This is a genomic window from Campylobacter sp. US25a (assembly GCF_004379075.1).
GTDB lineage: Bacteria > Campylobacterota > Campylobacteria > Campylobacterales > Campylobacteraceae > Campylobacter_D > Campylobacter_D jejuni.
The window spans coordinates 1-113,244 of sequence record NZ_RYYM01000005.1 but is presented as its reverse complement, the minus strand read 5'-3'; the positions used below and the strand labels follow the sequence as shown (position 1 = coordinate 113,244).

The 113,244-nt window shown below is 30.2% G+C and carries 119 protein-coding genes, 9 tRNA genes and 1 pseudogene (1 of these 129 only partly in view); 57 read left to right on the top strand and 72 right to left on the bottom strand.

What is annotated here, in order from left to right; translation table 11 throughout:
* From recA to ELQ12_RS05440, 12 genes are all read left to right on the top strand, one after another.
* Positions 1 to 948: the 3' portion of a recombinase RecA gene (recA, locus tag ELQ12_RS05495; RefSeq protein ID WP_002862302.1), read on the top strand. Its footprint begins 84 nt before the window's first position; 948 of the gene's 1,032 nt are visible here — the last part of the coding sequence; the start codon falls outside the window, past its left edge; its stop codon occupies positions 946 to 948.
* The gene (eno, locus tag ELQ12_RS05490) at positions 948 to 2,192 is read left to right on the top strand and encodes a phosphopyruvate hydratase (RefSeq protein WP_002856489.1); all 1,245 of its coding nucleotides are present in this window, start codon (positions 948 to 950) and stop codon (positions 2,190 to 2,192) included. The genes recA and eno overlap by 1 nt, the downstream gene beginning before the upstream one ends.
* Before the next feature lie 65 nt (positions 2,193 to 2,257).
* Entirely contained in the window at positions 2,258 to 2,461 is a 204-nt protein-coding gene (locus ELQ12_RS05485; protein WP_002839177.1) for a hypothetical protein, read from the top strand.
* Entirely contained in the window at positions 2,451 to 3,113 is a 663-nt protein-coding gene (gene cgpA, locus ELQ12_RS05480) for a glycoprotein CgpA (protein WP_002851387.1), read from the top strand. Before ELQ12_RS05485 ends, cgpA begins: the two co-directional genes overlap by 11 nt.
* A complete protein-coding gene (locus ELQ12_RS05475) occupies positions 3,113 to 3,961 on the top strand; it encodes a DNA ligase (protein WP_044778096.1) in 849 nt (282 codons plus the stop codon). Before cgpA ends, ELQ12_RS05475 begins: the two co-directional genes overlap by 1 nt.
* A gap of 42 nt (positions 3,962 to 4,003) precedes the next feature.
* A tRNA-Pro gene (locus tag ELQ12_RS05470) sits at positions 4,004 to 4,081 on the top strand.
* Positions 4,082 to 4,105: 24 nt separating this feature from the next.
* Positions 4,106 to 4,182: transfer RNA gene (locus tag ELQ12_RS05465), tRNA-His, on the top strand.
* 4 nt (positions 4,183 to 4,186) lie between these two features.
* Positions 4,187 to 4,263: transfer RNA gene (locus ELQ12_RS05460), tRNA-Arg, on the top strand.
* A 14-nt stretch (positions 4,264 to 4,277) separates the two neighbouring features.
* A tRNA-Arg gene (locus ELQ12_RS05455) sits at positions 4,278 to 4,354 on the top strand.
* A gap of 5 nt (positions 4,355 to 4,359) precedes the next feature.
* Positions 4,360 to 4,444 (top strand) — tRNA-Leu (locus tag ELQ12_RS05450).
* Between the two features lie 174 nt (positions 4,445 to 4,618).
* The gene (locus tag ELQ12_RS05445; RefSeq protein ID WP_052858739.1) at positions 4,619 to 5,035 is read left to right on the top strand and encodes a hypothetical protein; all 417 of its coding nucleotides are present in this window, start codon (positions 4,619 to 4,621) and stop codon (positions 5,033 to 5,035) included.
* Positions 5,036 to 5,347: 312 nt separating this feature from the next.
* Entirely contained in the window at positions 5,348 to 5,785 is a 438-nt protein-coding gene (locus tag ELQ12_RS05440) for a DUF411 domain-containing protein (RefSeq protein ID WP_070252311.1), read from the top strand.
* 9 nt (positions 5,786 to 5,794) lie between these two features.
* On the opposite strand, the gene traF is transcribed toward ELQ12_RS05440, so the two are convergent.
* The 9 genes from traF to ELQ12_RS05395 all read right to left on the bottom strand — a co-directional run bounded on the left by traF (position 5,795) and on the right by ELQ12_RS05395 (position 14,446).
* On the bottom strand, positions 5,795 to 6,298 hold the full coding sequence (gene traF / locus ELQ12_RS05435; RefSeq protein WP_134264620.1) for a conjugal transfer protein TraF: 504 nt from the start codon (positions 6,296 to 6,298) through the stop codon (positions 5,795 to 5,797).
* Positions 6,259 to 6,747, bottom strand: a complete 489-nt coding sequence (locus ELQ12_RS05430) for a TlpA disulfide reductase family protein (protein ID WP_002851267.1) — start codon at positions 6,745 to 6,747, stop codon at positions 6,259 to 6,261. The genes traF and ELQ12_RS05430 overlap by 40 nt, the downstream gene beginning before the upstream one ends.
* Entirely contained in the window at positions 6,744 to 7,397 is a 654-nt protein-coding gene (locus ELQ12_RS05425) for an ABC transporter ATP-binding protein (RefSeq protein ID WP_002860103.1), read from the bottom strand. Before ELQ12_RS05425 ends, ELQ12_RS05430 begins: the two co-directional genes overlap by 4 nt.
* Complete coding sequence (locus tag ELQ12_RS05420) at positions 7,394 to 8,512, bottom strand: FtsX-like permease family protein (RefSeq protein ID WP_002862294.1); 1,119 nt, start codon at positions 8,510 to 8,512, stop codon at positions 7,394 to 7,396. The genes ELQ12_RS05425 and ELQ12_RS05420 overlap by 4 nt, the downstream gene beginning before the upstream one ends.
* The gene (locus tag ELQ12_RS05415) at positions 8,502 to 9,791 is read right to left on the bottom strand and encodes an ABC transporter permease (protein WP_126249714.1); all 1,290 of its coding nucleotides are present in this window, start codon (positions 9,789 to 9,791) and stop codon (positions 8,502 to 8,504) included. Before ELQ12_RS05415 ends, ELQ12_RS05420 begins: the two co-directional genes overlap by 11 nt.
* Positions 9,781 to 11,184, bottom strand: coding sequence for a Fe-S-containing protein (locus ELQ12_RS05410; RefSeq protein WP_134264619.1), 1,404 nt, complete (start codon positions 11,182 to 11,184; stop codon positions 9,781 to 9,783). Before ELQ12_RS05410 ends, ELQ12_RS05415 begins: the two co-directional genes overlap by 11 nt.
* Before the next feature lie 81 nt (positions 11,185 to 11,265).
* Positions 11,266 to 11,805 (bottom strand): iron transporter, encoded by a 540-nt coding sequence (locus ELQ12_RS05405; RefSeq protein WP_002778842.1) that lies wholly within the window; start codon positions 11,803 to 11,805, stop codon positions 11,266 to 11,268.
* Positions 11,802 to 13,895, bottom strand: coding sequence for an FTR1 family protein (locus ELQ12_RS05400; RefSeq protein ID WP_134264618.1), 2,094 nt, complete (start codon positions 13,893 to 13,895; stop codon positions 11,802 to 11,804). The genes ELQ12_RS05405 and ELQ12_RS05400 overlap by 4 nt, the downstream gene beginning before the upstream one ends.
* A 347-nt stretch (positions 13,896 to 14,242) precedes the next feature.
* Positions 14,243 to 14,446 carry a hypothetical protein gene (locus ELQ12_RS05395; protein WP_070261504.1) on the bottom strand — a complete coding sequence of 68 codons (204 nt, stop codon included), beginning with the start codon at positions 14,444 to 14,446 and terminating at the stop codon, positions 14,243 to 14,245.
* A 330-nt stretch (positions 14,447 to 14,776) separates the two neighbouring features.
* Here ELQ12_RS05395 and ELQ12_RS05390 point away from each other — a divergent pair, with 330 nt between their 5' ends.
* From ELQ12_RS05390 to map, 6 genes are all read left to right on the top strand, one after another.
* Entirely contained in the window at positions 14,777 to 14,959 is a 183-nt protein-coding gene (locus ELQ12_RS05390; RefSeq protein WP_070298609.1) for a YjfB family protein, read from the top strand.
* 141 nt (positions 14,960 to 15,100) lie between these two features.
* Entirely contained in the window at positions 15,101 to 16,249 is a 1,149-nt protein-coding gene (gene nhaA / locus ELQ12_RS05385; protein ID WP_038816440.1) for a Na+/H+ antiporter NhaA, read from the top strand.
* On the top strand, positions 16,246 to 17,415 hold the full coding sequence (gene nhaA, locus ELQ12_RS05380) for a Na+/H+ antiporter NhaA (RefSeq protein ID WP_134264617.1): 1,170 nt from the start codon (positions 16,246 to 16,248) through the stop codon (positions 17,413 to 17,415). Before nhaA (ELQ12_RS05385) ends, nhaA (ELQ12_RS05380) begins: the two co-directional genes overlap by 4 nt.
* 8 nt (positions 17,416 to 17,423) lie before the next feature.
* Positions 17,424 to 17,885 carry a C40 family peptidase gene (locus ELQ12_RS05375; protein ID WP_053872195.1) on the top strand — a complete coding sequence of 154 codons (462 nt, stop codon included), beginning with the start codon at positions 17,424 to 17,426 and terminating at the stop codon, positions 17,883 to 17,885.
* 1 nt (position 17,886) lies between these two features.
* A complete protein-coding gene (murI, locus tag ELQ12_RS05370) occupies positions 17,887 to 18,630 on the top strand; it encodes a glutamate racemase (protein WP_070239894.1) in 744 nt (247 codons plus the stop codon).
* A gap of 9 nt (positions 18,631 to 18,639) precedes the next feature.
* The gene (map, locus tag ELQ12_RS05365) at positions 18,640 to 19,398 is read left to right on the top strand and encodes a type I methionyl aminopeptidase (protein ID WP_002856112.1); all 759 of its coding nucleotides are present in this window, start codon (positions 18,640 to 18,642) and stop codon (positions 19,396 to 19,398) included.
* Between the two features lie 370 nt (positions 19,399 to 19,768).
* Here the strand turns inward: map and ELQ12_RS05360 are convergent, their stop codons facing one another.
* The 13 genes from ELQ12_RS05360 to dnaG all read right to left on the bottom strand — a co-directional run bounded on the left by ELQ12_RS05360 (position 19,769) and on the right by dnaG (position 31,783).
* Positions 19,769 to 20,269, bottom strand: a complete 501-nt coding sequence (locus ELQ12_RS05360; protein ID WP_002871263.1) for a flagellar FLiS export co-chaperone — start codon at positions 20,267 to 20,269, stop codon at positions 19,769 to 19,771.
* A 55-nt stretch (positions 20,270 to 20,324) separates the two neighbouring features.
* Entirely contained in the window at positions 20,325 to 20,924 is a 600-nt protein-coding gene (locus ELQ12_RS05355; RefSeq protein ID WP_134264616.1) for an ABC-type transport auxiliary lipoprotein family protein, read from the bottom strand.
* Positions 20,924 to 21,814, bottom strand: coding sequence for an MlaD family protein (locus tag ELQ12_RS05350; RefSeq protein ID WP_070239892.1), 891 nt, complete (start codon positions 21,812 to 21,814; stop codon positions 20,924 to 20,926). Before ELQ12_RS05350 ends, ELQ12_RS05355 begins: the two co-directional genes overlap by 1 nt.
* Positions 21,815 to 21,816: 2 nt before the next feature.
* Positions 21,817 to 22,539, bottom strand: coding sequence for an ATP-binding cassette domain-containing protein (locus ELQ12_RS05345; RefSeq protein WP_134264615.1), 723 nt, complete (start codon positions 22,537 to 22,539; stop codon positions 21,817 to 21,819).
* Complete coding sequence (locus ELQ12_RS05340) at positions 22,540 to 23,649, bottom strand: MlaE family lipid ABC transporter permease subunit (RefSeq protein ID WP_070275275.1); 1,110 nt, start codon at positions 23,647 to 23,649, stop codon at positions 22,540 to 22,542. It lies immediately after the preceding gene.
* Between the two features lies 1 nt (position 23,650).
* Positions 23,651 to 25,549, bottom strand: coding sequence for a transketolase (gene tkt / locus ELQ12_RS05335; protein WP_070261498.1), 1,899 nt, complete (start codon positions 25,547 to 25,549; stop codon positions 23,651 to 23,653).
* A 9-nt stretch (positions 25,550 to 25,558) separates the two neighbouring features.
* Positions 25,559 to 26,404 (bottom strand): polyprenyl synthetase family protein, encoded by an 846-nt coding sequence (locus ELQ12_RS05330; RefSeq protein WP_004298095.1) that lies wholly within the window; start codon positions 26,402 to 26,404, stop codon positions 25,559 to 25,561.
* Positions 26,401 to 27,495 carry a PDZ domain-containing protein gene (locus tag ELQ12_RS05325; RefSeq protein WP_052858758.1) on the bottom strand — a complete coding sequence of 365 codons (1,095 nt, stop codon included), beginning with the start codon at positions 27,493 to 27,495 and terminating at the stop codon, positions 26,401 to 26,403. Before ELQ12_RS05325 ends, ELQ12_RS05330 begins: the two co-directional genes overlap by 4 nt.
* Positions 27,492 to 27,803 carry a YbaB/EbfC family nucleoid-associated protein gene (locus tag ELQ12_RS05320; protein ID WP_002871256.1) on the bottom strand — a complete coding sequence of 104 codons (312 nt, stop codon included), beginning with the start codon at positions 27,801 to 27,803 and terminating at the stop codon, positions 27,492 to 27,494. Before ELQ12_RS05320 ends, ELQ12_RS05325 begins: the two co-directional genes overlap by 4 nt.
* 3 nt (positions 27,804 to 27,806) lie before the next feature.
* Positions 27,807 to 29,090, bottom strand: coding sequence for a UDP-N-acetylmuramoyl-L-alanyl-D-glutamate--2,6-diaminopimelate ligase (locus ELQ12_RS05315; protein WP_070261497.1), 1,284 nt, complete (start codon positions 29,088 to 29,090; stop codon positions 27,807 to 27,809).
* Positions 29,074 to 29,625 carry a hypothetical protein gene (locus tag ELQ12_RS05310; RefSeq protein ID WP_052858762.1) on the bottom strand — a complete coding sequence of 184 codons (552 nt, stop codon included), beginning with the start codon at positions 29,623 to 29,625 and terminating at the stop codon, positions 29,074 to 29,076. Before ELQ12_RS05310 ends, ELQ12_RS05315 begins: the two co-directional genes overlap by 17 nt.
* Positions 29,612 to 29,884, bottom strand: coding sequence for a NifU family protein (locus tag ELQ12_RS05305; protein WP_002871253.1), 273 nt, complete (start codon positions 29,882 to 29,884; stop codon positions 29,612 to 29,614). The genes ELQ12_RS05310 and ELQ12_RS05305 overlap by 14 nt, the downstream gene beginning before the upstream one ends.
* Before the next feature lie 81 nt (positions 29,885 to 29,965).
* Positions 29,966 to 31,783: a DNA primase gene (gene dnaG, locus ELQ12_RS05300; RefSeq protein ID WP_070261496.1), complete on the bottom strand. Its 1,818-nt coding sequence runs from the start codon at positions 31,781 to 31,783 to the stop codon at positions 29,966 to 29,968.
* A 70-nt stretch (positions 31,784 to 31,853) separates the two neighbouring features.
* Between dnaG and ELQ12_RS05295 the strand changes: the two genes are divergently transcribed.
* Genes ELQ12_RS05295 through aroC form a run of 4 tightly spaced genes read left to right on the top strand, consistent with a single transcriptional unit; the run spans position 31,854 to position 35,016 of the window.
* Positions 31,854 to 32,840: a CDC27 family protein gene (locus tag ELQ12_RS05295; protein WP_002868888.1), complete on the top strand. Its 987-nt coding sequence runs from the start codon at positions 31,854 to 31,856 to the stop codon at positions 32,838 to 32,840.
* Complete coding sequence (rnhA, locus tag ELQ12_RS05290) at positions 32,827 to 33,267, top strand: ribonuclease HI (RefSeq protein WP_002851277.1); 441 nt, start codon at positions 32,827 to 32,829, stop codon at positions 33,265 to 33,267. Before ELQ12_RS05295 ends, rnhA begins: the two co-directional genes overlap by 14 nt.
* Positions 33,254 to 33,928 (top strand): ribonuclease III, encoded by a 675-nt coding sequence (gene rnc / locus ELQ12_RS05285; RefSeq protein ID WP_002862275.1) that lies wholly within the window; start codon positions 33,254 to 33,256, stop codon positions 33,926 to 33,928. The genes rnhA and rnc overlap by 14 nt, the downstream gene beginning before the upstream one ends.
* Positions 33,928 to 35,016 carry a chorismate synthase gene (aroC, locus tag ELQ12_RS05280; RefSeq protein ID WP_126219762.1) on the top strand — a complete coding sequence of 363 codons (1,089 nt, stop codon included), beginning with the start codon at positions 33,928 to 33,930 and terminating at the stop codon, positions 35,014 to 35,016. The genes rnc and aroC overlap by 1 nt, the downstream gene beginning before the upstream one ends.
* An 85-nt stretch (positions 35,017 to 35,101) precedes the next feature.
* Here the strand turns inward: aroC and ELQ12_RS05275 are convergent, their stop codons facing one another.
* Positions 35,102 to 36,085, bottom strand: a complete 984-nt coding sequence (locus tag ELQ12_RS05275; protein WP_070252330.1) for an MnmA/TRMU family protein — start codon at positions 36,083 to 36,085, stop codon at positions 35,102 to 35,104.
* A 94-nt stretch (positions 36,086 to 36,179) separates the two neighbouring features.
* Here ELQ12_RS05275 and ELQ12_RS05270 point away from each other — a divergent pair, with 94 nt between their 5' ends.
* Together ELQ12_RS05270 and ELQ12_RS05265 are read left to right on the top strand one after the other, a co-directional pair.
* Entirely contained in the window at positions 36,180 to 36,344 is a 165-nt protein-coding gene (locus ELQ12_RS05270) for a hypothetical protein (RefSeq protein WP_002871248.1), read from the top strand.
* A complete protein-coding gene (locus ELQ12_RS05265; protein WP_134264614.1) occupies positions 36,344 to 37,204 on the top strand; it encodes a hypothetical protein in 861 nt (286 codons plus the stop codon). The genes ELQ12_RS05270 and ELQ12_RS05265 overlap by 1 nt, the downstream gene beginning before the upstream one ends.
* Positions 37,205 to 37,223: 19 nt before the next feature.
* Here ELQ12_RS05265 and ELQ12_RS05260 read toward each other — a convergent pair whose 3' ends face one another.
* Genes ELQ12_RS05260 through exbB form a run of 3 tightly spaced genes read right to left on the bottom strand, consistent with a single transcriptional unit; the run spans position 37,224 to position 38,711 of the window.
* Positions 37,224 to 37,907, bottom strand: coding sequence for an energy transducer TonB (locus tag ELQ12_RS05260; protein WP_070243005.1), 684 nt, complete (start codon positions 37,905 to 37,907; stop codon positions 37,224 to 37,226).
* Complete coding sequence (exbD, locus tag ELQ12_RS05255) at positions 37,904 to 38,293, bottom strand: TonB system transport protein ExbD (protein ID WP_002851470.1); 390 nt, start codon at positions 38,291 to 38,293, stop codon at positions 37,904 to 37,906. The genes ELQ12_RS05260 and exbD overlap by 4 nt, the downstream gene beginning before the upstream one ends.
* Positions 38,286 to 38,711 (bottom strand): TonB-system energizer ExbB, encoded by a 426-nt coding sequence (gene exbB / locus ELQ12_RS05250; RefSeq protein WP_126219758.1) that lies wholly within the window; start codon positions 38,709 to 38,711, stop codon positions 38,286 to 38,288. Before exbB ends, exbD begins: the two co-directional genes overlap by 8 nt.
* 143 nt (positions 38,712 to 38,854) lie before the next feature.
* Here exbB and ELQ12_RS05245 point away from each other — a divergent pair, with 143 nt between their 5' ends.
* The 4 genes from ELQ12_RS05245 to ELQ12_RS05230 all read left to right on the top strand — a co-directional run bounded on the left by ELQ12_RS05245 (position 38,855) and on the right by ELQ12_RS05230 (position 42,954).
* Complete coding sequence (locus ELQ12_RS05245) at positions 38,855 to 39,598, top strand: DUF4261 domain-containing protein (protein ID WP_126219756.1); 744 nt, start codon at positions 38,855 to 38,857, stop codon at positions 39,596 to 39,598.
* A 64-nt stretch (positions 39,599 to 39,662) separates the two neighbouring features.
* The gene (locus ELQ12_RS05240; RefSeq protein WP_002871244.1) at positions 39,663 to 40,079 is read left to right on the top strand and encodes a PepSY-like domain-containing protein; all 417 of its coding nucleotides are present in this window, start codon (positions 39,663 to 39,665) and stop codon (positions 40,077 to 40,079) included.
* A gap of 245 nt (positions 40,080 to 40,324) precedes the next feature.
* Positions 40,325 to 41,575, top strand: a complete 1,251-nt coding sequence (locus ELQ12_RS05235; protein ID WP_002871243.1) for an aromatic amino acid transport family protein — start codon at positions 40,325 to 40,327, stop codon at positions 41,573 to 41,575.
* A 14-nt stretch (positions 41,576 to 41,589) separates the two neighbouring features.
* A complete protein-coding gene (locus tag ELQ12_RS05230) occupies positions 41,590 to 42,954 on the top strand; it encodes an L-serine ammonia-lyase (protein ID WP_002871242.1) in 1,365 nt (454 codons plus the stop codon).
* 7 nt (positions 42,955 to 42,961) lie between these two features.
* On the opposite strand, the gene ELQ12_RS05225 is transcribed toward ELQ12_RS05230, so the two are convergent.
* The 9 genes from ELQ12_RS05225 to ELQ12_RS05185 all read right to left on the bottom strand — a co-directional run bounded on the left by ELQ12_RS05225 (position 42,962) and on the right by ELQ12_RS05185 (position 47,152).
* Positions 42,962 to 43,483 (bottom strand): hypothetical protein, encoded by a 522-nt coding sequence (locus ELQ12_RS05225; protein ID WP_052949868.1) that lies wholly within the window; start codon positions 43,481 to 43,483, stop codon positions 42,962 to 42,964.
* On the bottom strand, positions 43,464 to 44,474 hold the full coding sequence (ribD, locus tag ELQ12_RS05220) for a bifunctional diaminohydroxyphosphoribosylaminopyrimidine deaminase/5-amino-6-(5-phosphoribosylamino)uracil reductase RibD (RefSeq protein WP_134264613.1): 1,011 nt from the start codon (positions 44,472 to 44,474) through the stop codon (positions 43,464 to 43,466). Before ribD ends, ELQ12_RS05225 begins: the two co-directional genes overlap by 20 nt.
* A gap of 204 nt (positions 44,475 to 44,678) precedes the next feature.
* A tRNA-Ser gene (locus ELQ12_RS05215) sits at positions 44,679 to 44,766 on the bottom strand.
* Between the two features lie 21 nt (positions 44,767 to 44,787).
* Positions 44,788 to 44,861: transfer RNA gene (locus ELQ12_RS05210), tRNA-Cys, on the bottom strand.
* 18 nt (positions 44,862 to 44,879) lie between these two features.
* Positions 44,880 to 44,968: transfer RNA gene (locus tag ELQ12_RS05205), tRNA-Leu, on the bottom strand.
* A 9-nt stretch (positions 44,969 to 44,977) separates the two neighbouring features.
* A tRNA-Gly gene (locus tag ELQ12_RS05200) sits at positions 44,978 to 45,052 on the bottom strand.
* Between the two features lie 71 nt (positions 45,053 to 45,123).
* Entirely contained in the window at positions 45,124 to 45,876 is a 753-nt protein-coding gene (locus tag ELQ12_RS05195; protein ID WP_126219752.1) for a hypothetical protein, read from the bottom strand.
* 31 nt (positions 45,877 to 45,907) lie between these two features.
* Positions 45,908 to 46,507 carry a bacteriohemerythrin gene (locus tag ELQ12_RS05190; protein WP_052949861.1) on the bottom strand — a complete coding sequence of 200 codons (600 nt, stop codon included), beginning with the start codon at positions 46,505 to 46,507 and terminating at the stop codon, positions 45,908 to 45,910.
* Between the two features lie 3 nt (positions 46,508 to 46,510).
* Positions 46,511 to 47,152, bottom strand: a complete 642-nt coding sequence (locus ELQ12_RS05185) for a hemerythrin family protein (RefSeq protein WP_002871295.1) — start codon at positions 47,150 to 47,152, stop codon at positions 46,511 to 46,513.
* A 142-nt stretch (positions 47,153 to 47,294) separates the two neighbouring features.
* On the opposite strand from ELQ12_RS05185, the gene mutY reads away from it, so the two are divergent.
* Positions 47,295 to 48,314, top strand: coding sequence for an A/G-specific adenine glycosylase (mutY, locus tag ELQ12_RS05180; RefSeq protein ID WP_032599258.1), 1,020 nt, complete (start codon positions 47,295 to 47,297; stop codon positions 48,312 to 48,314).
* Here the strand turns inward: mutY and ELQ12_RS05175 are convergent.
* Positions 48,300 to 49,559 carry an MFS transporter gene (locus tag ELQ12_RS05175; protein WP_002851199.1) on the bottom strand — a complete coding sequence of 420 codons (1,260 nt, stop codon included), beginning with the start codon at positions 49,557 to 49,559 and terminating at the stop codon, positions 48,300 to 48,302. The two genes, mutY and ELQ12_RS05175, sit on opposite strands and share 15 nt — an antisense overlap.
* 165 nt (positions 49,560 to 49,724) lie before the next feature.
* Here ELQ12_RS05175 and ELQ12_RS05170 point away from each other — a divergent pair, with 165 nt between their 5' ends.
* Positions 49,725 to 50,582 carry a radical SAM/SPASM domain-containing protein gene (locus tag ELQ12_RS05170; protein ID WP_070275930.1) on the top strand — a complete coding sequence of 286 codons (858 nt, stop codon included), beginning with the start codon at positions 49,725 to 49,727 and terminating at the stop codon, positions 50,580 to 50,582.
* Here the strand turns inward: ELQ12_RS05170 and ELQ12_RS05165 are convergent.
* Genes ELQ12_RS05165 through ELQ12_RS05150 form a run of 4 tightly spaced genes read right to left on the bottom strand, consistent with a single transcriptional unit; the run spans position 50,579 to position 55,242 of the window.
* Positions 50,579 to 51,385, bottom strand: coding sequence for an ABC transporter substrate-binding protein (locus ELQ12_RS05165; protein WP_002881816.1), 807 nt, complete (start codon positions 51,383 to 51,385; stop codon positions 50,579 to 50,581). The genes ELQ12_RS05170 and ELQ12_RS05165 overlap by 4 nt on opposite strands.
* On the bottom strand, positions 51,382 to 52,158 hold the full coding sequence (locus tag ELQ12_RS05160) for an ABC transporter ATP-binding protein (protein ID WP_002871290.1): 777 nt from the start codon (positions 52,156 to 52,158) through the stop codon (positions 51,382 to 51,384). Before ELQ12_RS05160 ends, ELQ12_RS05165 begins: the two co-directional genes overlap by 4 nt.
* Positions 52,158 to 53,144, bottom strand: a complete 987-nt coding sequence (locus ELQ12_RS05155) for an iron ABC transporter permease (RefSeq protein WP_052858799.1) — start codon at positions 53,142 to 53,144, stop codon at positions 52,158 to 52,160. Before ELQ12_RS05155 ends, ELQ12_RS05160 begins: the two co-directional genes overlap by 1 nt.
* The gene (locus tag ELQ12_RS05150; RefSeq protein WP_134264612.1) at positions 53,119 to 55,242 is read right to left on the bottom strand and encodes a TonB-dependent receptor; all 2,124 of its coding nucleotides are present in this window, start codon (positions 55,240 to 55,242) and stop codon (positions 53,119 to 53,121) included. Before ELQ12_RS05150 ends, ELQ12_RS05155 begins: the two co-directional genes overlap by 26 nt.
* A 193-nt stretch (positions 55,243 to 55,435) precedes the next feature.
* Between ELQ12_RS05150 and ELQ12_RS05145 the strand changes: the two genes are divergently transcribed.
* Positions 55,436 to 56,191: a HugZ family heme oxygenase gene (locus tag ELQ12_RS05145; protein ID WP_002871287.1), complete on the top strand. Its 756-nt coding sequence runs from the start codon at positions 55,436 to 55,438 to the stop codon at positions 56,189 to 56,191.
* Positions 56,192 to 56,204: 13 nt separating this feature from the next.
* Here the strand turns inward: ELQ12_RS05145 and prfA are convergent, their stop codons facing one another.
* From prfA to ELQ12_RS05115, 6 genes are all read right to left on the bottom strand, one after another.
* Positions 56,205 to 57,272, bottom strand: coding sequence for a peptide chain release factor 1 (prfA, locus tag ELQ12_RS05140; protein ID WP_002858952.1), 1,068 nt, complete (start codon positions 57,270 to 57,272; stop codon positions 56,205 to 56,207).
* Between the two features lie 18 nt (positions 57,273 to 57,290).
* On the bottom strand, positions 57,291 to 57,554 hold the full coding sequence (rpsT, locus tag ELQ12_RS05135) for a 30S ribosomal protein S20 (RefSeq protein WP_002856547.1): 264 nt from the start codon (positions 57,552 to 57,554) through the stop codon (positions 57,291 to 57,293).
* A 78-nt stretch (positions 57,555 to 57,632) separates the two neighbouring features.
* Entirely contained in the window at positions 57,633 to 58,133 is a 501-nt protein-coding gene (locus ELQ12_RS05130; protein ID WP_002858951.1) for a phosphatidylglycerophosphatase A, read from the bottom strand.
* A 4-nt stretch (positions 58,134 to 58,137) separates the two neighbouring features.
* Entirely contained in the window at positions 58,138 to 59,298 is a 1,161-nt protein-coding gene (locus ELQ12_RS05125) for a sulfate adenylyltransferase (RefSeq protein WP_052858807.1), read from the bottom strand.
* Entirely contained in the window at positions 59,276 to 60,163 is an 888-nt protein-coding gene (locus ELQ12_RS05120) for a response regulator (protein WP_002866587.1), read from the bottom strand. The genes ELQ12_RS05125 and ELQ12_RS05120 overlap by 23 nt, the downstream gene beginning before the upstream one ends.
* A complete protein-coding gene (locus tag ELQ12_RS05115; protein ID WP_070261481.1) occupies positions 60,160 to 61,275 on the bottom strand; it encodes a bifunctional 2-C-methyl-D-erythritol 4-phosphate cytidylyltransferase/2-C-methyl-D-erythritol 2,4-cyclodiphosphate synthase in 1,116 nt (371 codons plus the stop codon). The genes ELQ12_RS05120 and ELQ12_RS05115 overlap by 4 nt, the downstream gene beginning before the upstream one ends.
* A gap of 122 nt (positions 61,276 to 61,397) precedes the next feature.
* On the opposite strand from ELQ12_RS05115, the gene ELQ12_RS05110 reads away from it, so the two are divergent.
* Positions 61,398 to 62,504 carry an Mrp/NBP35 family ATP-binding protein gene (locus tag ELQ12_RS05110; RefSeq protein ID WP_070261480.1) on the top strand — a complete coding sequence of 369 codons (1,107 nt, stop codon included), beginning with the start codon at positions 61,398 to 61,400 and terminating at the stop codon, positions 62,502 to 62,504.
* Positions 62,505 to 62,529: 25 nt separating this feature from the next.
* Positions 62,530 to 63,690 (top strand): 2,3,4,5-tetrahydropyridine-2,6-carboxylate N-succinyltransferase, encoded by a 1,161-nt coding sequence (locus tag ELQ12_RS05105; RefSeq protein ID WP_002866583.1) that lies wholly within the window; start codon positions 62,530 to 62,532, stop codon positions 63,688 to 63,690.
* Positions 63,691 to 63,713: 23 nt separating this feature from the next.
* Here ELQ12_RS05105 and hisIE read toward each other — a convergent pair whose 3' ends face one another.
* From hisIE to ELQ12_RS10620, 20 genes are all read right to left on the bottom strand, one after another.
* On the bottom strand, positions 63,714 to 64,337 hold the full coding sequence (gene hisIE / locus ELQ12_RS05100; RefSeq protein ID WP_070261479.1) for a bifunctional phosphoribosyl-AMP cyclohydrolase/phosphoribosyl-ATP diphosphatase HisIE: 624 nt from the start codon (positions 64,335 to 64,337) through the stop codon (positions 63,714 to 63,716).
* Position 64,338: 1 nt separating this feature from the next.
* Positions 64,339 to 65,106 (bottom strand): imidazole glycerol phosphate synthase subunit HisF, encoded by a 768-nt coding sequence (hisF, locus tag ELQ12_RS05095; protein ID WP_052858814.1) that lies wholly within the window; start codon positions 65,104 to 65,106, stop codon positions 64,339 to 64,341.
* Entirely contained in the window at positions 65,107 to 66,063 is a 957-nt protein-coding gene (locus tag ELQ12_RS05090; protein WP_052858816.1) for an HTH domain-containing protein, read from the bottom strand.
* On the bottom strand, positions 66,048 to 66,779 hold the full coding sequence (hisA, locus tag ELQ12_RS05085) for a 1-(5-phosphoribosyl)-5-[(5-phosphoribosylamino)methylideneamino]imidazole-4-carboxamide isomerase (RefSeq protein WP_052858818.1): 732 nt from the start codon (positions 66,777 to 66,779) through the stop codon (positions 66,048 to 66,050). The genes ELQ12_RS05090 and hisA overlap by 16 nt, the downstream gene beginning before the upstream one ends.
* Positions 66,776 to 67,363: an imidazole glycerol phosphate synthase subunit HisH gene (gene hisH / locus ELQ12_RS05080; protein WP_070261478.1), complete on the bottom strand. Its 588-nt coding sequence runs from the start codon at positions 67,361 to 67,363 to the stop codon at positions 66,776 to 66,778. Before hisH ends, hisA begins: the two co-directional genes overlap by 4 nt.
* Complete coding sequence (locus ELQ12_RS05075; RefSeq protein WP_002871276.1) at positions 67,360 to 68,439, bottom strand: site-specific DNA-methyltransferase; 1,080 nt, start codon at positions 68,437 to 68,439, stop codon at positions 67,360 to 67,362. The genes hisH and ELQ12_RS05075 overlap by 4 nt, the downstream gene beginning before the upstream one ends.
* 2 nt (positions 68,440 to 68,441) lie before the next feature.
* The gene (locus ELQ12_RS05070) at positions 68,442 to 69,242 is read right to left on the bottom strand and encodes an HpyAIV family type II restriction enzyme (protein WP_002871275.1); all 801 of its coding nucleotides are present in this window, start codon (positions 69,240 to 69,242) and stop codon (positions 68,442 to 68,444) included.
* Positions 69,239 to 70,297, bottom strand: coding sequence for a bifunctional histidinol-phosphatase/imidazoleglycerol-phosphate dehydratase HisB (gene hisB / locus ELQ12_RS05065; RefSeq protein WP_134264611.1), 1,059 nt, complete (start codon positions 70,295 to 70,297; stop codon positions 69,239 to 69,241). Before hisB ends, ELQ12_RS05070 begins: the two co-directional genes overlap by 4 nt.
* Complete coding sequence (gene hisD / locus ELQ12_RS05060; RefSeq protein WP_002871273.1) at positions 70,294 to 71,580, bottom strand: histidinol dehydrogenase; 1,287 nt, start codon at positions 71,578 to 71,580, stop codon at positions 70,294 to 70,296. The genes hisB and hisD overlap by 4 nt, the downstream gene beginning before the upstream one ends.
* Before the next feature lie 7 nt (positions 71,581 to 71,587).
* The gene (gene hisG / locus ELQ12_RS05055; protein ID WP_052949833.1) at positions 71,588 to 72,487 is read right to left on the bottom strand and encodes an ATP phosphoribosyltransferase; all 900 of its coding nucleotides are present in this window, start codon (positions 72,485 to 72,487) and stop codon (positions 71,588 to 71,590) included.
* Between the two features lie 172 nt (positions 72,488 to 72,659).
* The gene (gene rplQ / locus ELQ12_RS05050; RefSeq protein ID WP_002851332.1) at positions 72,660 to 73,013 is read right to left on the bottom strand and encodes a 50S ribosomal protein L17; all 354 of its coding nucleotides are present in this window, start codon (positions 73,011 to 73,013) and stop codon (positions 72,660 to 72,662) included.
* A 3-nt stretch (positions 73,014 to 73,016) separates the two neighbouring features.
* Complete coding sequence (locus tag ELQ12_RS05045) at positions 73,017 to 74,030, bottom strand: DNA-directed RNA polymerase subunit alpha (RefSeq protein WP_002855748.1); 1,014 nt, start codon at positions 74,028 to 74,030, stop codon at positions 73,017 to 73,019.
* Positions 74,031 to 74,042: 12 nt separating this feature from the next.
* A complete protein-coding gene (rpsD, locus tag ELQ12_RS05040) occupies positions 74,043 to 74,669 on the bottom strand; it encodes a 30S ribosomal protein S4 (RefSeq protein WP_002856574.1) in 627 nt (208 codons plus the stop codon).
* A 27-nt stretch (positions 74,670 to 74,696) separates the two neighbouring features.
* A complete protein-coding gene (rpsK, locus tag ELQ12_RS05035) occupies positions 74,697 to 75,089 on the bottom strand; it encodes a 30S ribosomal protein S11 (protein WP_002779544.1) in 393 nt (130 codons plus the stop codon).
* 9 nt (positions 75,090 to 75,098) lie between these two features.
* Positions 75,099 to 75,464 carry a 30S ribosomal protein S13 gene (rpsM, locus tag ELQ12_RS05030; protein ID WP_002800121.1) on the bottom strand — a complete coding sequence of 122 codons (366 nt, stop codon included), beginning with the start codon at positions 75,462 to 75,464 and terminating at the stop codon, positions 75,099 to 75,101.
* 2 nt (positions 75,465 to 75,466) lie between these two features.
* Positions 75,467 to 75,580, bottom strand: a complete 114-nt coding sequence (gene rpmJ, locus ELQ12_RS05025) for a 50S ribosomal protein L36 (RefSeq protein WP_002781429.1) — start codon at positions 75,578 to 75,580, stop codon at positions 75,467 to 75,469.
* Positions 75,581 to 75,751: 171 nt separating this feature from the next.
* Positions 75,752 to 75,970, bottom strand: a complete 219-nt coding sequence (gene infA / locus ELQ12_RS05020; protein WP_002781436.1) for a translation initiation factor IF-1 — start codon at positions 75,968 to 75,970, stop codon at positions 75,752 to 75,754.
* Positions 75,971 to 76,057: 87 nt separating this feature from the next.
* The gene (locus tag ELQ12_RS05015; protein WP_070261476.1) at positions 76,058 to 76,855 is read right to left on the bottom strand and encodes an MBL fold metallo-hydrolase; all 798 of its coding nucleotides are present in this window, start codon (positions 76,853 to 76,855) and stop codon (positions 76,058 to 76,060) included.
* Positions 76,856 to 78,071: 1,216 nt separating this feature from the next.
* Positions 78,072 to 79,820, bottom strand: a complete 1,749-nt coding sequence (locus ELQ12_RS05005; RefSeq protein ID WP_070261475.1) for a DUF3944 domain-containing protein — start codon at positions 79,818 to 79,820, stop codon at positions 78,072 to 78,074.
* 81 nt (positions 79,821 to 79,901) lie between these two features.
* Positions 79,902 to 80,312 carry a hypothetical protein gene (locus ELQ12_RS10620; RefSeq protein WP_070261474.1) on the bottom strand — a complete coding sequence of 137 codons (411 nt, stop codon included), beginning with the start codon at positions 80,310 to 80,312 and terminating at the stop codon, positions 79,902 to 79,904.
* Positions 80,313 to 80,883: 571 nt separating this feature from the next.
* On the opposite strand from ELQ12_RS10620, the pseudogene ELQ12_RS04995 reads away from it, so the two are divergent.
* Together ELQ12_RS04995 and ELQ12_RS04990 are read left to right on the top strand one after the other, a co-directional pair.
* A pseudogene (locus tag ELQ12_RS04995) lies at positions 80,884 to 82,180 on the top strand (MFS transporter).
* A 49-nt stretch (positions 82,181 to 82,229) separates the two neighbouring features.
* Positions 82,230 to 83,861 carry a multidrug ABC transporter permease/ATP-binding protein gene (locus tag ELQ12_RS04990; RefSeq protein WP_070261473.1) on the top strand — a complete coding sequence of 544 codons (1,632 nt, stop codon included), beginning with the start codon at positions 82,230 to 82,232 and terminating at the stop codon, positions 83,859 to 83,861.
* A gap of 19 nt (positions 83,862 to 83,880) precedes the next feature.
* Here the strand turns inward: ELQ12_RS04990 and cgb are convergent, their stop codons facing one another.
* A complete protein-coding gene (gene cgb / locus ELQ12_RS04985; protein WP_002862237.1) occupies positions 83,881 to 84,303 on the bottom strand; it encodes a single-domain globin Cgb in 423 nt (140 codons plus the stop codon).
* Between the two features lie 108 nt (positions 84,304 to 84,411).
* Positions 84,412 to 85,896, bottom strand: a complete 1,485-nt coding sequence (locus tag ELQ12_RS04980) for a DUF2779 domain-containing protein (RefSeq protein WP_070239826.1) — start codon at positions 85,894 to 85,896, stop codon at positions 84,412 to 84,414.
* A gap of 352 nt (positions 85,897 to 86,248) precedes the next feature.
* Between ELQ12_RS04980 and ELQ12_RS04975 the strand changes: the two genes are divergently transcribed.
* Together ELQ12_RS04975 and ELQ12_RS04970 are read left to right on the top strand one after the other, a co-directional pair.
* The gene (locus tag ELQ12_RS04975) at positions 86,249 to 87,364 is read left to right on the top strand and encodes a DUF4268 domain-containing protein (protein ID WP_070261472.1); all 1,116 of its coding nucleotides are present in this window, start codon (positions 86,249 to 86,251) and stop codon (positions 87,362 to 87,364) included.
* A 1-nt stretch (position 87,365) separates the two neighbouring features.
* Positions 87,366 to 87,794, top strand: a complete 429-nt coding sequence (locus tag ELQ12_RS04970; RefSeq protein WP_070261471.1) for a hypothetical protein — start codon at positions 87,366 to 87,368, stop codon at positions 87,792 to 87,794.
* Between the two features lie 87 nt (positions 87,795 to 87,881).
* Here the strand turns inward: ELQ12_RS04970 and ELQ12_RS04965 are convergent, their stop codons facing one another.
* Genes ELQ12_RS04965 through ELQ12_RS04950 form a run of 4 tightly spaced genes read right to left on the bottom strand, consistent with a single transcriptional unit; the run spans position 87,882 to position 92,328 of the window.
* The gene (locus tag ELQ12_RS04965; protein WP_070261470.1) at positions 87,882 to 88,445 is read right to left on the bottom strand and encodes a molecular chaperone TorD family protein; all 564 of its coding nucleotides are present in this window, start codon (positions 88,443 to 88,445) and stop codon (positions 87,882 to 87,884) included.
* On the bottom strand, positions 88,445 to 89,311 hold the full coding sequence (locus ELQ12_RS04960; RefSeq protein WP_070261469.1) for a DmsC/YnfH family molybdoenzyme membrane anchor subunit: 867 nt from the start codon (positions 89,309 to 89,311) through the stop codon (positions 88,445 to 88,447). Before ELQ12_RS04960 ends, ELQ12_RS04965 begins: the two co-directional genes overlap by 1 nt.
* A complete protein-coding gene (locus ELQ12_RS04955) occupies positions 89,298 to 89,954 on the bottom strand; it encodes a DMSO/selenate family reductase complex B subunit (protein WP_070261468.1) in 657 nt (218 codons plus the stop codon). Before ELQ12_RS04955 ends, ELQ12_RS04960 begins: the two co-directional genes overlap by 14 nt.
* 10 nt (positions 89,955 to 89,964) lie before the next feature.
* The gene (locus ELQ12_RS04950) at positions 89,965 to 92,328 is read right to left on the bottom strand and encodes a DMSO/selenate family reductase complex A subunit (RefSeq protein ID WP_070261467.1); all 2,364 of its coding nucleotides are present in this window, start codon (positions 92,326 to 92,328) and stop codon (positions 89,965 to 89,967) included.
* 295 nt (positions 92,329 to 92,623) lie between these two features.
* Here ELQ12_RS04950 and ELQ12_RS04945 point away from each other — a divergent pair, with 295 nt between their 5' ends.
* From ELQ12_RS04945 to ELQ12_RS04850, 20 genes are all read left to right on the top strand, one after another.
* On the top strand, positions 92,624 to 94,159 hold the full coding sequence (locus tag ELQ12_RS04945; RefSeq protein WP_134264610.1) for an ABC transporter substrate-binding protein: 1,536 nt from the start codon (positions 92,624 to 92,626) through the stop codon (positions 94,157 to 94,159).
* Positions 94,159 to 95,103, top strand: coding sequence for an ABC transporter permease (locus ELQ12_RS04940; protein WP_070261465.1), 945 nt, complete (start codon positions 94,159 to 94,161; stop codon positions 95,101 to 95,103). The genes ELQ12_RS04945 and ELQ12_RS04940 overlap by 1 nt, the downstream gene beginning before the upstream one ends.
* On the top strand, positions 95,090 to 95,884 hold the full coding sequence (locus ELQ12_RS04935; protein WP_079676192.1) for an ABC transporter permease: 795 nt from the start codon (positions 95,090 to 95,092) through the stop codon (positions 95,882 to 95,884). The genes ELQ12_RS04940 and ELQ12_RS04935 overlap by 14 nt, the downstream gene beginning before the upstream one ends.
* Complete coding sequence (locus ELQ12_RS04930) at positions 95,881 to 96,591, top strand: ATP-binding cassette domain-containing protein (protein ID WP_044778686.1); 711 nt, start codon at positions 95,881 to 95,883, stop codon at positions 96,589 to 96,591. Before ELQ12_RS04935 ends, ELQ12_RS04930 begins: the two co-directional genes overlap by 4 nt.
* Positions 96,584 to 97,249, top strand: a complete 666-nt coding sequence (locus tag ELQ12_RS04925; RefSeq protein ID WP_032590213.1) for an ATP-binding cassette domain-containing protein — start codon at positions 96,584 to 96,586, stop codon at positions 97,247 to 97,249. The genes ELQ12_RS04930 and ELQ12_RS04925 overlap by 8 nt, the downstream gene beginning before the upstream one ends.
* Before the next feature lie 113 nt (positions 97,250 to 97,362).
* On the top strand, positions 97,363 to 97,752 hold the full coding sequence (locus ELQ12_RS04920) for an NAD(P)H-quinone oxidoreductase subunit 3 (protein WP_002824972.1): 390 nt from the start codon (positions 97,363 to 97,365) through the stop codon (positions 97,750 to 97,752).
* Complete coding sequence (locus tag ELQ12_RS04915; RefSeq protein WP_002851253.1) at positions 97,734 to 98,237, top strand: NADH-quinone oxidoreductase subunit B; 504 nt, start codon at positions 97,734 to 97,736, stop codon at positions 98,235 to 98,237. The genes ELQ12_RS04920 and ELQ12_RS04915 overlap by 19 nt, the downstream gene beginning before the upstream one ends.
* On the top strand, positions 98,234 to 99,028 hold the full coding sequence (locus tag ELQ12_RS04910) for an NADH-quinone oxidoreductase subunit C (protein WP_072224085.1): 795 nt from the start codon (positions 98,234 to 98,236) through the stop codon (positions 99,026 to 99,028). The genes ELQ12_RS04915 and ELQ12_RS04910 overlap by 4 nt, the downstream gene beginning before the upstream one ends.
* Before the next feature lies 1 nt (position 99,029).
* Positions 99,030 to 100,256 carry an NADH dehydrogenase (quinone) subunit D gene (gene nuoD, locus ELQ12_RS04905; protein WP_002862216.1) on the top strand — a complete coding sequence of 409 codons (1,227 nt, stop codon included), beginning with the start codon at positions 99,030 to 99,032 and terminating at the stop codon, positions 100,254 to 100,256.
* On the top strand, positions 100,253 to 100,480 hold the full coding sequence (locus tag ELQ12_RS04900; protein ID WP_134264609.1) for an NADH-ubiquinone oxidoreductase subunit E family protein: 228 nt from the start codon (positions 100,253 to 100,255) through the stop codon (positions 100,478 to 100,480). The genes nuoD and ELQ12_RS04900 overlap by 4 nt, the downstream gene beginning before the upstream one ends.
* Positions 100,477 to 101,169 (top strand): NADH dehydrogenase, encoded by a 693-nt coding sequence (locus ELQ12_RS04895; protein ID WP_070242981.1) that lies wholly within the window; start codon positions 100,477 to 100,479, stop codon positions 101,167 to 101,169. Before ELQ12_RS04900 ends, ELQ12_RS04895 begins: the two co-directional genes overlap by 4 nt.
* Complete coding sequence (locus ELQ12_RS04890; protein ID WP_134264608.1) at positions 101,166 to 103,628, top strand: NADH-quinone oxidoreductase subunit G; 2,463 nt, start codon at positions 101,166 to 101,168, stop codon at positions 103,626 to 103,628. Before ELQ12_RS04895 ends, ELQ12_RS04890 begins: the two co-directional genes overlap by 4 nt.
* The gene (gene nuoH / locus ELQ12_RS04885; RefSeq protein WP_002865115.1) at positions 103,621 to 104,619 is read left to right on the top strand and encodes an NADH-quinone oxidoreductase subunit NuoH; all 999 of its coding nucleotides are present in this window, start codon (positions 103,621 to 103,623) and stop codon (positions 104,617 to 104,619) included. The genes ELQ12_RS04890 and nuoH overlap by 8 nt, the downstream gene beginning before the upstream one ends.
* A 9-nt stretch (positions 104,620 to 104,628) precedes the next feature.
* Positions 104,629 to 105,270, top strand: a complete 642-nt coding sequence (gene nuoI, locus ELQ12_RS04880; RefSeq protein WP_002867592.1) for an NADH-quinone oxidoreductase subunit NuoI — start codon at positions 104,629 to 104,631, stop codon at positions 105,268 to 105,270.
* Positions 105,267 to 105,785, top strand: a complete 519-nt coding sequence (locus ELQ12_RS04875; protein WP_002858410.1) for an NADH-quinone oxidoreductase subunit J — start codon at positions 105,267 to 105,269, stop codon at positions 105,783 to 105,785. Before nuoI ends, ELQ12_RS04875 begins: the two co-directional genes overlap by 4 nt.
* The gene (nuoK, locus tag ELQ12_RS04870) at positions 105,782 to 106,078 is read left to right on the top strand and encodes an NADH-quinone oxidoreductase subunit NuoK (RefSeq protein WP_134264607.1); all 297 of its coding nucleotides are present in this window, start codon (positions 105,782 to 105,784) and stop codon (positions 106,076 to 106,078) included. The genes ELQ12_RS04875 and nuoK overlap by 4 nt, the downstream gene beginning before the upstream one ends.
* Before the next feature lies 1 nt (position 106,079).
* Complete coding sequence (gene nuoL, locus ELQ12_RS04865; protein ID WP_134264606.1) at positions 106,080 to 107,870, top strand: NADH-quinone oxidoreductase subunit L; 1,791 nt, start codon at positions 106,080 to 106,082, stop codon at positions 107,868 to 107,870.
* Between the two features lies 1 nt (position 107,871).
* Positions 107,872 to 109,359, top strand: a complete 1,488-nt coding sequence (locus ELQ12_RS04860; protein ID WP_134264605.1) for an NADH-quinone oxidoreductase subunit M — start codon at positions 107,872 to 107,874, stop codon at positions 109,357 to 109,359.
* Positions 109,349 to 110,737, top strand: a complete 1,389-nt coding sequence (locus ELQ12_RS04855) for an NADH-quinone oxidoreductase subunit N (protein ID WP_002862209.1) — start codon at positions 109,349 to 109,351, stop codon at positions 110,735 to 110,737. The genes ELQ12_RS04860 and ELQ12_RS04855 overlap by 11 nt, the downstream gene beginning before the upstream one ends.
* 21 nt (positions 110,738 to 110,758) lie before the next feature.
* Entirely contained in the window at positions 110,759 to 113,125 is a 2,367-nt protein-coding gene (locus ELQ12_RS04850; RefSeq protein WP_134264604.1) for a flagellar protein, read from the top strand.
* Positions 113,126 to 113,244 lie beyond the last annotated feature (119 nt).

The following is a 113,244-nucleotide window of genomic DNA, read 5'->3' as shown; positions in this document are numbered from 1 at the left end:
GGGGATAAAGAAGTCGAGCAAATCGATAGCATAGGCACAGGTTCAGTTGGGCTTGATCTTGCTTTAGGTATAGGCGGTGTTCCAAAAGGAAGAATCATAGAAATTTATGGGCCTGAAAGTTCAGGTAAAACCACTCTAACTTTACACATTATCGCAGAATGCCAAAAAGCAGGTGGAGTTTGTGCTTTTATCGATGCAGAACATGCGCTTGATGTAAAATATGCTAAAAATTTAGGTGTAAATACAGATGATTTATATGTTTCTCAACCTGATTTTGGAGAGCAAGCTTTAGAAATTGTAGAAACTATAGCAAGAAGTGGTGCAGTAGATCTTATCGTAGTAGATAGCGTTGCAGCACTTACCCCAAAAGCAGAAATTGAAGGCGATATGGGTGATCAACATGTAGGACTTCAAGCAAGACTTATGTCTCAAGCTCTAAGAAAACTTACAGGTATAGTTCATAAAATGAATACCACAGTAATTTTCATCAACCAAATTCGTATGAAAATCGGCGCTATGGGTTATGGTACTCCTGAAACCACAACAGGTGGAAATGCGTTAAAATTTTATGCTTCTGTGCGTTTAGATGTTAGAAAAGTAGCAACCTTAAAACAAAACGAAGAACCTATAGGAAATCGTGTAAAAGTAAAAGTAGTTAAAAATAAAGTTGCTCCTCCATTCAGACAAGCTGAATTTGATGTGATGTTTGGAGAGGGTTTAAGCCGTGAAGGTGAGTTGATTGATTACGGTGTAAAACTTGATATCGTAGATAAAAGTGGTGCGTGGTTCTCTTATAAAGATAAAAAACTTGGACAAGGTAGAGAAAACTCAAAAGCTTTCTTAAAAGAAAACCCTGAAATTGCAGATGAAATCACAAAAGCGATTCAAAATTCTATGGGAATAGAAGGTATGTTCAGCGGTAGCGAAGATGACGAAGGAGAAGAATAATGTTAGTAATTGAAGATGTTAGAGCCTATGAAGTTCTTGATAGTAGAGGAAACCCAACCGTAAAAGCTGAAGTTACGCTAAGCGATGGAAGTGTAGGTGCGGCCATAGTTCCAAGTGGTGCAAGTACAGGTTCAAAAGAGGCTTTAGAATTGCGTGATAATGATGAAAGATTTGGCGGAAAAGGCGTTTTAAAAGCTGTTGCAAATGTCAATGAAACCATTGCAGATGAAATTTTAGGGCTAGATGCTTTTAATCAAACTCAACTTGATGATACTTTGCGTGAGCTTGATGGAACAAATAATTACTCAAATTTAGGCGCAAATGCGACTTTAGGCGTGTCTATGGCAACAGCTCGTGCAGCTGCAGCTGCTTTGGGAATGCCTTTGTATCGCTACTTAGGTGGTGCAAATGCAAGCATTTTGCCTGTACCAATGTGTAATATCATAAATGGCGGTGCTCATGCAAACAACAATGTAGATTTTCAAGAATTTATGATCATGCCTTTTGGTTTTACTAGTTTTAAAGAAGCTTTGCGTTCAGTTTGTGAAATTTATGCGATATTAAAAAAAGAACTCGCAAATTCTGGACATTCTACAGCTTTAGGTGATGAAGGCGGTTTTGCTCCAAATTTAGCTAATAACACAGAACCTATCGATCTTTTAATGACTTGTATCAAAAAAGCAGGTTATGAAAATCGTGTAAAAATTGCTCTTGATGTAGCAAGTACAGAATTTTTCAAAGATGGTAAATACCACATGGAAGGCAAGGCTTTTTCAAGCGAGGATTTGATCGAACGCTATGTAGAACTTTGTGCAAAATATCCAATTTGCAGTATCGAAGATGGCTTAGCTGAAAATGACTTTGAAGGTTGGATTAAGCTTACTGAAAAATTGGGCAATAAAATTCAGCTTGTAGGCGATGATTTGTTTGTAACTAATGAAGATATTTTAAGAGAAGGCATCATCAAAAAAATGGCAAATGCTGTGCTTATTAAACCAAATCAAATCGGAACTATTACCCAAACTATGAGAACTGTGCGTTTAGCACAAAGAAATAACTATAAATGCGTGATGAGTCATAGAAGCGGCGAAAGTGAAGATGCTTTTATAGCAGATTTTGCCGTAGCTTTAAATACAGGACAAATCAAAACAGGAGCCCTAGCAAGAGGCGAAAGAACTGCAAAATACAATCGCTTGCTTGAAATTGAACTTGAAAGTGATGAATACTTAGGAGAAAAGCTCTGAGCGATTTACTTAAAGAATACGACGAAAGCACAAGAAAAAAAAGTTTTTATACCCATGTTATAAAAATGATTTTTTGGGCTTTTCTTGTTGTAATTGGAGCGATTTATTTTGGCAATATGTTTTTTGGGCAGTATTCTTTAGATACTTTATTGAGCTTAGAAAATACCAAAGAAGAGCTTAATAAAAAGATTATTTTGCTCAAAGAACAAAATGCTAAAGCACAAAAAGATTATTTTGAATTAAAAGGATTATACCCAAATGAAAACTAGAATTTTAGCAATATTTTTTATTTTTACCTCTCTTTTATATGCTGATGAAAATCCTTTCAAGACAGATCAAAATATAACCTTGGTTGCTCCACCTGAATTTCAAAAAGAGGAAGTTAAATTTAATTCTAGTGCAAGAATTTTAAAAAGCATTACTTTTAATTATATCAATTTAGACGGAAGTGAAGATAAGATCGATTTAGATGTCAATAAAAGTATTGATTGGCACGATACTTATACTATATCAAGATTTAAAAGCCCTGATCCTTCAAAAGTACTTGATGTTTCAGTTACTATACCTGAAAAAAATAGTTCTAAACAAGAATCAAACTCAACAGCCAATGTTGAAATACCTTTACAGGTTGCAAAGATTTATGATTTTATTTCTTACGCGGTTTATAAAAACAAAATAAAACTTAACACTAGTGATGAAATGATCACAGATTTTTCAGTAGGAAATCCAAGCAAAATCGTTATAGATTTTAGATCTAAAATGATTAGCCCTACAAAAAACATACGCCTTAGCAATTCTATTTTTAAACGCATAGACTTTGGATCTCATAAAGGATATTATCGACTTGTAATATATCTTGATGGAACTTATAATTATAATATTCAAAAAGATGCAACTGGATATATGATTAATCTGCTTTGATGAGATTTATTTTTTTAATATGTTGTGCTTGTTTAGTTTTTGCTAATGAAATTTTACTTCTTAGCAAATTCGATAAGCAAGATTTTAACTCTAAAGATTTTAATGCTTATTTGATGAGCGAAAAACTTGATGGAGTGCGTGGAATTTGGGATGGGAAATATCTAAAAACTCGCCAAAATTACCAAATAAAAACTCCTGACTTTTTTACAAAAAATTTCCCTCCTTTTGCTGTTGATGGTGAGCTTTGGATAGCAAGAAATAAATTTGATGAAATTTCAGCTTTAATTCGTAGTGGAGATAGCAATTTGACCTTATGGAAGGAAGTAACTTATAATATTTTTGATGTACCAAATGCTTGTGAAGAATTTCAAATTTCTACTTGCACTCTTAAAAATCGTTTGGCTGTTTTAGAAGAGTATTTGCAAAAATATCCTAGTGCCTATATAAAAATTATTCCTCAAATTCCAGTTGAAAATCAAAATAATTTAAATCAATTTTACGAAAGCATTATAAAAAATCAAGGTGAAGGTATTGTCATACGCAAAAATTTAAGTCCTTATGAAAAAGGCAGAAGTAAAAATGCTATGAAATTAAAACCCTATGATGATGCAGAGTGTGAGTTAGTAGGATTTCGCAAGGGCAAGGGTAAATTTGAAAATCAAGTAGGTGCCTTACTTTGTAAAATGCCTAATGGACAAATCATTAAAATAGGCAGTGGTTTAAAAGATGAAGATAGAAAAAATCCTCCAAAAATTGGTAGTATTGTGACTTATAAATTTAATGGATTGACCAAAAATTCCTTACCTCGCTTTCCGGTTTTTTTAAGAATAAGAGATGAAAATCCTTGACTTTAAAATTATTTTGTGATAAAATATTTCCTTTTATTTATTCGGGGTGTAGCGCAGTCTGGTTAGCGCACTTGGTTTGGGACCAAGGGGCCGAAGGTTCGAATCCTTTCACCCCGACCATTTTTTATAAATTTATACAAAATGGTGAGTGTAGCTCAGTCGGTTAGAGCATCAGATTGTGGTCCTGAGGGTCGTGGGTTCAATTCCCATCACTCACCCCACTAAGCGCTCGTAGCTCAACTGGATAGAGCGACAGACTTCGGATCTGTAGGTTATGGGTTCGATTCCTATCGGGCGCACCACCAAGATTTTATATGCGTTCATAGCTCAGCTGGATAGAGCAACGGCCTTCTAAGCCGTAGGTCAGAGGTTCGAATCCTCTTGGGCGTACCACTTTAGCGGATGTGGTGAAATTGGCAGACACGCCAGACTTAGGATCTGGTGCAGCAATGCGTGAAGGTTCAAGTCCTTTCATCCGCACCACTTACTTTTATCATTTTCAAACAAGAGTTGATTTCTCATAAATTTTTATTTCATTTTAAAATTTCTTATGATTGTTAGATAAAATGCAAATTTAATTTAGATAAATTTAAAAATTATCTTGCAAAAGATTTGAAAAATAATTAAAATATATAAAATTCAATTCAAGGAGATAAAATGAAAAAATTAGGTTTAGCGTTAGCAGCTTTAGTTGCTTTAAATGTGTCAGCATTTGCAGATTTGATAGTTATCAATAAAAAAGATTTAGTTCCAGTTTCAGCAAGTGAAATGCAAAACAAATATTTCCAAGAGAGCATCAAACCAATTATAGGTCAGCCACTTTTTAAAAAGGCAACTTTTTATGAAGCAGATATTGTTGCAAAAGTTGATCCAAGAACTTATAATTCAACTCAAGCTATAATACAAAAAATATATTCAGATAAAAGCAATTATGTTTATTATAAACAAGTTCTTATATTAACTAGTGATGGTAAAAGAGCTAAGCTCTCTACTCTTTCTTGCGAAATTGCAAGTTTTGATAAGAAGGGGTATTTATGTGGAGGAACAAGCGATCATAATTATTCTATTAAGTAAATATTGCAAATAAAAATCCGCCTTGAGTTTTCACTCTTGGCGGAAATCCACTATCAAAGGCTTTTAGAATGAAAAAACATTCTAAGCGTCTTAAAGTAGCATTATATCTAAATTTTAGGTTTTTTAAGTTAAAAATTTCTAGTTTTTTTAAATCGTTTTATCTTTATATATCTTTGCTGTAAAGATAAAATCAGCACTCATTAAAAATCTTTTTTTGATTAAATTTTTGTAAATTCATTTTTAGTGTTAAAAATGTGATGGTATTAACTTTATAAAAGTATTATTATATATTTTTTACTTAGGATAGCAATTATGAAAAAAACAATTTTAACCATTCTTTTTTTACTTACTCTTACGCAGGCTAAGGAAATACAAGTTTATGAAAGTCCTACTTGTGGCTGTTGTGATCTTTGGGCTGATTATATGAAAGCTAAGGGTTATGAGGTTAGTATTCATAAAACCAATGATTTTCTTAAAATCAAAGAAAAAATGGGTATAAAAGATGAGTATCAAAGTTGCCATACGGGTGTGATCGAAGGCTATGCTATTGAAGGGCATGTTCCTGAAAGTGCTGTAAGCTGGTTGCTTGAAAACAAACCTAAAGATGTTATAGGAATTTCAGCTCCTGGCATGCCGCAAGGAAGCCCAGGAATGGAACAAGGTTATAGTGAAAAATATCCTGTAATTTTGATGAAAAAAGATGGAAGCTATGAGCTTTATGGATATTTTATAGGAGATAAAAAGCTTTAAAGTAAATTTTTAGCTTTTTACTTTTTTGATTTCTTTTTCAAGTATGCTATAAGGAGTTAAGCCTATGAATTTTTCATCCATTTTTCCTTCTTTGAAAAAACTAAGTACAGGTACTCCATATATTTCCCCAATGGCACTTGAAAGGTATTTAGCTGCTCTTTTTTCATAAAACATTGCTAAATTAGATAAACCTTTTTCATCAGCCCAAGCTTTTGCATCATTTACATCATTTGCATCGCCTAAAACCACAAAGATATTAAAATCATAATTTTTAGCCAAATTCTTTAAAATAGGAATTTGTTCTTTACAAACTCCACAATCTTTTGTGAAAAATACTAAGGCAAAATTTTGTGCTTTATCATTTAGTTTTAGGCTGTTTTCAAAACCATTGTAGGCAAAATTATAGGTTTTATCACTATTTAAAGCTTTAAAATTTTCTCCACTATCACAAGCTACAAAAAATAAAGCTATGATTAAAGCAAAGAAATAAGCTTGGATTCGAAAAATTCCCATGGTTTTTCTCCTAAAATTCTATCTTTTATCATCCCATCTTTAATGATGATGGTAGTAGGGGTTGCAAACACAGCATAACGATCATTGGTGATTTTAAGATCGTCTTTTAAAACTTTTACATTTTTAAAGTCAAATTGTTCGGCTAAAACTTTAACCACATTGGCATTATCGATGGAATTTATAGCATAAACACTGATTTTATTGGGATGATTTTGTATGAATTCATCCAAAGAAGGGAGTTCTTTTAAACAAGAAGGGCAGCCATTTTGAAAAAAGACTAAGACTTTTAAACTTGTATTATCATCAGCAAGTTTTACAGCTTTTCCTAAAGTATCTTTAGCTGAAATTTCAGCGCTTTTTTCTCCAACTTTTCCAGTATCTTTTGAATTTTCAAAAGAACAAGCATTGAGCAAAAACAAAATGCTTAAGATTAAAAGGCTTTTTTTCATTTTAACACCCCATGTTGTAAGATAAGGGTTCGATCTGCGAATTTGGCTAAATCAGGATTGTGTGTGATTAAAACTATGGTTTTGCCTTCATTTTTTAATTTTTGCAAGGTTTGAAGAACGATTTGTTCATTGGCTTCATCTAAATTTCCTGTGGGTTCATCTGCGAGTAAAAGCTCTGGGTTGTTGATCAAAGCTCTTGCTATACAAACTCTTTGTTGTTCCCCGCCACTTAATTGGCTAGGTAAATGAGTGAGTCTATGTGAAAGTCCTACTTTTTCAAGAACCATTTTAGCATCTTCTTCATCTACGCTTGAGTGATAATACTGAGAGAGCATAACATTTTCTAAGGCGTTAAGATAGGGGATAAGATGAAATTGTTGAAAGACAAGTCCTATTTTTTCACGACGCAAGGTGATTTTTTGCTCTTCATCCATTTGCTCTAGGTTTTCATTGTCTAAGATATACTCTCCAGAGCTTGGAGTATCCATGAGTGATAGTATGTTTAAAAGCGTTGATTTTCCACTTCCTGATGGACCCATGATAGCAAGCCATTCTCCTTCATAGACGCTTAAGTTGATATTGTTTAAGGCTTTAACTTTGCCAAATTCTTTATTTAAATTGTTTATTTTAATAAGTTCTTTTTTCATCATTCACCTTTCAAATTTTCACACACATTGATTTTTAATGCTCTTTTTATAGGAAAAAATGCAGCCAAAAAGGCAAAAATCAAAGAAATGATTAAGGCTATAAAAACAGCTATAAATCTAAAATCAATACTAGAATTAAAAATCAAATAACCAAAGACATTGGCTAAAAATATCCCACAAAAAGCTCCGATTAAACTAGCAAAAAAACTTACTATAAAGCATTCACTAGCAAAAAGTTTAAAAATTTCACTTTTTTTTGCACCCAAGGCTAAACGCAGTGCGATTTCTTTTTTGCGAGAAAATATAATAGAACTTAAGGTCGTATTAACGCTAGTAGTGACTATGATCAATACTACAAGTATGATTAAAAACATTAAAGCTTTGATTTTTCCAAGTACTAAACCTTCGCTTAAGGATACTGAAGATATAGGTTTTGCATCGATGAATTCATTGTTGATTGCTTGTGTTTTGGCTTTAACTTCATCAAAATTTCCATAAACTACAGCATTAGCATAGTTAATACCGGCTCTATCGCTTAAATTTTGCACCACGCTTAAAGGGGCTAAAACAATGCTATCAAATTCATCATTGCTTGAAAGTATGCCTTTTATGGTAAGTTTTATGCTTTTTCCGTTGTTTGGATTGTAAATTTGAAGTTCATTGCCTGTTTTTAGGCCTAGTTGCTTGGCTAAATTAACCCCTAAAAAGGCTGAATTTTCATCAAAATCATTTAGAGAAAAGCTTCCTTCTTTAACTTCTAAAAAAGGTTTAGTGATTTTTAAAGCCCTAAAATCAGTGCCTAAAACCACTCCGCTTGTACTGCCTAAATTTAAAAAATCATACAAAAAAGGAGTTAAAGCTCTAGCCTTTAAATTTTCTTTTATTTTTTCATACTCAGCATTGGAGATAAAATTTTCATCCTGTTTAGGGCTTATCATTACATTTGCTCCATAAGCTTTTAATTCTTTAGAAAGTTTGGTGTCAATATCAAAATAAATATTTAAAAAAGCTGAGCAAGTAAGTGCTCCTATAAAAACACTTAAAACTATTATAAAAAGTCTTTGATAAGAAAAGCTAATGCTTTTAAAAAGCTCATTAAGGAAAAACTTATCTACCATAAAGCACTCCTGCAGCTGAAAGTTGTGTGATATTTTTTATAGGAAGCAAGCAACCTAGTAAGGCAATAAGTCCTGCAAAAATAAAGCTTAAAGGTAAAGCTATAAAGGCTATATCAATAAAATATCCAAAAATGCTAAGGCTGATGATTTGAGAAAGGGCTGTGCCAAAAATAAAGCCAAATAAAGCAGCAAATAAAGCTACGATTAAATTTTCACTAGCAAAGATGAGATAAATTTGAAAAGTATTAGCACCAAGTACTTTTAAAAGTCCTATTTCTTTCTTTCTGCGATGAATTTCAGAGCTCATCAGGCTTGAAATCGCAATGCTTGCAACAATAAGACAAATAATGCAAGTAATGCCCATTAGGGATTGGATCTTTTTAACCACCAAGCTTTGAGCATCGCTTATAGCATTTAGAGCTTTTGCATCAGCACCTGGTAAGCCATCGCTAATTTGACTAGCGATTGAGCCTACATAGGCTGAGCAATACCATTTGTCATATTCTAACTGATCTAATTTTTCTTCTCCCATGCGACGCACTTTTTCAGAAAGGGCTGATTCAGGTATGGTAAAAGCTCTTACTTCTGCACTTGAGTAAAGCCCTTGTTTGTTGAGTAAATCTTGAGCTAAATTTAAAGGAGCGATGATTTTATTTGACATTTTAGGATTGGCATGAAGTAAAATGCCTACGATTTTTACTTCTTTGCTTTGATTGTTTTCTCCTTTGAGTTTGATAGTATCTCCTAATTTTAGTTTATTGTTTTTAGCAAAGTCTTCGCCTAGCATGATTTCATTGCTATCATCTTTTGCCCATTCTCCTTGCACTGCTAAATAAGGATAAAGACTTTTTATACCTGTGATAAAATCATCATCATCTTTAATTTTTATGGCTTTTTGAAAATAAGTGCCATAAATAAGTGCTTTTTGCTGGGAGTTTTCAATGGTGATTTTACCTTCTAAAAAAGGAGCAAGTGCGGTGATGTTGTTACGCCAATAAATGTCTTTAATCATATATAAATTTTTTTCTTCTAGGTAGTTTTTGTTTTTTAAGGGTTCATAAAGTTCATTACCTATTTCTATACTAAGGCTTGAGCCTTTGGGTAAAACAAGGATATTAGAGCCATAGCTTTTGAGTTGTTTGGTTACTTCATCGCCTATACTTAGGGTAATATTTAGCATAGTAGAGAGCAAAAGCGTGGCTAAAAAACAAGTAAGAAAGGCTAAAAATTTTTGAATTTTGTTTTTAAATATAGAGTTAAAAATCATTTTAGCCAACATCGTTTCTCCTTTGGATTAAAAACTTCGCTTCGTTTTCTTCTACATATTTTGTAGGATCTTTTTTAAATTCTTCATAGTTGTTTTGATTTGAAAAATAATAAGTAATCCCTTTATAGCTATAAGAAAAAGGAGCTTGGGTGTTTATAATTTTTGTTTTTGATACAGGATCTTGCACTTCAATTTCCTTGATTTGACTAAAATAATTAGATCCTGCTATTACATCTTTAACATCTATGGTGATTTTTTTACCATCGTATTCGTATTTGAGTGGGATAGGATTGCAACCCCCGCTTTTGCCTACACTAGGCAAGAAAATACGCACATTGCAAGAAATGCAAATGAGTTGTCCATCTTTTTTGATATAACCCATATCTCCACAAATCATACAAGCATCAAAAACAGCTACAGGAGAATCCCTATCTTCTCTTTTGTTGATAAGAAAAAACCTTATCACTTTACCTTCAGCACTGATATAAGCAAAGCGGTGAAGTTTGTTGTCCCTTAAAAGAGCTATATCAAAGATAAATTTGCCATTCTTATCGGGTAAAATTTCTTTAGGCTCATCTATGGTTAAAGGCTTAGAGCTTACCATAAAAAAGTATAAAATAATGCAAAAACTTATAACACAGGAGATAAAAACACTGGAAAAATAACGATTAATAAGACTTGTTTTAGCTTCGTTTTTGCGATAATTTATATCTAAAATTTGTTTTTTGCTTATATTTTTTTTGCGAATTTTTAAGCTTAAGAATGCTAAAAAAGCGATGAAAATTAAATAAACATAAATTCCAAAAACACCAAAATAATTACTTTTTCCTACAAAACTCACCAAAAAAGTATGAGTTTCTATGATGGAATTTCGCATTAAAGTAAGCAAGATATTGGCTAGAGCTTTATCGCTTTCTATAAGGATAAGCAGTAAAAACAGCATAAAGCTTGTTTTTTGATTAAAATTTTTTTGCCATTTTAAAAAGCAGAAAATCAAAATACAAGCAAGCAAGGCTAAAGCAATAAAACCTAAAGAACTTATACCTTCGCTATCGATTAAAGAGCTAGTAAAAATAGGGAAATCTTGACTTAAAAAATAATAATGCAAAGCGGTGCAAAAACTTAAAATTCCCAATAAAATAAAATTTAAAATTTCAATTTTTTTCCAAAAATAAAATATAAAGCTTACTAGCAATAAACCTATAAAAACAAAATCAAAATTAAAGATTAAATTTTCGGTTTTTAAAAATTGTGCTGCGATAAAAAAAGCAAAATATCCAAATAAAAAGCCCAAAAAAACTACTAAAAAACTTTTAAAAATATATTTTTTATCAGGAGTGATAAAGGCCATTAAAATACTTAGCGGTAAAACACTGATAAGAAAATGCACAAAATATATACTCATAATTTACTCTTTAAACATTGTTATTTTAATTTTCAAATAAAAATAAAAATATTTAAACACTCGGAAAATCCGAGTGTAAAATCATTTTGGCGTGCCTGTGTATTTGAATTTATAATCTACTTTAAAAGGTTCAAACCACTTACCCACGCCTGTTTCTTCATCAACATGGCGTCCAAAACCTTGTTTTTCTGGATTTGAGATATAAAAAGTAAGTTCATAATTTCCTACGCCAAAGCCACCTTTTTTATCTTTTTCCATAGCGATATTTGCGCCATAGTGAGGACCATCATCAGCCACCATAGGCATCAAAGTTCCGCGTTTAATCGCACCTGTGTCGGTATTTTTAAGTTCATAGGCTATGGTTAAATAAGGCATCCAAAAACCTTCTGGAAAACCATTTGGATTGTTTTTAAGTGCGTGAATGTCAGCTTCTAGGTGAATATCTGCTAAAGATGCAGCTAAATCAATACCTCTTGGTTCCATTTCAATAGGTTGTAAATAAACAGCGGCTATTTCCATACCATTAAGTTCTTTTGGATCACCGATTGGCACTTCGCCTGCAAATAAATTTGTACTAATAACCGCAGCTGCAGCAACTACTGATAAAACTTTTTTTATCATGATTTTACTCCTTTTTTTGAAATTTGTTTTGTTATTAAAATGCCAATAATTAGCATGATCAAAACTATAAATTGAGGGATTAAGGTTTCATAGTAAGGATAAATTCCAAGCCATAAAATCGGTTCAAAATTCATAGGTATAAGACTAGGAATAATGACTTTTCCTTCTATGAGTTCAGCTATGCCTTTGCCTGTAAAAACAAAAACCATGTAAAAAATAATGTAAGAAGTGATATAGAAAAATTGTTTTACAGGTATGCGAATGGCTCCTGCTTTTAAAAGAAAATATAAAACAATAAGTATTAAAATTCCAAGTCCAAGCCCACCAAAAACAGCACTAAAATCAGTGCTTGTTTTAGCATCAAAAAGCAAGGCTTGATAAAAAAGCACAGTTTCTGCACCTTCTCTATAAACAGCTAAAAATACGGTGATCCAAAGGGTTTTTGCACTATTGTTTGATATAGCATCTATAGCACCTTGTTTGATAAAGCTTGTCCATTTTTTATTTTGTGCGTTTGAAAGTAACCAAAAGCCCACATAAAAGAGTAGCAATACGGCTATAAGCATGGTAATACCCTCTATAAGCTCTCTACTTTGTCCTGCGTTTTCTTTAAACAGCCAAGAAACTCCAAAAGCGGTAACAAAACTTAAAATCACTCCTGTAAAAAGAGCACTATAGGCGATATTTAGGCGATTTTTATTACCACTTTGCACAAGATAAGAAACAATGGCTACAACGATAATCAAAGCTTCCAATCCTTCACGGATAATAATGCCTAAAGCCCATATAAATAGCGAATAAGGAGTAGAATCTTGAATTTTGTCCACGCTGCTTGCTATGAGTTGTTCTAAGTCATTAAAAGTAGCTTCAAGCTCTTTTTTATCTGCACTTGCTTTAATCAGTGCTACGCCTTTGGAAAATAAACTTTCTATTTTAAGTTTTAAGCCGCTATCTACAGCACCGATTTTATTTTCCATACCGCTTGCTTCAAAAATATCTAGATAAATTCCTTGTAAATCATCTACTATAGAAGCGCTAAAGCCATCATAATTTTTTAAAATTCCATCTAAAGCAAGTTTGATATCATTAGAAACTTTGGCATAATCTTTGCCTTTTGTTTCATCATTAAAGCCTGAAATTTGCAAACTTGAAAGTTCTGAATTTGGAATTTGTAAGAAAACATCAAAAATTTGTTCTTCTATGTTATCTAAGCCATCTCTTAAGCCTTTCTCATCTATTTTTGCATCGTTGATTTGGCGTATAAGAGTGCGTATGGCTTGTTGAATTTTTTGATCGTTTCCTGCTTTGGTAAATTTATTTACTAAAATTTCTACTTTGGTATTGCGATAATCGCTAAATAAGGCATCATTTAAAAAATCTTTACTAGCTTGGTAGTTTTTTTCTTTAAAAGCATTAGCCGCCTGTGAAAATTTGGTAGAGATATTATCTAGTATAAATTGCAATCTTGCATCCATTGCAGCAGCAGCTTGTAAATCAGCGCTTGCATTATTGTCTGTAAGTTTACTTGTGTCGTTGTTTGCAGGTGTATTAGGAGTTTGAGTGCCTAAAGAACTTTGTGCTAAATCTTTTTTATCCATACTCATCATTTGTGCGATTAAAGCTTCTGCATCAGCTTCGCGTTTGGCATTGGCTTCTAGGCTTGATTTTTCAGCTTTAGCCTTATCATAGTTTGTATCGCTTGCTTCTGCTTTTAAACGATATCCATTTTGTAAGATTGGGGCTACTTCATCAAGATCATAATAAAGACTATCAATTAAAGCATTAATTTGTGTTAAAGGAGCTTCATCTTTATACATGCGACGCAAATTTACAAATTTACGCTCCATGGTGATGGCTTTTCTTCCTATGTTTCTTCCTATAGGGCCTTCCATATTTTCAAAATGTTGAAAATACGCATCTTCGCTAAGCTTTTTAGCACCTAGATTATCACCCTTTTTGTAAGTTTCTATGCTTTGTTTTAGCATATCTTTGATAAGATTTGCTTCATTAATATAATCATCTACTCTAGCAAAAGCTGAGCTTGATAAAAAAATACTTATAATTAAAAATATAATTTTAAAAATTTTCATTATCATTACCCTTGGTTTTTGATAAAAATAATATTTATTATCAAAATAAATAATGGCTAGTATAATATTAAAAATCTTAAATAGAACTAAAAAATAAGCTTTTGTATCGATAATATTTTTTATTAATTATATTTAAGATATATTTTAATAAATTTTTAAATATATCTTATTTTTGTGATTTAATATGGGTTGTTTTTAAGTATCGCAAGATTTTCTTCTAAGCTATGCACTTTGGGATATTGTTTTTGTATTTTTAATTTTTCATTTTTTAGTGTTTTAAAAGCTTAATAAAAATCAAAAAATCATTTATTGTATTCTTCAAGGAGATGGTTATAGCATATTTTAGATTAAGCAGATATATCCAAAAGTTTATCTTTTTTGTTGGTATCTGTGTCTGTAGAATTGCTATTGTCTTTATTTGCTTCTTCTTTCTCAGCTTTAGCTTCTACTTTTTCTTTTTTTTCTTGAAATTTTAAAGTTGAAGTTATATTAATTCTTTTACTTTCAAAATTTGTATCTACTATTCCCCTACAAGGTGTATTAAGTAACATTAGCAAACTCCTATATAATTGCAATAGCTTTTTAAGTTGTAATTTTTGATTATATTATAAATCGTATAAATAAGATAAAACTTAAATTTATTGAAATAAATTTTTATCCATTTAATTCGCTTTTAAAAGCATCAATCATTTATATTTTGCTTATTGTTTCATAGTGTAAAAATTTTTAAAATAGGGTTTTATCTTAAAAAATTTATGATTTTTAATTTCAGATATTGGTTCCCTTGAAAAATTTTAAAAAGTTTAGTAAAAAATATTAAGTTTTAAAAATATCATCCGATTTAAATAAAGTCTTAAGACTCAATCTAAAAGGAGGATGATATGGTTTCAGATGTTTCTATGGGTAATACTAATTTAATGACTGCTGTTAATACTTCAGTTTTGAAAAAATCTATGGACACAAACGAGGCATTGATGAATGAACTCATCGAAGGTATGGAAGGTGTCTCTCAAGCCTCCGCTCCACAAGCTTCTAGCTCTAGTGGTTTGGATATTTACGCTTAAATATCTTAAGAACAAGCTTAAGAACTTTTTGGTATCTTGGGCTTGTTTTTTAAATAATTATTTCTTTAGTATTTTTTCGTTATAATTTTGCCATTTTATTTATCGTATTAAATTTTTACAAATATTTACTTAGGAGCAAGGATGCAAATGATAAAGAAGATGGTTTTAAGTGAAACTTTCCCTGGTATTTTGCTTATATTTTTTACATTTTTAGCTTTATTATGTAAAAATTCTTCTTTAAGTGTTATTTATACAGATTTTTTTCATGCTAATTTTACAGTAGGATTTGATCATTTTCAAATTTCAAAGTCGTTGGATTTATGGATAAATGATGGTTTGATAGCTATATTTTTTCTATGTATAGGGCTTGAGTTAAAATATGAAATTTTACGTGGGCAACTTAAAAATATAAGAGCTGTATCTTTACCTATATTTGGAGCTTTAGGGGGTATGATTACTCCGGCTTTAATTTTTATTGCTATTAATTATTCTCATGATTTTGCTATGAAAGGTTGGGCAATACCTACAGCAACTGATATAGCTTTTGCAGTGGGTATTTTAATGCTTTTAGGAAATAAAATTCCTACAAGTTTAAAACTTTTTTTACTCTCTTTAGCTATTTTTGATGATTTGGGCGCTATTGTTATTATTGCTTTATTTTATACAGATCAGCTTTCAGCTTTGGCAATTATTATTTGTTTGTTTTGTATATTTGCTCTGCTTTTGTTAAATTATTATCACATCACCCATCTTTCTTTGTACGTGTTGGTAGGTGTTGTGTTGTGGATAGCTATGCTTAAAAGTGGAGTGCATGCAACTTTGGCTGGTGTGATCATTTCTTTGTTTATACCTCTTGATACAAAAAATAAAAAACCTTATTTACATGAAGTTCTTAAGGATTTAAATCCTTGGGTAGTTTATTTTATTTTACCTTTATTTGCTTTTGCCAATGCTGGAATTGATATTAGAGATATGCATCTTGGTTCGGTATTTTCGCCTGTAAGCCTTGGAATTATTCTAGGATTATTTTTAGGAAAGCAACTAGGTGTTTTTACTTTTTGTTTTATTGCTATCAAACTTAAGCTTGCAAAACTACCTGAAAATATTAAATATGGAAAATTTTATGGTATATGTATTTTAACAGGCATTGGTTTTACAATGAGTTTGTTTATTGATGGTTTGGCCTATAAAAATAGTGATATTTTTGAACATGCGGATAAGCTTGCTATTTTAATAGCTAGTTTTTTAAGTGCCATTGTTGGCTTTATTTATCTTAAGATTGTTAAATGAATAATATAGTACATAAATTAAAAACTTTAGTTTTAAATGAGGCTTTTGGTGGTGTTTTACTTATAGTTTGTACTTTGCTTGCTTTGTTTGTACAAAATGGATCTTTTAGCGAACATTATCGAGAATTTCTAAATTTAAAAGTCGGATTTAGTGTGGGTGAATTTGAGCTTAATAAACCTTTTTTGCTTTGGATAAATGATGGGCTTATATCTATATTTTTCTTTGCTATAGGGCTTGAGCTTAAGAAGGAATTTTTGCATGGGGATTTTAAAAATCCTAAAAATATTGTTTTACCTTTTATGGCTGCTTTAGGAGGTATACTTATACCTGCGATGTTGTTTGCTTTGGTGAATATAGGAGATGCTTATACCTTAAAAGGTTGGGCTATACCTACAGCTACAGATACAGCGTTTGCTTTAGCGATTTTAATGATGTGTGGTAAGCATATTCCATCAAGTTTAAAAATTTTCTTACTTTCTTTGGCTATTTTTGATGATGTGGGTGCTATTTTAATTATAGCTATTTTTTATACGACAAAATTATCAATAGTTGCTTTTGTCGTTGCAGGAATTGCTATTTTGGTAATGCTTGTTTTAAATATTTTAGGAATAACAAGAAAGTCTTTTTATTTTATTTGCTCAGTTATTCTTTGGATTAGTGTTTTAAAAAGTGGTGTGCATGCAACTTTGGCTGGAATCATAACAGCATTTTTTATACCGATGCAAACTAAAAATGGAGAAGCATTTTTAGAAGAAATCTATGAAAGTCTAAAATTTTGGCTCGCTTTTGTTATTTTGCCTTTATTTGCTTTTGCTAACGCTGGGGTAAATTTATCCAATATCGACATAGGAGCAATTTTTTCAGGTGTAAGTATAGGTATTTTCTTGGGGCTTTTTGTGGGTAAACAAGTGGGTGTATTTTTGTTTTCTTATTTGGCAATCCGCTTTAAATTTGCAGCCTTGCCTCAAGGTTCAAATTTGAAACAACTTTATGGGGTTTGTATACTTACAGGTATTGGTTTTACAATGAGTTTGTTTATCGATGGCTTGGCGTATGAAGTCAGTGATATTTTTAATTATGCAGATAATTTAGCTATTCTTATAGCTTCATTTTGTTCTGGGATTTGGGGTTTTATTTATCTTAAATTCTTTGCTACTCGATCTTAAGGGGACTGATGAGGCATATTTTTTTCATCATCACGATTGTATTCTTTATAAGTGGATGTAGTTTTTATCAGAATTTAAACTATACTCGTCCGATTTATAATACAAATAAAGAAACAAAACTTAAGACTATAGCAAATGAATGGAAAAAAACTCCTTATGTTTTAGGTGGAACTACTAAAAAAGGTGCTGATTGTTCAGGATTTACACAGAGTGTATTAGCTCAGCTTAATATACGCATACCTCGCACTACAAAAACTCAATTAGGTTCTGGGAGAAAAGTTTCTAAATCAAAATTGCAAACAGGAGATTTGGTATTTTTTAAGACAGGTAGAGGGCCAAATGGTATGCATGTTGGTATTTATACGAGCAAGGGAAAATTTATACATTTATCTACTAAAGGTGGAGTAAAAGAAGTCGAGTTAAATAGTTCTTATTGGAAGGCTCGTTATATAGGAGCAAGAAGGTATTAAAGTGAAAATAGGTGTATTTGATAGCGGAGTAGGGGGGCTTAGTGTTTTAAAATCTCTTTATGAAGCTAGACTGTTTGATGAAATTATCTATTATGGAGATACCGCAAGAGTTCCTTATGGGGTGAAAGATAAAGATACTATTATAAAGTTCTGTCTTGAAGCATTGGAATTTTTTGAACAATTCCAAATTGATATGCTTATCATTGCATGTAATACTGCTAGTGCTTATGCTTTAGATGCTTTAAAAGCAAAAGCACATTTTCCGGTATATGGCGTAATTGATGCAGGGGTTGAAGCAACGATAAAAGCTTTACATGATAAAAATAAAGAAATTTTAGTCATTGCAACAAAAGCAACCATTAAATCAGAAGAATACCAAAAGCGTTTATTATCTCAAGGATATACAAATATAAATGCTTTAGCTACAGGGCTTTTTGTGCCTATGGTTGAAGAAGGTATTTTTGAAGGAGATTTTTTGCAAAGTGCTATGGAGTATTATTTTAAAAATATCACAATTCCAGATGCTTTGATACTCGCTTGCACTCATTTCCCTTTACTAGGTCGTTCTTTAAGTAAGTATTTTGGCGATAAAACAAAATTAATTCATTCAGGAGATGCTATAGTTGAATTTCTTAAAGAAAGAGAAAATATAGATTTGAAAAATCATAAAGCAAGATTGCATTTTTATGCTTCAAGCGATGTTGAATCTTTAAAAAATACTGCTAAAATTTGGCTAAATTTATAAGGAAATAAAATGATAGAATTGAAAAAACCAGATGAAATAGAAAAATTAAGAATAGCAAATCAAATTGTAGCAAAAACTTTAAATTTTTTAGAGAATGAAATTAAAATAGGAATGAGTTTAAAACAAATTGATAAAATGGCAGAAGATTATATTTTAAGCCTTGGTGCCAAGCCATCATTTAAAGGACTTTATGGTTTTCCAGGTGCTATTTGCACATCTTTAAATCAAGTTTGTATCCATGGAATTCCAGATGATAAAATTATCAAAGAGGGTGATATTTTAGGTCTTGATGTGGGAAGTTTGATTGATGGGTATTATGGGGATGCAGCAAGAACCATTGCTATAGGAGAAGTTTCACCCACTGATAAAGCTTTAATCTCTTGTGCTAAAGACGCGTTATATCATGCTATAGATATTATTCATGATGGAATGCGTTTTAAGGAACTTTCAGCTGCTTTAGGCGAATTTATCCATGCAAGAGGTTTTGTCCCGCTTCGTGGATATTGTGGACATGGTATAGGACGAAAGCCCCATGGAGAGCCTGAAATTTTAAACTATTTAGAAAAAGGTGCGAGTGCAAAAAGTGGCCCTAAAATTAAAAATGGAATGGTGTTTTGTATAGAGCCTATGATATGCCAAAAAGATGGAACACCAAAACATTATAATGGAAAATGGGATGCTGGAAGTATTGATGGGCTTAATGCGGCTCATTATGAACATTGTGTTGCTGTGATTAATGGGCGTGCTGAAATTCTTTCTATGATATGATATTAAATTATAAAAATAATATTTTTTTCTTAAAATCCTAAAAATTTAAAATTTTTTAAATAATATTGTAGTAATATTCTTTAATAATTTAAGTTACTAAATAATATTTTTATAATATATTAAGTGTTATTAGAATAAAGTGTCACATCGTATTAAACTAAAACATAAATATGGTTTAGATAATTTAATAATTTTTATTAAATTATCTAAATATTTATTTTAGTTTAAAGAGATCTTTTAAGATCTCGTTTGGGTTAGGCTATTTCCCTCCCCCTTTTTATTCGTAGCCTAACTCTCTTTTAGAGTTTGGAAAATCTCTTTAAGCTAAAATATATTATATTTGCTTAAAGAGAACAAATGATTACTATTCTTATTTAAATAAATTTTTAAAATCCATTGTAGAGTTATAAATTCCAGCATTATCCATAGTTTCGCCCATGGTGATTGCGGTTGCTAACTCTGATAGAATGATTTTTATTTCATCTCTTTTATCTTGTATATAGGCCAATACACCTTCGTAATTACTTGTTTGAAGAATTAAAAGTGGATTAGCAATTTCAAATTCAAAAAGTTTTTTACCAACATAAACATTGAAAATATTTCCAAAAAGGGCTGTTCCCATGAAAGAGCAGTTTTGTATAAGTTGTGATGCTGTGGCATCAAGAGTTCTTTTTTGCATATCATCTGAATTTTCATCTATTCTTTCTAGAATGCTTTTTTCTATTTTTTTTAAAGACATATCAAGTACTTGAAGTGCTCCTATAAAATCATTTGCATCATTGATTTGAGAGCAAATTTGATTTGCTTTAAATTCATTCACGCTTTGAATTTCACCTAAGTGTTTTTTAAATATATCTAAATCACTTTTCATTGTTTACCTTTCAAAAATATTGCTAAATATTTAAAAAGCAAAAAGTGTTCCTAAATTAGGATAAATTAGAATTTACCCAAAAAACAATCTCATTTCCAATTTTATTTAAGGCTTTTTGAAAAGCATTATAAGTAGAGCGGATATCTTTTTTTTCTATTTTTTCTTTAGTATTGAAAATTTTATGAGCTATTATTTGATTGTTTTCAAGATTTATGAAATTTACGCTTATAGAAATTTGAGCGTAGTTTTCATTGTTGTTAAGAATTTGTTCAAAAGAGTTAATCCTGCTTTCAAGGGTATAATCCGCATTTAAAGAGCTTGTTGAAGAAAGTAAGGTTGTAAAAATATTGCTTTGTTCAAATTTTGATAAAATTAAAAAAGAATAAAGATTGCTTGGTAAGTCTCCCCAGAAATAATGTGCGTATTTGTTGCTAAAACCATTATCTATATAAACAATAGCTCGCGAGTTTAAATACCAAGGTGCATTTGCATTGCGAATTTTAAGAATTTTACCGGTTTTTTTAAAAAAAATATTTGAGTCTATTCCTTCATCTTTTAATATGATATTTTCATTTTTGTTGATGGTTTCGTGTCTTAAAGAGCATCCGCATAATATAAAAATAAAAGTCAAAATATAGAATAATTGCTTTAGCATTATTTTTCTCCTGGTCCTAGTTTAGGTTTAGTTTCTTTAAAAATCAAATCAGCAGGGCTGTTTTGTAAATTTTCTATTAGAATATTGCTTTCAATTAAAATTCGTTTAAAAAGCTCTAAATTTTGCATCAAAGATGCTTTAATATCATCATAAGTGTTTAATTTTTCATCAGCTTTTTTTATGAATTTTTTTAAAATCATCGTACTTTCTTTTATGTCTTTAAGACTGGAGTTGAAATTTTGCGCACTAAGGCTTATATTATCAGCCATTTTTCCTATTTTTAAACTTGCGTTTGAAAGATTAAGGCTTAAATTTTTAGAATTAGCGTTTAAATTTGCACTTAATTCTGCTAGATTTTGCAAAAGGATTTCTAGATTTTTAAGATTTTTTTCGCTTAAAAGTTCTTTTGATTTATCATCGGCCGTTTTAACTAAAGAAAAAATATGTTCACTTTGTCTATCTATGGTTGCTAAAAAACTTTCTTTAAAAGGAATGACTGGAAGTTTTCCCTGTATAGATACTAAATCTTTGCTATTTTTACTTCCGCCTTGAAGTTGGACAAATTTAAGTCCTGTGATACCTTGAAGTTGCAAAGTAGCAAAGGTGTCTTCTTTTATAGGGGTATTGTTTTTGACCTTGATGCGTATGTTAACGCCGAGCTCATCTTGATTGTAAATGCTGATTTCTTCTACGCTACCTACTTCCACGCCCAAAAGCCTTACGGGTGCTTTTATGCCAAGTCCTGCAACAGATTCTTGTGTGTGAATTTCATAATACTTAAAACTTTCTTCTTTAGAGTATCCCCCAAGCCAAAGTATGAAACCAAGACTTGCAAAAAATACTCCAAAAACAAAAAGTCCTACAAAAAAATAATTTGCTCTATTTTCCACTTTTACTCCATAAATCTTTTAAAAAGTCGTTCATTTTGCAAGCGTAATTCTTCATAAGTACCGCAAAATCCAACTTTTTTATTCTCTAAAATGATAAAGCGATCGAGTAAATTTTTCATACTTTCTTTATCATGTGTAACCAAAATGATATTTAAATCAAAGCTTTTTTTTAACTCTAAAACCAAATCGTCAAATTCGCGACTACTATGAGGGTCAAGTCCTGAAGTAGGTTCATCTAAAAAAAGCAATTTACTATCAAGTGCTAAAGCTCTAGCAATTGCCACTCTTTTTTGCATACCGCCACTAAGTTCACTTGGAAATTGTTTTAAAACACTTTCGTTTAAGCCTACCATTTTTAGCTTCATTAAAACCAGTTCTTGTATGCTATTTTCATCTAAATGAGTGTATTCTTTTAAAGGAATGGCTATATTTTCATAAACATTAAAAAAGCTAAAAAGTGCAGCAAACTGAAAAACCACACCCCATTTTTTACGCAAAGCAAGTGCATCTTCTTCGTTGATATTTTTAAGTTTATAGCCTAAAATTTCATATTCTCCACCATCAAAATGTTCAAGCATAAGCATTTGTTTTAAAAGGACGGATTTTCCACTTCCACTACCTCCTAAAATACCAAAAATTTCTTTTTTTTTGATTTCAAAACTTACGCCATCATGGACGATTTTTTCTCCAAATTTTGTAATGATATTTTGTGCTTTAATAACCATTTAAATTCCTGCAGAAGTTAGAATAACAGAGAATAAAGCATCAAAAGCTATCACCCAAAAAATAGCATTTACAACGCTTTTTGTGGTATAAATTCCTATGCTTTGTGTAGTGTTTTTTACCTCAAAACCACGAAAACAAGCAATAAGCCCTATTAAAAATCCAAAAATAGGTGCTTTTGCAAGTCCTATAAAGATATGTTTTATATCTACAGCTTCTCTAAAGCGTCTTAAAAATTCGGCAATTGAAATATCAAGATTTAATTTTGCAACCATCATTCCACCTATAATACTGATTGCATCGCTAATGGCAACGATTAAAGGCATAGCCACTACCAAAGCCATAACACGTGGAATAATAATAAATTCAAAAGAACGAAAACCCATAGTATTCATAGCTGCAATTTCATCAGTAATTTTCATCACTCCAATTTGTGCGGTATAAGAGCTTGCACTTCTTCCTGCGATCACTATGGCAGCGATTAAAGGTGCAAGTTCTCTAGTGGCTGAAATTCCCATCAAATCTACTATGAAAATATTGGCTCCAAATTGTGCGAGTTGATAAGCGGCCTGATAGGCTAAAACCACTCCTACTAAAAGAGCAGTTAAAATAACTATAGGCAAGGCTTTAAAAGCAGAATTTTCTATATGATATAAAAAAGCAATAAAGCGAAAATTTTTAGGATTTTTAAGGCATAAAAAAAGACTTGTGAAAAAAGCTCCTGTGAAATTGATGAATTTTCTTAAAATTTTTAAAAGTTCTAAACTTAATTTTCCAAGATCGATAAAGTATTCACTGAAATTTTTATGTGATTTTTTTGTTTTGCTTAGTCTTTGGTAGTTTTTTTCACAAAGTTCAAAAAGGGTTTGAAAGCGTGAATTTAAGCCTTCTTTGGTGATTTTAATATTTTTATCTTTAAGGTCATTTTCCAAAGCAAGGAAAAATCTCACTCCAGCGGTATCGATTGCTTTTAGATCTTTAAAATCAAAAATCACTTCCTTGCTTTGAATCAAAGCTAAAAAATCTTTTATTTTTAACTTATAAATACTTGTTTTATCCCAAATTCCAAAGATAAAAAGAGTGTTGTTTTGAAATTTGAAATTTGTATTCATTTTATTTGCTAAGGATAAAATTTACAAGCTTTGAAACGCTAAAGCCAAAGTGTTCAAACACATCTTTGTCTTTGCCACTTTCTCCAAAACTTTCTATGCCATACACTTTATGGCAAAATTTATAAAGTTCATTAGAATGTGCTGCTTCAACACCTATAACTTCACCTTTTAACAATCTTTCTTGATAAGCTTTATCTTGTTTTTCAAAAAGTTCAAAACAAGGCATGGAAACAACATTACAAGCAAAACCTTGTTTTTCAAGTTCATTTGCACTTTCTAGACAAAGCCAAACTTCACTTCCGCTCGCTAAAAGTGTAAATTTAGCATCTTTGCTTTCTTTAAGTAAATATGCTCCGTTTTTTACATCTCCAAAAACGGGTTCATTTAGAGCTTTGAGTTTTTGGCGTGAAAGTACAAAAGCACTTGGAATACCTGCATTTAGAGCTATTTGCCAGGCTTTGACATTTTCCACTCCATCAGCAGGTCTAAAGGTTAAAAAATTTGGCATAGCCCTAAAAGTGCTAAGTTGTTCTATAGGTTGGTGTGTTGGTCCATCTTCGCCCACACCTATGCTATCATGTGTGAAAATGAAAAAATGTTTGATTTTCATTAGAGCTGCTATTCTTGCGGCAGGTTTTAAGTACTCACTAAAGATGAAAAAAGTTGCTGAAAATGGTAAGAAAATTCCATATCTTGCAAAAGCATTGTTAATCGCTGCCATAGCGTGTTCTCTGATACCAAAATGGATATTTTTACCTTCTATAAAGTCTCCCATACCGTGAAGTTCTGTTTTATTTGAAGGGCCTAAATCCGCACTTCCACCTAAAAATCCTTCTAAATTTTTAGCTAAAACATTTAAAATTTCACCATTGCTATCTCTTGTAGCAAGATCTTTTCCTTTAAAATCAGGATAAACTATCTTACTAAAATCGGGATTTAATAGCCTTTCTAAAAGTTCTTTTTTACCACTTTTTTCAAGCTTATCTTTCCATTTTGCTTCTTCTAAATCCCCAAGTTCTACAGCACTTTCAAAGCGGATTTTGCTTGCTTGTGGGATATGAAAACTGATATTTGGATCAAAACCTGCTTGTGCTTTGGCTTTTTTAATCACTTCTTCGCCCAAAGGTGCACCATGGCTTTTATGACTGCCTTCAAGCTCTCCTGCACCCTTTGCTATAGTTGTTTTTGCGATGATAAGACAAGGTTTTGTGGATTTTTTAGCTTGTTCTAAGGCTTTATTGATTTCTTCATAATCGTGTCCATTTATACTTAAAACTTCAAATCCTTGTGCTCCAAAACGCATTTTTACATTTTCATTAAAGGCTAAACCTACATCGCCTTCTATAGAGATATTGTTGCTATCGTAAATGAGTACGAAATTATCAAGTTTGTGAAGTCCTGCTAAAGAACAAGCTTCATAAGAAATGCCTTCTTGTAAATCTCCATCTCCACAAAGACAATAAATTTTATGATCGATTAAATCACTACCTAGTAAATTTTGTGCTTTTTTTGCTGCCATAGCAAAGCCTACAGCGTTTGCAACGCCTTGTCCTAAAGGGCCTGTAGCGATTTCTACTCCAAGAGTTGAAATTTCAGGGTGTCCAGGGGTTTTAGCATGAAGTTGGCGGAAATTTTTAAGATCTTCCAAGCTTAAATCATAGCCACTTAAATGTAAAAAACTATAAAGCAAAGCACTTGCATGTCCACCTGAAAATATAAGTCTATCACGGTTTAGCCAAGTGGGATTTTTAGGATTGTGCTTTAAATGATAACTTAAAACACTTAAAATATCTGCTAAGCCCAAAGGTGCACCTGGGTGTCCTGAGTTTGCTTTTTGCACCATATCAGCACTTAAAAATCTTAGAGTATTTGCCTGTTCTTGTAAAATTTGAATGTCCATTTTTTGCCTTTATAAGTATTGAATTATTAAATTTTGTATCATTTGTGCGAGTTTTTCATTAAGTTTTTCTAAGTCTTGTTCGCATTCACTAAGAAGATTTTCTTTTGTTTTTATGGCTTGTTCAAGTCCAAGCAAATTGACAAAAGAATTTTTATGAATATCGTTGTTAGTAGGCTTTCCGCTTTGTTCTTGACTTGTAGTTACATCGATAATATCATCATTGATTTGAAAAATCAGTCCTAACTTCAATCCAAGTTTGTAAATTTGATTACTTTCTTCGTTGTTAAGTTCGCAAATTTCACAACCCATTTTTAAAGCTGCAGCGATCAATCTTGCGGTTTTGTGTGTATGTAAAAACTCAAGTTCATTTAAACTGAGTTTTTTGTCTTCAAAAAAACAATCAATAGCTTGTCCTATGACCATTCCATTAAGTCCTGCGTTAAAGGCAAGGGTTTTGATGAGTTTGATTTTGATTTCATCTTTTAAATGAGCATGACTTAGAACTAAAAAAGCTTCAGTATTTAAAGCATCGCCCACTAAGATGGCTGTAGTTTCATCGTAGCTTTTGTGTAAGGTTGGAATTCCTCGTCTAAAGTCTGCATTATCCATAGCGGGTAAATCATCGTGTATGAGTGAATAAGTATGGATAAATTCCAAAGCCAAAGCCACATCTAAAGCTTGATTTAAAAGTTCAGGTTTATTGCTTTGTACTACGCTTAAAAGCAATTGTGCGCGAAAATGCTTTCCTCCTGCTTTTAGCATAAGAGCTAAAGCTTCATTGAAAAAAGGATGAAAGCTTTCAACTTTGGGTAGATTTTTTTCTAAGTGATGGATAAAAAGTTCTTTTAAATTCACTTAGTAAGCCTTATGAAAAATTGAAATTTACCATCGCCACCTGAGTTGGCATTTCCGCCTAGTTCATTGTTGAAATTTGATAAAGGTAATTTAGTACTTTTGCGTTCAATCAAGATGCTAAAGTCATTACCAGCACTTAAAATATTTTGTAATTCTTTAAAATTATTTAAAATAATATTATTAACACGTAAAATTTTATCTCCTACCATAAATCCTGCATTTGATGCTTTTGATTTTGGATCTATTTTGGTTACAATAAGACTAGTATTAACCGTTAAACCAAGATTGCTTGTGAAATTTGTAATTTTTGGTTTTGGTTTAGAATCAGGAAGGTTAAATTTGCTCAAATCTTTTGCAAAAACTTCAGTAGAAATATTTAAATCCATATTATCACGCAACACTTGAAAATAAAGAGTACTTCCGCGATCTGCAAAAAGAATTTTTTCATTGAGTTTTCTTAAATCATTGGCGGGCAAACCATCAACACTTATAACTTGATCATTGATTAAAAATTGTGGATTTTTTCTTACATTGTTAACATAAATTTTATTTTCTCGAACAACAAAATCAACGCCAATATCTCCCCAATAAACATCGTTATATTTCATAAAATGTTTTAAATAGCGATTGCCTATAAAAGAGCTATTATTTAAAGCAATCCCCATCATTTCACAGCATGGAGTCCCTAAAAGTCCTATTTTAGAATTAAAATCAAGTTGATCTTTTTCATCAATATTTTGAGCTAAATACTTAATATGCCCTATATAGGGTTTATTAGGATCCCAAATTCCAACCCAATCATTGCGAGTAAGTTTTTCTTCATCGCCCATAGGAGTAGGGATTAGGCTAAAGTCAGTTCTTACAAGATATAAATTTAAAAATGGATCGTATTTTACATATTTGTTGAGCTTAGCATTAGGTTGTTTTAATACAGCAAGTAAATTTTCACTGAGTGCAAAAGCTGGCATTCCTTCATAGTTGAGCATGCTTGCCTTATTTCTTTCATAACCTGCTAAAAAATCTTCAAATTTAGGTCTTTCTATACCAAAAGATAAAGTAAAAAGCATGCAAATAATTAAAATTTTTTTCATAATTTCATACCTCCAAAACCGCCTAAAACATCATTCGCTATATTGGAACGATTTTGCGCAACCATAGCCAAAACATCATTAATTGCAGAAATAAGTAAAATTTGCAAGGACTCTTTATCTTCAAGTAAAGAATCATCAATGCTAACATCGATAATTTCACCTTTTCCATTGGCGCTTACTTTAACAAGTCCTGCTCCACTTTTGGCGCTAAATTCACGATTTGCAAGTTCTAGTTCTATATTTTTTGCTTTTTCTTGAACTTGATTTAAAAGTTCTCCCATTTTAGAAAAATCCATATTTTCAAACATTGATTATCCTTGATTTTTTAAAATTTCATTAACAACTATTTTATCGCTAAAAGGATATTTTATCCCTTTAATTTCTTGAGTAGTTTCATCACCTTTTCCTAAAATAACGACTAAATCGTCATTTTCTTTTAGTTCTAAAGCTTTTTTTATGGCTTCTTTTCTATCTTCTATCATTAAAACTTTTTCTTTTTTAGCAAAGCCTGATAAAATTTCTTCCATGATGGTTTTTGGTTCTTCGCTGCGTGGATTGTCACTTGTAATGATAGCAATTTTTGCAAAATGTTCGACGATTTTTCCCATTAAAGGGCGTTTGGTTTTGTCCCTATCTCCACCTGCTCCAAAAACAACGATGAGCTTTTTATTTTTAAGAGTGTCAAGCACTTTTTCAATGCCATCAGGCGTATGAGCAAAATCTACAATCACACCTTTTGCTACTTGTTCTACCCTGCCACAAACCCCACCAAATCCACTGATAGCATTTTCCAAGTCTTTTAAATCAGGCTTTACAAGTTCATTCACACAAGCGCTAGCAACTAGAAGATTGTAAAGATTAAAAAGTCCTAGCAAGGGCGAGTCTATGTGAAAAGTTTGATTTTTATTTGTTACAATAGCACTAATGCCTTCTTCTAAAGAATAAGCTTTGATTTGATATAAAGCAGGATTTTCTATGCCATAAGTAAAAGCATTACGCACATTAAATTTAATAGCCAAAGCATCTTTGTTGATAAATTTTAAACTCTCATCGGTAAAAAAAAGCTCTTTTGCTTCTTTATAATTTTCAAAAGTACCGTGAAAATCTAAATGATCTTGAGTGATATTGGTAAAAATTTTAGCAACAAAATTTAAGCCTTCGATGCGGTTTTGAATTAAGGCGTGTGAGCTTACTTCCATGATAAAAAAATCACATTTTTTTTGAGTGGCTATCTGTAAGTATTCTAAGGTTTTAAGAATAGGGGAGGTGGTTAAGGATTTTTCATCAATTTGTTCATCGTTGATAAAAGCTCCTCTTGTCCCGCAAAGTCCGCATTTATAACCTAAATCCAATAAGATAGAATAAATCGCTGCTGCGGTTGTGGTTTTGCCATTGGTTCCTGTGATTCCTATGATTTGAATCTTTTCATCGATTTTTAAAAGTTTTTTACACTCATTTACATCAATGATTTTCGCACCTTTTTCTAAGGCTTGAGCGTGAAATTTAGCATTTTGTGTGGTTTGTAAAAAAAAGCATTCTTTTTCACACTCTAAGGTATTATCTGTAATGAATGAATTTTCAAGTTTTAATTTCACTTTTAAATCCTATGAGTTTTTCTTGGAGTTTGATAAATCTATCATTTGCCCAAAAATGAGGCATAACATTTTCTATATAATTTAAAGTCATATCTTTATAGCCATTATCAAGTAATTTTTCCAAAAAATCTAAAAAATCATCACGATTATCAATAACTAACTTAGTGCTATTAATGATATTTTCAAAACTTTTTTGAAAACCAAGTTCTTCTTCGCTTTTTAAAAAATCTTGATAATTTAACGCATGTCCATCTTCAAATTCGTTTTCCTGTTTGTTTTCTTGTTTTTTAAATTCAATTGTACTTAAAATTTCTTCTAAGTCTTTATCAATGTTAGAGATTTTGTAATGTTCTATATAAAAATCAAAAAGTAAAGAAGCTTCTTTAGGAGATTTTAAAGCAAGATCGCAAAGGCAGATAAAATTTAGCAAGCGTTTATTTTTGCGTTTTTCATAAGCCATAGAAAAATACATTTTTGCAGTTTTAAAATCTTTCTTGTAAAAATGTTCAATTCCAAGTTTTTTATAATTTTGCAAATTCGTCTGCTCCGCCGTTTAAATTGATTATAGTGATTTCTGGATGAATATCAATCTTAAGTTGCCTTTCAAGACCATATTTTAGCGTTGTTCCACTCGATGCACAGCCTTTACAAGCTCCTATTAAATGGATATAAACGATCCCATTTTTAATTCCTAAAAATTCAAGCCCTCCGCCATCACGTTCAAGCATAGGCAAACTCTTTTCTAAACTTGCTTTAACAGGATTTATAAGCTCTTCATCACTAAAAGGCATCATAATTTATCCTTAAAAATTTTTATATACTTTAGCGTGATTGTGTTTAAAAAAAGGTAAATTAAGGCTTGAAATTTAAATAAATTAAAAAGGTTCGTCATTATCTTGCGCGCTAAATCCTAAATCATAAACTGTAAAGTTTTTATTGCCAAAAATTCCATTTAAGTTTCTAAATGATTGTTGCAGAATTTCTTCGTTTTTTTCATATTTTAAGAAGCTTAAATATTCTTTTAAAAAATTATTTAATTCTTCGGTATTTAAATTTTTAATTAAAAGATTTAAATTTTTATCAATAAGCGTAAAAAGTTGTTTTTTTAATGCGAGTGTAGAATTTTTAATTTTTACATTGTTTAAAAAAGCTAAATTAACCTTGCAAATACCTAACAAGAATTCGCTATAGTTTAAATTTTTTCGAATATTTTTACTTTCAAATTCTCTAATATCACTATCTTCATAACCTTTTTTTTCTAAAATTTTATCCAATAAAATCTTATGCTTAAAACAAACACTATCACTAATTTGCTTAAAATCGTTACATATATCTGGATGCTGTTTTAAAAAAGCTATAAGTTCTAATTCTGCAATGTGAATTTTTTCTTTAGGAAAATTGTATTTATTTTGAGAAATTAAAGGGGTTTGTATGATTTTTTTTGAATTTTGTGATAAGACAATAAATTTTTCATCCACTTTTAATAAATTTGAAACTAGACCAGTGTAAGAATTTGCCACTAAAGGTTCAAGATTAAAGGTGAATTTTTGTATAGTTTCTAAAGCTTTTTGTTTATCAAGAGCAGAAATTATGGAATGAGTGGATATTAAGCGTCTGATATAAAATTCACCGAGCTCTATTCCTTCATCGAGTATATTATGAAGTTTTGTGCTTTCATTTTTTGCTACGAGCTCAGCAGGATCTTTTCCGCCTTGCAAAATTGCCACTTTACCGTCTATTTTGTTTGTGCTTAATAAAAATGCAGATCGTGTCGCAGCTTTTAATCCTGCTTCATCATTGTCAAAACATAAAATCACTTTTGCATCATAACGGCGGATTAAGGGTAGATGATGTTCGGTTAATGCTGTTCCAAGAACTGCTACAGCATTGTTAAACCCTGCTTTGTGAAAAGCTATTGCATCCATGTAGCCTTCACATACTATTATTTCTTTTTTTTTGGCTATATTTTCTTTAGCGATGTTAAAAGCATAAAAAATTCTACTTTTATCAAAAAGTATATTTTGGGGTGAATTTACATACTTTGCCGGTACATTGGGATTTAAAGTACGCCCTCCAAACCCTACTAATAAGTCTTTATGATCGTAGATTGGAAAGGTGATGCGCCATATAAAACTTGCGTAAAATTCATTATTTTCATCTTTTTTTAAAGCTCCAACACTCATAGCATCTTCTAAAGGAATTTTTTGATTTTGCAATAATCTTATACTATCTTCACTTGCTCCTGCAAAACCTAATTCGAATTTGGCTATATCTTTGTCATTTAAAGCTCTTTGGTAAAGATAGGTTAAAACTTCTTTGTGGTGTTTGAGATTATCTTTAAAATACGCATTTAAGATCGGTAGTATAGATTTTAGCTCTTTTTTATTTTCTTGTTTTTCTTTTGTATAACTCAAAGTAAAATTACTAAGGCTTGCAACTTTTTCAACTGCATCGGAAAAACTTAATTTTTCATAATCCATTACAAATTTAAAAGCATCTCCACCAGCCTTGCAAGCAAAACAATGATAAAAACCTTTGGTAGGATTGATATGCATAGACGGGTTTTTATCTGCATGGAAAGGACAGATACACACAAAACTTGAGCCTTGTTTTTTTACTTCAATATAATTTTCTATAATATCAACAATATTAAGTCTTTGGGATAAATTTTCTATACTTTCTTTAGTTATCATTTTATAAACCTTGTTAAAATTATACAAAGATTTGGCTATAATTTGGCATAAATTTTTTTAGAGCGAGACTATGGATTTTTTCTTTGTAGAATACAGAGACCCTTTAGTAGGGCTTATAATTTTAACCATTTTAGTATTTGTTGTAGCTGTTGCAAATTATATTTGGAAAATATTTGCTAGCAAAGATGAAGAACAAAAGCTTGAAAAATTTATAAAAAAATTTGAAATGGATAACGCTCATAAAGAGTTGTTAAGAAATAGTAGTTTGAGTTTTGGAAATTTAAGTTTTTTGGCCGAAATTTTTACTAAAAGCGGGGAATTTGAAAAAGCAACTCAAATTTATTTGATTGCTCTTGAAAAATGTAAAGATAAACAAGAAAGAGAATTTATTTTCCTTTCTTTAGCAAAAGTTTATTTTAAAGCAGGATTTTTAGAGCGTGCAAAAGAAGTTTTATTACAAGCTTTAAAACTGCGTCCAAGAAATATACAAGCCTTAAAACTTTTAAAAATTGTTTATTTAAAACTTCGTTCTTATAAAGAAAATTTAGAACTTTTAGAATGTCTTTTTGAGCTTAATGAAGATGTGCAAAAAGAGCATGATTTTATCAAAGCTTTGGAGCTTTGTACTTTTAATATCACTGATGAAGAAAAAAAGAAAAAACTTTTAGAATTTAAAATAGAAGATAATCCTATGTTAGGGCGTTTAGTTTTTGAAAAATATCATATGTTTTTAGGGCAAAATTTTTTTGATATTTGTGATTTGCTTTATAGAGAAAATGAAGCGTTTAATTTAGAAAATCAAGATTTTTTAGAATTCTTTTATGCTTTGGGTAAAATTTCAAAGCATGATGATACGCATCAGTTTGTTTTTAAAAATTCTAATTTTAAAATGTTAAAAATTTTAAAAGATAATTCTTTTAATGCGGGGTTAGAATTTTCATATCGTTGTTCTGAGTGTAAAAATGTTATGCCTTTGTTTTTTTATCACTGTCCTGTTTGTTATGAGTTTAATACTTGTAAAATTATTTATGAAGTGAAAAACAATGAAACACATTGAAATTTATACAGATGGTTCATGTCTTAATAATCCGGGTTTTGGCGGATGGGCTTATATTTTGCGTTATAAGGAGTATCAAAAGGAAGGTTTTGGAGCTGAGGCTAATACCACTAACAATAGAATGGAGCTAATGGCAATTATTGAATCTTTGAAGGCTTTAAAAGAGCCTTGTGAAATTTCGCTTTTTACAGATTCTAACCTAATGGTTCAAAGTATTAATGAATGGCTAGAAGGATGGATAAAAAAGGATTTTAAAGGTAAAAAAAATATAGATTTATGGAAGGAATATATTAAAGTGGCAAAATCTCATAAGATTAAGGCTTTTTGGGTAAAAGCACATAATGGACATTTGGAAAATGAAAGGTGTGATACATTGGCGCGTGAAGCTGCTTTGAAAATTGCAAGGGAAAATGATGAAAAACATTGAAAAACTAGAGCAGAGTTTAACTTATGAATTTAAAGATAAAAATCTTCTTATACATGCTTTAACCCATAAAAGTTTTAAAAAATCTTACAACAACGAACGCCTGGAATTTTTAGGTGATGCCGTGCTTGATTTAGTTGTAGGTGAATACCTTTTTCATAAATTCGCCAAAGATGCCGAAGGAGATTTATCTAAGCTTAGAGCGGCTTTAGTGAATGAAAAGTCTTTTGCAAAAATTGCAAATAGTTTAAATTTGGGCGATTTTATTTTTATGAGTGTTGCTGAGGAAAACAATGGAGGAAAAGAAAAGCCTTCTATACTTTCAGATGCGTTAGAAGCCATTATAGGTGCTATACATTTAGAAGCTGGGTTTGAGTTTGCAAAAACTATTGCTTTAAGACTTATAGAAAAAAATTTCCCTCAAATTGATGCAAAAATTCTTATAAAAGATTATAAAACAAAATTACAAGAGATTACACAGGGAAAAATCGGACAAACTCCGCAGTATGAAACAGTGCGTGCTTTTGGTCCTGATCATTTAAAGCAATTTGAAATCGCTTTAATGCTTGATGGTAAAGAACTTGCAAGAGCTATTGCGGGAAGCAAAAAAGAAGCACAGCAAATGGCAGCAAAAATTGCACTTGAGAAATTAGGAGCTTTATAGTGAATACCTTTGGTACAAGATTGAAATTTACAAGTTTTGGTGAGTCTCATGGTGTGGCTGTTGGATGTATTATTGATGGAATGCCTGCTGGAATTAAATTTGATGAAGAATTTTTACAAAATGAGCTTGATAAACGCAAAGGCGGAAGTAAATTTGCAACACCAAGAAAAGAAAGCGATAAAGCTCAGGTTTTAAGTGGGGTTTTTGAAGGATATACAACGGGTCATCCCATAGCTATAGTAGTTTTTAATGAAAATGCTCATTCTAAAGATTATGATAATTTAAAAGATCTATTTCGTCCTGCTCATGCGGATTTTACTTATTTTTATAAATATGGCATAAGAGATCATAGGGGTGGGGGTAGATCAAGTGCTAGGGAAAGTGTTGCTAGAGTGGCTGGTGGTGCAGTTGCAGCGATGCTTTTGTGTGAATTTGGCATTTGTGTTCAAAGTGGTGTTTTTGGAGTAGGAACTTTTGTATCAAATTTGAAAGAAGAAGAATTTGATTTTGAATTTGCTAAGAAAAGTGAAATTTTTTGTCTTGATCCAAAGCTAGAAAGTGACTTTAAAAATGAAATTTTAAATGCTAGAAATTCAAAAGATAGTGTAGGCGCTGCTGTTTTTACAAAAGTTAGTGGTATGCTTGTGGGACTTGGAGAAGTTCTTTATGATAAGTTAGACTCTAAATTAGCTCATGCTTTAATGGGAATTAATGCTGTTAAAGCAGTTGAAATAGGCGAAGGTATTAATGCAAGCAAAATGCGCGGATCATATAATAATGATGCTTTAAAAGATGGCAAGTTTTTAAGCAATCATAGCGGAGGAATTTTAGGAGGAATTTCAAATGGAGAAAATCTTATTTTAAAAACTTATTTTAAACCTACTCCTTCTATTTTTGCCAAGCAAGAAAGTATAGATAAATTTGGCAATAATTTGGAATTTGAACTCAAAGGTAGGCATGATCCTTGTGTAGGTGTTAGAGGAAGTGTTGTAGCTAGTGCTATGGTACGTTTAGTTTTGGCCGATTGTTTGCTTTTGAATGCGAGTGCGAATTTAAACAATTTAAAAAATGCTTATGGATTAAAATAAAAAAAGCCCATTTTCATGGGCTTGATTGCAATATTTTGAAAAGATTCAAATACTATATCGCTTGTTTTGCTAAATACTTTATACTTTAACTAATAAAAAATTGATTAATATCAGCCTTATTTTCAAAAGCTATGCTTGTATAAGCTTGATTTTTAAATTTAAGTTCATAGCTTTTTCCTACTTCGTGTTTAGTATAGGTAAGGGCTATTTTTAAGGCAAGTTCTAAGTCTTTTTCTGAAATTTTTTCATCTACCAAAGAGTAAGCTCCGATTAAATCCCCAAGTTCTATGACTTCGTATTTAGATGTTTTTAAATTTCTTAAAAGTTCATTTTCTAGTTCATTTCTACCTATGATCATTTTAGCCCCATCAGGCAATCTTAAATGACGACCATATTTTAAAAGTTGTGCGTCATTAACCTGCATATCTTTGTCAAATTCTATGAAATCTCGAATTTTTTTAGCAAAACTATCAAGAGTTAGCAAACAACCTCCACCTGGGCTTTCAAAGTCTTCTAAACCAAACTTAGCTGCAAGTTCAAGTTGTCTTTTGCGACTTCTTCCGCTAATGCCTTCGAGTTTTTCTCTATCTACCCAACCTTCTCTTTCAGGTTTGGTTAGAGGTAGGTTTTTTGCACACATAGGACGCAAGATTAGATCTTCTTCATCAAGAGCAAGTTTTTTAACCTTTGCCATCGCATCACTTCTTTGACTCATAGGGCGTTGTCCTAAAACTTCTCCTGTGATGATAAAACTTGCATTTTCTTCTTTTAACATAGCCAAAGCAGTTTTAAACATAAAAGCATGACAATCTATACAAGGATTAAAATGTTTTCCATAGCCATATTGTGGATTAAAAAGCACTTCTTGAAGATAGGAATTTCTTACATCTATCATTTCAAAATCTGCACCTACCATTGCCGCACGCTTTTTCATGATTTCGCTTTTATCACTTGTGCTTCCAAAACCTATGTTGATATTTAGAGCTTTAACTTCTATGCCTTGTGCAGTGATGAGTTTCATTGCAAGCATACTATCAAGCCCACCGCTAAAAAGAGCTAATGCTTTCATTGATTCCTTTCTGAGATTATAAAGTTTTTTAAGATTTTGTCGATTATAAAAGGTATAATTTTAACTAAAAAATCTTTAAAATAAGGATTGGAAAGTGTTAAAAATAATTTTGGTTTTAAGCATTTTGAGTTCTTTTGCTTTTGCAAATTCTTGTGCTAACTACGAGCAAGAACTTAAAAAGTGTAATTCTTTAAAAAATTCACATGAGAGAAAAATGTGTCGTTTAGGTTTATTTGCAAAATGTAAAAAGGATAAATAATGAAAATTGATACTTCTATTAGTTTAACCCATTCTTTAACTAATAATGTTGATAAAAAAGAGCTTAGTGTATTAAAAAAAGAAGATCAAGATAAAATTCCCGTGCAAGATCTTTCGAGTTTAAATAGTGATGGTGTTAAGGTTGTTTTTGAAAATAAGCAAGGTGAACTTATAGCTTTAAATTTAAGCGATGAAAATTATAGTAGTTTGCAAAAAAATTTTGGTTCTTATACGAATTATGTTGCTAGAAATGATGGTAGTATAAGGCTTAATGGCGAAGCAAATCAATTTATTTCAAATTGGTTTGAAAGTGTAAAAGATAATTTTGGTTCTTTAAATTCAAATTTAAATAATAAACAACAAAGTGTAAAATTAAATTTTAATACAAGCACCCTTCAACAAAGTATGCAAAATTTAGGCTTTAAAACAAGCGATGAAAAAATATCTGATGATGCAAATATAGAAGAAAAATTAAATTTTTTTATTGATAAAGATGTAAATAAAGATGGTAAAGTTGATGATAGCGATGTTAAAGAACCTAGCATGAGAGAAATTTTAAGTGACATTAAAGAGGCATCAGGTGGTGGAGCTAATGCTATGAAAACCATAGATCCGCAAAAAATCAATAAAAAAGATGATAAGGAAAATAATATCAAAGAAAAAGAAGACGAAGATTTGCTTCAAAAAGCCCAAGAAAAAGGTTTAAGTGCTGATGAGCAGGCAAAGCTTGAGGCTAGTAATCCTGAAGAATTTGAAAAACTGAAGCAAAAATCTTTGCAAGAATTAAGTCAGAATTTAAGTAAAGATTTTCAAAATAAAATTGAAAATCAAGAAGCGCAAATTGTAGATAAGAGAGTGTAGTTTTTATAAAATTATAATTTCATCCTCTTAAGATTTTAAAATCATATATAATAGGTAGTGTAATTCTTAAATCTCCGTTATACTGTGGAAAATTTAAAGAAGCTTTTCTTATGCTTTCTAAAGCACTTTTATCTAACAAATCATATCCTGAGCTTTCGATGATTTTTAAATCCGCTAAAGTTTTGTTTTCTTTCCATAAAAATTCTACTTTTACAGTTCCTTGCATACGCATTTTTTTTGCTTGCCTTGGATAAAATTGTGCTTGTTGTATAGCTTTTTGGATTTCTTTTAATACAGGGTGATTATCTTTTCCTTGTGTTAATTGAGTGATCTTAGGTTTGACATTTGTATCAGTTGTTTTTGCAAAAGTTTTAACTTCTTGAGTTGGTTCTATGGGGGTTTTATTTGGTATTGGGTGTGGAGGTGTTTTTTTTATCTTTTTTTGAATTTTTTCAGGAGTTTTTTTAATAACTTTTGGCTGAGGTTTTGGTTTGATGGGTTCTATAGTGGATTCTGTTGGTTTAGTCTCATTTGTTGGATTGGTTTGGGTAAATTGTTTTATTGCTAAAGAAAAAGAATCTTCATTTTTAATTTCCATTTTAAAAAAGTCATTTGAGTGAAAAATGACAAAAAGTAAAGGTATAAAGACTATAAAAGTTATATAAGAAGCTTGGTATTTATGATTTAAAAATAAAGTTTTCATTTGTTTTTCTCAGTAAGAATCTGAAAATTTTCATGTTCTTTGGCTTTTAAAAAATCTATAATTTTTACGAAGCTTTCAAATTTGGCATTTTTATCGCTTTTTAGTTCTACTATGGTTTTTTTATCAAGTGAAAAAATAGCATTTTGAACTTCATTTAAATCAGCTAATTTATCATTTAAATAAAAAGTATTTTTTTCGTCTATGGTTATAAGAAGTTTTTTTTCATTATTGCTTATATTGGTAGCATTTTCACTTGAAGGAAGTGAGATTTGAATTTTTCCATGCGCAATAAAGGTTGAAATACTAAGTACTATAGCAAGCAAAACAAGCATAATGTCTATAAATGGAACTATATTTAAACCTTCATTTTTCGGTAGTTTAAGCATTTTTATTTGCCTTATAAGCATTGCTTAAGAGAGAAACTTTTCTAAGTAAGGCATTATAAGCCATTAAAGCAGGAATAGCAACCAAAAGTCCCAAAGCTGTAGCCTTAAGAGCTAAAGAAAGTCCCACGACTATAGATTTGACATCTATATTGCCTACCAAGCCCATTTCGTAAAATGTAACCATTATGCCTATTACAGTGCCTAAAAGTCCTATATAAGGGGCATTAGAATAAATGATATATATAGTGGTTAAATTTTCACTAATTGCATCATCAAATTGCTCTTGATTCTCATAATTTTTAAAGTTAATTTTTCTAAAAAATAGCATTCTTTCTATGACACACCAAAAAGCTATAAATGCCATAATTCCTAGAATTAAAAAGATAATTAAGTCGATGTAATCTTTTAGAAATTCCACATTTTTCTCCAAAAATATACTTATAAATTTTAAAAAATTATACTATATAAAAAATAAATTTATAATTAATATCAATTATCATAATTTATAAGAAATTTTTGTTTTTATTAGGTTATAATTTATAAAAATTAATAGGGTTTAACATGACTATAGATTTAAATCACAATTTTACCTCTTTTGTTCTTCTTGACGAAGTTGATTTTGATTTTTTGGAGTTAAAAAGCATTTTAGAAGATAAATTTAATATAAAAATAGCTGATGAAAATTTTACCAAAGAGGGTGTGATTTTTTCACATGAAAATATGTTGATTACTCTAAATTTGATTAAAAATCCTATACCTAATCACGAAGCAGAATATTATGCAAATTTTAATTTTATGTGGAAAGATGCCTTAGAGCAAACTAAAAAACATAAAGCTCATCTTCTTATAGCGGTGCTAAGTCAGGATCAAAGCAAATTAGAACAAGCTAAAATGTTTACGAAAATTGCAGCTTTATGTTTGGATAATAAACATGCTTTAGGTTTTTATACAGGTGCAGTTGTTTTAGAGCCCAGTTTTTATATAGAAAATGCAAAAATGTTAGATGATAATCGCTTGCCGGTATATAATTGGATATATGTTAGTGTTTATCCTAGTGAAAATGGAGTCAATGCTTATACTTGTGGGCTTAGAAATTTTGATAAATTAGAACTTGAAGTTTGTGATTTAAACATAGAAGAAAAAGAACTTTTCTTTTGTATTTATGATATTGTTTTACATATTTTAACTTATGATATTAATCTAAAAGATAAAGATATTTTAAAATTTGAAGATGGAAAAGAAATAAAATTTATAAAAAGTCAAGGCATAAGTGTTGAGAACGAAATCTTGAAAATTATTTTTTAAGTTTCACATTCACTTCACAGTTCTGAGTTAAATTTTCGCCAACCAAAACACAAAAGGAGAAATTATGAAAGCAAAATTAACTTTACTTGCTTTGTTGGGCGCTACGGTGCTTTTAGCTAAAGATATGGTTGTTCCTGCTAGCGAACTTCCAAATAATGCCAAAGAATTTATTTCTAAAAATTTTAAAACCGCTCAAATTGGTTTAGTGAAAAAAGATATAGATTCTTATGATGTAATTTTAAATGATGGAACTGAAATTGATTTTACGATCAATGGAGATTGGAAAGAAGTTGATGGAAAATACAAGGCTTTACCGCATACTATTTTACCTAGTGTTATGAAAAAAGTGAGTGCAACTCAACCAAATGCTCAAATTATTGAAATAGATAAAGAAATTAATGGTTATAAATTTAAGTTTAATAATAACATGAAAGTTTATACGGATATGCAAGGAAATGTCCTAGGTCAAAAATTAGATTAATTTTTGAAAATTTAACCTTCTTAATTTGGAAGCATAGTCTTCCAAATTTTTATTTTTTGATTGTAAAACCCAAAATATATTTAGTTTTAAAATAATACTTTATTGATACAAGTGATTGTTTTTTTATAAAATTAAATTTACAAAATGTTACATAAAATTTAAAATATTTTTTAAAAAAAAATAATTATTTATAAATATTTTGCTAAAATAAAAGAGATATAATCTTACAATTTTAAGGAAGAATAATGAATACTCCTAAATGGACTAGTCACGATACAAGGTGGGTTTTATCTCTTTTTGGAACAGCTATTGGAGCCGGTGTACTTTTGTTACCTATTAGTGCTGGGCTTGGTGGATTGATACCTTTGTTAGTTATACTTGTTTTAGCTTTTCCTATGACTTACTTAGCTCATAGAAATTTATGTCGCTTTGTGCTTTCAAGTTCTAATCCAAAAGATGATATTACTTTTGTTGCAGAAGGTTATTTTGGCAAGGGTGGTGGATTTTTAATTACGCTTTTGTATTTTTTTGCTATTTTGCCCATTTTATTGGTTTATAGTGCTAATCTTACAACAACTTTACTTGAATTTTTAGTCAATCAGTTTAATTTCAATGCAGATCTTACTCATGCTGCTCGTTGGTGGGTAAGTTTTTTGATTGTTGGGGTTTTGGTTTTGATTTCTATTCTTGGTGAAAATGTTGTAACAAAAGCAATGAGTTTTCTTGTTTTTCCTTTTATTATATTTTTATTTATTTTTTCATTGCTTTTAATTCCACAATGGAATTCATCATTATTTACAAATGTTGATTTTTCTGTAATCTCAACAAGTAATTTTTGGGTTACTTTATGGCTTGTTGTTCCTGTGATGGTGTTTAGTTTTAATCACTCTCCTATTATTTCTTCGCTTGCTTGTTATTGTAAAAAAGAATATGGTGATTATGCTGAACCTCGTGCTAGAAAAATTATTTCTTTGGCAATTATTCTTATGGTTTTTGTTGTAATGTTTTTTGTTTTTTCTTGTGCTTTAACTTTTACACCAGAAGATTTTGCATCAGCAAAAGAACAAAATATCAATATTCTTACCTTTATAGCAAATAAATTTCCTGAAGTTTCTTTGCTGACTTATGTTGGGCCTATTGTTGCACTTGTGGCCATTAGTAAAAGTTTCTTAGGACATTATCTTGGTTCTCAAGAAGGCTTAAATGGCATTTTATATAAAGCAAGTAATGGTAAAATTCAAGGTAAATTCGCTCAAACTTTAACAGCGATCATTACCTTTGCTATCGCTTGGCTTGTTGCGTATAAAAATCCAAGTGTTATAGGAATTATTGAGGCTATTGGTGGTCCTGTTTTGGCTATTTTGCTTTTCTTGATGCCACTTTATTGTATTTATCGTTTTGATATTTTGGCAAGATTTCGTAATAAATTTTTAGATCTTTTTATTTTGGTAATGGGAATAGTTGCAATTTCTGCTGCAATTCACAATCTTTTATAAATTAAGGATAAAAAATGAGTAATTTAAGCATTTTTAAAATAGGTGTCGGTCCTTCTTCTTCTCATACTTTAGGGCCTATGCTTGCCGGAAATTTATTCTGTAAAAAAGTTGCTAAAAAGCTTGATGAAATTGATAGAGTTGAAGTCACTCTCTATGGTTCTTTGTCATTAACAGGTAAAGGACACTTGAGTGATAAGGCTGTAATTTGGGGGTTAAATGGCCTAGAAGCTAAAAATTTAAGCGCGGCAATACAAGATGAAGTAAATAAAAATGCTATTGAAAATGCTCAAATTGATTTTTGTGGAGAAAAAAAACTTTGTTTTAATTATGAAAAAGATTTGATATTTTCCAAAGATTTTCTACCTTTGCATGAGAATGGTATGAAAATTAAAGCTTATGATTGCAAAGGTGGGTTAGTTGATGAAGAAACTTATTATTCTGTAGGTGGAGGCTTTGTTTTAACAGCTGCACAATTAGAAAAAAAAGGCAAAAATTCCAACCAAAACAAAAAGAAAAAACTAGATATAGAGCTTAACAATGCAAAAGAAGCTTTAGAGCTTTGTGATAAAAGAGATTGGGATTTAGCAGAGCTTTCTTATCGTTATGAATTGCAATTTCACACTAAAGAGGAAATTCGTGCTTATTGTCTTGAAATTTGGGAAGTAATGCAAGAAGTGTATTATAATGGTACACATCCAAATGAAGATTATTTGCCTGGAAAACTTCATTTAAAACGTAGAGCTAAAGGGCTTAAAGAAAGAGTGGCGATGACAACTGATCCTATGGGCATTATCGATTTTATTTCTTTATATGCTATTGCGATTGCTGAAGAAAATGCTAGCGGAGCAAAGGTTGTAACCGCGCCAACAAATGGAGCATGTGCTGTTATCCCTGCTGTTATGCTTTATCTTAAAAATCATACTATAGGTTTTAGTGATGAAAAGGCTATAGAGTTTTTATTAACAGCAATGCTTATAGGTTCTTTTTATAAGAAAAATGCAAGTATTAGCGGAGCAGAAGCAGGCTGTCAAGCAGAAATTGGTAGTGCTAGTTCTATGGCAGCTGCAGCTATGGCAACAGTTTTAGGAGCCAATGCTTTTAAAGCATGTAACGCTGCTGAAATGGCAATGGAACATCATCTAGGTTTAACTTGCGATCCAGTTGCAGGACTTGTGCAAATTCCTTGTATAGAAAGAAATGCCTTTGGAGCTATTAAAGCCATAAGTGCTGCTAGAATGGCAATGACACGTAAATCTACTCCTATGGTAAGCCTTGATGAGGTTATAGAAACCATGTACGAAACAGGAAAAGATATGAATTATAAATACAAAGAAACTTCCTTAGGTGGTCTTGCTACAAATTTAAAAACAGTATGCTAAAGTGTTTTTACACTTTAGTGTATTTTTTCATCCTTTGACTTAAAAATTCTTTCATTTCTTCTTTGGAAAAACTTTTAAGAATACGAATTTGCTTAAAAAGCAAGCCAAGATTGATTGCTCCCATCACTAAAAGCAATAAGCAAATCATTAAAAAAACAAGATCTATGGCTCCAAATTCATTAATCATAGCCAAACTTGCAAAAAATACACTCGCTAATAATAAAAAAAATAAAAGCAATATTTGTTTTAATTTTGCCTCATTAAAATTATCACAATTTTGAGTGAAATTTCTAAAAAGTATGATCTTTTTACCCAAATTTGAAACTAAAATTTCATCATTTTCTTTAAATAAGCTTTCTTTTAAACTTTTATAAAAAAAGATTTCATTGTTTAAATTTAGAGCATCTTTGTAGCTTGATAAGGTGTAGTCTTTGTAAAAAAAGGATTTTAATTCATTTTTCTTTTCTATTTTAAATAATCTTAAATCATTTCTTGCATAAAAAAATCCACTAAAGTTCATAAATGCCATAAGTATCACTCCCTAAAAAATTCCTATAAAGTGGCTTGAAATTTAAAGGTATTGTAACATTTTTTTTATCATTTAAACTTGAACTTTGGAAAATCAAAAACATATCTATTTCATCTTTAAAGATTTTGAGAAAATTTTCCCCACCCTCATACATTAAAAATTTAGCCTCACTTGGAATTTGGGTATAAATTTGGCGGTTTGGAACTTTAAATAAAGGGATATTTTTATCAAAATTATCTATATTTTGACGGCTTAAGATACAAAGATTAGGCGCTTTTGCTTTGCAAAGTCTAGCATCTAATATAGGGCGATCTTTTCTTATGGTTTCTCCACCGACTACAAGCAAATCAATCACCGCTCTAATTTTATGTGCATAAGTGCGACTTAGATCATTGCTTACGATTTTGCCAAGAGGCGAGCCATTCATAGAAAGGGCTAATTTAAAAAGTTTAAATTGCCTTTTTTGCCATTTTAAAAAAGGTTTTAAAAGTTTTTTTCCTTCTTCTTTAAGTATGTCAAATTCAACCTCTACACCTTGTTTTTTTAAAAATTCAGCCCCACCACTTGCGATTTTATTTTCATCTTTAACGCTGATGAAAATTTTTTTAAAACCTAGCTCGCTAAAGAGTTTTGCACAAGGAGGTGTTTTTCCTTGATGAGAGCAAGGCTCAAGCGTTATAAAAGCTATGCTATCTTTAAATACACCTTGATGGTTTTTGCAAATGAAATGATGTAAAGCGTTTGCTTCTTTGGGCAATGAAATTTCAGGTCTTAAGCTTTTAAAAGCATGAGCTATGGCATTAAGTTCTGCATGAGCTAATCCAGCTTTTTCATGAGCTTTTATGGCTAAAATTTTTCCATTTTTATCTAAGATTACACAGCCTACAGCCGGATTTGGATAGGTTAAAAACTGATATTTCCAAGCCTCATTTAAGGCTAAAATCATATAAAATTCTTTCATTTGCCTACCTTGTATTTTAAAATTTGACATATTTTTAAAATTTTATATTTTTGTTTTAAGATAATAAATTCTAAATTTTCCATTTGTATTTCTTATTTTTAATTATATTAGCCATAGTTTTTCTAAGTTTTTTAGGATATAACAAAAATAGTAAGACTGAAGTATTATTTTTCATTTGTAGTATCCTTTATAATTTCAGGAATGATATAAGCTTGATAAACTAGAAAGTTTTGGTGGCCGGGAGAAAGGGATTCGAACCCCTGGAGGTGTGACCCTCAACGGTTTTCAAGACCGCCGCTTTCGACCACTCAGCCATCTCCCGATAAAGTAAAGTTTTGCCTTTTGGAGGCGACATCCGGATTCGAACCGGAGATCAAGGCTTTGCAGGCCCATGCCTTACCGCTTGGCTATGTCGCCCTGATAATGTTGAAAAAGTGGTGCCCGAGGCCGGACTTGAACCGGCACGGAAGAAAAATTCCGAGGGATTTTAAGTCCCTTGTGTCTACCAATTCCACCACCCGGGCGGGTGATTATGGAGCGGGAAACGAGATTCGAACTCGCGACCCCAACCTTGGCAAGGTTGTGCTCTACCCCTGAGCTATTCCCGCATAAATTTCTGAAAGAATTGAAGATAAAAGTATAGCAAAATAAACTTAAAAGGAGTTTATTTTGCCTTAAGTTATTTGCAAATAAATAAAGCTTTTGCACTTAAAATTTGTTCTTTTTCGCTGATAATTGGAGATGAAAGTTCTATATTATCAGATTTCGCATTTAGCATTCTAGGTGCGATATTAGCATTTGTATTTACTTGTAAATTTTTCAATACACAAGTTTTATTAAGATCTAAAGAGTAAGTTTTTTCATATTCGTATGATGTTTTTAAAAGCTCTTTGTAGAGATTTTCTTTGTTGTTGTTTAGTGTATCTTTTGAAAATTTTGTTTGTATGGCTGGTGTTGAAACGCTGATGAAATAATTTTTAGCTATGATAGAATTGATATCATTTAAAAGCCTGTTAAAATCTGCAAGTTGGTTTTCTTTAAATTCACATTCTAAATTCGCATCAAATCTTTGACCTTTTGGAGTTTGTATACCATCTTTATAGGAAAAATTAGGTTCTAAAGAAAAACTTCCTCCGCTACAAAAATTTTCTTTTTTTGAGCGTTCTAAAATTTGATTGAAAGTATTTGTGATTTCGGCTTTTTCACTATTGTCTAATGTGATTTTTGAACTTAAATTTTCATTTGCCCAAAAATTAATATTTGCATATAAAATATCGGGTTTTAGTGTATTGCTTACTTCTATATTTCTTGAAAAATATAAATCATGATTAGAGTCTTTTTTGCCTAAAAATTCTACATTAAAAACTACTCCCGCAACAAAAAGTAATAAACATAAAAAACCTACGCCTAAACCTTTAAAAAAAGCTAACATTTAATATCCTTATATAATTTAATTTTTAAAATTAATATCCTTTTTTAAAAAATTTTATAGGATTTTTGCATTTTTTACACTTAAATTTGGCATTATCGCTCTGAATTTTTTTATGAATTCCAAAAGGTACATCATGCATTTGTCCTATACAATCACAAGTATAAAAATAAATAACTGCTTCATCTTCATCTCCATCTTTTATTTCTTCAAAGCTTATATCAGCTCCATCTTCAGAGCTTAAAGCTCCTATTCTCCATTGTTCTACTTTCATATCTTCATAAAGTATATGTTCTAAAAGCCATTTTTTTACCATGGTATAAAGTTTTTCTTTTAAATCATTTGTAGTTTTTATGTTTTGAATGATTTCTACCATAGATTGAATAATTTCTTTGTGAATTCTACGATGTCTTTCAAAATCAGGATATCTAATAAATATCATGTATTTTTCTTCATCGTTAAAATGGTATTTCATGTAGTTAAAAAAATCTGTAAGTAAAATTTTAATTTCATTTCTATTTACAGGTTTATCAAAGATATGCTCAACTTTGGCTGCTAATTCAAATAGTTTTTTATGTTGATCATCAATTTTTCCATTTCGGACACTATAGCTTTTATCCCATTTTGGAAGCAAATTTTATCCTTTGTAAGTTTTCTCTTCGCTTTTGACAAAAATCAAAAGTTTGTGACATTTTTTACATTTCATAACTTTACCATCATTCATTACACTTACATGGTCTTTAAAAGTTAATCTATGGTTTATTTGACATGGGCAAGAATAAATAAATTCAAAATTTTCTTCATACATCATAATTTGTTCTTGAATCTGTTCTCGGTTAATTGGAGCTCGTGTTTTTTCTTGATCTTTTATTAAATTCTCATTAATCCAAGTAACTATCATTACATCATGGCTTAGTATATGCTTAGATAGCCAGTTTGACATAATTGAATATAATTTTTCTTTAAGGTCGTTTGTAGTTTTTATATTCTGTATTAGTTGAGACATTTCATAGATAATATTTTTATGCATTTGTTTGTGTTCATAAAGACGCGGATACTGAATGCTTTGCATAAATTCTTCTTCGTCATGAAAATGTTCCTTCATATAAGTAAAGAGTTCAATTAAAATTTCTTTTAATTCATCTCGTTTAACAAATTTAAAAACAGCATTTTCAACTTGTGCTGCCAGCTCAAAAAGTCTTTTATGCTGAGTATCGATTTTTTGATTATTGATGTTATAGCGCTCATCCCAAATAGGGATTAGTCTTTGACCATCCATTTTTCCAATCCTTGGAATTCATTTAAATCATATGGTAAAATTATATCAAAAATTTTGATTTTATAAAACATTTTTAATGGTAAAAAATATAATAAATTATATGCTTACAAAAGTTTTAAAATTTTTTGTTATACTCTCATTTATGCAAAAAAAAGAGCTTGAAAAACTACAAGAAAATTTACTTCTTTGGTATGAAAAAAATGGACGCAAAACTCTACCTTGGCGTAATTTACAAAGTCAAAATTGTGATGAAAGTTTAAAGCATATTGATAGAGCCTATGGGGTTTATATCAGCGAAATTATGCTTCAGCAAACTCAAGTTAAATCAGTTTTAGAAAGGTTTTATTTCCCCTTTTTGCAAAAATTTCCTACTTTAGAAAGTTTGGCTAATGCTAATGAAGATGAGCTTTTAAAGGCTTGGCAAGGGCTTGGCTACTACACTCGTGCTAGAAATTTAAAAAAGGCAGCCTTAGAATGCATGGATAAGTTTGAAGCTAAATTACCCAAAGAAGTTGAGGATCTAAAAAAATTAAGCGGTATAGGAGCTTATACAGCAGGCGCTATAGCTTGTTTTGGCTATGATCAAAAAGTTTCTTTTGTTGATGGTAATATACGCCGTGTGTTTTCTCGTCTTTTTGCTTTAGAAAATCCTAGTATGAAAGAACTTGAAAAAAGAGCTAAAGAGCTTTTAAATTTAAATCATGCCTTTGATCATAACCAAGCTTTGCTTGATATAGGGGCTTTGGTTTGTGTGAGTAAAAATGCAAAGTGTGGAATTTGTCCTTTGTATGATTTTTGTCAAGGTAAATTTAATACAGAGCTTTATCCAAGAGTTAAAAAAATACTTTATGAGAGTTTAAATTTAAATCTTTTTTTGTTTGAATTTAATAAAAAATTTGCGATACAGAAAAGCCAAGATAAGCTTTATAAGGGTATGTATAATTTTCCTTTTTTTAAAGAAGGAGAGTATAAACTTTCTAAAGATATGAGTTTTATAGGGGAGTTTAAGCACGGCTATACTAAGTATAAACTTCATATCAAGGTTTATCATCAAATTTTAAACAATGAAAATAAAAATTATGAATTTAAAACCTTAAAAGAGTTAGAAAGTACCGCGCTTTCGGCACTTTCTTTAAAAGCGTTAAAATTAATTAAGCTCTGATTTTTTAGGCAAGCATAAAGTAGCTATAAGCATGATGATTGTAAAAATAGCTATATATATAAAAAAGCCATTTTCTATACCTGCATTTTTAAATTGTAAAGCAACCCAAGGAGCAGATCCTCCAAAAACAGCATTTGAAATAGCATAACCTAAACCTGTCCCTAAAGCTCTTACATGTTCAGGAAAAAGTTTTGCTTTAAAAATCCCAGCAACTGAAGTATAAAAACTTAAAATAACAAACAATAATACCACCAACATAAATGTCAAAGAAGGATTATTTTGTGCGTTATTGGCTATAAGTGAAAAAATAGGATAAATTCCTACCAATGCCAAAATACAAAATACAATTAAAGATCGTTTGTGACCTATTTTATCTCCTATATATCCAAAAAGAGGTTGAATGATCATTAGTATAAATAAAGCACCTAAGAAAAGATTATTAACAAGCATTTTATCCATACCCGTATTTTCCATAAAAGTTTTAGTATAAGTTGTAATGGTGTAAAAAGCTAAAGAACCTCCAGAGGTAACCCCAAGTACCATTAAAAAAGGTTTCCAAGATTTGCATAATGCCTTTAAAGTACCACGATCTTCATGCTGGTGAAGTTTTGTAGCACTTTCATTCATCATTTTTCTTACAAAAAGCGAGCCTAGTGCTAAAATTCCGCCTATTACAAAAAGTATTCTCCAAGCATAATCTTTCATATCATCAATGCTAAAAAATAAAAACATTATACTAATGCTTGCAACGGCCAAAAGTTGACCACCTATTAGGGTTACATACTGAAAAGATGAGTAAAAACCGCGTTTTCCTTCCGTAGCAAGTTCTGAAAGATAAGTAGCTGCTATGCCATACTCCCCGCCTACACTAAGACCTTGAATAAGTCTTGCTATTAAAAGCAAGATAATAGCAAGATCGCCCACTGTATCTTTGCTTGGTAAGGCTGCTATCATAAAAGAGCCTAAAGCCATTAAAACCACTGATATAACCATAGATTTTTTACGACCTACTTTATCAGCTAAAGAGCCAAAAAGCCAAGAGCCTATAGGACGCATAAAAAATCCTGCTGCAAAAACCCCAAAGGCATTGATTTGCTGGATAACAGGATTATCTGAAGTTGAAAAAGTATGAGCAAAATAAGTTGCTGTAAAAGCATAGATATAAAAATCAAACCACTCTACTAAATTTCCGCTACTTGCAGCAATAATAGAGCGAATTTTTTTCGTGCGAGTAAGCTCTTGCATAAACCCTTCCTTAATTTTAGATTTTTATTTAAGTATAGTGTGATTTTTGTTTAATATATTTAAAAATAAAGAAGAGAAATAAAAAAGATAAAAATATCGATAAAAATGTTACATATTTTAATAAATTTCATAAATTTTGGTAAAATGTTTACTCTAGGAAATATAATGAAATTTAAAAAAATATATATAGAATTAAGCGATATTTGTGGTTTAAAATGTGATTTTTGTCCTTCTCAAAAAGGAATTCGCGGGGTAATGAGTGAAGAAAAATTTCAAAACTTAGCTTATGAAATTTCTAATAAAGCTGAGCTTTTTACCTTTCATCTTTTGGGTGATCCTTTGCTTTTACCTAATTTGGAAAATTATCTAAAAATCGCAAAAGGTGAAGCTATGAAACTTGAAATCACTACAAGTGGCTTTTATCTAAATTCTAAAAATCAAGCTTTATTGTTAGGGTATGAGAATATCCATCAAATCAATATTTCTTTAATGTCTTTTTTAAGTCAAAGCAAAATTTCTTTAGAACAGTATTTTAAGCCTATTTTAGAACTTTGCAAAAAGCATTTAGAGCAAAAAAGCCTTTCTTTTATCAATCTAAGACTTTGGAATTTAGATGCTAATTTTAAAGCACCTAAGTCAAATTTAAAAATTTATGAGTTTTTAGCTAAAGAATTTGAAGTTAAGATCGATACAAACTTAAGTAAAAATCGCTTGCAAAGACATATTTTGCTTCATCAAAATAAACTTTTTAAATGGCCAAATTTAAAAGACAAACCCCTTTATAAAAAAGGAAAATGTCATGCTTTAAAAGAGCAAATTGGGATTTTAAGTGATGGAAGTTTAGTGCCTTGCTGTTTGGATGCTAAAGCAGATATTAACTTGGGAAATGTTTTTGAAAATAACTTTGATAAGCTTTTTAAATCACCGCGTATAAAGATGATGAAAAAAGCTTTTGAAGAAGATAAACGCATAGAAAAACTTTGTCAAACTTGTGAATTTTTTAAAGCAAGATTGGGTGATTAAAAATTGTTATTTTCTAGCTTTGTTTTAAATTCTTGAATTCTATCTATTATCTTAGGACTAAGACGTAATAATATATGTGTATCTTTGTTAAAATAAATACTTCCTGTTTTAACTGCTTTGGTATTTTTCAATAAAGCATTTGTATCTAAAAGGTTGTTTTTGGCATTAATTCCAAGAATGAGTATGTCTGGATTTTGTTTCAGTATATATTCTGCTGATATAACAGGTCTTGAAATTTGACTTTGCGGGCTTAAATTTTTAATCCCTATAAGTCTTAAAATATCAGCTATTAAAGAATTATCATTAAAGGCCATTAAAGGGTTACTAGAATAAAGATAAATCGCACTTTTATTTAGGGGTTTATCGCTTAATTTTTTTAAATTTTGGGTAAATTCTTGTTTTAAAAGCTCTGCTTCTTTTTCTTTTTTGGTGATTTGGCCTAAGGTTGTGATATTTTTTGTTATATCTTCTAAACGCTCGGCTTTTAAATTGATACTTTTGATACCAAAATTTTTAAGTCCTTCTTCTAAATTTAAAGAATAAGAGCTTAAAATCACCAAACTTGGTTTTAATGCTACTATTTTTTCAAGCGAAGGATTTGAAAAAGTGCCTACACTTGTAAGTTTTGAGGTTTGATCTTTAGGATAGATATTTGAGTGTTGTAAAGTGGCAATGCCTACGATTTGATCTTCAGCCTTAAGCATAAAAAGGGTTTCTATGCTTGCAGGATCAAGCACTACAAGGCGTTCTTTTGCATTTAGTGTGATTAAAAACAAACTCATAATAATTAAAATTTTTTTCATTTTTTCTCCTTTAAAGCTAAAATATAAGGTTTAGAATTTTTATAAATAATCTCGCAGTTTAAATCATAAATTTCTTTTAAAATTTCTTGAGTAAAAAGCTCTTTGCTCGTTCCAAAATACTTTATCTCCCCTTCTTTTAAAAAAAGGATTTTATCGCAGAACATAGAAGCTAAATTTAAATCATGCAAGATAGAAACAACGGCTATATTTTTTTCTTTAACTAGTTTTTCGCAAAGAGTTAAAAGCTCTATAGCATAGTTTAAATCAAGGGCTGAAGTGGGTTCATCTAAAAAAAGAATTTTTGGCTTTTTAAGCAAAGCTCTTGCCAAAAGCATTCTTTGAAATTCACCCCCACTTAAAGAAAGTATGCTTCTTTCTAGAAAATTTTCAAGTCTTAAATCCTTAGCAAATTCTTTAATTTCTAAAATATCTTCTTTAGAATAAGAACTAAAAGCGTGTTTTAAATTTGCATATTTGCTCATTAAAAGCACATCGATGACTTTTAAAGGGGTGTTTAATTCTGATTTTTGAGGCACAAAGCCGCAAATTTTGGCAAATTCTTTAAGAGAAAAATCTTTGATATTTGTATTAAAAAGACTTATCTCTCCTTTATTTGGACTTAAATTTTTAAGTATAAGTTTTAAAAGAGTGCTTTTGCCCGAGCCATTTGGCCCTAAAATTCCTATAAAAGCCTGATTTTTAAGTTCTAAATGAATGTTTTTTAGTAAATCTTTTTGGTGATAAGCAAAGCTTAAATCTTGTATTTTTAGCATTATAAAAATCTCCTAGCGCTTAAAGCCAAGTATAAAAAAATAGGAGCTCCAAAAAATGCAGTTAGGATTCCAATCGGAATTTGCACAGGGGCTAAAAGAGTTCTTGCTAAAGTATCACAAATAAGTAAAAATAATCCTCCAAATGCTGTACATAAAGGGATAACTAAGGCATTATCATAATTTTTAAGCAAAAGTCTTATGGTATGAGGAATGATGAGCCCAACAAAGCCTATAAGTCCGCTAAAAGCAACCGCAAAAGATACAGCCAAGGATGAAACAATGAGTAAATTTATCTTTAATTTTTGAGCATTTACCCCTAGATTTCTAGCTTCATCATCTCCGCTTAAAAGTATGTTTAATTCGTTTTTATGAGCGTAAAAATAAAACAAACAAAAAATTAAAGGCAAGATTAAAATTCCCACACGAAACCAAGAAGCATTGCCTATATTTCCCATAAGCCAAGCGACTATTTTAAAAGAATCCTCGCCTATAAGATAGGTGAAAAAAGAAGTAAAAGCTCCTAAAAAAGATGAAGCTGCTATGCCGATAATGAGTAAAGTTGCTATAGAAGCTTTAGAAGAAATTTTAAAAACTCCTAGGGCAAAAAAGGCAGAGCAAACAAAACCTAAAATTCCATAATAATAATCATTCAATTTTAACAAATACGCCAAAACCGCTCCAAAGGTTGCTGCAGAAGCTATACCTATAATATAAGGATCGGCTATAGGATTTGAAAATACATTTTGAGTGATAGCCCCACTACTAGCTAAAAGCATACCGATTAAAATCGCCATTATAATGCGTGGCAAGCGTCCATCTATGATGATTTGTCTTAAAATTTCATCTTGGCTAAAGATATATGAAAAAAGTTCTTTTGGGTTTAAATTCTCATCTCCTAAGCAAAGTGCTGTAAAAGAAGCGATTATATAAGCTACAAAAAGCCCTATAATCACTAAAATTTTAGAATGCGTATTTAAATTCAACATAGTAGTTTCTGCCATTCCCAACTAGGTATTGATCATTTATACTGTCTTGGTATGTGTAGTATCTTTTATCGAAAAGATTGCGAATTCCTGCTAAAATTTGTAATTTTTTATAATTATATTTCATACCAATATCTGTTAAAAAATAATCCCTTATCCAAGAATTTTTAGACATTTTTCCTGTATTTTCATCTATAGTTCCACCATCTTTTGCTCTAGAAAAATAGGTTAAATCAATAAAATTTGAGAAATTTTTATTCCAAGCGTATTCGAGCCCAGCTGTGGCTTTGATTTTTGAAACATAAGGAATTCTCATGCCGTCATTAACACCTTTAGAAATTTTAGCATCAAGATAAGTTAGACTTTCTCTAAGGATTAAATCATCATCTAAAAAATTTTGACTCAGACTTAATTCTACTCCTAAACGGCGAGTTTGATCTATATTATAATATTGCCAAAATCCTCCACCTGTTGCGTGAGGGTTTCCAAGATAAGAAATTTCATCTTTGCTTAGGGTGTAAAATAAAGTTAGATTAAAGCCGTAAAAATCCCACCAAAAATCATCAATTCCTAGTTCAAAAGTATCAAAGATCTCAGGATTTAAATTTGCAGAATAATACTTTTGAGTTTTTTGATCCTTATTGACAAATTGTGCTGGACTTGGAGAGACAAAACCTCTTTCGTATTTGATATAAAGGTTTCCTGTGTCTGAGTATTTAAAATTTGGAGTGATTTCAAAGGCGAAGTTATGACTTGTATCATCGGTTGAAAAAAGCTCTGGAGTGCTTGGTCTAGGAACGCTTGATATAATCATATTGCTAGTGTAATTTCTATTTGTGTCATAAAGACTATATTCATATCTTGCTCCACCTGAAATACTAAAAATATCATTAAATTCATGAGAATCAAGAGCGAAAATAGAATGGCTTTGTTTATCCATATCCATAAGCGTTGTCATGGTGTGACTCATTTGAAAACTAGGACTATTTACATCATAATGAATAATACTTGTTCTTTTTGCATCATGGTTTGCAAATTCATAACCAAAAATAAAATAAGAATTATTTGCATAATTTAGTTTGTTTTTTAAACTTATCCCTGTAAGCGTGTCTTCAAAACCACTTCCATTTTGATATACAGGGACGCTTAGCCCCATAGAGCTCATTTCAGAAACATCTTTTAGATAGTTGATCTTTTGATTTTGCCAAAAAGCTTCTAGGTTAAATTCCCATATATCATCAAAATAGTAATGATAATCCAAAGAAATTTCAGGGCGATTGATTTGTGTGATATTGTCACTATTGCCTTTTTGAGTTGGATCGCTTTGAGCTTGTGCTTTTGTTAGATAGCCACTGCTGGTATTTTTGCTTTTAAAATAATTATACCCCAAAGTTAAATCGCTATTATCATTGATATCAATATAGGTTTTTGTGTTGATAAAATAACCTTTTTCATTATAACCTTCTTGATATCCATCAAGGTTAAAACTTTGTATATCAAAGCTAAAAGCTAAATTTTCATTTATTTGTTTGGCGCCATTGATACCTAAATTTCCACCTATTCCACCATGATCATAAGCACTGCTTTTTAAATTTATAGCAAAAGCATCTGATTTTTGTTTTTTTGTAATGATATTAATCACGCCCCCTCTAGTACCACTTCCATAAAGCACAGATCCACCCCCAGGTATGATTTCTATGCGTTCTACATTATCTAAATTGATACTATCTAGCGGGGTTACACCATGGGAATTATCAAGAACATTAATAGCACGTCCATCGATCATAACTTTTACAGCTATATTGGATTTATCTCCTTGTCCACGCATATCTATATTGCGTCCAAGTCCAAAATTTACAAAGCTAATACCCGAAATTCTTTCTAAGGCTTGTTCTAAGGAAACATAACCTTTATTTTGCAGATCTTTGCCTTCTATGCTGATTACATTGCGTAAATTTGAGTCCGCATCTTGCTCAAAACCTGTTGCACTAACAACAACTTTTTGTAGATTGATGGCTTCATTTGATTCTTGTGCATTTAAATTAGTTATTAGTAATAATGCAAATAAAGATAATTTAAAAGCTTTTTTATTTGGGTGCAAATTTTACTCCTTAAATAAAATAAATAATGATAATTTATATCATAATAATTTAGAACGAAATTTATCCTTTATTAACTTAATTTAGTATAAATTTTTGTTAAAATAGATAATTTTTATATTTTAAGTTATTTTTAATTTGATAATTGATACCATTTTTTTTAATATTTTATTTTAAAATCAAGAAAGGATAAAAATGAATTTTGAAAGCATTATTTCTCATATGAATGATCATCATAAATCAAATTTAGTTGATCTTTGTAAAAAATTTGGTGGTATTGAGCAAGTGCAAGATGTTTTTCTAAAAAGTGTTGATTTTAATGGCTTAGATCTTGTTTACAATGATAAAGAAAATTTACGAGTGGAATTTCCTAAAAAAGCCGATGAAAACACGATTAAAGATACTATAATATCCCTTTGCATGAGTGCAAAGAGCGAGCAAAATTTTAGTAGCGTAGAAAAAGAATTAAATGAATTTATGCTAAGTTTTAATTCTGTAGCTTTGGCAACTTTAAATGCAAATGGAGAAGTTGTTTGCTCGTATGCACCTTTTGTAAGTACACAATGGGGAAATTATATTTATATAAGTGAAGTAAGCGAACATTTTAACAACATCAAAGTAAATCCAAACAATATAGAAATAATGTTTTTAGAGGATGAGAGTAAAGCTGCTTCTGTGATACTTCGCAAAAGATTGCGCTATAGAGTAAATGCAAGCTTTTTAGAGAGAGGTGAAAGATTTGATCAAATTTATGATGAGTTTGAAAAACAAACCGGAGGAGAAGGAGGCATTAAAACTATACGCAAGATGCTTGATTTTCATCTAGTAAAGCTTGAATTTAAAAAAGGACGCTTTGTAAAAGGTTTTGGTCAAGCTTATGATATAGAAAATGGAAATGTTTCACATGTAGGTGCTAGTGGAAATCCACATAAATTCCCACATAAGCATTAATTTATATAAAATCTTATAAATTTTGTTCTTGTAAAGCTTGGGCTTGATGATGAGTGATTAAAGGTTCTATGATTTCATCAAAAAGCCCATCTTGCATAATGGCATCTAAGCGATATAAAGTAAGATTTATTCTATGATCACTGATACGATTTTGTGGAAAATTGTAAGTGCGAATGCGTTCGCTTCTATCTCCGCTTCCTACTTGTGATTTTCTTGCTTCACTTTCTTTTGCTAGTCTTTCACTTTCTTGCATTTCATAAAGCCTTGCTTTTAGGACTTTCATCGCACTTTCTTTATTTTTGTGTTGGCTTTTTCCATCTTGATTGACTACAACTATACCTGTAGGGATATGAGTGATACGAACAGCCGAATCAGTAGTATTTACACTTTGTCCACCATGTCCTGAAGATCGCATAACATCAACTTTAAGATCGTTTGGATTGATTTCAATTTCTATATCATCAACTTCTGGCATTACTGCCACGGTGATAGCAGAAGTATGCACGCGTCCTTGGGATTCTGTTTGAGGAACTCTTTGAACACGGTGCGTTCCACCTTCATATTTAAGTCTTGAATAAGCTCCTGTTCCTTTAACAAGCATGATGATTTCTTTAAATCCACCTACACTTCCTTCGCTAGAACTTACAATCTCAAGTTTATAGCCGCGATTTTCAGCATATCTTGCATAAGCTTTTACAAGATCTCCTACAAATAAAGATGCCTCATCGCCACCTGTGCCTGCACGAATTTCAAGAAAAATATTTCTTTCATCATTGGGATCTTTAGGAAGAAGTAAAATTTTAATCTCTTCTTCAAGTTTTGGTTTTAATTCTTCTAAAGTTTTTAGTTCTTCTTTTGCAAGTTCCCCAAGTTCTGGATCGTTTAGCAAAGCTTTATTTTCTTCTATATTGTCTAAAGTTTTTAAATACTCTTTAGCTTTTAAAACGATAGGTTCTAAATTTTTTTGTTCTTTAGAGAGTGTAGTCATTTTACTGATATCGTTGAGTATATCAGAACTGCTAAGAAGAGAATTTAACTCTTCAAAGCGTTTTAAAAAAGGATCTAGTTTACTAGCTAACATTAAAAACTATATAGAAAATTATGCGATTTTATTTACTAAAAGGGCTAAGCGGCTTACACGGCGAGAAGCAGTTTGTTTTTTAATGAAACCGCGACTTACCATAGCATGAATGCTTTTATTAGCTACTTTTAAAGCTTCATTAGCAGCATTTTTATCTCCATTTGCTGCAGCTTCTCTTACGGCTTTAGTTATATTTTTAAGTCTTGTTCTATAGAATCTATTTCTTTCTGTTTTTTTAATAGTTTGTCTTGCTCTTTTTTCAGCAGATTTATGGTTTGCCATTTATATTTTCCTTTTTTGAAATTAAAGACTAAATTATATAAGAATAAAATTTAAAATTTAATTAATTTAAGCAAAATTTCAAAATAAATCTTTTAAATTTATATCCCAAAAAACTAAATTAAATTTAAGTAAAAATCCATAAATTACCGCACTTAAAAGTCCAGCAAACAATCCTGCTAGCATATCATCAAGCATTACACCTAGTCCGCCTTTGACTTTTTTATCTATCTTGCCAATAATAGAAGGTTTTGTAATGTCAAAGAGTCTAAATAAAACAAAAGCCAAAATAAAATTGACTATTGAGTTTTCGACACTTGCTGCAATAGCACAAGCAAGAAAAACCCCAGCAACTTCATCGATAACTATGTGTTTGTCATCGTGAATTCCTGTTTTTTTTTCATAATCATCTATAACACGAATACTTGCAACAAAAATTAAAATGCTTAGTAAAAACAAAGTATTAATCCCAAGATATTTAAGTATAAAAAAAGCAGGTATTAAAGCAGCGATAGTACCAAAAGTCCCACTTGCCTTTTTTATAGAACCTGAATAAAAAAAAGTTAAAAATAATTTTTGCATTTTGTTACACCATATAAGACATTTGATGAATTTCTAAAAGTTTTTGATAAAATTCTTCATCATTTTTGTATTCTAAAATTCCATCAGTTGGAAAAAGCTCATTATAAATTTTTTGCATATTTTTTAATCTATTTGGAAAAAGAGAAGTTAAGATAACACTAGATACTTCCTTGCGCATGAAAATTGCTGGAGGAATGATACCCGCTCTTAACAAATCTTTTAAAGACTGAGAATTATAGTGCAAATGGTGATGACAACCATGAGGGCAAGATCTTGTGCTAACAATCATGCGACATTGATCGCAAAATACAAATTCAGGCAAAACAATCACTTCTATGCCATAATCCTTGGAAAAATCATCAAGTATGGTTTTTGGTTGATTATCATCATAAAACATTCCAAGTCCTGTATGATTTTGTCCTACTACTAGTTTGGTACAACCTAGACTTTTTGCGATAATGCTTTCTAAGCCAGGATTTAAATGGGCGTGAAAAATATTAATATTTTTTAATGGAAAAATGAAAATTCTATCCGGTGGAAGATAGTTTTGAATAAATTTTTTCAAATAAGCTTCTTTAAGTTCGAATTCAAACCCATTTGCATCAAAAGATTCTACAAGAAAAACTACAACTAAATCTGCTTTATCAATAGTCCAACGAAACATTCTTTCATGGGCACGATGCAAAGGATCAAAACTTGAAACTATAGCGGTAATTTTTTGTGCATTAAGATTGTTTTTGATTTGTTGAAAATTTTCTTTTATTTTTTTAATTTGAGAATTATAAATTTCTATTTTTCCACTTATGCAAGTTGTCCCCATATCTTCTAAAGAGCAAGTGTTAGGACTGAAAATATCAGAAAAATTTTTATTATTTTTAAATTGGCTTTTAAAATCTATATGTCCTACTACTTTTTCATCTAGTATTAGATCGATTCTATCGCCAGATTTTATATCATTTACTGCTTCTTCAGCATTTTTTGGTGCAAAGCTTAAGGGATAGGGAAAACTTTCTCCTTTAAATTTTCTTGATTTAATGATTTCATTGACTTCTTTTTCATTCATTAAATGAGTGCAAGTACCTAATAAACCTTCTTTAATAAGTGATAAGATGCCAAATTGATTTTGATCTATGGTAATGTTTTTATTTTTTCTTGCTGATTTCATATTTCTTCCTTTTTTCCCATAAAGATTTACGTGAAATGCCTAATTTTTTTGAAAGATCAGTATCAGGAAATATATTTTGGTAGTTTATAATAACATATTTTACATACTCATCTATGGTTAAAATTTCATTGCTATCGATATTTTTTTCATTATCATTTAAATTAATACAGTTTATTTTTAAATCATCTGTATTTGAATTGGTATGCAAAATAACATTTTTGTTTTGTATAAAATCTAGGAGTTTTTCCTTTTCTGTTGCTTTTAATGCTTGAAAATTACTTAAAAATAAAAGATTGTTTTCTGTGGGAAGTTTCATAACTTTTTCAACTGAATTTGTAGATGTTAAATCAATAAAAGAAAGAGTAATGTCACATTCATTTGCATAATTAAAAACAAAAGCATCAGCACTGCTTTGCTTGTTGGATTTTAATATCAATGGAAGTTTTAATTTTTTATAATTATACTCTGGAATTTTGATTGTTTCTAATCTTGATTTGATGTAGCTTTGATAAGCTTTATTAAGGATTGAAAGTTTTCTAAAATCTTGATAATGCTTTATTTTTCTAATCAGCTCTTCTATCATAAAGGGTTTTTGAATGTAATCACTAGCACCTAATTTCAAAGGATTTGAAACTGTATCTGTACTTATATAAGAAATAAGCAAAATAATAATACTATGTTTAAACTGACCTACGGCTTTTAGAAAATTATTAGTATTTGTAGAAAGCAGTACAATATCATAGTATTTTTCACCATTATATTCATCAAACGAGTTGATAATTTCACAGCTATATCCAGCATCACTTAGTTTAATGCTAATGCTTTGCGCTAGATAAATTTCATTTTCAATAATTAAAACTTTCATAATCTTGTCCAATCAAAATATTTTAAATTTACACTACTAAGCACTGCCATACCTTCTTTTCTTCCAATAAAACCCAATTTTTCCGTTGTTGTGGCTTTAACATTGATTCTAAATTCATCCAAGTCTAAAGTATGAGCTATATTGCTTTGCATAGCTTGTTTAAAGTCTTTAAGTTTAGGGCTTTGTGCCATGATGCAAATGTCTATATTAATGAGTTCAAAACCTATTTCTCTGACTTTATCATAAGCCTGTTTTAAAAGATCCATGGAGTTGGCATTTTTAAATTTCATATCAGTATCAGGATAAAGCTCTCCTATATCTCCAAGTCCTGCAGCACCTAAAATCGCATCGGTTAAAGAGTGAGCTAAAACATCTCCATCGCTGTGTGCTTTAAGCCCCATAGTAGGATGAATTTGCACTCCTGCTAAAAGCAAAGGGCGATTCTCTCCAAATTCATGCACATCAAAACCATTGCCAGTAAAAATTTCAAAGCTAGGTGTAGGCAAATCAAGCTTTTTAAGATCTTCTTTAAAGGTTAGTTTTCTTGCATTTTCTTCACCTTCAACAAACCAAATTTTTCCACCCATTGCAGCTATAGCTGTGCTATCATCTGTAAATTCTAGGTTTTGATCCAAAGCTTTTTTAAGTAATTTGGTTTTAGAAATTTGCGGGGTTTGAATGAGTTTGATTTTTTCTCTTTGTAAGGCTTCATTGTTAAAAAGCGTTGTATCTGCAACTTTTAAAGCAGGGGTAATACAATCTGCTTTATCTAAATTTTCAATCAAACGCTCAAACAAATTTTTACTCACCAATACCCTTGCTACATCGCTTACCATAACAAATTCACTATCTATGAGCTCTAAGGCTTTTTTTAAGGATTCTGCTCTGGTATCACCACCTTCTATGAATTCATAGTTTTTAGTAAATTTTTTCATATAAGCGATATTACTAGAAGTAACAACTATTTTTTTAAAAGGATAAAAAGAGCTTAAATTTTTTGTTGCATAAAGCCAAAGAGGGTCATTTCCAAGTCGTAAAAATTGTTTTTTTACCTTTGCGTCAAAACGAGTAGAATTTCCAGCTGCTAACATAATGAGGCTCATTTCACTCATTTTTTCATTCCTCTTTTTAATATTGTTGGTTTTTATAATGTTACCATATTATACACTTATAAAAAGCTAAATTTTATCATTTTATTAGTAAAATTGATTTTTTTAAAAGACAAGGAAAAAATATGAAAGAACAAATTTTAGAGAAATTAAAAACTGTAAAATATCCTGGTTTTGAAAAGGATATAGTGAGTTTTAACTTTGTAAAAGATATTAAAATTCAAGATGATGGTGTATTTATTGATATAGAAATCGTTTCAGCAAATCCTGAAGTAGCTAATGAAATTCGTAAAAATGTTACTGAAGCTTTATCGAGTTTGGCTTTAAAAAATATCGAACTTAATATCATCACTCCAAAAATTCCTGAAGAAAAAAGTAATTCAAGAAGTGGAAAAAATATCGCTCCACAAGTAAAAAATTTCATCATGGTTTCAAGTGGAAAAGGTGGTGTGGGTAAATCTACAACTACAGTAAATTTAGCAATTTCCATGGCTAAAATGGGAAAAAGAGTGGGGATTTTAGATGCAGATATTTATGGGCCAAATATTCCAAGAATGCTAGGTGAAACCAAAACTCAGCCTGAAGTAGTAGGGCAGAGATTAAAGCCTATTTTAACTCATGGTGTTTATATGATGAGTATGGGGGTTTTGATCGAAGAGGGTCAAGGGCTTATGTGGCGTGGAGCTATGATTATGAAAGCAATTGAGCAACTTTTAGCTGATGTAATTTGGCCTGAGCTTGATGTATTGTTTTTGGATATGCCTCCAGGAACAGGCGATGCGCAAATTACTTCTGCACAAAGTATTCCTATTACTGCAGGAGTTTGTGTAAGTACGCCTCAAACCGTATCTTTAGACGATAGTAAAAGAGCTTTAGATATGTTTAATAAACTTCACATTCCTATAGCGGGTGTGATTGAAAATATGAGTGGATTTTTATGTCCTGATAATGGTAAAGAGTATGATATTTTTGGCAAAGGAACAGCTGAGGATATGGCAAAAGCTTATAAAAGTGAAGTTTTAGCACAAATTCCTATAGAAATGATAGTAAGAGAAGGTGGAGATGAAGGCAAGCCTGTGAGTTTTTATCACCCTGAAAGTATGAGTTCAAAGCGTTATTTAATGGCGGCTGAAAAAATTTGGAGCTTTATAGAAAAGATTAACAATGAAGGTGGTGCGGATAATTCTGCTATACAACCTGTGATGAATGGAAAAAGTGCGTGTTCGCATTAAAAATTAAGTGGATAAGGAAAAGAAAATGATTAATACTAAAGAAGATTTTTTACTTTTAATCAAACAAATCGAGCAAAAAAGTGGCTATAAAAAACCTAAAGCTTTTGGTATAGCAAGGCTTGATAGAGGACAGCTAAATAAAAATAAAATCTTGCAAGCAAGTTTTGCTTTGATTAATTACGAGCAAAATTTTGGCTCAGCAGCAATCATGCTTGAAGCTTTTATGCAAAGGGGTGTGGAGATTGATTTTAATGCGAGCGAGTTTGTGCAAACTTTAAAATTAGAAGATATTGATTTTGCACTTTCTTGTTTTAAACCTTTTTTAGAAGAAGAGGGGCATCAAAATATCGATTTATTAAAGATTATCAAAGATAAATTTAAAGATGATGAATTTGCTTTTGTTTGTCTTTTTGAAGATAAAGAACCTTTAAGTGTAGAAAGTGTTTATCTAAAACTTTATTTGCTTTCTACTAAAAAAGTACCTTTAAGAAGTATCAATCTAAATGGAGCTTTTGGACTTTTAAGCAATGTAGCTTGGAGTGATGATAAGCCTATCGAGCTTGAGTATTTAAGAGCAAATGAAATGCGTTTAAAAATGAGCAATCAATATCCAAAAATTGATTTTGTTGATAAATTCCCAAGATTTTTAGCGCATATTATCCCTGAGGATAATACAAGAATTTTAGAAAGTTCTAAAGTAAGAATGGGTGCATCTTTAGCAGCAGGAACAACCATCATGCCAGGGGCAAGTTATGTGAATTTTAATGCAGGCACAACAGGAGCTTGTATGGTTGAAGGGCGTATTAGCTCGAGTGCTATAGTAGGAGAAGGTTCTGATGTAGGTGGAGGAGCTTCGATTTTAGGTGTTTTAAGTGGAACAAGTGGCAATGCTATAAGCGTAGGTAAGGCTTGTCTTTTAGGGGCTAATTCAGTGACAGGAATTCCTTTAGGGGATAATTGTATAGTTGATGCAGGTATTGCGGTGCTAGAAGGAACGAAATTTTTACTCAAAGATGCTGAGGAACTTGCTAAACTTAATCCTTATTTTAATTTTGATAAAGAAATTTACAAAGGCTTAGAGCTTAAAGGTTTAAATGGGCTACATTTCCGTCAAGATTCTATAAGTGGTGCTATGATAGTAGCTTTAAATAAAAAAGCAGTCAAACTTAATGAAGCCTTGCATTGATACAAATTTATTTACATAAAGCTTTAAGCTTTATGTCTTTCTTTCAACTTTGAAATCACATCTGAGAAACTAAGATTTGCATCTGCAAGTAAAACACTTAAATGATACATTAAATCCGCTGCTTCACAAATAAGCTCTTCTTTATCTTTTACTGTTGCTGCCAAAGCTGTTTCTACGCCTTCTTCACCAACTTTTTGTGCTATGCGTTTTGTACCACTTTTGAAAAGTTTTGCTGTATAAGAAGTATTTTCATCGGCATTTTTTCGTGAATTGATAAGCTTTTCAAGTCTGGCTAGAAAAACAAAATCCGCATTTTTAGAAATTTTTTCAAAACAAGAAATATCGCCCGTATGACAAGTAGGTCCTACAGGATTTGCTAAAATTAAAAGCGTGTCATTATCACAATCTAAGCTTAAATCTATGATATTTAAGAAATTTCCACTTTCTTCACCCTTCATCCAAAGACGCTGTTTTTTGCGTGAAAAAAAGACTACTTTGCCACTTTCTAAGCTTTTTTCTAAGGCTTCATTATTCATAAAGCCTAGCATTAAAACTTCGCAAGTTTTTGCATCTTGGACGATGACAGGTAAAAGATGATCCACTTTTTGCCAAGCGATTTTTTCATTAAGTTCTTTGAAATTTTGCATATTATATCCTTATACTTAAGCCTTGATTTTTAAGATAAATTTTTAATTCTTTAATGTCTATAAGTTTTTGATGAAAAACGGAAGCAGCTAAAGCCCCATCTATACCTAGTTTAAAAGCTTCTAAAAAATGCTCCATTTTTCCCGCTCCCCCGCTTGCGATCAAAGGTACTTTACAAATTTTATATACAGCTTCTAATTGTTCTAAATCATAGCCATTTTTAACACCATCTTGATTCATCATATTTAAAACAATTTCGCCTGCACCTAGATCTTGCACTTCTTTAACCCATTCTAAAGTACTTTTTCCACTATGCTTGCTTATTTTTTCATCGCCTGTGTATTGAAATACTTTTAAATTTCCATTTTTATCTTTGAAGCTATCAATCCCTACTACTACGCATTGCACGCCAAAGCTTTTAGCAAGGCGTGTGATTAGGCTTGGATCATTTAAAGCAGGAGAATTGATAGAAATTTTATCTGCCCCATTAGCTAAAAGTTCAGCTGCATCTTCTTCGCTTTTAATACCCCCTGCAACACAAAAAGGAATATTGATATTTTTTGCTACTTCACTTACCCATTCTCTTGATATGCGTTCTTTTCTAGCACTTGCAGCAATATCATAAAAAACAAGCTCATCAATACCATTTTGAGAATAATACCTAGCAAGTTCTATGATATCTCCCATATCTTTATGGTTTTTAAATTGTGTTCCTTTTACTACTCTGCCATCTTTGACATCTAAACATGCAATTATGCGTTTTGTAAGCATTTATTTCTCCAAAATACATTTTTCTTTAAGATATTTTTCCATTTTTTCATCGCTTTTAATTTCATCAAAATTAGCTTGAATTTTTGCTTCTTTGCCCACTTTAATTTGTTTGTTTATATCATCAATAAATTCTTTAAAATTTGGATTTTTATTGATCAGCATATTTAGTGTTTGAATATCAAGTTCTTTTTCTTTTGCACTAATTAAAATTTGAGAATTTGAAATATCTTTTTCAAGTTTTATCACTCCTATGCCAAAACTTTGATTTAAGCGTCTTAACTCGCTTAAAACCTCGCTATCAATTTCTTGTAAAACAACCAAATAGCCCTCATTTGCCCAGCTAGAATTGCTTACAGCTTGAAAATAGCATTCTTTTAAATTTGAAAAATTTAAAGCAATTTTAAGTTCAAAAGAAAAAAGTTTATAGCTGTTTTGTTTGATATTTTCTAAAAGTGTTATGGTTTCTTTTTCATAATCATCATAAGGAAAATAAACCCCTACAATATCAGGATAATTCCACTTATCTTCCCCACCTTTACCCTTTTTGCTTTGTTCGTGATAAATTGTTTTGCAATTTAAATTAAAATCTAAATTTTCATATAAAAATTTTACAATCAAGGGGTGTAAATCTCTTTCATGAAATTTATTTTTTTCTTGTTTTTCGTTAGTAATTTCATTTTTATCATCAAGCTTTAAAAGTTCATTTTCTCTTTCTTTTAACCAAAAAGTTCTGGGTTTTTGGGAAGCTTTAATAAATAAAGAATTGTGTTGTAATTCTTTTATATCCACATATATTCCAGCTCCTAAAGTAGCAATTGGAGTTTGTCCTATGCTAGAAAGCTTTTTATCTAAGCCTTTTTCAAGAGCTTTTTGCCAAATTTCATTAGCGCTTAAAGGCTTATCGCTTTGTTTTAAAATTTCTAAAGCAAGTTCTTTGTAACTTAATTTGCTAGACATCTTATTCCTTCTTCTACGCTAAAAACTCCGTCTAATAAAGCTTTTCCTACGATAACCCCACTACAAATTCCTTTTAAGTTTTCAAGGTCTTTTAAGCTCGCTACTCCACCACTTGCCTGAATGCAAATATTAGGAAAAATTTCATGGATAAGTTTGTAAAGTCTTACATTTACTCCTTGCATGGTGCCATCTTTTGAAATATCTGTGCAAAGTATGTGTTTTAAGCCTTTATTGCTATAAAAATCTAAAACTTCCATAAGCTTTTTATCACTTGCTTCTTGCCAAGCATTTACAGCCACAACATAATCTTCTTTTAAAATCGTATCTAAGGCTAAAACTATAGCTTCACTACCAAATTCTTTTAAAATTTCAAAACATAAAGTCGCATCTTTAATCGCCATAGATCCTATAACTACTCTTTTTACTCCACAATCAAGCAAAGCTTTAACTTCTTCTTTAGAGCGTATGCCTCCGCCTACTTGTAAATTGACACTGACTTCTTTAGCTAATTTTTCTATCAAAGCAAGTTGTCTTTTGCTAGGATCTTTTGCACCTGTAAGATCTACAAGATGAAGTTCTTTCGCTCCTGCTTTTTCGTATTCTTTGAATTTCTTTAAGGGATTGTATTTATATACTTTTTTTTGTTCGTAATCCCCTTTTACAAGACGCACCACTTCACCATCTATAAGATCAAGTGCGGGTATGATTTGAGTCATCCTATATCCTTAATAAAATTTGAAATTAAAATTTCCCCCGTTTCGCTACTTCTTTCAGGGTGAAATTGCACCCCGTAAAAATTATCTTTCATTACACTTGCACTAAATTTTTGCGAATACTTACAATCTGCTATAGTGTATTCCCCAAGTCCTACACAATAACTATGCACAAAATAAAAATAAGCCCCTTCTAAGCCTTTAAACAAAGCATGAGAGCTATGAACTTGATTCCATCCCATATGTGGAAAAGTAAAGCCTTCTTTAGCTTTAAATTTTTGAGTTGTAAAATCTATGAGTTTTAAAGTTTCTTGATTTAATTCTTCAGAAAAATTTCCTAAAATTTGCATACCTAAACAAATACCAAGCAAAGGTTTTTTGGTATTTTTAATAAAATCAATAAGATTAAATTGTTCTAAATTTTTCATCGCTTCTTTTGCGGTACCCACTCCAGGTAAAAAAAGCTTATCCGCACTTTCAAGCTCTTTTAAATCCCTACTGATAGTTGCATTAAAACCTAATCTATCCAGACAAAATTTCAAAGATGCTAAATTCGCACAGGCTGTATCAATGATGATGATTTTCATATCACTCCTTCAGGATTTATAAAATTTTTATACTCATATCTTAAAGAATCGATACTTATAAAATTTTCATTCTTAAAAATATAAAAATAACTCCAGCCATTATGATTTTCTTTGTTTAAATATTTTGCTGCCATTTTATGTATGCTTAAAATTTCGTTCTCATCGCTTACTTTATTACCATTGACTAAATAACAAATATAATTTTTATTTTTATCATAGAATTTTTCATTTTCACTTAAAAATCCAGCATTCAAAAGCTCTTCTAAACTTACTTTTGGGGGTTTTGTTTCGAGTTCGTTTCTAGTAATTTCATTGTCAATTATATTTATTTGTCTAATTCGAGATTCTGCTATTTTAACATAAAATTTCTCTTGCTCTATACCTATATAATATCTCCCTAATTTTTTAGCAATAGCTCCTGTAGTTCCAGTGCCAAAAAAAGGATCTAAAATTAAATCCCCTTTTTTTGTACTCGATAAGATTATTTTTTCAAGCAAAATTTCAGGTTTTTGAGTAGAGTGAATTTTTTTACCATCTATTCCTTTTAATCTTTCATTCCCTATACAGATTCCTATATTCCAAACTGACTTTTCTTGTTTATTGTTATTTAAAAATTTCATAGTTTTATAATTAAAAGTATATTTTGAATTTTTATGTTTAGAACACCAAATAAGAGTTTCATGGGAATTGCAAAATCTTGTCCCTTTAAAATTTGGAACAGGATTTGGTTTGTTCCAAATAATATCATTTAGAATCCAAAAGCCCAAATCTTGCATTATATATCCTAGTCTAAAAATATTTTGAAAAGATCCTATAACCCAAATACTTGCATCGTCTTTTAAAATTCGTCTACATTCGCTAAGCCAAATTTTACAAAAATCATCATAGGCTTTTAAAGATTCAAATTTATCCCAATCATCATTTACACCACTAAAAACTTTACCATTGGTTCTTAAAAGTTCACCTTGTGTTTGCATAAAATAAGGTGGATCTGCAAAAATCAAATCAATGCTTTTATCCGGAATGGTTTTTAAAATTTCTAAACAATTACCTTGAAAAATAATATCCTTTTGCATTATTATAAACCTTTTAAGTTTTTACCTGTTGGAAAAAGTTCTTTTCTAAGTTCTACAAATTCTTCTTTGTTGGAAAGTAGCTTTTGTATTAATTTTGGATAATTTTTCTTAGTTTTTAAAAGTGCATTTTTTATTTCTTCACTTATATCAAAATCTGGAACATTTAAAATATCCTTACTTCTTTCTTGTTTGTTTTTCTTAAGATGTGAAATAAGTTCATTGTAAATATCTATTCTTTGAAAAAGATTTTCAAACAATTCTTTTCCATAGAAAATAAAAATGTCAACTTTTTCATCTGTATTGTTGTTAATTTGTTCTTCATAAAATTTTTTATTTTTCTTTAAACTATCATCACTAAACCACATACAAGCAATAATGCGATAATTTGAGAATTTTTGTTTTAAAGCTTTGATTTTTTTAATTAAATTTGCATATTGTCCTCGTTTTTTTGTACTATCATGATCATCTCTAATTTTTTGTTCAATAAGGTAAATATTATATTCATCATTGAAAACTTGATCGGCATTAAGTTTATTATTTTCTTCATCAAATCCTATATTTTTATCTAATGCTTTATATCCCATTTCAATAATATATTCACTTAAAATCTCTTCAATAAAATCACCAAATTTAATTTCACAACTTTGAGTTATATTTTGTATCAGTTTTGTTTTAGCATTTGTAATCCTAAATAATCCTATATAGCGTTTAGGGTTATTTAGTACTGTAAGTAGAATTTCATAATTTAAATCTTCACCAAAAATTTTTGCATCAAGTTTATTTTTAAAATTTTGATAAGTCATATCACTCCTTTAGAGCTGGCTAAATTTTCACTTTCTATTTTTACTGCCATTTTCAAAGCTTTTGCAAAGGCTTTAAAAAGCCCTTCAGCTTTATGATGATCGTTTTTACCTTTAACTTTTAAATGCAAACTCACGCCCATAGCATAGCTTAAAGAATAAAAAAAGTGTTCGATCATTTCTGTGCTTAAAGCTCCTAAATGAGATTTTTTAAATTTGGCTTTATAGACTAAATGAGGACGATTGCAAAAATCCATCGCACAACTTGTCAAACACTCATCCATAGGTAAAGCAAAACCATATCTTGCAATGCCGATTTTATCCCCTAAAGCTTTTTTGATACAAGCTCCAAGTGCTAAGGCTACATCTTCAACGCTATGATGCTCATCGATTTCTAAATCCCCTTTGCAAGAAATTTCAAGCCCTATACCTCCATGTATAGCGATTTGCTCTAACATGTGATCAAAAAAATCAATACCTGTTTTAATGCTAACCTTGCCCCCATTTAAGCACACTTTTACTTTTATATTTGTTTCTTTAGTAGTTCTTTGATAACTCGCACTTCTAAAAGAACTTAAAATTTCATTTTCTATTTCTTTCCAAGAAAGTTCGCCGTATCTTAAACCACGCACGCCTAAATTTGAAGCCAAGATCATATCACTCTCACGATCTCCTATAACAAAACTTTGCTCTTTATCGTAAAGTTTGTGTTTGATATACTCTTCTAACATAGCAGTTTTAGGTTTTCTGCAAGCACAATTTTCATTTTCAAAATGCGGACAAATAAAAATATCTTGAAATTCTATACCGCAACTTTTTAAAATATCAAGCATTTTTTCATGAGCGATTTCAAAATTTTCCTTTGGAAAACTTGGCGTTCCAAGACCATCTTGATTGCTTACCATGACAAATTTAAATCCAAAATTTTTTAGTTTTAAAAGAGTAGGAATAGCATCTTTTTCAAAACGCAATTTTTCAAGAGTATCGATTTGAAAATCGCTTTTTGGCTCCTCTATTAAAGTGCCATCTCTATCTATAAAAAGGATTTTTTGACTCATTTTAAGCTCTCTAAACGAAAAGTTACTGCATTTTTGTGTGCATCTAAATGCTCATTTTGTGCTAAAATTTCAACACTTTTACCTAAAGCTAGAAAGCCTTCTTTGCTTAGCTCTTGAACGGTCATTCTTTTACTAAAATCTGCCAAACCTAAACTAGAATGCGTTTTAGTAAGTCCATAAGTAGGTAAAACATGATTAGTCCCACTTGCATAATCACCCATAGACTCTGGAGAATAAGCTCCTAAAAATACCGATCCTGCGTGTTTCACACCTTTTAAAAGTTCTCGTGGATTTTGAGTTTGTATGATCAAATGTTCAGGAGCGTAAAGATTTGAAATTTCTAAGGCTTGATTTAAATCTTTAGCTATGATAATGCGTGAATTTGCAATGCTTTTGCTTGCAAGCTCTTTGCGAGGCAAAAGTTCTAATTGACTTTGGACTTCATCGCTTGTTTTTTTAGCAAAATTTTGACTTAAACACACCAAAATCACTTGAGAATCTGCACCATGTTCAGCTTGTGAAAGCAAATCACTAGCTACAAATTTTTCATTAGCCAAATCATCAGCTATTACTAAAACTTCACTAGGTCCCGCTTGCATATCAATAGTCGCTCCGTTTATATCGCTACTTACTTGGCGTTTTGCTTCGGTTACAAAGGCATTTCCTGGGCCAAAAATTTTATCCACCTTTAAAACACTTTGCGTACCGTAGGCCAAAGCTGCTATAGCTCCTGCACCGCCCATTTGATAAATTTCATCCACGCCACAAAGCTTGGCACAAAAAAGCACGGCATCATTGATTTTTGCAGGACTTGCTAAAACGATTTTTTCACAACTTGCAATTTTTGCAGGGATAGCTAACATTAAAACCGTTGAAAACAAAGGTGCTAAACCCCCTGGTATGTAAAGTCCTACTTTTTCTATAGGGCGTGTTAAAACCTCACATTTAACGCCTTTTGTAGTTTCAAGAGCGATTTCATGTGGGATTTGGGCTTCGTGGAATTTTTTGATATTTTCATAAGCTACTAAAATAGCGTCTTGTAAATCTTTATCCAAACGATTACTTGCTTGAGTAATTTCTTCTTGAGTGATTTTAATATTAGAAATTTCAGCCTTATCAAATTTTAAAGCTTGTTCTATCAAAGCTTCATCGCCTTTTTCTTGCACTTCTTTAATGATAGAACTTACTATTTTTGAAATTTCATCTTTCGCACTTATAGCAGGGCGTTTTAATGCTTCTTCTTTTTGTTTTTCATCTAAATTATCATATACTAAAATTTGCATTTTTTACTCACTTTAACATTTTTTCTATAGGCAGAACCAAAATCGAACTCGCACCTTCTTCTTTTAAAGCCTCCATGGTTTCCCAAAAAAGATTTTCTTTACTTACCATATGTAAAGCTACATTTTTTTCATCGTGTGCTAAAGGTAAGATGGTTGGTCTTTCAACTCCTGGAAGTAGGGCTTGAATTTTATCAAGCTTTTGTTTTGGAGCATGAAGCATAATGTATTTAGATTCTCTTGCTTGCATTACTCCTGCTACACGCAACATAATTTTATCCACTAAGGCTTGTTTTTCTTTACTTAAAGCATTTTCTTTTTGAATCAAACAAGCACGAGATTCATAAATGACTTTAACTTCTTTAAGATTGTTTGCTTGTAAAGTTGCCCCGCTTGAAACAAGATCGCAAATCGCATCGGCTAAATTTGCCCTAGGGGCTACTTCAACAGAACCTGTAAGCATACAATTTTTATAATTAATTCCATTTTCTTTCATAAAACGCTTTAAAAGTTGTGGATAAGAAGTAGCTATCCTTAAGCCTTCAAAATCTTTCAAATTTTGAAATTTATTTTCTTGAGGCAAGGCAAGAGAAAGACGGCAATATCCAAAATCTAGCTTTTTTAAAAGCTTATAGCTTGGATTTTCTCCTAAAGACTGGCGTTCAAGTTCATTTTCTTCTAAAACATTTTCCCCTATAATGCCTAAATCTACAACACCATCAAAAATAAGCCCTGGAATATCATCATCTCTAACGCGTAAAATATCTATGGGTAAATTTGTAGAAAAAGCGATCAAACTTTGTTCATGGATATGTATTTTAACACCACATTCTGAAAGAAGCTCTATGGATTCTTTTGAAAGTCTGCCTGATTTTTGTATCGCAATGCGTAAACGAGTGTTTTCTTGCATAACATATCCTTGAAATTAAAAATTAAAAACTTATATTAGCATAAGTAGTTGAATTTTTAGCAAGGGTTTTAGAAAATAAATGAATTTAATTTTATTTAAAATAATTATTTAAAACTTTTTATTTTTAGGATATTTAATTGAAGTATTAATCCTAGCAAAAGCTAGGATTTGATTAAGCTACAAATTCGATGAAAGCCATTTCAGCAGCATCACCACGGCGAATTCTTGTTTTGATGATTCTTGTATATCCACCATTGCGATCTTTGAATTTCGGAGCAATTTCAGTTACTAATTTATTAGTAGCGTTTTTATCTTGTAATGAAGCAAAAACTGCTCTATGAGCGTTAAAATCTCCAAGTCTTGCTCTAGTAATCAATCTTTCTACATAACCTCTTAATTCTTTAGCTTTTGGTAGAGTAGTTTCGATTTTTCCGCTATTTACTAAAGCTATGGTTAAATTTTTTAATAAGGCAGCACGATGAGATGAAGTTCTGCCAAGTTTTCTATATCCATGTTTATGTCTCATTCTTTATCCTTCGTTTTGTGCTTTTAATTCTGCGATTTTATTTTTAAGTATTTCTTTATTATCGCTAAGCTTAGAAGTTCCCACAGGAAAACCTATGCTTTCCATGATGTTTTTAATTTCATCAAGAGATTTTTTTCCTAAATTTTTAAGCCCTGCAAGTTCACTTACACTCATCAAAGCAAGCTCGCCTATGTAAACTACTCCTGCTTTTTCAAGACAATTATAACTTCTAGCACTTAAATTTAAATCTGTAATGTTTTGCAATAATTTAGTATTTTCTAGTTCATTGCTTGTTGCTTGATTTTTAATTACGCTTCTAACATTGGTAATTTTATCAAATACTGATAATTGTTTATACATAGCTTCTAGAGCATTTTGAAAAGCCTCATTTGGAGTGATTTGTCCATCAGTTGTTACGGTTAAAACCACTTTTTCATAATCAGGATTATCTTCAAATAAAACTTTTTCAATATCATAGGTTGCTTCTCTTACAGGTGTAAAGAAAGCATCTAAAGCTATAAATTTAGGATCATTTATAAGCTCTTTAATTTCTTCGCTTGGTACATAGCCAATACCTTTTTCAACGATCAATGTGAATTTGAGTTCAGCATCTTCGTTGATTGTTGCTAGATAGGCGTCTTTATTTACTACTTCTACTTGATCATTATTTAGATCTTTGCCGTAAATTTCTTTTGAGCCTTTAAAGCTAAATTCTACTATTTCTTTATTTGATTCGCCTTTAATTTTAAAGCGTAGTTTTTTTAGATTAATGATAAAAAGTGCTACATCTTCAAGCATACCACGCATGCTATCAAATTCATGAGCTACGCCATCAATATGGATCGCAGTTGGAGCATATCCTATGGTGCTAGTGTAAAGCAAACGGCGTAAAGGATGGGCTAGGGTGATTCCATAGCCGATTTCAAAAGGCCAAGCACTGATTTTAGCCACAGTATCACTAATGTTTTCTATTGTAAATTCTGTTGGCGTATAAGCAGATGTTGTAATATTTCTCATATTTAGCCCCTATTACTTAGAGTAAAGCTCAACGATAAATCTTTCCTCAACCGGAATGACAACTTCTTCTCTTTCAGGTTTTCTTGTGAAAATTCCAAATCTCTTATCTTTTTCAACATCAACCCAAGCAACGATTCCAGTTTGTGCTGTAAGTTCGATAGCTCTTGTTATTTGAGGATTGTTTTTGCTTTTTTCGATGATTTCGATTTTAGCACCTGCTTCTACTCTAAAGCTAGGAATATCCACTCTTTTACCATTTACTAAAACATGTCCATGTGTTACAAGTTGTCTTGCAAAACGACGTGTTGTAGCAAAACCCATTCTATATACCACATTATCTAATCTTTGTTCTAAAAGTTGAATAAGTAATACCCCTGTATTTCCTTCTCTTCTTGCTGCTTCAGCAAATAAGCGACGGAATTGCTTTTCGCTTACTCCATACATAAATTTAGCTTTTTGTTTTTCTCTTAATTGAAGTCCATACTCACTAATTTTACCTTTCCTTGCTCCGTGTTGTCCTGGTGCATAAGGGCGTTTATCTAGCGCACTTTTGCCAGCTAGCCTTCTTTCCCCTTTTAATGCTAAGCTAACACCAAAGCGTCTTTCTAATTTTTCTACTGGTCCTCTATATCTTGCCATAATATTCTCCTAAATTTTTCTTATATCTTAGACACGACGACGCTTAGGCGGTCTGCAACCATTGTGAGCTAATGGAGTGATATCTTTTAAGAAAGTTACTTTAATTCCTTCCATAGCACCTACACTCTTAACAGCAGTTTCTCTACCGCTTCCTGGTCCTTGTACTTTAATGCCTACTTCTTTAATTCCGTGTTCTTTTGCTTTATTTAAAGCGTCTTCTACTGCTTGTTGTGCCGCATAAGGAGTTGATTTTTTAGAACCTTTAAATCCCAAACCACCTGCACTACTCCAAGCGATAGCATTTCCCATTTCATCAGTTACTGTAACCATAGTATTGTTAAAAGTCGCACTGATATAAACAATACCTTTTGCTATATTTTTTTTAACTACTTTTTTCTTTACGATTTTTCTTTTTGCCATGATTTATCCTTATGATTTTGCACCAACAGTTTTTCTCTTACCTTTTCTAGTTCTTGCGTTTGTTTTTGTTTTTTGTCCGCGAACTGGTAAGCCTTTTCTGTGTCTTAAACCTCTAAAGCTTCCTAAATCCATAAGTGCTTTAATATCCATAGCAACTTGTTTTCTCAAATCCCCTTCAACCATATAGTTTTCTTGAATTTCTTTACGGATAGCTGCTGCTTCATCTTCACTTAACTCATGAACTCTTTTATCATAAGAAATTCCTACTTTATCTAGAATTTTTCTTGAAGTGAAAAGTCCTATACCATAAATATAGGTTAGTCCATACTCAATTCTTTTTTTCTTTGGTAAATCCACACCTGCAATACGAGCCATGTTTATCCTTGTCTTTGTTTATGTTTTGGATTTTCGCAAATAATGCGAACCACGCCTTTACGGCGAACTACTTTGCACTTGTCGCACATCTTTTTAACCGATGGTCTCACTTTCATGAGCGTCTCCTTGAATGAATTCCACTTGATTTACGACTACATCAGGTTTTATGAATAACCAACTATTTTCAAAATAAGTGGTGGATTTTAAAAATACTTCTTCATATAGTTCGATGTAATTTGTCGCAAAAACTCTAATTTTATCTAAAATTAGCTTTTAAATAACTTAGATTATTTATATCTAAAAGTTATACGCCCTTTATCAAGGCTATAAGGTGTAAGTTCTACTTTTACTTTATCACCTGGCATTATTCTTATATAATGCATACGCATTTTTCCTGCAATATGACATAAAATTACATGTTTGTTGTCAAGTTCAACCTTGAAATTTGCATTAGGCAATGCTTCAAGTACGGTGCCATCAATTTCAATTACATCATCTTTTGCCAAAATTTTCTCCTTTCATGAAATAAAAAGGCTATAATTTTAGCAAAAATTATTAAAATTTTTACTTAATTTTTAGTAATTTTTAAGTAATTAATCTAAAAATTTAGGTTCGATAAAAGGCACATGAGTCCCTATAACTTTGAGTTTTCTTTCTTTAAATTCTTTAAGTAGTTTTTCCCTTGTTTGTATAGCCTCATTTTGATCTATATCAAATTTTATAGCGATTTTAGGTTTTGGAATTTGTATATCATAAAGATGAAGTAAATCTCCCCAAAAGACTATTTTATCATCAATTATTATAGCGTTTTGTCCTGGGGTATGTCCATAAGCAGGTATGGCTTTAATGCCTGAATTTTGAAAGATCAAATCTTTAGAGTGGTTAATAAATTCTATATTTTTAAGTTTAAGCAAGGTGTTTTTAATTTCTTGTCTATCGCTTTTGATCCAAAAATCATATTCTTTTTTATCGATTAAAATTTGAGCTTTTGGAAAAAGATTTTCTTCGCTCATTAAAGCACCTATATGATCAGGATGCGCGTGTGTTAAGATAATATGAGTGATATCTTTAAAATCGGTTTTATGGATATGTAATTTTTCTTTTAATGTGTCAATAGTATCTAAAAACCCTGTGTCTATTAAAGCATTAAAATTTGGATTTTTTATCAGAGCAATATTATGCTCATTTCTTTTGATTTTTGTGCGAGTTTTTTCTATAAAATTCTTATCTTCATCGTTTTGCGGCACTAAAAAAGAAAATAATAAATTTAAAAATTCATCATCAGATTGTTTAAGTGAGATTATATGGGTTTGATTTGAATTTTTACTTGTGGTTTTTTCTTCTAAAAAATAAAGATTGGTTTTTAAAAGGGTGGTTATAAAATTAAACATATTTATCCTTAAATTTTTTAGATAATATTTTGGAAATGATTATAGTATAATAAAAACAATGTTTTTAAAATTTAAGGTAATTAATCAATGAGAAAATCAAAATTTGGAACAAAGGAAATTAAGATCTTAGGACTTTCTTCACTAGGAGGAACTTTAGAATTTTATGATTTTTGTCTTTTGCTAATTTTTCTAGATTAATCTTTTCCTGTTGTTGAAATGTATTAAAATATGACCTAAACGCATTGTGAGTTTATTGTGGGACATTTTAAAATTTTTTATCACAGAAATAATTTTACTTGTAAAACCTTCATCTTTTTGTTGCTGTATTTAGAGCATATTAAATCAGTAGGTTTAAACAATTGTTTTTAAGAGAGCATGAAAATATTTTTTTTACAGCTTATATATCTTTTAATTAATAAAAGGTTTTGTGGTTTTATTATTTTTATCCTTTTTGTTTTAATTTATATTTTAGTATGCGTTTTAAGATATTAGTATTTTTTATGCCTAAAGTTAATTTCGAATTTTCAGCGTCTGTTCTAAATTGGGTGATTTAGCATACACTACATGATTTCGTATTATTTGAATTCATCTAAAGTTTTATTAAATTTATAATTAATAAAGCCTTTATATCCTTGCCTAAAAGTTTTTGAATTTCTTTATTTTTAAATAAAAATTTAATTGTTTCGAGAAAAATGCTTAAAGTTAAATTCTTTTCCTTGTGCACTATAGTTTTATGGATGAAAGATGAGAGTTTTGTAAATATTTTTTGGCAAAGTTATATGCTTCATATTCTATAGTTTTAGAGTATTTTACTATTATTGAGGTGAAGTCATAAAGTATTTTCTAATTTGCTGATTCTTATTACTTTTACTACAATAAATTTGCATAACCATCCAAAAAAAGCTGTGAAGGATTATTTTAGAAGAGGTATTTTTGTAAATTTCTGATATTTTTTGATTGTGCGAGATTTTATTTTTATCCGTTTCACAAGAAAGTGTTTTTTAGTTTAGATTTTATTTTACCAAATGTTGCCTGATCTTTGTCTAATAAAATTTCTAATCTAGAATTTGATAAATTTTTATGAATTTTGTTGATCTTGATTATATATCCCATACCAAAGAGACCAAATAGGTACTTTGGATAGAATTTGAAATGCGTTAAAATCGTAGATTAAAACTATTTGCTAAAGAGCAAAGTAGAAAGGATTTTGAAAACATTATTTTGTTTTTCTTAAGAATGCAATTAAATCTTCAACTATTTCTACTATCTTCTTGCCTTTCTCTGATGTAAAAAAATTCTTTGCTTCTATTGAAAAATCAACTATATTGTTTACACATTCTTTTATTGTTTCAAGCCAAGATTTTTTTGTTTTTTCTGCGTAATTTTCTTTATTATCGTCATATTTAAAATCATTTTTATTTTTTGATTGATATTTTAAGAAAACTAATCGCTTCTTCAATGGTGCTTTATCAACGATATAAGCTAAAAGTTTATTGAGATTGTATGCAGGTCGCTTCTCTTTTGTATCCTCATTATAATATCCTGCTGCATAATATATCACATCAACATCAATTTCAGTATCTGCTTTAATTCTTTCTTTAATTGCTTTGACTTTTTCTTCTAAAATCTCTTCTAATTCCTGGGATAGTTTATTTTCCTTATAATCAAAAGTAATATCAGGATTATCACTTGCTTTGTCACATTTATTTAATGCGATTAAAATTCTCTCTTTTTCTTCCATATAAGGCATAATTGCTTCATTTATGGTTTTATAGGTTGATTCTAAATCTCTTGTGGTTGCATTAACGATTACTAAAACTAAATCAATTTTAGCTTTGCCATCATCATTTTTTTCTAAAAGATTTTTTATTTTCTCCATATGTCTGCTATCATTTTCCGAGCCATCTCCTAATCCAGGACTGTCATAAATTGTTAGATTGCTTAATTGATATTCTTTGATTTCTTGCGTAACTGGCTTGCTGCTACTATTTATCTCTATATCAAGATTGTAATCTTCTGTCTCAAAAAGAGCTTTTATTGTAGAGCTTTTTCCTGCACCTGTACCACCAACTATTAAGATATTAAGCTCTTGATTAAAAAGTTCATCAAGACTATATTTTTTACCTTGATTTAAATTTTTTACTTTTTTTTGTTGTTCTATTTCCATTTGTTTAATTATCTCCTTTTCGTATAAAAATTGTCTTCTTAAAAATGCGATATAAATCACCGCTGGAACTGTAACCCTAAAAGCAGGACCTGCAATGTCAATTATCATCCATATGCTTGAGATTATCATTCCAATAGGTCCTGCTAAAGTTCCTGCAACTCGCGAACCTAAAAATGTCGCAGCACTTCCCAATGCACCAGAAACAGCACCGCTTCCAATGAGACCTCCTGCTATCAAACTACTTGTTGTAAATATAGCTGTATTAATTGCAACCTTATTTGCTATGGCTTTTACAACTAACATTGCAATTTGATAAAGTAATCTAAGATTATCAGTTTTTGCAATAGCATTAGAAATAGATTCTATTGTATAAGTGCTAATATCTATAGAAAAATCTTTTACAATTTCTCTTAAATCGTTTTCTGATAAATTCTTTAATGATTCATTAAAGGAATTAAGTAAAATTGCTTTTTCTATATTTTCTACATTTGCACTTTTATCATACTTAACTTTTAATTTATCTGCGACATCACATAAAATTTCTTTATAGAAAATTCCAGCCCCTCTAACTGTATTTGCAAGTGTATTTCCACCAAAAGTTTGAAGTTCCTCTAAAATCAAGTCTAAATATTTACTATGATTAGGACAATGTTGTTTATATAAATCTTTATCGGTTAAACTCTCTGTTGTTCTAGTTTTTCCATTTTCATCTTTAGTTAAGATGGATACTAGATTATCTAATGCTCCATTGTTAAGTTCTCGTAAAAATTCCAGATCGCTATCAGATTTATAAGCCATTTTCTCTCCTTAAAAATTTTTATAAATTATAATATTTTATTTACTAAAAATCAATATATCTTAAGGTTTTATTAAGAATTATTAAAAAGGTAGGATTTTGGAAACCCATAAAGATTTTTCCTTTGTCAACTTATCTTTTTCTTTAAGTATTTTGCGAATTTGCATATCTAGCTTCTCTTCTTTTAATATAAAATATAATCTAGAAATAAGAAACATAGGCATAAAAATTTTAGAAATCACTTCTGTCATCTGTTTTTCTATATCTTTACTGCTACAAAAATTGATATAAGCTAGCAAGCAATCTTGTATATCTTTAAGCCTTTCTTTGTCTGTTTCTTCTAAGGTAAATTCTTTAAAATCATGATAATTTAAAACATTTTTTACATCAAAATCCTTTTTAAAATTTAAAAATTCTTCATCATTAAAATAGCTTGAAAATTGAGCAATTAAAAGCTCAAATTCTTCATAAATTTCTTTTAAATTTTCTAGCATTAAAGCTCCTTTGCTTCATATTATTTAGAACTTTAGTTAAGATAAAATTAAAACTTAATAACATAGTGCAAAATTTCTGGCTTAAAAAAAGCTAATTTCTTCATTTTTTCTCCTTATAATTTATAAATCAATAATAAATTAAGCACTATAAAAAGTATATAAGTGCTACTATATGATAACTCTCGTTTAAATCTAAAATTACCCCCTAAAATACAAATCTAAACAAAACCTATTTTATAAGTCAACAAAACTGTGTTAATGATAAGTCGCAAAATTCCTATAATAATATTTACTCTAGATAGAAATACAGTTTTTCTTATCTTATAAAAAGCATTTAAAGCTTTTAAATTTTGAGTATGTATTTTCCTCCTTAGTTTTAATTTCAAAAAAGTATAAAGTATTTATATGACAGCTTGTGTCGTTTTTGAAAAATTATTAAAAATTTTTGCTTAAGCTATGTTTTATAATTTTTATCATCAAAGTGGGTTAAATTAAATTGAAAATGATTGTTTGCTTTATAAATATTTGTAGTATAATGGTTATTTTTAAAATTCTTTAAGGTAATTAATCAATGAAAAAATCAAAATTTGGAGCAAAGGAAATTAAGATCTTAGGACTTTCTTCACTAGGAGGAACTTTAGAATTTTATGATTTTATTATTTTTGTCTTTTTTGTTGAATATATAGCCAATGTATTTTTTCCTAAAGGTATGAGTGAATTTTGGGCTTTATTAAATACTTATGGAGCATTTGCAGCTGGATATTTAGCACGTCCTTTAGGTGGTATAGTTATGGCACATTTTGGAGATAAATTTGGGCGTAAAAATATGTTTATGCTAAGTATTTTACTAATGGTTCTTCCTACCTTTGTCTTAGCTTTTATTCCAGGTTATGAAACTCTTGGGTTTTTAGCTCCTGTTTTATTGATACTTGTAAGAATTTTTCAAGGTATAGCTATAGGTGGAGAATTGCCTGGGGCTTGGGTTTTTGCAAGAGAACATTGTCAAGAAAAACAAAAAGCTTTCTTTTTAAGCTGTTTAAATTCAGCTATGGCTTTAGGAATTTTGTTAGGAAGTATAGTATTTTTAATCATTAATGCTTTTTTTAGCATAGAAGAAATTGCTGCTTATGCATGGCGTATTGCTTTTTTTGTAGGTGGAATTTTTGGGATTATTTCTATTTATTTGCGTAGATTTTTGCAAGAAACTCCTGTTTTTAAACAAATGAAAAAAGAATCATCGCTTAGTTCTTTTCCACTTAAAGATTTATTTAAAGAAAAGGATATTGTAAAAAATTTATTTTCATCAATGGTGATGACTTGAGTTTTAACAGGTTGTGTTATTGTGCTTGTTTTATTAATGCCTAAATTTATGCCTAGTATTTTAAATTTAAGTGAGATTGAAGGAAATTATTTGCAGATATTAGGAATTTTGGGAATAGCTTTAGGCGGGGCTTTTATGGGTTATCTTGTAGATAAATTTGGTTTATTTAAAATTTGCATTTTATTTTCTTTAATTTTTGTATTTTTTTCTTTTTTATATTTTTATGCTTTATATGAGCTTAAAAATTTGGTTTTGGTATGTATTTTGTATTCGATTGTTTGTTTTTTAGGTGGAATTAATGTGTTTGCACCTATTTTAATGAGTGAAGTTTTTAGAGCTAAAATAAGATTTTCATGAATTTCTTTTTCTTATAATATTGCTTATGCAATTTCAGGCGGTATTACTCCGCAACTCGTTTTTTTGGCTTAATACACTCGCGAGTAAAAATGAAAATCCATTTTTATATGGTATGAGTATATATATGATTTTTTTAGCGTTATTGGCTATTTGTGCTGTTTTTATAGCAAAAGATAAAATAAAATTTTAATAATCACTCTTAAAATGTTATAATTAAAATTATATTTTGGAGTTTATAAATGCCTTTTATTATGGAATTACTTAAGCAAAATAAATTAAAGTTGATTTCTTTTTTGCTTTTTTCTTTTATTACAAGTGCTGTTGGAGTTTTAACTCTTGTTTTTATCAATGATTATTTGCTTAAAAATGCACAAAACATTCCTATTTTTTATTTTATTGTTTTGCTTTTGATATTTTTTATAAGTTCTACCATAGTTGAACTTGGACTTAGTATTTTTGGACAAAATTTTATTTTTAAAATGCAAAGGCGTGTAGTAAAGCAGATCTTAGATACCCCTTTGTTAAGAGTGGCTAAAGTAGGTAAGGCTAGAATTTTAGCTTCTTTGGGAAGTGATGTGAGAAATATATCTTTTGGGCTTTTAAGATTGCCTGATTTTTTACAATCAAGTATATTGATTTTATGCACTAGTGTTTATTTATGTTATCTTTCACTACAAATTTTTGCTTTGTGTGTGGTATGGATTATGGTTATTTTTATTACTAATAATTTTTTGATGATGAAAGTATATCAGTATTTTCGAAAGGCAAGGGAAAATGACGATGCTTTGCAAAATAATTACCAAAATATACTAGATGGACATAAAGAACTTTTGATCAATCGTGATAGAGCCAAGCTTTATTATGAAGATGAATTTGAAAATAATGCAAGATTGAAAAAGAAAAATAGTACTTTAGGCAATCTTTTTAACAATCTCTCAAACAACTGGACAAATGTAACTCTTTTGGCTTTAGTAGGCGTAGAGTTTTACTTAGCTTTAAAATTTGAATGGGCAAGTGTTGCAGATGCTACAACTATAGCTCTTTCTATTTTGTTTTTACGAACCCCTTTAGTATCTATGATAGGATCTTTTCCTACTTTGCTTTTGGCAAAAATCGCTTTGGATAAGATCGCAAAATTGGAATTAGATGATTATATAGAAGGTTTTAAAAAAACACATTATATTAGCGAATGGAAAAAAATTTCTTTTAGAAATACTCAATTTGCTTATGAAGAAAATTTTCACTTAAATCCTGTAAATATAGAACTTAAAAAAGGTGAATTGGTATTTTTAATAGGTAAAAATGGAAGTGGTAAATCCACTTTTTGTATGCTTTTGACAGGACTTTTTAAGCCAAGCAAAGGCGGAATTTATGTTGATGATACGCTTATAGATGATAAAAAGTTAGATGAGTATAGATCTCTTATTTCTGCTGTTTTTAGCGATTTTCATCTTTTTACTAAAACCTTAAATAAAGAAAATTTTGCAAGCGAAGAAAAAATTGCTTTTTGGTTGGAGTTTTTAGAACTTAAAGATAAAACAAGTGTCAAAGATAATGAACTGACCTTAACCAAACTTTCTACAGGGCAAAAAAAGCGTTTAGCTATGCTTATAGCCTTGCTTGAAGAAAGGGATATTTTAGTGCTTGATGAATGGGCGGCTGATCAAGATCCTGTTTTTAGAAGATTTTTTTATAAAAAACTTTTACCTTTGTTAAAAGAGCAAGGTAAAACAATCTTTGCTATCACACATGATGATGCATATTTTGATAGTGCTGATAGAATTTTCTTGGCTCAAAATGGTGAAATCAGCGAATTAAAGGGTGAGAATATAAAGGAATTGGCTAAAAATTTAGTAGAAAAATTTGATTAAAGCCCAAAATGGGCTTGTATTATTTATCATAGAGCTTTTTTTCTATATCGATATAAAATTCAGCAATTTTTCCATAAGCAACTTCCCAAGCTTTAAGAGTGGCTTCATCAGGATTTAAAAGATTTTTAATAGCCTTTAAAAGGCAAGCTCCAACTATAGGATAATGCTCTTCTTTAACCCCTAAATTAACATGAGTTATGGCAACTTTATCAACAAAGCTTCTCATATTTTCTAAATTTTCTATATTTTTGGCTGCCATTAAAATCGCCATCGCTAAAGCTTTTGGTTGTTCTCCTGAAATTTGTTTTTCCATATTAAACATAGGTTTTACCTCAGGATAATCATTAAACATTATTTTGTAAAACTCATTGGTTAAATCCTCTCCATTTTTTTGCAAAATAGGCACACAATCTTTGATGATTTGAATTTGTTCTTTTGTCATAATTTCTCCTTTTTATTGTAAAAGAGATATTTTATATCTTAAAAAGGAGAAAAAAATTGACTTGTGTTAAAATTGAGATATTTATAAGAAATTTTAATTTAAATATTTTTAAAATTTTGTAATTTCTTCTAAATGTTTTAAAATTTTTACCATTGCTAAGGTATCTAATTTGCAATATTCAAGCAAGGCTTTACGATACTTAACTTGTGTGTTTTGATCCATATTTTGCATAAGTTCAAAGCTTTGCATGGCTTCGTTTCCATTGTGGATCAATTCTAAGTCTTTGTAAGCTTTCTCCATATCAGGAATTAAAGCGGGTAGAACTTTTTTTATAGAATAACTCCCTTGCATTTTATAATGATAATAATCTTTGTTTTGAAAAGGAAGCATAAGATCTTTGATATTTTTTTCTATATTTAGCAAATACTCGCTCAATTCAGGATAAGTAATTGCTAAATTTCTTATCACGCCTTTTTCAAAGCTAGCATTATAAGCAAGCACGCAAACATCTTTTGGAATATCATTGATTATTTTTTTTGCAAGTTCATATCTTGGATCAACTCCACACTCACTTAAAAATTCTTTATGTTCTAGTTTGTCTTTATGATCTATATGTAAAGAGTATTGAAAGGGAATCTGCATATAAGGTTTTATACCTTTAAATTCAGGTACAGCTTGCATAAAAGTTTCAAAATCTAAGTGATAAATAGGATAATTTAGAGTATCTAAAAATTTTTTAATATTGTCTTTGTTTATATAAATTTCTTTATTTAGCGAAGCTTTGATTTGAATTTGCTGATTTTCATTAAAGTTCGATAGATCTTTGATATCTTTTAAATCGATTATATTTTTATAATAAAATTCAAATTTTTTATTTGTATTAAGTCTTGAAATATTAAAAATATTTTCATTTTCACATAAATTTCTTTGTTTATTCCAGCAGTATTCATAGCCTTCGCACTCATAAGGATTAAAACAATGTGTTCCTATGTCAATATTTGGTTCTTCTTTTTTGTTTAAAATTTCTTCAAAATATTTTAAATTTTCTTTGACTTGTTCTTGATATAATAAAACTTCTTTTGTGATATCATTGATTATGAAAAGTTTATTTATATCAAGAAAATCTTCTCTAATGTATTCATTGTTTAAGTAGATTAAATTTACTTGTTTGATTTTATAATTTAAATTTGATAAAACATAATATTGCAAAGAACAATCATCTGTATAAATATTTTTTAAAGAAGTAGAGCTTTTAACCTCATTTATAATTAAACCCTCTTTGGTATTTTGCAAAATATCTATCATAACCAAAATATCGTTATAGCAAAAAGTAGCTTCATAAATAACTTCTTGATTGTTCTTTAATAATTGCCTAGTTTGCTCACATTTCTCATCAAAAGAACTGTTTTCAAATTTTATCTTTATGCCACTTGGAAAAAGTTTGTAGGCTAATTCACCTATTTTATTACCCGTGCTAAATTTAGCCAAAGCATTCTCATTCGGAGTACTTAATACTTCGTTTTTATAAGTGTTTAGCCATAAAGATTTAGCACATTGTATGCCTTTTGTATATTTTGATTTTGATAAAAACATTATTTGCCTTTTGGAAATTATATAAAAATTTATAGAGTAAAAGCATCTAATTTTAAGCTATGAAAATCATAGCTTAAAAAGATAAAATATTTGTAATTTTTCTACTAATTCTTTGTGATTTTTATATATTTTTTGTAGTAAAATTATAATTTAATGTTTATACATTTTTTATTAATTAGATATCAATATTAAATTTACTAATAAATCAGTCTAAATTTCTCTTTTATTTTTTAGATATTTATTTTCTTATTTTTTGTAAAATTTATTGCGGTGTTAATTTTAAAGATTGTATTTTATTTAAAATTAACTTAAATGGTTTAAATAAATAATTTTATAAAAAGGAGTATAAATAATGTTTAAAATAAATATAGTTGAAAATTCTATAATAAAATTACCTGAGAAGACTTTTAAAGAGTTAGAATTTACAGAAAGAAAACATTTGCAAGAATGGATAGCTAAAAATCCTAGTTGCTTAGGTGAGGATTTATTAATTATACAAAAAGAATTTGATGATTTTGATGGCACGAAAGAAAGATTTGATTTGTTAGCTTTAGATAAAGAAGGAAATTTAGTTATTATCGAAAATAAACTAGATGATAGCGGAAGAGATGTTACTTGGCAAGCTGTTAAATATGCTTCTTATTGTTCTACTTTTTCTAAAAGTGATATAGAAAGAATTTATATAGAATATGTAAAAAATGAAAATTATAAAGAAAGCTTATGCGATTTTTTTGGTGTAGAAAATTATGATGATGTAAAAATAGAAAATCAACAACAACGTATTATTTTAGTAGCGGCAAATTTTAGAAAAGAAGTAACTTCAGCAGTTTTATGGCTTATAAATCAAGGTTTATATATACAATGCTTTAAAGTTACACCTTATGAATTTAATCAAGAATGTTTTTTAAATGTAGAACAAATTATACCTGTAAAAGAAGCACAAGATTATATAATTAAAATGGCGAAAAAAGAACAAGAGCAAAATTTAATTAATAATTCCGAAAAACAAAGACATATTATAAGATTAAAATTTTGGAATAAATTATTAAATAAAATCAAAGAGGAAAGTTTTGAATTATTTTCAAATATAAGCCCATCAAAAGATAATTGGATAGCAGCTGGAAGTGGTTTTAGTTTTTGTCACTATGATTTTATTTTTAATAAAGATTGTGTAAGAATAGAGCTTTATATAGATAGTAAAGACAAGGATAAAAATAAAATTATATTTGATAAGCTTAAAGAAAATGAAAAACAAATAAATAATACTTTTGAAAATTTAATATGGGAAAGACTTGATAATAAAAGAGCTTGTAGAATTAAATTTGAAAAAGAATATGATAGTTATGATGAAGCAAATTGGAATGAGATAATAGATTTTATGATAGAAAATATGAAAAAATTTGAAACTGTTATGAAGCCTTATATACAACAAATTTATAATTTTATAAACGTTAAAATAAAGGATTAAAATGGCTTTAGCACTTAGTAGCATACAAGAATATACTATTAAAAGAGGTAAAAAATCTTTTTGGATGTGTTTTAATATTCCAAATAATGATTTTTGTATCAATAAAACAAAATATGATAATTATTTTGATAAAAATAAGACAGATTATAAAGCTAGAAATGAATTTTTAGCTTTTATGAAAGAAAATTTTCCTAAAGTTGACTTATATAGGGTATTTGATACTGCTCCAATTGGGGTTTTAGTATATCCTTATTTAGGAAGTATTGCAGTCGATTGCGAAGAAGGAGATGAGGTTTATCAAGCCATAAATAGTAAATACGAAGATGAAAATCATATTCCAAAATCTATGGGTGCTGTTTTTTGGGAAATGAGTCTTGAAGTGGCGCAAGAATTATACGAAGCTAGAAAATTTGATTTTGATAATTTTTAAAAACATTGTATAAATATAAAGAAATTTTTTAAAATTATAAAATATCATAAATGATATTGTAGAAAATGCTTAAAATATAAAACCTTACTAGAATAAGCAAGGTTTATTCAGTCTTTTAAAAAAATCTTTCATTAGCATTATCAAAGCTTTGTAAAAATCAGATTTTGATTTATTATAAACATCAAAACTCCACATGTTAAACCAAGTAAAAAATTCTTCTTTTAAGAATTTTTGCAAAGTTATATCATCTTGTTTTTTGATTAAAAAACTAATAAATAATAATTCATTTATCAAGCTATCTGCAGGCTCTTCATTAAAAAAAGAAAAAAAGTTATTTTGCACAAAAATTTGCTTAATTTTATCAGAATTATGTGAATAAATTTCTTTATTTTCATCAAGATAAAAAGAAGCAAAAGGCGGTGCTTTTACATAATCAACATCGCTTAAAAACAAAGATGTAAAATCATTTGCTATTAATTTATCATCTTCGTTTGAAGATGATAAAAGCTTTAAAGCGGTGCATTGTAATTTGCTATTATTTTTTAAAAACCAATTTTGCCAGAGTTCTTCTTTTTTAAGTTTTTCTAGCAAAAAATGATTAGGTGGATTTTGCAAAAAATTGATAAATATATCTATTGCCAATTTTTGCATTAAGAATGTCCCAACATGATTTGAGTACTTATAAGTCCATAAAATAGCATTCTAGTGGTAAACACCCCTAAAAATGCACAAAGTAGGGCAAAATAAGCAAAAAATTTACTTTTAAATTTTTCATGTAAATAATTATGCAAATACCAAGTAACAATCCCAAGTCCTAAGAATGCAAAAGAAAGCGATATAAACCAATCATAGGTTCCACCTAAAAGTTCAAAAGGATTTACAAGCCCCATAATCCAAGTTTGTCCTACATGTAGGGTTTGTAAAACTATAGCAGTACTTAAAAGCCCTATGCCTATAAGTCCTGTAAAAAATGACATTTTTCTTTCATGTTCGCTATTTTCAAAAAAACAATAATAAACAATAGCACCTAAAAATATAGCACTAGCAAAAAAATAAAGCAAAGTGATCTTAAAATCCCAAGTAGGTACACTTTCTTGCATGGAGCCATAAACTCCACTCATAAAGAAAAGTCCTAGAATTCCACATATTAGCGTAAGATAAAACATCCAATTTGAAGTTTTTAGATAAAGCAAAAAGCCCAAAGCACACACAAGAGATACAAATAAAATTTCATTATTCATCCAGCCTATATGCCACTCATTGTTTGCATAAAAAACACCCATTCTATTTAATACATTAAAAATGTGTGTAATATCATTTAAATGAAAAAATGAAGGGATAAAAGCAACCATCATTGCAATTCCTAAGGCTAATCCAAAAGACTTTAAATTTGCATAATTTTTGTAACCATTTATAAATGCAGGTGCATAAACCAAACTAAGTCCAATTACAGCTTGTGCTAAAATAGTAAATAATACCAAAGGTATTTCGCTTAAAATGTGATTAAATGATGTCATTTTTAACTCCTTGGTAGTTTTGAGGTAGATGAAAAATTGCGCTTTTATTACCTGAAGGCAAACTATGTTTTTCAGGCACTATACATAAATTTGGATGCGTGATAGAAGCATCAGGTAAAGGTGTGATAGAGGCTAAATTTCCATGTTCTTCTCTCAGTTTTGTTATATCGCCTGCTTTTAATGCTCTAAAAGGACAAGAGTCCACGCAAATTGGATTTTTACCTTCTTTTAATCTCTCATAACACCCATCGCATTTGCTCATATGACCACTTTCATGATTAAATTGAGGTGCGCCATAAGGACATGCCATAGCACAAGCTTTACAGCCTATACACATACTATCATCGATTGCTACTATTCCCCATTTTATTTTCATTGTTGCACCAGTTGGACAAGCTTTAAGACAAGATGGATTAGAACAATGATTGCAAGAAATAGAAGTGTAGTAAGCAAAAACACTTTGCTCAAAACCTCCATCTTCTTTACAGGTCCAATTTCCCCCTTCAGTCTCAAACACACGGCGAAAATTAACCCCCACAGGCATGTTTTTATAATCCTTGCAAGAAAGTGAGCAAGTCCTACAGCCTACGCATTTGCTTTGATCTAGCATAAAACCAAATTGTGAATTTTCTTCTAATTTCATCTTTTTCTCCTTAAACTTTTGCAATTTCAACTAAAATAGAATGTTGTCCATTTCCTTTAGAAATAGCAGTTGGCACTATACTTGCCAAAGAATTCACACAAGTTCCTACATCGATACCATTTTCATATTTTGCCCATGCACCTTGTGGGGTTACTGCACAACCTGGTATGATTTTTGGAGTAACTTTTGCTATGCCTTGTATGATTCCTAAGTCATTTCTTACTTGCACCACATCGCCCGTTTTGATACTTCTTTGCTCTGCATCTATGGTATTTATCCAAATTTCTTGCGGATTAACTTCTCTAATTTGTGGAATTTCCCAAAAGCTAGAATGCGTTCTACCTTTGTAGTGATAGCCAAAAAATTGCAAAGGATACTTTTGTTTTAATGGATCCAAAATCCCTTCTCTTTGGCTTTCAAAAACAGGAATAGGCACTATTTGTTGTCCTTCTTTTAATTTCCAAGTTTTTTGCATTTGTGCGAGTTTTGTGCTATAAATTTCTATCTTTCCGCTAGGAGTTTTTAAAGGATTATTGATAGGATCTTTTATAAAACTTTGTAATGCCACTACAGGTTTTACAGGCTCAAATTTTACAAGTCCTTTTTCGCACATTTCTTCAAAACTAGGTAAAAGTGGATTTTTTTTCATACTTTCTTCATAAAGGTATTTTAGCCAATCTTTTTGTGTTCTTCCTTCGCTAAATTCTTTTTCTATGCCAAGTCTTTTAGCAAGTTCAAGACACATTTCATAAATAGGTTTTGCTTCACCAACTGGCTCGATAGCTTTTTGACAATAAATAATATAAGGCTTATTGCTATAATATCCTGCGCTAGGTCTTATAAAATCTTCTTGCTCCAGCATAGTTGCATCAGGTAAAATATAATCTGCGTAGTTATTTGATGGAGTTCTAGTTACATTAACATCTACTATACACTCACACAAATTCTCATCGCTTAAAATATCATGCACTTCTTTAATGGTGCTGTGTTGATTTGTAAGACAATTTCCTGCTGTATTGAAAATAAATTTGATATTTTGTTTTAATTGTGTTGTGCCACGCACCCCATCACTAATATCTGTCATTTCTTTTCCGCGATAAATAGCGTCTGTAAATAAAAAACAAGGAATAGAATCTTTTATTGGATTTTTAAAAGGCATACCCATTATATCATATGTTTTACTTGATCCTGTTCGACATCCTGTATTTGTCCCTTCTATGCCAATATTTCCTGTAATACAAGCTAGAGTTGCTATCGCCCTTGCATTTTGTTCTCCATTTGAATGTCTTTGCACTCCCCAACCTTGTTCTATAAAACAAGGCTTTATGGTGGCAATTTCTCTTGCAAGTTGAACTATGCGGCGTGCCGGAATTTTTGTAATCTTGCTAGCCCAATCAGGAGTTTTTTCTACTCCATCGTTTAGTCCTAAAACATAGCTTTCATAGCTTGAGTTTTTGGCTGCATCTTGTGGCAGAGTATTTTCGCTAAAGCCTATGGTGTATTTATCAAGAAAAGTTCTATCAAGTAAATCTTCTTTTATCATCACATAAGTTAGCGCAGCAATCAAAGCTGCATCGGTTCCTGGTGCTATAGGTATCCACTCATCGCAATGCCCTATCATAGAATCATTGTATCTTGGGTCAATGTGAATTATTTTACATCCACTTTCTTCTAGGGCTTTTTGATAAGCATAGCCTACTCCACCACCTCCCATTCTAGTTTCAACATGGTTTGCTCCAAAAAATATAGCTAATTTTGCAGAGCGTAAAGTGTATATATCGCTAGCAGGAGATCCACCATAGAAAAAATTCATAGCATTTGAAATTTGAGCCGTAGAATAAGAATTATGATAATTTAAATAACCACCATAAAGACTTAAAAGTCTAGCCCATGGACCTTGTGTACAGCGATTGATTATTGTTCCTGTTGTTCCTGTTGCATAATTTATATAAAAGGCTTCATTGCCGTATTTTTCTTTAATTTCTTGCATTTTGGCAGAAATTTCATCAAAAGCTTGTTCCCAAGAAATAGGCATAAATTTACCTTCACCTCTTTTTCCCACTCTTTTTAATGGTCTTTTTAAGCGATTTGCATTGTAAACTTTATATCTTGAGCTTCTACCTCTAATACAGGCTCTTGCTTGACGATTATCAAAGCTATCATCACCTTCATTATCAGTACTGACATATTTAATAATTCCATCTTGAGTATGCACTTTTACAGGACATTTTGTTCCGCAATTTACATTACATCCAGCCCATTTGCTGATCAATGGTGGAGTTTTTAATAAATTTGCACTTAGACTTATAGGACTTAAGGTTAAGCCGCCAAACAAAGAACTCCATTTTAAAAAATCTCTACGATTTTGTTCCATGTTATCTCCTTACATTTATGTGACAAAAGTAATTGCGATTATAATACAAATAATAATTTTATTCAATTAAAATTAAGACTTTAAAACTCCTAAATATAGGCTTTATAATGGATTTTTCGTTTATGAATTTAACTTCAAAAAATAAAAATTTGAATAATATAATGATAAAAATTTATTAAAATAGTATTTAAATATAAATTTATAACTAAAATATAACTTTATCCCCCATATAGGCTTGCGAGTTGAGTTTTTTTGTTTTATAATTTTGTGCGTTATTAAAATAAAAAGGTTTTTTATGTTGAGATTTTTAATTTTTGTATTGTTATTGTTTATAAATTTAGAAGCAAAAATTCCAAAAGATATGCTTATTATAGCAGTTGAAAATGAAATCACAAGGATAAATCCTGCTTATAGTGAGGATCATGATGCAGTGATTAATCTTGTATTTTCAGGGCTTACGCGTTTTGATGAAAATATGAATTTAAAACCTGATTTGGCTAAGTCTTGGGATGTTAGTAAAGATGGGCTTATTTATGATATTTTTTTAAGAGACGATGTTTTATGGCATGATGGAGTCAAATTTAGTGCTGATGATGTGAAATTTAGTATAGAAACCTTTAAAAATCCTAAAAACAATTCTTCTGTTTATGTCAATTTTGAAGACATTAAAAGTGTGGAAATTTTAAATCCTTCTCATGTAAAAATCACACTTTTTAAACCTTATCCTGCATTTTTAGATGCTTTAAGCATAGGAATGCTTCCTAAACATTTGCTTGAAAATGAGAATTTAAACATAAGCTCTTTTAATCAAAATCCTATAGGTACAGGTCCTTATAAATTTGTAAAATGGAAAAAAGGTGAATATGTTGAATTTAAAACTAATGAACATTTTTATCTTGATAAGGTAAAAACTCCAAGACTTATTATAAAACACATTTTTGATCCTTCTATAGCTAGTGCTGAGCTTAAAAATGGCAAGATAGACGCAGCTTTAATCGATGTTTCTTTGCTAAATATTTTTAAAAATGATGAAAATTTTGGAATTTTACGTGAAAAATCGGCTGATTATCGGGCTTTAATGTTTAATTTTGATAATGAATTTTTAAAAGATTTAAAAGTAAGACAAGCTTTAAATTACGCAGTTGATAAAGAAAGTATAGTAAAAAATCTTTTGCATGATTATGCTTTTGTAGCCAATCACCCTTTAGAGCGTTCTTGGGCAAATTTTAAGAATTTTAAAATTTACAAATATGATCCTAAAAAAGCCGAGAATTTACTTGTAAGTGCAGGTTTTAAGAAAAATAAAGATGGAAATTTTGAAAAAGATGGGAAAATTTTAGAATTTGAAATTTGGGCGATGAGTAATGATCCTTTAAGGGTAAGTTTAGCTGGAATTTTGCAAAGCGAATTTAGAAAAATAGGAGTTGTAAGCAAGGTGGTGGCTAAACCTGCTGGAAGTTTTGATTATTCTAAAGTAGATAGTTTTTTAATAGGCTGGGGAAGTCCTTTAGATCCTGATTTTCACACTTTTAGGGTATTTGAAAGTTCGCAAGATAGTGCTTTAAATGATGAGGGTTGGAATTTTGGACATTATCATGATAAAAAAGTGGATATAGCCTTGCAAAAAGCAAGAAATACTTTAAATTTGGAAGAGAGAAAAAAATATTATAAAGATTTTATAGATGCTTTGTATGAAAATCCTCCTTTTATTTTTTTAGCCTATCTTGATTTTGCTTTAGTTTATAATAAAGATTTAAAAGGTATCAAAGCAAGGACTTTAGGTCATCACGGAGTGGGTTTTACTTGGAATGTTTATGAGTGGAGTAAATAGTGCTAAAGCGCTTAGTTTTTAGTATTGTCGTAGCATTTTTTAGCACTTTTTTATGTTTTGTTTTGCTTTATTTTAGTAAAGGCAGTATAGCTTATGCTAATGGAGTTAATTCACAAAGTAAAGAATTTGTTCAAAGAATAGAACAAAATTTAGGGCTTGATAAGCCTTTATTAGAGCAGTATAAAATTTGGCTTTTTAAGACTTTAAAAGGAGATTTAGGAGTTTCTTTTTTAAGTGGAGAAAGTGTTTTAAAGCTTATAAAAGAAAGAATTTTTAATACTTTTATTTTGGGTTTTAGTGCCTTAATGCTTTTATTTTTACTTAGTGTTTTTTTGGCACTTTTGGGATATTATTATAAAGAAAGTTTTATAGATAAAATCATCACTTTTTTAGCTTTTAATTTTTTTGCTTTACCTCCTTTTGTTTTGGCTTTATTGTTTGTTTTGATTTTTGGAATTTTTTGGAAAATTTTGCCTGTTATGGGAAGTAGTGATATAGGCTTTGAAGATGATTTTTTAAATCGTTTAGAGCATTTGATTTTGCCTGTTTTGGTACTTGTTTTATCACATTTGGCGTTATTTTTAAGGATTGCTAGAAATTTTATCAATGAAAGTTTTTCTCAAATTTTTATTCAAAATTTATACGCTAGGGCTTTAAGGGAGAAAGATATTTATTTTTTAGTTTTGAAATATTCTTTAAGCCCTATTGTGGCTTATTTTGGAGGAAGTGCTTTAAGTTTTATGATGGGAACTTATGTGGTAGAAAGTGTCTTTGCTTACGAGGGACTTGGGTCTTTACTTTTTAAAAGTATTATTTTTAAAGATTATCCTGTTGTACTTGCAGTTATATTTTTTAGCGTTTTGCTTGCAGCATTTTTTACATTTTTAAGTGATATTGTAGCTAGGATTTTAAATCCTAGATTAAGAAGGCTTGATTTTGTTTAAATTTCTTATCATACTTGCACCTTTAATTTTTTTGTTTTTATGTGCCTTGTTCGCACCTTTTTTGGCTCCTTTTGATATTTTAAACACTCATTTAGAAAATTTGCATCAAGCTCCTAATTTTACTTATATTTTAGGGACTGATTTTTTAGGCAGAGATTTGTTTTCTCGTCTGCTTTTTGCTTTGAGAAATTCTTTGATTATAGGTGTTGGTGGATCTTTATTGTCTATTATCTTTGCTTTGTGTTATTTGTTTTTAGCGCGATGTTTTTTTTATGTTTTTTGGATGCGTATTTTAGAGTTTTTTTTAGCCTTGCCTGCTTTTTTACTTATGATGTTTTTTCAAAGTATGATAACTTCTGATGTGTTTTTGATGATTTTTTTAATCGCTTTAATTCATTGGTGTTTCATAGCAAGAATTATAGAAAGTGAATTAAAAAGACTTGAAAATTTAGATTTTTACAAAGCAAATATAGTGCTTGGAAGAACTAAATTTAGAGCTTTTTTTAAAGATTTAATACCTGCTTTAAAAACACTGATTTTTACACTTTTTATATTTAATATCGTTCATGCTATAGCCACAGAAGCTACTTTGAGTTTTTTTGGACTGGGCTTAGGATTTGAAATTCCAACTTTAGGTACTCTTTTGAGTGAGTCTTCAAAAGCAGTTTTTATAGGTGCTTGGTGGATGATACTTTTTCCACTTTTAAGCTTGCTTTTGTTGTTTTTACCTCTTTTATGGTTGGGTAATTTTTTACAAAAAATTTGGGGTATAAGATCTTGAAGGTAAGAAATTTAAATATCAGTTTGAAGAATAATTTATTGCTTAAGGATATTAATTTAGATATAAAAACAGGCAAAACTTTAATGATACTAGGACAAAGTGGAGTGGGTAAAAGCTTGTTAGGAAAAGCTTTGGTAAGACTTTTAGATTCTAACTTCACAATAAGTTTTGATGAATTAAGTTTTCATAATTCTTGTATTTTTAATTTTAACAAAGAAGAGCTTAGAGATTTTCGTTCTAAGGTGGCACTTGTTTTGCAAGATGCAGAGCTTAGTCTTTATCCTTATTTGGATATCGGAAATTTATGTCATCTTGTTTTAAAAACTCATACAAAATTAAAACAAAAAGAAAGAAAAGATTACGCTTTTTCTTATTTTAAAAAATTAGGATTTGAAAATCTTGATCGTTTATGGCATTCTTATGCTAATGAATTAAGTTTGGGTATGGCAAGAAGGGTGAGCCTAGCTTTAGCATTATTAAATCAACCCCAAATTTTAATTTGTGATGAAATCACAGCTTCTTTGGATAAAGAAAACGCTTCTAAGATCATATCGATTTTAGAAGAATTAAAAAATACTACAGCCTTAGTTTGCATCACTCATGATTTAAATTTGGTAAATTCTTTAGCAGATGAAATTCTTATGCTAGAAAAAAATAGTTCAAATTTATATAGTTTAGATGAGTTTTTAAGGTATTATAATGCTTAAAGTTTGTAATTTAAGTAAGTTTTATGAGCTTAAAAAGCATTGGTATTTAAAAAAAGAAAGACATATTATTTTTGATAATATCAATTTTTCTTTAAATGAAAATGACAATTTAATAATTTTAGGTAAAAGTGGTGCAGGTAAAAGTACATTAGCTAGAATTCTTTGTTTTTTAGAAGATCCAAGCGAGGGTGAGGTATGGTATGAAAATCTTAACTTACACAAGCTTGATAAAAACAAACAGAGACTTTTAAGAAAGCAAATTCAGTATTGCTTTCAAGATCAAAAAATGGCTTTAAACCCTTATAAAAAAATCAAAAATCTTATACAAGATGGTTTGGAAAATTTTAATTTACAAAAGAATGATGATTTGATTTTAGAATTTTTTGATTTTTTTAGTCTAAAAAAACAAATTTTAGAACAAAAACCCTATGAGTTAAGCGGAGGAGAAGCCACACGCGTAGGTCTTATCCGTGCTTTGGTTTTAAATCCTAAATTGTTGATTTTAGATGAAATTACTTCAGCGCTTGATATTAAAACTTCTAAAGAAATTTTAACTTTTTTATATGACTATCAGCAAAAAAATAATATTTCTTATATATTTATAACCCATCAAAGTGATCTTTTTTATAAATTTAATCATAAAAAATTAAAACTTTAAAAAAATATTTTTTAATATAAGTTTCAATATAGAAAGTTTAGAGTAAAATAAAGAAAAGTGTAAATTTAATTTTTGTTGTGGAGTGATTAAAGTGCTTTAAAAAAGGAGAATAAATGTCTCATATAGATGCTTCGCATCCTTATTTTGGTATTTTTTTAATGCTAGTACTTGCTAGTGTTATTTTTTTTGGACTGGTTTTTTTAGCTTCAAAAATTGGTAATAATTTTGCCGCAAAAAATCGCAAAAAATTAGGACTTGGAATTTATGAATGTGGTCCTATTCCTGTTAAACAAGCTAACAAGATTAACTCTCAATTTTTCATCATCGCCTTAATCTTCATACTTTTGGATATAGAAGTTGTGTTTTTATTTCCTTGGGCTTTGATTTTTAAAGATTTAGGTTGGTTTGGGCTTTTAGAAGTTTTTGTTTTTATCGTACTTTTAGGAGTTGGATTTTTATATGCTTATAAAAAAGGAGCGTTTGCATGGCAGAGCATCAAGTAAATTATGCAAGTGGTTTGCCCGTCGTTTTAACTAGCGTTGATAAACTAGTTCAATGGGGTAGGAGTAATTCTTTATGGGCTTTATCTTATGGACTTGCCTGTTGTGCGATTGAGATGATGGCGGCTGGGGGTTCAAGATATGATTTTGATAGATTTGGAACGATTTTTAGAGCTTCGCCACGTCATAGTGAGGTGATGATTATCGCAGGAACTTTATGTAAAAAACACGCTGAATTTACAAGAAGACTTTATGATCAAATGCCTGATCCTAAATGGGTGATTTCTATGGGAAGTTGTGCCAATACAGGTGGTATGTTTAATACTTATTCTACTGTTCAAGGAGTGGATAGAATTATACCTGTAGATATTTATGTACCAGGCTGTGCTCCACGCCCAGAAAGTTTTCAGTTTGCTTTGATGATTTTGCAAAAAAAGATCCGCAAAGAAAAAGCAAGTCGTAAAATCGCACCTAAAAGGTTGATATGATGAGAAAGTATAGCGATAAAAAAAATGCTCAAACTCAAAATTATTACAAAGATAGATTTTATCACGCACCACACACTGTAAAATCTGATGTTAATGAAAGTGTTTTTAAAGATGATTTTGAAGTTTTAAAAACTCAAGTAGAAATTTTAAATTCCTTTGTAGAGCTTGATTTTTGGGTAATAGAAATTAAAAAAGAAGACAATGTTAAAACTTTGCAAATGCTTAAAACTTTAGGGTATTTAAGTTTTACAGAGGCAAGTGCTATTGATTTTGTAGCAGATAAAAATGGTTTTGAAGTGTTTTATCAGCTTTTAAATTTAGAAAAAAAATTAAGAGTGAGAATAAAAACTTTTGTAGGCGTAAAAGAGCGTTTGCAAAGCGTGGCTCATGTTTTTAAAGGGGCAAATTGGAGTGAGAGAGAAATTTATGATATGTTTGGAATTTTCATCATAAATCATCCCAATTTAAAACGCATTTTAATGCCCGATGATTGGTTTGGACATCCGCTTTTAAAAACTTATCCTTTAAAGGGTGATGAGTTTGCAAGATGGTATGAGATTGATAAAATTTTTGGTAAAGAATATCGTGAAGTAGTGGGTGAAGAACAAAGAGATTCTGGTTTTGTTGATGATAAAGATACACTAAATTTTGCAAGACTTTATCATGAAGTGCCAAAAGGTGGTCAAAAGAAGGAAATTTCCTTTAAACAAGAATATCAAGAAGATGAAGGCGTAGCTTTTGTAAAAAAAGTAAAACGTGATGAAGCAAAAATTTTAGAGAAAAGGCGTTAAAATGCAAATTCCTAGCAAGTTAAAACCTTATTATGAAAATATAGCTTTTGAGCAAGAAGACTCAAAAATGATTATCAATTTAGGCCCTCAACACCCTTCAGCACATGGAAATTTACGTCTTATTTTAGAACTTGATGGAGAGCAAGTTGTAAAAGCACGTCCTTGTATAGGTTATATGCATCGTGGTATGGAAAAAATGGCTGAAAATATGATTTATCAAGAATTTATTCCTACTACTGATAGAATGGATTATATCGCCGCTTCAGCGAATAATTATGCTTATTGTGCAGCGGTTGAAAAGCTTTGTGGTTTAGAGATTCCACGCCGTGCAGCAGTCATACGCATGATACTTTTAGAATTAAACCGTATCGCATCGCATTTACTTTGGCTTGCCACTCATGCGCTTGATATTGGTGCGATGAGTGTGTTTTTATACTGCTTTAGAGAACGTGAATATGTTTTGGATTTGATAGAAAAGTATTGTGGCGCAAGGCTTACGCATTCTTCTATGAGAATAGGTGGGGTTATGCTTGATTTACCTGAGAATTATTTAGAAGAAATGCTTGCATTTTGCGATAAATTTCCAAATGATTTAAAAGATTATGAAGATCTTTTAGATGATAATAGAATTTGGCGTTTAAGAACTGAAAATGTAGGTGTGGTTACCAAAGAACAAGCCTTAAATTGGGGTTGTACAGGTGTGATGTTAAGAGGAAGCGGTATAAAATACGATATACGCAAAGAAGAGCCTTATTTGCTTTATAATGAAGTTGAATTTGGTGTGCCTTATGCTACGCAAGGGGATTCTTATGCAAGATATAAAGTTTATATGCAAGAATTTCGTGAAAGTTTGAAAATCCTTAGACAATGTGCCACGCTTTATAAAGATACTCCGCCTGAAATTTTAGCTACGCATCCTGAGTATGTAAGTGCTTCAAAGGAGCAAATTTTAACGCAGAATTATTCCTTAATGCAGCATTTTGTTTTAATTACTCAAGGTTTAAAACCTCCTAAAGGCGAAGTTTATGTGCCTACTGAAAGTCCAAAAGGTGAGCTTGGCTTTTTTATCCATAGTGATGGTACAGGAAGACCTTATCGTTTAAAGGCTAGAACGCCTAGTTATTGGCATTGTGCGTTTTTTGAAGAAATGCTTGTAGGTACTTATTTGGCTGATGTTGTAGCCATTATGGGTAATGTAAATATAGTTTTAGGTGAGATAGATCGATGAGAAGAGTAGATTTAAGAAAAAGCAAAGAGCTTTTTGAAGATTTAGCACAAATCATAAAAGAAGCAAAACAAGGCGAGGTTTTAGTGGTGCTTTTTAAAATCGGCGATTTTTCTCCTGTTGAAAAAAGTTTTTCTTTTGTAAAAGAACAAGGCTGTGAGCTTTTAAATTCTTTGAAATTTAATCAAGTGGATTGGACTATTGTTATAAAAAAGGAGAGGGTATGATTTATGATAATGCTCTTTGTTTTTTAGATATGCCAAGCCTTAAAAACAAAAATTTATGTGAAAAAATAGGTGTAAATAGCATTAATATTTCTTGTTTGGAAGATAAAAACTTAAAAGCTAAATTTTACAAATGCGAAATTGCAAGTTTGAGTTTTGTTTTAGCCTTGCTTTGTAAATTAAGCGATGAAGGGCATTTTTGCGATTTAGATGAGGGATATTTAAGTGCTGAATCTTGTTTTGGAGAGGAAGAAGCAGGTGAAGTGCTTGCTTTTTTAAAAGAGGCTAAGTATTTAATTATAGATAAAAATATCCATTCTTACAAAGATAGTGAAAATATCAAATATTTTTTGAATTTCTTAAGCGTAAAATATGAATTAAAGATTTTAGATAGCGATGAAGAAGAATGCGATTTTAAAAAGGCAAAATTAAACACCCTAAAAGAACTAGATAATTATGATGGTTTAGTGCTTTTTAGAGTAAATTTGCAAGATAAAAATTTACATTGTTCAAAGCAATTTTTACAAATTGCAAAATGCAAAGATCAAAGTGAAGTTGAAATTTTGGCTAAAGATTTTAGTCTTAAAGCCAAGCTTTGTTTAGATGAAAATTTACAAGGCACCATAGCTTTTTTAAATTATGAAAACAATGGTTTTGATTTTACTCCAATTCGCATAAAGGAAGCAAAATGACAGTTAAGATTAATGGTATAGATTGCGCCTTTGAAGAAGGCGAATATATTTTAAATATAGCAAGAAGAAATGATATTTTTATCCCAGCGATTTGCTATCTTTCGGGCTGTAGTCCTACTTTGGCTTGTCGTATGTGTATGGTTGAAGCTGATGGTAAAAAGGTATATTCTTGCAATACTAAAGCAAAAGAGGGTATGGTTGTAGAAAGTGATTTGCAAAATCTTTGGGATGAAAGAAATGAGATCATGCAAACTTATTGTATCAATCATCCTTTAGAGTGTGGGGTTTGCGATAAATCAGGCGAGTGTGAATTGCAAAATTTCACTCATAAAAGCCGTGTAAATGTTCAAAAACATTGGATTAAAGACACGCATAAACCCCATAAACATTGGGGAATGATTAATTACGATCCCGCGCTTTGCATAGTATGTGAGCGCTGCATTACAGTTTGTAAGGATAAAATCGGCGAAAGTGCTTTAAAGACTGTTCCTCGTGGCGGAGATAGTGTGGATAATAGCTTTAAAGAGAGTATGGGAAAAGATGCTTATGCGATTTGGACTAAATTTCAAAAAAGTTTGATAGGCCCTGCAAATGGCGATACGCTTGATTGTTCATTTTGTGGAGAATGTACAAGCGTGTGTCCAACAGGAGCTTTGATAGGTTCGAAATTTCAATACACTTCAAATATTTGGGAACTTAAAAGAATCCCTGCTTCAAATCCGCATTCAAGCGATTGTGAGTTGATGTATTATGATATTAAGCAAAGTGGTATTAGCAATCAAAAAGAAAAAATTTATCGTGTGAGTAATGATTTTGCCTTTGCGAGTTTAAATAAGGCTGCAAGATTTGCTTTTGATACGCAAAATGAATCAGATAAAGATGAAAAAGCCTTTGAAGAACTTGTGGAGCTTTTTGAGAAAAATGAAATTAAAAACATTAAATTTAATAGTTTTATCACCAATGAAGAAGCTTTGATTTTACAAAATTTAAAAAAGAAATTTAATCTTTCTTTGATCAATGAAGAAGCTTTGAAATTTAAAGAATTTTTACAAGAATTTATCGCTAATTCTGGCGAGTTTTATAGTGCTAATACTCAAGATATAACAAAAAGTGATTTTTTGGTTGTAGCTGGAATGCTTTTAAGATATGATGCTCCAACACTTAGCTATAAAGTCAACAATGCTTTAGTGATGAATAAAGGCTCAGGGCTTTATTTTCATCCTATGGAAGATATGGGTATAGCAAAATATTCTAAAAATTTTATTTCACACATTCACAAAAGTGGCGATGAAGAGCAAATTTTATATTTTTTACTTCAAAAATTTAGCCAAGATGAAGGTATTAAAACTCATTTAGCAGAGTTTTTTGTTAGCGAAAATAAAGAAATAGAAGAAAGTATCAACGAAGAAGTTGTAGAACAAGTCATAGAAAAAGATGAAGAAGGTAATGAAATCCAAAAAGAAGTAAAAAAAGTCGTACCTAAAAAAGTAAAAAAAATCATAGAAGTGCAACGCTCTATTTTTGCTAAAAATTTAGGCATAGATGAAGATAAATTAGAAGATTTATTGCTTAAAAAAGCAAATTTTACTCTTGTTGTAGGGAGTGATTTTTATTTTCATAAAAATGCGAAAAAACTTGCTAAATTACTTGCTTTGATCCAAAATACCACTCCTTTTAAAGTCTTTTTAAATCCTACGCATACTAATACCTTAGGTGTGGCTATAATTTGTGATTTGGATAAAAACACGCAAGAAGGCAAGACTTTAGGCTACAATGAAAAAGGTGATTTTAGTTTTTCTTATGAAGAGCATGCAAATTTAGCTAGTGCGAGTTTAAATCAGCAAGAAGGAACTTTTTTAAATTATGATAAAAGAGTGGTACCAACTAACGCTGCTTTAGAATTTAAGGGATATTTTTTAAATGATTTGGCTAATGCTTTAGGTTTTGATGAGGAATATACTATAAATTATACTAAGAGACTCCCTATAAATAAAGGTTTTTCTCCGATTGATTTTGATCATTTAGACAATTTTTATACCAATGCAGGCGATTGCAAAAGGGGATATGAGCTTAATTTAGAATGTTTCAAACAAGTTGCTAAAAAAGATTTCATCTCTCCAAATTTTGAAAATTTAAGCCTAAAAGAAGATGAAATTTTGCTTTATAGTGCTAATCCTAGCTATCAATTTGGTAGATTTTCAAATCGTGCTAGTGCGATTAATGAGGTGATTTTTTTAGCTGTAAGTGAAAATTTAGCTAAAGAAAAAAATTTAAAAGATAAAGATCTTGTAAAACTTAAAATAAAAGATAAAGAATTAAGCCTTAGTGTGCGTGTGGATAAGGACATAAAAAATGGAGCTTTCTTGCCGTATTTTGATGAAAAGCTTGACACGCTAAGTTTTTTTGATGAAAGATTTGTTGTGGCGAATTTAGAAAAATTAGGAGCAAACCATGAGTGATTTTGCTTTTTTTGCTTTAGAGGCTTTGATTAAATGTATTATTATCATTGCAATATTTGCGAGTTTAGCAGGTCTTGCAACTTATGCTGAAAGAAAGGTTTTAGCTTATTTTCAAAGACGCATAGGGCCTGATATGGTAGGGCCTTTTGGGCTTATTCAACTTGTAGCTGATATGATAAAACTTTTTACTAAAGAAGATATAATCCCTTCAAATTCGCAAAAATTTATTTTTGCTATAGCACCTTTGATTTCTGCTATTTGTGCTTTTGTTTCTTTAGCGGCCATTCCTATGCTACCTGAATTTACTTTATTTGGAAAGGTAATTCAGCCTATAGTGGCAGATATCAATGTAGCTTTGCTTTTTGTCATCGGTACTTCAGGACTTTGCTTTTATGCGGTGTTTTTGGGTGGACTTGCAAGTAATAATAAATGGTCGATTTTAGGGGCTGCAAGAGGGCTTGTAGCGATTATTTCCTATGAAAGCGTAGGAGCTTTAGCTTTGATTGCTATTGTAATGCTTGTAGGTTCTTTTTCTTTGGTGGATATTAACAATTATCAAAGCGATGGATTTTTTTCTTGGCTTATTTTTAAACAACCTTTGGCTTTTGTGCTTTTTATAATTGCTTTATTTATAGAGACTAATAGAACTCCGCTTTGTTTGACGGAAAATGATGCTGAAATTGTAGCGGGTTATGGAACGGAGTATTCGGGTTTAAGATGGGGTATGTTTTTCATAGGTGAATATACTTCTATGATAGCTGGAGCTATTTTGGTCACTCTTTTGTTTTTAGGGGGTTTTAATAGCTTTTGGATTATTCCTGGTTGGATTATGATGATAGTAAAATCAAGTTTTATTTTCTTTTGGTATTTTTGGGCAAGAGCTGCTTTTCCGCAATTGCGTCCAGATCAAGTGATGAAAATGTGCTATTTGATCTTAATTCCTTTAGCTGTTTTAAACCTTTTAATCACTGCTTTGACAGTTCTTTTATAGGAGTTTGATATGAAAAATTATTATTTAGTAGATGAGAAAAGAAAAACTCCTGTTAGCACTTGGGAGAAAATTTCACAAGCTTTGCGTAGAAGCGTTAAACTAGAGCTTTTTGTAGGGCTTTTTGTGATGATGAGAGAATTACTTAAGAGAAATAATAGTGCTACGATTAAATATCCTTTTGAAAAGGTAAAGCTTGACAATCGTTACCGTGCTGTTCATCGTTTGATGCGTTTTATAGAAAGCGAAAATGAAAGATGTATAGGTTGTGGGCTTTGCGAAAAAATTTGCATTAGCAATTGTATCAGAATGGAAACTTCTTTAGATGAAAATGGGCGTAAAAAAGTAGGAAATTATAGTATTAATTTAGGGCGTTGTATTTATTGTGGTTTTTGTGCTGAGGTTTGTCCTGAACTTGCTATAGTGCATGGCACAGAGTATGAAAATGCAGCCGAGCAAAGGTCTTATTTTGGCTATAAGCAAGATTTTTTAACTCCTATTGATAAGCTTAAAAATCAAGTTGAATTTGAAGGAGCAGGAAGTCTTAGAAAGGATGCAAATTTGTGGGTTAAAAAAACGCCAAATTATTACGATGCGATGCTTGAAAGTGCCTTAGAAAATCAAAACACACAAGAGCAAGGAGAAAACAAATGATAGAAAATTTAGCCTTTGTATTTTTTAGTGTAGTGGTTTTAGGCTTTTTTGGCATTGCGGTTTTAAGTAAAAATATGCTTTATTCTCTTTCGGCTTTAGCGGGTGGAATGGTGTTTTTATCGGGATTTTATTTTTTACTTGATGCAGAGTTTTTAGGTGTGATACAAATTATTGTTTATAGTGGAGCTGTGCTTGGACTTTATAGTTTTGCGATGATGTTTTTTGATGCTTCTAAAGAATTTAAAGAACAACTTAAAGCTAAAAAAAGTTTTTTTACTTTGGTGGTTTTAAGTGCGATTTTACTTTTGGCCATGCTTATAGGTTTTAAATACCAAAATATCAGCACGGATTTGCCTTTAAACGATCCTGCTTTGTTTGATTTTAATAAACAACTGGCTTTAGCGATTTTTTCAAAATATCTTTTGGCTTTTGAGTTTATAGCTATTTTACTTTTGATTGCTTTAGTGTGTGCTATAGTGCTTACTCATAAAGAGCTAACAAAGGAAAAACAATGATAGAAAAGTATTTTTTTATAGCTATTTTAATGTTTGTCATAGGGCTTGTAGGGATTTTAAAAAGACAAAATCTCATTATGCTTTTTATTTCGAGTGAAATTTTATTAAATAGTGCTAATTTAGTCTTGGTAGTGGCTTCTAAAATGCACAATGATTTAAATGGACAGGTTTTTGCACTTTTTATCATGGGTGTAGCGGCTTGTGAAGTAGCTGTTGGTGTAGCTTTGTGTGTGCTTTGGTATAGAAGAAAAGGCACTTTAGAGTTAAAAAGTTTAAAAGAAGTGGAGGCTTAGTATGCAAAATTTGGCTTTGATTTCTCTTTTTAGTCCTTTTATAGCTTTTTTGTTTGCAAGTTGTTTTGCTTTGAGTGAGAAAAAACAATTTGTAGGGATAATTTGCTCACTTCTAATAGCTTTGAGTGCTTTTTGTTCTCTGTATTTGCTTTTTTGCAATGAAGCTTTTAATGTGAGTTTGTTTGAATGGTTTGCTGGAGTAAATTTTGGCTTTGATATAGATGCTATTTCGCTTACTATGATGAGTGTTGTAGGTATTGTAGCTACTTGTGTGCATTTTTATAGTATTTTTTATATGGCTCATGATGAAGGTTTTAATAAATTTTTTGCTTATTTGGGGCTTTTTGTCTTTTCTATGCTTTTTTTAGTTATGAGTGATAATTTCTTAGGACTTTTTGTAGGTTGGGAAGGCGTTGGGCTTTGTTCTTGGTTGCTTATAGGTTTTTGGTATAAAAATAATACTTATTCTTTTGCGGCTAATGAAGCTTTTATTATGAATCGTATTGCGGATTTGGGTATGCTTTTGGGAATTTTTTGGCTTTATTTACAAGCAGGAACTTTAAAATATGATGAAGTTTTTTCCATGGCACAAAGCCTAGATCACAATGCTTTGATCTTAATCGCAACTTGTTTATTTATAGGGGCTATGGGAAAATCTGCACAATTTCCTTTTCACACTTGGCTTGCTGATGCTATGGCAGGGCCAACTCCTGTTTCTGCATTAATCCATGCAGCAACCATGGTAACAGCGGGGGTTTATTTGGTAATTCGTGCGAGTACGCTTTATGATTTAGTTCCTGAGGTTTCTTATATTATTGCCTTACTCGGAGCTTTTGTAGCGATTTTTGCAGCCTCTATGGCTTTGGTGGTTAGGGATTTAAAACGCATTATTGCTTACTCTACCTTATCGCAACTTGGATATATGTTTGTGGCTGCAGGACTTGGGGCTTATGGTATAGCTTTATTTCACTTAGCTACACATGCTTTTTTTAAATCTTTACTTTTTTTAGGTGCTGGAAATGTAATGCATGCTATGAATGATAAATTAGACATTAAAAAAATGGGTGGACTTTTTAAACCTTTAAAATTTACGGCTATTTTGATGTGTATAGGATCTTTAGCTTTAGCAGGAATTTATCCTTTTGCAGGATTTTTCTCTAAAGATTTGATTTTGGGATATTCTTTTATTTCTTTTCATCATGGTATTTTTTTAGTGCTCTTAATCGCAGCTTTTTTAACAGCATTTTATAGCTTTAGACTTTTAATGTTGGTATTTTTTACCCCTGCAAGACATGATGAACATCCACATGAAGCAAGTAAAATCGCACTTTTGGCTATGAGTCCTTTGATGGTTTTAGCTATTATTGCAGGATTTTTCGAACATAGTTTTTTTGAATATTTAAGCACAAAATTAGTTTTTATTGATGCGCAAAATCAAATTGTAATGATTTGTGCGAGTGTAGCAGCTATTTTGGGTGCAATTTTGGCTATTTTTGCTTATAAAAATTCTTGGTTTAAAGAAAGTATTGAAGAAAATAAAATTCACAAACTTTTAAGTAATGATTATTTTATTCCTAGATTTTATCATCAATTTATCGTTTCAAAATATGAAAGCTTATGTACGATTTTAAAACATTGTGATCTTTATATTTTTGACAGAATAGTTGAAAAAATTGCTTTGTATTCTCAAAATATTTCACAAAAAATGATTATGCCAAACAGCTTAAACTTAATGCTTAGGTTTTTGGTGGCAGCTTTTGTGATTTTGTTGATTTTAGTATGGATGGTGTAAAATGCTAAATTATTTGATATTTTTTCCTTTGATTGCTGCTTTTGTGATTTTGCTATTAAATCGCGGAGGCGTTAAGGTTTTTAGCGTTGTTGTAAGTTTTATGATTTTGGCTTTAAATTTGGATATTTTTGCGGATTTTTTACAAGGGGCAAGCTTTGATTATAATCTCTCTTTTAAAATTTTGAAATTTTTTAGCTTTCATGTAGGAGTAGACAGTATTGCACTTGTGTTGATGCTTTTAAGTTCTTTGATGATATTTTTAAGCTTTTTATTTTTAAAGCTGGAACAAAAAGCACTTGTATCTTGTATATTCTTTTTAGAATTTGCCATTATGGGACTTTTTAGCGCAAAAGATGGTTTGTTATTTTATGTTTTTTGGGAATTTTCTCTTTTGCCTTTGCTTTATATTATGGGAGTTTATGGTAAAGATTTTAGAGCAGGGGTGAAATTTTTTATCTATGCTTTTGCGGGTTCAATTTTAATGCTTGTAGCATTGATTTATCAAGCTTATTTAAATTATCAACTTTTAAATATTTTCACTTTTGACTTGGAAATTTGGAAAAATAATGCCTCAGCAGTAAATTTCACAGAGCAACTTTTACTTTTTGGAGCATTTTTTATCGCTTTTGCTATCAAAGCTCCTTTATTTCCACTTCATACTTGGGCACCTAAGGTTTATGCAAATTCGCCTGTGCTTGTTTCTGTAATGCTTGTAGTTTTTAAAATGGCTCCTTTTGGATTTTTACTTTTTTGTTTACCACTTTTTCCAGATGCGAGTGTGTATTTTATGCCTTTAATTGTAGCTTTATGTATAGTGAGTATCGTTTATAATGCTTTAATTGCTTATAGAGCAGAAAATATTAAAGAATTGATCGCTTATAGTTCTATTTCACATCTTGGTGTGATGATTTTGGGAATTTTTTCTTTAAATGCTTTAGGTATTAGTGGTGCGGTTTTTTATATGTTTGCACACGGTATTGTAACAGGATCTTTATTTTTAATGGTTGAACTTTTATATCAAAGATATCATACTTATGATATTTCTTTTTACCATTCTTTGGCCAAAAAAGCACCTTTATTTTCAATTTTCTTTATGCTAATTTTACTTGCGAGTGTTTCTTTGCCTTTAACTGTTTCTTTTGTGGGAGAGTTTTTAATTCTTTTAGGTATAGCAAAGATTAATTTATTTTACGCTTTGTTGGCAGGTTTGGTGATTATTTTAGGAGCGATTTATATGTTCGCAGTATTTAGAAAAATATTTTTCATGCAAAAACAAAGCTTTATAGAGGGTTTTTCTTTACGCTTTAGAGAAATAGTAGCGCTTGTGTGTATTGTAGTAATGATTTTTGGACTAGGGCTTATGCCAAATATACTTTTAAAGCCGATACAAAAAGATGTGGATAATCTTATAAAAACAATGAATATTAGAGCTGTGGAGCAAAATACTTTAGATTTTTTATCTAAAATAGGAGAGGCAAATGTTAAATAATTTTTTAAATTTAGAACTTTTAAATATAAGCTTATCTTATCCATTTTTATTTTTAATTACAACCGCAATAGTTCTTTTGCTTTGCTCTGGTTTTTGGAAATTTCATCGATCGTTTTATATTGGCATAAGTTCTTTATCTTTAATTGTAAGTGCTTTTTTGATTTTAAATAATGCAAATGCTCAAGGTTTAGAAGCAAAAGCTTTTTTGGCTACTTTAAATAATGATATTGTTTCATTTTATGCTTCTTTGGTGATTTTGTGTTTTTCATTTTTATATCTTTTAATGCAAAAAGAAGAAAATCAAGGTGAATTTTATGCTTTATTTTTATTTATGATTGCATCTTTGCTTTTGATGGTTTCAAGCTCAAATTTAGTACTTATTTTTATAGGACTTGAAAGTTCTTCTTTAGCACTTTATACTTTAATAGCAATGCGTGGAAGTAATAATGCTATTTCAAGTGCAATAAAATACTTTAGTGTAGCGGCTGTAGGAGCTGGGTTTTTTGTTATGGCTGTAGCTTTTATTTATTTAAAAACAGGAACTTTAGATTTATCTGCTAATTTAGCGTTAAAAAATGAGTTTCAAAAAGATCCCATGCTTTTGGGTGCTGGAGTGATGATTTTCGTTCTTTGTGCAATTAAGCTTTCTTTGGCGCCTTTTCATTTTTGGCTTAAAGACGTGTATTATGCAGCACATACAAATTTGGTTGCTTTTATTTCAGTTGTGCCAAAAGTTGCCATGTTGGTTGTGGTTATTCGTCTGTTTGATTTTTTAAATAATACAGGTTTTGAATATATCATAATAGTTCTAGCGATTTTTTCTATGCTTATAGGTGCTTTTGCGGCTCTAAGTCAAAACAATATCAAAAAAATGTTTGCTTATAGTTCTGTAGTGCATTCTTCTTTGGTTTTGGTGGCTTGTATTCCTTTATTAAAAGAACAAAATTTTGATGGAATTTTGCTTGCTATTTTTGGATATTGGACTTTATTTGCTTTTGCAAATTATGCTGTATTTATGATTTTAAGCAATTATGAGAATAATTCTTATGAGAGTTTAAATGGACTTTTGGTTAAAAAACCTTTAATTGCTTTTTGTTTGAGCATTAGTGTGCTTTCTTTAGCAGGTGTCCCGCCTTTTGGAGTATTTTGGGGTAAATTTATGATTTTAAATACAGCAATTTTAAATGGATATTGGTATTTGGCACTTTTTGTGGCTTTATCTTCTGTTATTATGCTTTATGCGTATTTAAAGATTTTAATTCATGCTTTATTTATGAAAAATGATAGGGTTCATAATATTAAGTTTAGTTTTATACAAAATTTTATTTTAGCTTTTTGTGTTTGTATAAGCACTTTTGCTATATTGTTAATGTTATAAGAGTTTTGCTATAATTATTTTATGAGAATATTATTTTTAATTTTATTAAGTTTTTTAAATGCTTTTGCTTTTGAGCTTGTTTTAAACACGGGTCGCGAAAATAATCAAGCTTTTGCAGTTTTACATGCGAGTAATGATTTAGAATTTACATGTCAAAAATTTATTACCGAAGCAAAAGTTCATTTTGAATGTGATATTGCAGGTATGGTTGATAATAAATTAAAAGATCAGAGTTTTTCTGCTTTTGATTTAAAATTTATACAAGAAGCTCAAAAAATTAAAATGATCATTTTGCCAAAAATACAAGCAAAAATGTTTGACACTTCTCAAAATATTTATATAGATAAAGAACTTAGTTCATCAAGTTCGCATAAAAGTAAGGCTTTTACTTTTATTTTTGCACCAGAGCTAGCACCTATTAAAGACTATGATGGACTTGATTTTAATATCAATTTTCCACACGAGAGCTTGCCTTATGTTGGAGCTTTGGATTTAAATTCTGATCCTGTTGTCATCCCTCAAAGTGCAGATATCAATACTTATTTACGCATCAAAAAAGAATACGATAAGGCTAATTATAGTCAGGTTGCTATTGATGCTCAAAATGCTATCAATAGATATCGTGGCAGTATTTTTACTAGTGAATTTATACTATATAAATTAAGAGCTCAAAATAAACTTTATACCCAAGATCCGAGCATGCGTGATCAACAAATTTTAGAAAAGATGATTGATGATGCTAAAAATTGGACGCGTACTTTTACAAGTGATAAAAATTTTTCAGAAGTTTTACATATAATGTTAAGAACTTATATCGCTTTAGCTCAGCGTGCTGATGTAGAATATACAATGTCGATTTTGGATAATGAACAACCTAATAATTATTTTACTCAGTTATCAAAACTTGATTATGCAGACTATATTTATAATTTAAATGAAAAAGAAAAAGCTGTAAATATTTATGAAAATACTTATTTTAATACAAAAAATTTAGATTTAGCTGCAAGAGCAGCTATGAGTTTGGCAAAGAATTTGCTTTCAAATGGGCAAGTAAATAAAGCTATAGAGTATATTAACACTATTTTAAAAGCCAATCCTGAATATTTTGGAAAAGATATTCCAAGATCTTTAGAACTTGCTAAATTATTTAATCAAAAAGGACAATTTGATATAAGTGCAAGTATTTATGAAGACGCCTTTGCTAAAATGTCCAAACTTGATCCAAGTTATGAAGAAACTTTAAAAGATTTAGCCTTAGTTTTATCACATACTAATAGATCTAGTGATGCTAAAAAATACCTTGATTTGTATATGGATGATTATTTAGATGGTAGGTATTTAGATGAAATCAAAAAAGCAAGTGATGAGGTATTTTTTGCTTTAGGTGATAATAATGCAAGCTTTTTGCATCAGCGTTATACAGATTTAATGAAGCAATATGCAAATAAAGATGAGAATATTGCAAATAAAGCTTTAGATGAAGATGTTGCACTTTATTATAAAGAGGGAAATTTTAGTGCGATTTTAGCTTATAAAGATCTTATAGAAAGTAAAAAAATTCCAAATGCTACTCAATTTTTAGAGAAAGCAGCTGTTAATGATTTAAAAAATGCGATAAAAGCTGATAATTGTATCAATGCTGCAAATATTTTTATGCGTTTTAGCGCTTATGATATAGGTCAGAAAATTGAGAATAAAAAACAAATGTTAGCTTGTCTTATCAGAACTTCTAATGTTGAACAAGCACTTGATTATATAGATAAAAATTATAATGAAGATTCTATATTTTATGGTCTTCAAAAAGCATCTATTCTTTTTGACAATAAACAATATCCTCAGGTGATTAAAATTTCTAAAGACATAGCTAATTCTAGAATTTTAAAAAGTGATGATGAGAATTTTAAGGCTTATTATTTGCAATTTTTATCTTTATTGCGCTTAAATGACTACAATCAAGCCATTAAAATTTTGCAAATTTTAGAAAGTTTTCCAATGAATTTTAGTATGGTAGAAGCTTATGATGCTTTACTTTCTTATGCTAATGATCATAATATGCAAACAACTATTTTAACTTACGCACCTAAGGCCATTGACTATCAAAATTTTAAAGGTATAAATCTTTTTAGTCCTAATTTAGAATTTATGTATCTTGATGCTTTGGCTAAAATCAATAAAAATGAAGAAAGTTTAGCTGTTTTAACAGATTTGCTTAAATTAAAACTTTCAGATGAAGATAGAGCAAGAGCTTTATATATCCAAGCTTTAACTTATGAAAGAATGCAAAATATACAAGCTGAAAAAGAAAGTTTAAAACAATGTCTTGAAATCAAAAGTGTTTCAAATTGGCAGAATTTATGTAAGAGTAAAAATCAAATTTTAAATCAATAAGTAAATTTAGAGATAACTAGCTTTTTAGCTAGTTATCTAAGGTTAAAACCTCTTCTTCTTAACATCTTCTAAGATATTATTAGCTATATCACTTACTGTACTAGAAATAATAGCTGATT

What these genes read in the sequence shown, in the direction of transcription:
- eno (WP_002856489.1), top strand. Translation starts at nt 948, where the DNA reads ATGTTAGTAATTGAAGATGTTAGAGCCTATGAAGTTCTTGATAGTAGA.
- ELQ12_RS05485 (WP_002839177.1), top strand. Translation starts at nt 2,258, where the DNA reads ATGATTTTTTGGGCTTTTCTTGTTGTAATTGGAGCGATTTATTTTGGC.
- cgpA (WP_002851387.1), top strand. Translation starts at nt 2,451, where the DNA reads ATGAAAACTAGAATTTTAGCAATATTTTTTATTTTTACCTCTCTTTTA.
- ELQ12_RS05475 (WP_044778096.1), top strand. Translation starts at nt 3,113, where the DNA reads ATGAGATTTATTTTTTTAATATGTTGTGCTTGTTTAGTTTTTGCTAAT.
- ELQ12_RS05445 (WP_052858739.1), top strand. Translation starts at nt 4,619, where the DNA reads ATGAAAAAATTAGGTTTAGCGTTAGCAGCTTTAGTTGCTTTAAATGTG.
- ELQ12_RS05440 (WP_070252311.1), top strand. Translation starts at nt 5,348, where the DNA reads ATGAAAAAAACAATTTTAACCATTCTTTTTTTACTTACTCTTACGCAG.
- traF (WP_134264620.1), bottom strand. Translation starts at nt 6,298, where the DNA reads ATGGGAATTTTTCGAATCCAAGCTTATTTCTTTGCTTTAATCATAGCT.
- ELQ12_RS05430 (WP_002851267.1), bottom strand. Translation starts at nt 6,747, where the DNA reads ATGAAAAAAAGCCTTTTAATCTTAAGCATTTTGTTTTTGCTCAATGCT.
- ELQ12_RS05425 (WP_002860103.1), bottom strand. Translation starts at nt 7,397, where the DNA reads ATGATGAAAAAAGAACTTATTAAAATAAACAATTTAAATAAAGAATTT.
- ELQ12_RS05420 (WP_002862294.1), bottom strand. Translation starts at nt 8,512, where the DNA reads ATGGTAGATAAGTTTTTCCTTAATGAGCTTTTTAAAAGCATTAGCTTT.
- ELQ12_RS05415 (WP_126249714.1), bottom strand. Translation starts at nt 9,791, where the DNA reads ATGTTGGCTAAAATGATTTTTAACTCTATATTTAAAAACAAAATTCAA.
- ELQ12_RS05410 (WP_134264619.1), bottom strand. Translation starts at nt 11,184, where the DNA reads ATGAGTATATATTTTGTGCATTTTCTTATCAGTGTTTTACCGCTAAGT.
- ELQ12_RS05405 (WP_002778842.1), bottom strand. Translation starts at nt 11,805, where the DNA reads ATGATAAAAAAAGTTTTATCAGTAGTTGCTGCAGCTGCGGTTATTAGT.
- ELQ12_RS05400 (WP_134264618.1), bottom strand. Translation starts at nt 13,895, where the DNA reads ATGAAAATTTTTAAAATTATATTTTTAATTATAAGTATTTTTTTATCA.
- ELQ12_RS05395 (WP_070261504.1), bottom strand. Translation starts at nt 14,446, where the DNA reads ATGTTACTTAATACACCTTGTAGGGGAATAGTAGATACAAATTTTGAA.
- ELQ12_RS05390 (WP_070298609.1), top strand. Translation starts at nt 14,777, where the DNA reads ATGGTTTCAGATGTTTCTATGGGTAATACTAATTTAATGACTGCTGTT.
- nhaA (WP_038816440.1), top strand. Translation starts at nt 15,101, where the DNA reads ATGCAAATGATAAAGAAGATGGTTTTAAGTGAAACTTTCCCTGGTATT.
- nhaA (WP_134264617.1), top strand. Translation starts at nt 16,246, where the DNA reads ATGAATAATATAGTACATAAATTAAAAACTTTAGTTTTAAATGAGGCT.
- ELQ12_RS05375 (WP_053872195.1), top strand. Translation starts at nt 17,424, where the DNA reads ATGAGGCATATTTTTTTCATCATCACGATTGTATTCTTTATAAGTGGA.
- map (WP_002856112.1), top strand. Translation starts at nt 18,640, where the DNA reads ATGATAGAATTGAAAAAACCAGATGAAATAGAAAAATTAAGAATAGCA.
- ELQ12_RS05360 (WP_002871263.1), bottom strand. Translation starts at nt 20,269, where the DNA reads ATGAAAAGTGATTTAGATATATTTAAAAAACACTTAGGTGAAATTCAA.
- ELQ12_RS05355 (WP_134264616.1), bottom strand. Translation starts at nt 20,924, where the DNA reads ATGCTAAAGCAATTATTCTATATTTTGACTTTTATTTTTATATTATGC.
- ELQ12_RS05345 (WP_134264615.1), bottom strand. Translation starts at nt 22,539, where the DNA reads ATGGTTATTAAAGCACAAAATATCATTACAAAATTTGGAGAAAAAATC.
- ELQ12_RS05340 (WP_070275275.1), bottom strand. Translation starts at nt 23,649, where the DNA reads ATGAATACAAATTTCAAATTTCAAAACAACACTCTTTTTATCTTTGGA.
- tkt (WP_070261498.1), bottom strand. Translation starts at nt 25,549, where the DNA reads ATGGACATTCAAATTTTACAAGAACAGGCAAATACTCTAAGATTTTTA.
- ELQ12_RS05325 (WP_052858758.1), bottom strand. Translation starts at nt 27,495, where the DNA reads ATGAAAAAAATTTTAATTATTTGCATGCTTTTTACTTTATCTTTTGGT.
- ELQ12_RS05320 (WP_002871256.1), bottom strand. Translation starts at nt 27,803, where the DNA reads ATGTTTGAAAATATGGATTTTTCTAAAATGGGAGAACTTTTAAATCAA.
- ELQ12_RS05305 (WP_002871253.1), bottom strand. Translation starts at nt 29,884, where the DNA reads ATGATGCCTTTTAGTGATGAAGAGCTTATAAATCCTGTTAAAGCAAGT.
- dnaG (WP_070261496.1), bottom strand. Translation starts at nt 31,783, where the DNA reads ATGATAACTAAAGAAAGTATAGAAAATTTATCCCAAAGACTTAATATT.
- ELQ12_RS05295 (WP_002868888.1), top strand. Translation starts at nt 31,854, where the DNA reads ATGGATTTTTTCTTTGTAGAATACAGAGACCCTTTAGTAGGGCTTATA.
- rnhA (WP_002851277.1), top strand. Translation starts at nt 32,827, where the DNA reads ATGAAACACATTGAAATTTATACAGATGGTTCATGTCTTAATAATCCG.
- rnc (WP_002862275.1), top strand. Translation starts at nt 33,254, where the DNA reads ATGAAAAACATTGAAAAACTAGAGCAGAGTTTAACTTATGAATTTAAA.
- ELQ12_RS05275 (WP_070252330.1), bottom strand. Translation starts at nt 36,085, where the DNA reads ATGAAAGCATTAGCTCTTTTTAGCGGTGGGCTTGATAGTATGCTTGCA.
- ELQ12_RS05265 (WP_134264614.1), top strand. Translation starts at nt 36,344, where the DNA reads ATGAAAATTGATACTTCTATTAGTTTAACCCATTCTTTAACTAATAAT.
- ELQ12_RS05260 (WP_070243005.1), bottom strand. Translation starts at nt 37,907, where the DNA reads ATGAAAACTTTATTTTTAAATCATAAATACCAAGCTTCTTATATAACT.
- exbD (WP_002851470.1), bottom strand. Translation starts at nt 38,293, where the DNA reads ATGCTTAAACTACCGAAAAATGAAGGTTTAAATATAGTTCCATTTATA.
- ELQ12_RS05245 (WP_126219756.1), top strand. Translation starts at nt 38,855, where the DNA reads ATGACTATAGATTTAAATCACAATTTTACCTCTTTTGTTCTTCTTGAC.
- ELQ12_RS05240 (WP_002871244.1), top strand. Translation starts at nt 39,663, where the DNA reads ATGAAAGCAAAATTAACTTTACTTGCTTTGTTGGGCGCTACGGTGCTT.
- ELQ12_RS05235 (WP_002871243.1), top strand. Translation starts at nt 40,325, where the DNA reads ATGAATACTCCTAAATGGACTAGTCACGATACAAGGTGGGTTTTATCT.
- ELQ12_RS05230 (WP_002871242.1), top strand. Translation starts at nt 41,590, where the DNA reads ATGAGTAATTTAAGCATTTTTAAAATAGGTGTCGGTCCTTCTTCTTCT.
- ELQ12_RS05225 (WP_052949868.1), bottom strand. Translation starts at nt 43,483, where the DNA reads ATGGCATTTATGAACTTTAGTGGATTTTTTTATGCAAGAAATGATTTA.
- ribD (WP_134264613.1), bottom strand. Translation starts at nt 44,474, where the DNA reads ATGTCAAATTTTAAAATACAAGGTAGGCAAATGAAAGAATTTTATATG.
- ELQ12_RS05195 (WP_126219752.1), bottom strand. Translation starts at nt 45,876, where the DNA reads ATGTTAGCTTTTTTTAAAGGTTTAGGCGTAGGTTTTTTATGTTTATTA.
- ELQ12_RS05185 (WP_002871295.1), bottom strand. Translation starts at nt 47,152, where the DNA reads ATGGATGGTCAAAGACTAATCCCTATTTGGGATGAGCGCTATAACATC.
- mutY (WP_032599258.1), top strand. Translation starts at nt 47,295, where the DNA reads ATGCAAAAAAAAGAGCTTGAAAAACTACAAGAAAATTTACTTCTTTGG.
- ELQ12_RS05175 (WP_002851199.1), bottom strand. Translation starts at nt 49,559, where the DNA reads ATGCAAGAGCTTACTCGCACGAAAAAAATTCGCTCTATTATTGCTGCA.
- ELQ12_RS05170 (WP_070275930.1), top strand. Translation starts at nt 49,725, where the DNA reads ATGAAATTTAAAAAAATATATATAGAATTAAGCGATATTTGTGGTTTA.
- ELQ12_RS05165 (WP_002881816.1), bottom strand. Translation starts at nt 51,385, where the DNA reads ATGAAAAAAATTTTAATTATTATGAGTTTGTTTTTAATCACACTAAAT.
- ELQ12_RS05160 (WP_002871290.1), bottom strand. Translation starts at nt 52,158, where the DNA reads ATGCTAAAAATACAAGATTTAAGCTTTGCTTATCACCAAAAAGATTTA.
- ELQ12_RS05155 (WP_052858799.1), bottom strand. Translation starts at nt 53,144, where the DNA reads ATGTTGAATTTAAATACGCATTCTAAAATTTTAGTGATTATAGGGCTT.
- ELQ12_RS05145 (WP_002871287.1), top strand. Translation starts at nt 55,436, where the DNA reads ATGAATTTTGAAAGCATTATTTCTCATATGAATGATCATCATAAATCA.
- prfA (WP_002858952.1), bottom strand. Translation starts at nt 57,272, where the DNA reads ATGTTAGCTAGTAAACTAGATCCTTTTTTAAAACGCTTTGAAGAGTTA.
- rpsT (WP_002856547.1), bottom strand. Translation starts at nt 57,554, where the DNA reads ATGGCAAACCATAAATCTGCTGAAAAAAGAGCAAGACAAACTATTAAA.
- ELQ12_RS05130 (WP_002858951.1), bottom strand. Translation starts at nt 58,133, where the DNA reads ATGCAAAAATTATTTTTAACTTTTTTTTATTCAGGTTCTATAAAAAAG.
- ELQ12_RS05125 (WP_052858807.1), bottom strand. Translation starts at nt 59,298, where the DNA reads ATGAAATCAGCAAGAAAAAATAAAAACATTACCATAGATCAAAATCAA.
- ELQ12_RS05120 (WP_002866587.1), bottom strand. Translation starts at nt 60,163, where the DNA reads ATGAAAGTTTTAATTATTGAAAATGAAATTTATCTAGCGCAAAGCATT.
- ELQ12_RS05115 (WP_070261481.1), bottom strand. Translation starts at nt 61,275, where the DNA reads ATGAGTGAAATGAGCCTCATTATGTTAGCAGCTGGAAATTCTACTCGT.
- ELQ12_RS05110 (WP_070261480.1), top strand. Translation starts at nt 61,398, where the DNA reads ATGAAAGAACAAATTTTAGAGAAATTAAAAACTGTAAAATATCCTGGT.
- ELQ12_RS05105 (WP_002866583.1), top strand. Translation starts at nt 62,530, where the DNA reads ATGATTAATACTAAAGAAGATTTTTTACTTTTAATCAAACAAATCGAG.
- hisIE (WP_070261479.1), bottom strand. Translation starts at nt 64,337, where the DNA reads ATGCAAAATTTCAAAGAACTTAATGAAAAAATCGCTTGGCAAAAAGTG.
- hisF (WP_052858814.1), bottom strand. Translation starts at nt 65,106, where the DNA reads ATGCTTACAAAACGCATAATTGCATGTTTAGATGTCAAAGATGGCAGA.
- ELQ12_RS05090 (WP_052858816.1), bottom strand. Translation starts at nt 66,063, where the DNA reads ATGTCTAGCAAATTAAGTTACAAAGAACTTGCTTTAGAAATTTTAAAA.
- hisA (WP_052858818.1), bottom strand. Translation starts at nt 66,779, where the DNA reads ATGACTCAAATCATACCCGCACTTGATCTTATAGATGGTGAAGTGGTG.
- hisH (WP_070261478.1), bottom strand. Translation starts at nt 67,363, where the DNA reads ATGAAAATCATCATCATTGATACAGCCTGTGCGAATTTAGCATCTTTG.
- ELQ12_RS05075 (WP_002871276.1), bottom strand. Translation starts at nt 68,439, where the DNA reads ATGCAAAAGGATATTATTTTTCAAGGTAATTGTTTAGAAATTTTAAAA.
- ELQ12_RS05070 (WP_002871275.1), bottom strand. Translation starts at nt 69,242, where the DNA reads ATGACTTATCAAAATTTTAAAAATAAACTTGATGCAAAAATTTTTGGT.
- hisB (WP_134264611.1), bottom strand. Translation starts at nt 70,297, where the DNA reads ATGAGTCAAAAAATCCTTTTTATAGATAGAGATGGCACTTTAATAGAG.
- hisD (WP_002871273.1), bottom strand. Translation starts at nt 71,580, where the DNA reads ATGCAAATTTTAGTATATGATAATTTAGATGAAAAACAAAAAGAAGAA.
- hisG (WP_052949833.1), bottom strand. Translation starts at nt 72,487, where the DNA reads ATGCAAGAAAACACTCGTTTACGCATTGCGATACAAAAATCAGGCAGA.
- rplQ (WP_002851332.1), bottom strand. Translation starts at nt 73,013, where the DNA reads ATGAGACATAAACATGGATATAGAAAACTTGGCAGAACTTCATCTCAT.
- ELQ12_RS05045 (WP_002855748.1), bottom strand. Translation starts at nt 74,030, where the DNA reads ATGAGAAATATTACAACATCTGCTTATACGCCAACAGAATTTACAATA.
- rpsD (WP_002856574.1), bottom strand. Translation starts at nt 74,669, where the DNA reads ATGGCAAGATATAGAGGACCAGTAGAAAAATTAGAAAGACGCTTTGGT.
- rpsK (WP_002779544.1), bottom strand. Translation starts at nt 75,089, where the DNA reads ATGGCAAAAAGAAAAATCGTAAAGAAAAAAGTAGTTAAAAAAAATATA.
- rpsM (WP_002800121.1), bottom strand. Translation starts at nt 75,464, where the DNA reads ATGGCTCGTATTGCAGGTGTGGATTTACCAAAGAAAAAAAGAATTGAG.
- rpmJ (WP_002781429.1), bottom strand. Translation starts at nt 75,580, where the DNA reads ATGAAAGTGAGACCATCGGTTAAAAAGATGTGCGACAAGTGCAAAGTA.
- ELQ12_RS05015 (WP_070261476.1), bottom strand. Translation starts at nt 76,855, where the DNA reads ATGTTTAATTTTATAACCACCCTTTTAAAAACCAATCTTTATTTTTTA.
- ELQ12_RS05005 (WP_070261475.1), bottom strand. Translation starts at nt 79,820, where the DNA reads ATGGCTTATAAATCTGATAGCGATCTGGAATTTTTACGAGAACTTAAC.
- ELQ12_RS10620 (WP_070261474.1), bottom strand. Translation starts at nt 80,312, where the DNA reads ATGCTAGAAAATTTAAAAGAAATTTATGAAGAATTTGAGCTTTTAATT.
- ELQ12_RS04990 (WP_070261473.1), top strand. Translation starts at nt 82,230, where the DNA reads ATGCCTTTTATTATGGAATTACTTAAGCAAAATAAATTAAAGTTGATT.
- cgb (WP_002862237.1), bottom strand. Translation starts at nt 84,303, where the DNA reads ATGACAAAAGAACAAATTCAAATCATCAAAGATTGTGTGCCTATTTTG.
- ELQ12_RS04980 (WP_070239826.1), bottom strand. Translation starts at nt 85,896, where the DNA reads ATGTTTTTATCAAAATCAAAATATACAAAAGGCATACAATGTGCTAAA.
- ELQ12_RS04975 (WP_070261472.1), top strand. Translation starts at nt 86,249, where the DNA reads ATGTTTAAAATAAATATAGTTGAAAATTCTATAATAAAATTACCTGAG.
- ELQ12_RS04970 (WP_070261471.1), top strand. Translation starts at nt 87,366, where the DNA reads ATGGCTTTAGCACTTAGTAGCATACAAGAATATACTATTAAAAGAGGT.
- ELQ12_RS04965 (WP_070261470.1), bottom strand. Translation starts at nt 88,445, where the DNA reads ATGCAAAAATTGGCAATAGATATATTTATCAATTTTTTGCAAAATCCA.
- ELQ12_RS04960 (WP_070261469.1), bottom strand. Translation starts at nt 89,311, where the DNA reads ATGACATCATTTAATCACATTTTAAGCGAAATACCTTTGGTATTATTT.
- ELQ12_RS04955 (WP_070261468.1), bottom strand. Translation starts at nt 89,954, where the DNA reads ATGAAATTAGAAGAAAATTCACAATTTGGTTTTATGCTAGATCAAAGC.
- ELQ12_RS04950 (WP_070261467.1), bottom strand. Translation starts at nt 92,328, where the DNA reads ATGGAACAAAATCGTAGAGATTTTTTAAAATGGAGTTCTTTGTTTGGC.
- ELQ12_RS04945 (WP_134264610.1), top strand. Translation starts at nt 92,624, where the DNA reads ATGTTGAGATTTTTAATTTTTGTATTGTTATTGTTTATAAATTTAGAA.
- ELQ12_RS04925 (WP_032590213.1), top strand. Translation starts at nt 96,584, where the DNA reads ATGCTTAAAGTTTGTAATTTAAGTAAGTTTTATGAGCTTAAAAAGCAT.
- ELQ12_RS04920 (WP_002824972.1), top strand. Translation starts at nt 97,363, where the DNA reads ATGTCTCATATAGATGCTTCGCATCCTTATTTTGGTATTTTTTTAATG.
- ELQ12_RS04915 (WP_002851253.1), top strand. Translation starts at nt 97,734, where the DNA reads ATGGCAGAGCATCAAGTAAATTATGCAAGTGGTTTGCCCGTCGTTTTA.
- ELQ12_RS04910 (WP_072224085.1), top strand. Translation starts at nt 98,234, where the DNA reads ATGATGAGAAAGTATAGCGATAAAAAAAATGCTCAAACTCAAAATTAT.
- nuoD (WP_002862216.1), top strand. Translation starts at nt 99,030, where the DNA reads ATGCAAATTCCTAGCAAGTTAAAACCTTATTATGAAAATATAGCTTTT.
- ELQ12_RS04900 (WP_134264609.1), top strand. Translation starts at nt 100,253, where the DNA reads ATGAGAAGAGTAGATTTAAGAAAAAGCAAAGAGCTTTTTGAAGATTTA.
- ELQ12_RS04895 (WP_070242981.1), top strand. Translation starts at nt 100,477, where the DNA reads ATGATTTATGATAATGCTCTTTGTTTTTTAGATATGCCAAGCCTTAAA.
- ELQ12_RS04890 (WP_134264608.1), top strand. Translation starts at nt 101,166, where the DNA reads ATGACAGTTAAGATTAATGGTATAGATTGCGCCTTTGAAGAAGGCGAA.
- nuoH (WP_002865115.1), top strand. Translation starts at nt 103,621, where the DNA reads ATGAGTGATTTTGCTTTTTTTGCTTTAGAGGCTTTGATTAAATGTATT.
- nuoI (WP_002867592.1), top strand. Translation starts at nt 104,629, where the DNA reads ATGAAAAATTATTATTTAGTAGATGAGAAAAGAAAAACTCCTGTTAGC.
- ELQ12_RS04875 (WP_002858410.1), top strand. Translation starts at nt 105,267, where the DNA reads ATGATAGAAAATTTAGCCTTTGTATTTTTTAGTGTAGTGGTTTTAGGC.
- nuoK (WP_134264607.1), top strand. Translation starts at nt 105,782, where the DNA reads ATGATAGAAAAGTATTTTTTTATAGCTATTTTAATGTTTGTCATAGGG.
- nuoL (WP_134264606.1), top strand. Translation starts at nt 106,080, where the DNA reads ATGCAAAATTTGGCTTTGATTTCTCTTTTTAGTCCTTTTATAGCTTTT.
- ELQ12_RS04860 (WP_134264605.1), top strand. Translation starts at nt 107,872, where the DNA reads ATGCTAAATTATTTGATATTTTTTCCTTTGATTGCTGCTTTTGTGATT.
- ELQ12_RS04855 (WP_002862209.1), top strand. Translation starts at nt 109,349, where the DNA reads ATGTTAAATAATTTTTTAAATTTAGAACTTTTAAATATAAGCTTATCT.
- ELQ12_RS04850 (WP_134264604.1), top strand. Translation starts at nt 110,759, where the DNA reads ATGAGAATATTATTTTTAATTTTATTAAGTTTTTTAAATGCTTTTGCT.